This window comes from Planococcus sp. YIM B11945 (genome assembly GCF_050864155.1).
Taxonomy (GTDB): Bacteria; Bacillota; Bacilli; order Bacillales_A; family Planococcaceae; genus Planococcus.
This window is the reverse complement of the sequence record NZ_JBOZWR010000005.1, coordinates 1-108,637: the sequence shown is the minus strand read 5'-3', so window position 1 is coordinate 108,637 and position 108,637 is coordinate 1. Positions and strand designations below refer to the sequence as shown.

At 46.0% G+C, this 108,637-nt stretch carries 135 protein-coding genes, 5 tRNA genes and 2 riboswitches (1 of these 142 cut by a window edge); of the genes, 23 read left to right on the top strand and 117 right to left on the bottom strand.

What is annotated here, in order from left to right; all coding sequences use genetic code 11:
- A protein-coding gene (locus ACRRQV_RS11905) for a hypothetical protein (protein ID WP_432531072.1) crosses the window boundary here: on the bottom strand, window positions 1-69 show its 5' end (the start). It extends 363 nt beyond the left edge of the window; 69 of the gene's 432 nt are visible here — the first part of the coding sequence; it begins with the start codon at window positions 67-69; its stop codon lies beyond the left edge, outside the window.
- A gap of 171 nt (window positions 70-240) precedes the next feature.
- Here ACRRQV_RS11905 and ACRRQV_RS11900 point away from each other — a divergent pair, with 171 nt between their 5' ends.
- On the top strand, window positions 241-612 hold the full coding sequence (locus ACRRQV_RS11900; protein WP_432531070.1) for a PaaI family thioesterase: 372 nt from the start codon (window positions 241-243) through the stop codon (window positions 610-612).
- 25 nt (window positions 613-637) lie between these two features.
- Here ACRRQV_RS11900 and ACRRQV_RS11895 read toward each other — a convergent pair whose 3' ends face one another.
- Window positions 638-1,180 (bottom strand): dihydrofolate reductase family protein, encoded by a 543-nt coding sequence (locus ACRRQV_RS11895; protein ID WP_432531068.1) that lies wholly within the window; start codon window positions 1,178-1,180, stop codon window positions 638-640.
- Between the two features lie 24 nt (window positions 1,181-1,204).
- Complete coding sequence (locus ACRRQV_RS11890) at window positions 1,205-1,648, bottom strand: NUDIX domain-containing protein (RefSeq protein WP_432531066.1); 444 nt, start codon at window positions 1,646-1,648, stop codon at window positions 1,205-1,207.
- A gap of 191 nt (window positions 1,649-1,839) precedes the next feature.
- Here ACRRQV_RS11890 and ACRRQV_RS11885 point away from each other — a divergent pair, with 191 nt between their 5' ends.
- Window positions 1,840-2,337 (top strand): metallophosphoesterase family protein, encoded by a 498-nt coding sequence (locus tag ACRRQV_RS11885; RefSeq protein ID WP_432531064.1) that lies wholly within the window; start codon window positions 1,840-1,842, stop codon window positions 2,335-2,337.
- Window positions 2,338-2,459: 122 nt separating this feature from the next.
- On the opposite strand, the gene ACRRQV_RS11880 is transcribed toward ACRRQV_RS11885, so the two are convergent.
- Window positions 2,460-3,323, bottom strand: a complete 864-nt coding sequence (locus ACRRQV_RS11880; protein ID WP_432531062.1) for an STAS domain-containing protein — start codon at window positions 3,321-3,323, stop codon at window positions 2,460-2,462.
- Window positions 3,324-3,506: 183 nt separating this feature from the next.
- Here ACRRQV_RS11880 and ACRRQV_RS11875 point away from each other — a divergent pair, with 183 nt between their 5' ends.
- The gene (locus tag ACRRQV_RS11875; protein WP_432531060.1) at window positions 3,507-4,718 is read left to right on the top strand and encodes a DUF3238 domain-containing protein; all 1,212 of its coding nucleotides are present in this window, start codon (window positions 3,507-3,509) and stop codon (window positions 4,716-4,718) included.
- A 350-nt stretch (window positions 4,719-5,068) separates the two neighbouring features.
- Here ACRRQV_RS11875 and ACRRQV_RS11870 read toward each other — a convergent pair whose 3' ends face one another.
- From ACRRQV_RS11870 to ACRRQV_RS11855, 4 genes are all read right to left on the bottom strand, one after another.
- Window positions 5,069-5,467 (bottom strand): thiol-disulfide oxidoreductase DCC family protein, encoded by a 399-nt coding sequence (locus ACRRQV_RS11870; RefSeq protein WP_432531058.1) that lies wholly within the window; start codon window positions 5,465-5,467, stop codon window positions 5,069-5,071.
- Between the two features lie 50 nt (window positions 5,468-5,517).
- Window positions 5,518-5,880: a DUF4440 domain-containing protein gene (locus ACRRQV_RS11865; RefSeq protein WP_432531056.1), complete on the bottom strand. Its 363-nt coding sequence runs from the start codon at window positions 5,878-5,880 to the stop codon at window positions 5,518-5,520.
- A gap of 96 nt (window positions 5,881-5,976) precedes the next feature.
- Window positions 5,977-6,513, bottom strand: coding sequence for a TraR/DksA C4-type zinc finger protein (locus ACRRQV_RS11860; RefSeq protein WP_432531054.1), 537 nt, complete (start codon window positions 6,511-6,513; stop codon window positions 5,977-5,979).
- An 81-nt stretch (window positions 6,514-6,594) separates the two neighbouring features.
- A complete protein-coding gene (locus tag ACRRQV_RS11855; protein ID WP_432531052.1) occupies window positions 6,595-7,527 on the bottom strand; it encodes a phosphotransferase family protein in 933 nt (310 codons plus the stop codon).
- 167 nt (window positions 7,528-7,694) lie between these two features.
- On the opposite strand from ACRRQV_RS11855, the gene ACRRQV_RS11850 reads away from it, so the two are divergent.
- Window positions 7,695-9,008, top strand: a complete 1,314-nt coding sequence (locus tag ACRRQV_RS11850) for a cytochrome P450 (RefSeq protein WP_432531050.1) — start codon at window positions 7,695-7,697, stop codon at window positions 9,006-9,008.
- A gap of 49 nt (window positions 9,009-9,057) precedes the next feature.
- Here the strand turns inward: ACRRQV_RS11850 and ACRRQV_RS11845 are convergent, their stop codons facing one another.
- Entirely contained in the window at window positions 9,058-9,960 is a 903-nt protein-coding gene (locus ACRRQV_RS11845; RefSeq protein WP_432531048.1) for a cation diffusion facilitator family transporter, read from the bottom strand.
- 101 nt (window positions 9,961-10,061) lie between these two features.
- Window positions 10,062-10,109, top strand: a riboswitch (PreQ1 riboswitch).
- A gap of 96 nt (window positions 10,110-10,205) precedes the next feature.
- Here ACRRQV_RS11845 and queF point away from each other — a divergent pair.
- Together queF and ACRRQV_RS11835 are read left to right on the top strand one after the other, a co-directional pair.
- A complete protein-coding gene (gene queF / locus ACRRQV_RS11840) occupies window positions 10,206-10,700 on the top strand; it encodes a preQ(1) synthase (protein ID WP_432531046.1) in 495 nt (164 codons plus the stop codon).
- Between the two features lie 12 nt (window positions 10,701-10,712).
- Window positions 10,713-11,342: a queuosine precursor transporter gene (locus tag ACRRQV_RS11835; RefSeq protein ID WP_432531045.1), complete on the top strand. Its 630-nt coding sequence runs from the start codon at window positions 10,713-10,715 to the stop codon at window positions 11,340-11,342.
- 50 nt (window positions 11,343-11,392) lie between these two features.
- On the opposite strand, the gene ACRRQV_RS11830 is transcribed toward ACRRQV_RS11835, so the two are convergent.
- The 8 genes from ACRRQV_RS11830 to ACRRQV_RS11795 form a co-directional block, all read right to left on the bottom strand.
- The gene (locus ACRRQV_RS11830; RefSeq protein ID WP_432531043.1) at window positions 11,393-12,235 is read right to left on the bottom strand and encodes an endonuclease/exonuclease/phosphatase family protein; all 843 of its coding nucleotides are present in this window, start codon (window positions 12,233-12,235) and stop codon (window positions 11,393-11,395) included.
- Between the two features lie 193 nt (window positions 12,236-12,428).
- On the bottom strand, window positions 12,429-13,193 hold the full coding sequence (locus tag ACRRQV_RS11825; RefSeq protein ID WP_432531041.1) for a MerR family transcriptional regulator: 765 nt from the start codon (window positions 13,191-13,193) through the stop codon (window positions 12,429-12,431).
- A 201-nt stretch (window positions 13,194-13,394) separates the two neighbouring features.
- On the bottom strand, window positions 13,395-15,134 hold the full coding sequence (locus tag ACRRQV_RS11820; protein WP_432531039.1) for an ABC transporter ATP-binding protein: 1,740 nt from the start codon (window positions 15,132-15,134) through the stop codon (window positions 13,395-13,397).
- Window positions 15,135-15,148: 14 nt separating this feature from the next.
- Window positions 15,149-15,709, bottom strand: coding sequence for a GNAT family N-acetyltransferase (locus tag ACRRQV_RS11815; RefSeq protein ID WP_432531037.1), 561 nt, complete (start codon window positions 15,707-15,709; stop codon window positions 15,149-15,151).
- A 20-nt stretch (window positions 15,710-15,729) separates the two neighbouring features.
- Window positions 15,730-16,941, bottom strand: a complete 1,212-nt coding sequence (locus tag ACRRQV_RS11810) for an MFS transporter (RefSeq protein ID WP_432531035.1) — start codon at window positions 16,939-16,941, stop codon at window positions 15,730-15,732.
- A gap of 119 nt (window positions 16,942-17,060) precedes the next feature.
- Window positions 17,061-17,366: a DUF3817 domain-containing protein gene (locus tag ACRRQV_RS11805; RefSeq protein ID WP_432531033.1), complete on the bottom strand. Its 306-nt coding sequence runs from the start codon at window positions 17,364-17,366 to the stop codon at window positions 17,061-17,063.
- A 142-nt stretch (window positions 17,367-17,508) separates the two neighbouring features.
- Window positions 17,509-18,702, bottom strand: coding sequence for a class I SAM-dependent rRNA methyltransferase (locus tag ACRRQV_RS11800; RefSeq protein WP_432531031.1), 1,194 nt, complete (start codon window positions 18,700-18,702; stop codon window positions 17,509-17,511).
- A gap of 221 nt (window positions 18,703-18,923) precedes the next feature.
- Window positions 18,924-19,280 carry an STAS/SEC14 domain-containing protein gene (locus ACRRQV_RS11795; RefSeq protein WP_432531029.1) on the bottom strand — a complete coding sequence of 119 codons (357 nt, stop codon included), beginning with the start codon at window positions 19,278-19,280 and terminating at the stop codon, window positions 18,924-18,926.
- A gap of 183 nt (window positions 19,281-19,463) precedes the next feature.
- Between ACRRQV_RS11795 and ACRRQV_RS11790 the strand changes: the two genes are divergently transcribed.
- A complete protein-coding gene (locus tag ACRRQV_RS11790) occupies window positions 19,464-20,126 on the top strand; it encodes a GntR family transcriptional regulator (protein WP_432531027.1) in 663 nt (220 codons plus the stop codon).
- A gap of 90 nt (window positions 20,127-20,216) precedes the next feature.
- Here the strand turns inward: ACRRQV_RS11790 and brnQ are convergent, their stop codons facing one another.
- The 3 genes from brnQ to ACRRQV_RS11775 form a co-directional block, all read right to left on the bottom strand.
- Window positions 20,217-21,587 (bottom strand): branched-chain amino acid transport system II carrier protein, encoded by a 1,371-nt coding sequence (gene brnQ / locus ACRRQV_RS11785; protein WP_432531025.1) that lies wholly within the window; start codon window positions 21,585-21,587, stop codon window positions 20,217-20,219.
- Window positions 21,588-21,899: 312 nt separating this feature from the next.
- Window positions 21,900-22,814, bottom strand: coding sequence for a DUF2971 domain-containing protein (locus tag ACRRQV_RS11780; protein WP_432531023.1), 915 nt, complete (start codon window positions 22,812-22,814; stop codon window positions 21,900-21,902).
- Between the two features lie 77 nt (window positions 22,815-22,891).
- Complete coding sequence (locus tag ACRRQV_RS11775; RefSeq protein WP_432531021.1) at window positions 22,892-23,590, bottom strand: AIM24 family protein; 699 nt, start codon at window positions 23,588-23,590, stop codon at window positions 22,892-22,894.
- Window positions 23,591-23,748: 158 nt separating this feature from the next.
- Between ACRRQV_RS11775 and ACRRQV_RS11770 the strand changes: the two genes are divergently transcribed.
- Together ACRRQV_RS11770 and ACRRQV_RS11765 are read left to right on the top strand one after the other, a co-directional pair.
- The gene (locus tag ACRRQV_RS11770) at window positions 23,749-24,120 is read left to right on the top strand and encodes a CidA/LrgA family protein (RefSeq protein ID WP_432531019.1); all 372 of its coding nucleotides are present in this window, start codon (window positions 23,749-23,751) and stop codon (window positions 24,118-24,120) included.
- Window position 24,121: 1 nt separating this feature from the next.
- Window positions 24,122-24,811 carry an LrgB family protein gene (locus tag ACRRQV_RS11765; RefSeq protein ID WP_432531017.1) on the top strand — a complete coding sequence of 230 codons (690 nt, stop codon included), beginning with the start codon at window positions 24,122-24,124 and terminating at the stop codon, window positions 24,809-24,811.
- A 67-nt stretch (window positions 24,812-24,878) separates the two neighbouring features.
- On the opposite strand, the gene ACRRQV_RS11760 is transcribed toward ACRRQV_RS11765, so the two are convergent.
- The 4 genes from ACRRQV_RS11760 to ACRRQV_RS11745 are packed head-to-tail and all read right to left on the bottom strand — an operon-like array spanning window position 24,879 to window position 28,414.
- On the bottom strand, window positions 24,879-25,256 hold the full coding sequence (locus ACRRQV_RS11760; protein WP_432531325.1) for a VOC family protein: 378 nt from the start codon (window positions 25,254-25,256) through the stop codon (window positions 24,879-24,881).
- 25 nt (window positions 25,257-25,281) lie between these two features.
- A complete protein-coding gene (locus ACRRQV_RS11755; RefSeq protein ID WP_432531015.1) occupies window positions 25,282-26,886 on the bottom strand; it encodes an ABC transporter permease in 1,605 nt (534 codons plus the stop codon).
- Window positions 26,886-27,779 carry an ABC transporter ATP-binding protein gene (locus tag ACRRQV_RS11750; protein ID WP_432531013.1) on the bottom strand — a complete coding sequence of 298 codons (894 nt, stop codon included), beginning with the start codon at window positions 27,777-27,779 and terminating at the stop codon, window positions 26,886-26,888. Before ACRRQV_RS11750 ends, ACRRQV_RS11755 begins: the two co-directional genes overlap by 1 nt.
- A complete protein-coding gene (locus ACRRQV_RS11745; RefSeq protein WP_432531011.1) occupies window positions 27,776-28,414 on the bottom strand; it encodes a TetR/AcrR family transcriptional regulator in 639 nt (212 codons plus the stop codon). The genes ACRRQV_RS11750 and ACRRQV_RS11745 overlap by 4 nt, the downstream gene beginning before the upstream one ends.
- A 207-nt stretch (window positions 28,415-28,621) precedes the next feature.
- Between ACRRQV_RS11745 and ACRRQV_RS11740 the strand changes: the two genes are divergently transcribed.
- From ACRRQV_RS11740 to ACRRQV_RS11720, 5 genes are all read left to right on the top strand, one after another.
- Window positions 28,622-29,443, top strand: a complete 822-nt coding sequence (locus ACRRQV_RS11740; RefSeq protein WP_432531323.1) for a transporter substrate-binding domain-containing protein — start codon at window positions 28,622-28,624, stop codon at window positions 29,441-29,443.
- A gap of 333 nt (window positions 29,444-29,776) precedes the next feature.
- The gene (gene pxpB, locus ACRRQV_RS11735) at window positions 29,777-30,469 is read left to right on the top strand and encodes a 5-oxoprolinase subunit PxpB (protein WP_432531009.1); all 693 of its coding nucleotides are present in this window, start codon (window positions 29,777-29,779) and stop codon (window positions 30,467-30,469) included.
- Window positions 30,453-31,433 (top strand): biotin-dependent carboxyltransferase family protein, encoded by a 981-nt coding sequence (locus ACRRQV_RS11730; RefSeq protein WP_432531321.1) that lies wholly within the window; start codon window positions 30,453-30,455, stop codon window positions 31,431-31,433. Before pxpB ends, ACRRQV_RS11730 begins: the two co-directional genes overlap by 17 nt.
- Window positions 31,430-32,200 carry a LamB/YcsF family protein gene (locus ACRRQV_RS11725; RefSeq protein WP_432531007.1) on the top strand — a complete coding sequence of 257 codons (771 nt, stop codon included), beginning with the start codon at window positions 31,430-31,432 and terminating at the stop codon, window positions 32,198-32,200. Before ACRRQV_RS11730 ends, ACRRQV_RS11725 begins: the two co-directional genes overlap by 4 nt.
- 26 nt (window positions 32,201-32,226) lie before the next feature.
- The gene (locus tag ACRRQV_RS11720) at window positions 32,227-33,414 is read left to right on the top strand and encodes an NRAMP family divalent metal transporter (protein WP_432531005.1); all 1,188 of its coding nucleotides are present in this window, start codon (window positions 32,227-32,229) and stop codon (window positions 33,412-33,414) included.
- A 50-nt stretch (window positions 33,415-33,464) separates the two neighbouring features.
- On the opposite strand, the gene ACRRQV_RS11715 is transcribed toward ACRRQV_RS11720, so the two are convergent.
- The 3 genes from ACRRQV_RS11715 to ACRRQV_RS11705 form a co-directional block, all read right to left on the bottom strand.
- Window positions 33,465-33,701 carry a hypothetical protein gene (locus ACRRQV_RS11715; protein WP_432531003.1) on the bottom strand — a complete coding sequence of 79 codons (237 nt, stop codon included), beginning with the start codon at window positions 33,699-33,701 and terminating at the stop codon, window positions 33,465-33,467.
- A 37-nt stretch (window positions 33,702-33,738) separates the two neighbouring features.
- A complete protein-coding gene (locus ACRRQV_RS11710; RefSeq protein ID WP_432531001.1) occupies window positions 33,739-34,344 on the bottom strand; it encodes an NUDIX hydrolase in 606 nt (201 codons plus the stop codon).
- A 106-nt stretch (window positions 34,345-34,450) separates the two neighbouring features.
- Window positions 34,451-35,557, bottom strand: a complete 1,107-nt coding sequence (locus ACRRQV_RS11705; protein ID WP_432530999.1) for a GGDEF domain-containing protein — start codon at window positions 35,555-35,557, stop codon at window positions 34,451-34,453.
- Between the two features lie 284 nt (window positions 35,558-35,841).
- On the opposite strand from ACRRQV_RS11705, the gene ACRRQV_RS11700 reads away from it, so the two are divergent.
- Together ACRRQV_RS11700 and ACRRQV_RS11695 are read left to right on the top strand one after the other, a co-directional pair.
- Window positions 35,842-37,008, top strand: a complete 1,167-nt coding sequence (locus ACRRQV_RS11700; RefSeq protein ID WP_432530997.1) for a DUF2157 domain-containing protein — start codon at window positions 35,842-35,844, stop codon at window positions 37,006-37,008.
- On the top strand, window positions 37,005-37,448 hold the full coding sequence (locus tag ACRRQV_RS11695) for a GDYXXLXY domain-containing protein (protein ID WP_432530995.1): 444 nt from the start codon (window positions 37,005-37,007) through the stop codon (window positions 37,446-37,448). Before ACRRQV_RS11700 ends, ACRRQV_RS11695 begins: the two co-directional genes overlap by 4 nt.
- Before the next feature lie 77 nt (window positions 37,449-37,525).
- Here ACRRQV_RS11695 and ACRRQV_RS11690 read toward each other — a convergent pair whose 3' ends face one another.
- From ACRRQV_RS11690 to flgB, 32 genes are all read right to left on the bottom strand, one after another.
- Window positions 37,526-38,185, bottom strand: coding sequence for an HAD family hydrolase (locus tag ACRRQV_RS11690; protein WP_432530993.1), 660 nt, complete (start codon window positions 38,183-38,185; stop codon window positions 37,526-37,528).
- A 12-nt stretch (window positions 38,186-38,197) separates the two neighbouring features.
- Window positions 38,198-38,755, bottom strand: coding sequence for a histidine phosphatase family protein (locus ACRRQV_RS11685; RefSeq protein ID WP_432530991.1), 558 nt, complete (start codon window positions 38,753-38,755; stop codon window positions 38,198-38,200).
- Window positions 38,745-39,533 carry a hypothetical protein gene (locus ACRRQV_RS11680; protein WP_432530989.1) on the bottom strand — a complete coding sequence of 263 codons (789 nt, stop codon included), beginning with the start codon at window positions 39,531-39,533 and terminating at the stop codon, window positions 38,745-38,747. The genes ACRRQV_RS11685 and ACRRQV_RS11680 overlap by 11 nt, the downstream gene beginning before the upstream one ends.
- A 92-nt stretch (window positions 39,534-39,625) precedes the next feature.
- A complete protein-coding gene (locus ACRRQV_RS11675; RefSeq protein WP_432530987.1) occupies window positions 39,626-40,630 on the bottom strand; it encodes an aldo/keto reductase in 1,005 nt (334 codons plus the stop codon).
- A 60-nt stretch (window positions 40,631-40,690) separates the two neighbouring features.
- Window positions 40,691-41,308, bottom strand: a complete 618-nt coding sequence (locus ACRRQV_RS11670; protein ID WP_432530985.1) for a hypothetical protein — start codon at window positions 41,306-41,308, stop codon at window positions 40,691-40,693.
- Between the two features lie 76 nt (window positions 41,309-41,384).
- Window positions 41,385-41,834, bottom strand: a complete 450-nt coding sequence (locus ACRRQV_RS11665) for a YdeI/OmpD-associated family protein (protein WP_432530983.1) — start codon at window positions 41,832-41,834, stop codon at window positions 41,385-41,387.
- A 260-nt stretch (window positions 41,835-42,094) separates the two neighbouring features.
- Entirely contained in the window at window positions 42,095-42,448 is a 354-nt protein-coding gene (locus ACRRQV_RS11660; protein ID WP_432530981.1) for a PilZ domain-containing protein, read from the bottom strand.
- Between the two features lie 29 nt (window positions 42,449-42,477).
- Window positions 42,478-42,924, bottom strand: a complete 447-nt coding sequence (locus ACRRQV_RS11655; RefSeq protein WP_432530979.1) for a YaaR family protein — start codon at window positions 42,922-42,924, stop codon at window positions 42,478-42,480.
- 6 nt (window positions 42,925-42,930) lie between these two features.
- A complete protein-coding gene (locus tag ACRRQV_RS11650) occupies window positions 42,931-43,419 on the bottom strand; it encodes a DUF6115 domain-containing protein (RefSeq protein ID WP_432530977.1) in 489 nt (162 codons plus the stop codon).
- 36 nt (window positions 43,420-43,455) lie between these two features.
- The gene (locus ACRRQV_RS11645; protein WP_432531319.1) at window positions 43,456-44,232 is read right to left on the bottom strand and encodes a FliA/WhiG family RNA polymerase sigma factor; all 777 of its coding nucleotides are present in this window, start codon (window positions 44,230-44,232) and stop codon (window positions 43,456-43,458) included.
- A 301-nt stretch (window positions 44,233-44,533) separates the two neighbouring features.
- On the bottom strand, window positions 44,534-45,391 hold the full coding sequence (locus ACRRQV_RS11640; RefSeq protein ID WP_432530975.1) for a MinD/ParA family protein: 858 nt from the start codon (window positions 45,389-45,391) through the stop codon (window positions 44,534-44,536).
- Complete coding sequence (gene flhF / locus ACRRQV_RS11635) at window positions 45,384-46,538, bottom strand: flagellar biosynthesis protein FlhF (protein ID WP_432530973.1); 1,155 nt, start codon at window positions 46,536-46,538, stop codon at window positions 45,384-45,386. The genes ACRRQV_RS11640 and flhF overlap by 8 nt, the downstream gene beginning before the upstream one ends.
- A complete protein-coding gene (gene flhA / locus ACRRQV_RS11630; protein WP_432530971.1) occupies window positions 46,535-48,592 on the bottom strand; it encodes a flagellar biosynthesis protein FlhA in 2,058 nt (685 codons plus the stop codon). Before flhA ends, flhF begins: the two co-directional genes overlap by 4 nt.
- Window positions 48,593-48,614: 22 nt before the next feature.
- Window positions 48,615-49,709: a flagellar biosynthesis protein FlhB gene (gene flhB / locus ACRRQV_RS11625; RefSeq protein WP_432530969.1), complete on the bottom strand. Its 1,095-nt coding sequence runs from the start codon at window positions 49,707-49,709 to the stop codon at window positions 48,615-48,617.
- Window positions 49,710-50,492, bottom strand: a complete 783-nt coding sequence (gene fliR, locus ACRRQV_RS11620; protein WP_432530967.1) for a flagellar biosynthetic protein FliR — start codon at window positions 50,490-50,492, stop codon at window positions 49,710-49,712.
- A gap of 7 nt (window positions 50,493-50,499) precedes the next feature.
- Complete coding sequence (gene fliQ / locus ACRRQV_RS11615) at window positions 50,500-50,769, bottom strand: flagellar biosynthesis protein FliQ (protein WP_432530965.1); 270 nt, start codon at window positions 50,767-50,769, stop codon at window positions 50,500-50,502.
- 18 nt (window positions 50,770-50,787) lie between these two features.
- Window positions 50,788-51,477, bottom strand: coding sequence for a flagellar type III secretion system pore protein FliP (fliP, locus tag ACRRQV_RS11610; protein WP_432530963.1), 690 nt, complete (start codon window positions 51,475-51,477; stop codon window positions 50,788-50,790).
- Window positions 51,474-52,118: a flagellar biosynthetic protein FliO gene (locus ACRRQV_RS11605; protein WP_432530961.1), complete on the bottom strand. Its 645-nt coding sequence runs from the start codon at window positions 52,116-52,118 to the stop codon at window positions 51,474-51,476. Before ACRRQV_RS11605 ends, fliP begins: the two co-directional genes overlap by 4 nt.
- Window positions 52,119-52,536: 418 nt before the next feature.
- The gene (fliY, locus tag ACRRQV_RS11600) at window positions 52,537-53,598 is read right to left on the bottom strand and encodes a flagellar motor switch phosphatase FliY (RefSeq protein WP_432530959.1); all 1,062 of its coding nucleotides are present in this window, start codon (window positions 53,596-53,598) and stop codon (window positions 52,537-52,539) included.
- Window positions 53,588-54,577, bottom strand: coding sequence for a flagellar motor switch protein FliM (gene fliM, locus ACRRQV_RS11595; RefSeq protein WP_432530956.1), 990 nt, complete (start codon window positions 54,575-54,577; stop codon window positions 53,588-53,590). Before fliM ends, fliY begins: the two co-directional genes overlap by 11 nt.
- A gap of 13 nt (window positions 54,578-54,590) precedes the next feature.
- The gene (locus ACRRQV_RS11590) at window positions 54,591-54,806 is read right to left on the bottom strand and encodes a flagellar FlbD family protein (protein ID WP_432530954.1); all 216 of its coding nucleotides are present in this window, start codon (window positions 54,804-54,806) and stop codon (window positions 54,591-54,593) included.
- Window positions 54,807-55,099: 293 nt separating this feature from the next.
- Window positions 55,100-55,858, bottom strand: coding sequence for a flagellar basal-body rod protein FlgF (flgF, locus tag ACRRQV_RS11585; protein WP_432530952.1), 759 nt, complete (start codon window positions 55,856-55,858; stop codon window positions 55,100-55,102).
- Window positions 55,859-55,900: 42 nt separating this feature from the next.
- The gene (gene flgD / locus ACRRQV_RS11580; protein ID WP_432530950.1) at window positions 55,901-56,365 is read right to left on the bottom strand and encodes a flagellar hook assembly protein FlgD; all 465 of its coding nucleotides are present in this window, start codon (window positions 56,363-56,365) and stop codon (window positions 55,901-55,903) included.
- Window positions 56,366-56,382: 17 nt separating this feature from the next.
- Window positions 56,383-57,903, bottom strand: coding sequence for a flagellar hook-length control protein FliK (locus ACRRQV_RS11575; protein WP_432530948.1), 1,521 nt, complete (start codon window positions 57,901-57,903; stop codon window positions 56,383-56,385).
- 4 nt (window positions 57,904-57,907) lie between these two features.
- The gene (fliJ, locus tag ACRRQV_RS11570; RefSeq protein WP_432530946.1) at window positions 57,908-58,375 is read right to left on the bottom strand and encodes a flagellar export protein FliJ; all 468 of its coding nucleotides are present in this window, start codon (window positions 58,373-58,375) and stop codon (window positions 57,908-57,910) included.
- Window positions 58,372-59,694 carry a flagellar protein export ATPase FliI gene (gene fliI / locus ACRRQV_RS11565; RefSeq protein WP_432530944.1) on the bottom strand — a complete coding sequence of 441 codons (1,323 nt, stop codon included), beginning with the start codon at window positions 59,692-59,694 and terminating at the stop codon, window positions 58,372-58,374. The genes fliJ and fliI overlap by 4 nt, the downstream gene beginning before the upstream one ends.
- A complete protein-coding gene (locus ACRRQV_RS11560; protein ID WP_432530942.1) occupies window positions 59,675-60,472 on the bottom strand; it encodes a FliH/SctL family protein in 798 nt (265 codons plus the stop codon). Before ACRRQV_RS11560 ends, fliI begins: the two co-directional genes overlap by 20 nt.
- Entirely contained in the window at window positions 60,465-61,481 is a 1,017-nt protein-coding gene (gene fliG / locus ACRRQV_RS11555; protein WP_432530940.1) for a flagellar motor switch protein FliG, read from the bottom strand. The genes ACRRQV_RS11560 and fliG overlap by 8 nt, the downstream gene beginning before the upstream one ends.
- An 11-nt stretch (window positions 61,482-61,492) precedes the next feature.
- Window positions 61,493-63,130: a flagellar basal-body MS-ring/collar protein FliF gene (gene fliF / locus ACRRQV_RS11550; RefSeq protein WP_432530938.1), complete on the bottom strand. Its 1,638-nt coding sequence runs from the start codon at window positions 63,128-63,130 to the stop codon at window positions 61,493-61,495.
- Window positions 63,131-63,159: 29 nt separating this feature from the next.
- The gene (gene fliE / locus ACRRQV_RS11545) at window positions 63,160-63,456 is read right to left on the bottom strand and encodes a flagellar hook-basal body complex protein FliE (protein WP_432530936.1); all 297 of its coding nucleotides are present in this window, start codon (window positions 63,454-63,456) and stop codon (window positions 63,160-63,162) included.
- 358 nt (window positions 63,457-63,814) lie between these two features.
- Window positions 63,815-64,270 carry a flagellar basal body rod protein FlgC gene (gene flgC, locus ACRRQV_RS11540; RefSeq protein ID WP_432530934.1) on the bottom strand — a complete coding sequence of 152 codons (456 nt, stop codon included), beginning with the start codon at window positions 64,268-64,270 and terminating at the stop codon, window positions 63,815-63,817.
- A gap of 2 nt (window positions 64,271-64,272) precedes the next feature.
- Complete coding sequence (flgB, locus tag ACRRQV_RS11535; RefSeq protein ID WP_432530932.1) at window positions 64,273-64,674, bottom strand: flagellar basal body rod protein FlgB; 402 nt, start codon at window positions 64,672-64,674, stop codon at window positions 64,273-64,275.
- Window positions 64,675-64,752: 78 nt separating this feature from the next.
- Window positions 64,753-64,837, bottom strand: a riboswitch (cyclic di-GMP riboswitch).
- A gap of 209 nt (window positions 64,838-65,046) precedes the next feature.
- Here flgB and ACRRQV_RS11530 point away from each other — a divergent pair.
- The gene (locus tag ACRRQV_RS11530; RefSeq protein WP_432530930.1) at window positions 65,047-65,886 is read left to right on the top strand and encodes a flagellar hook-basal body protein; all 840 of its coding nucleotides are present in this window, start codon (window positions 65,047-65,049) and stop codon (window positions 65,884-65,886) included.
- A 13-nt stretch (window positions 65,887-65,899) separates the two neighbouring features.
- On the top strand, window positions 65,900-66,718 hold the full coding sequence (locus tag ACRRQV_RS11525; protein ID WP_432530928.1) for a flagellar hook-basal body protein: 819 nt from the start codon (window positions 65,900-65,902) through the stop codon (window positions 66,716-66,718).
- A gap of 468 nt (window positions 66,719-67,186) precedes the next feature.
- On the opposite strand, the gene flgL is transcribed toward ACRRQV_RS11525, so the two are convergent.
- From flgL to ACRRQV_RS11460, 13 genes are all read right to left on the bottom strand, one after another.
- Entirely contained in the window at window positions 67,187-68,059 is an 873-nt protein-coding gene (flgL, locus tag ACRRQV_RS11520) for a flagellar hook-associated protein FlgL (protein ID WP_432530926.1), read from the bottom strand.
- 24 nt (window positions 68,060-68,083) lie between these two features.
- Complete coding sequence (gene flgK / locus ACRRQV_RS11515; RefSeq protein WP_432530924.1) at window positions 68,084-69,283, bottom strand: flagellar hook-associated protein FlgK; 1,200 nt, start codon at window positions 69,281-69,283, stop codon at window positions 68,084-68,086.
- Window positions 69,284-69,304: 21 nt separating this feature from the next.
- Complete coding sequence (locus ACRRQV_RS11510) at window positions 69,305-69,787, bottom strand: flagellar protein FlgN (RefSeq protein ID WP_432530922.1); 483 nt, start codon at window positions 69,785-69,787, stop codon at window positions 69,305-69,307.
- Window positions 69,788-69,816: 29 nt separating this feature from the next.
- Window positions 69,817-70,092 carry a flagellar biosynthesis anti-sigma factor FlgM gene (gene flgM, locus ACRRQV_RS11505; protein WP_432530920.1) on the bottom strand — a complete coding sequence of 92 codons (276 nt, stop codon included), beginning with the start codon at window positions 70,090-70,092 and terminating at the stop codon, window positions 69,817-69,819.
- A gap of 20 nt (window positions 70,093-70,112) precedes the next feature.
- Window positions 70,113-70,430 carry a hypothetical protein gene (locus ACRRQV_RS11500; RefSeq protein WP_432530918.1) on the bottom strand — a complete coding sequence of 106 codons (318 nt, stop codon included), beginning with the start codon at window positions 70,428-70,430 and terminating at the stop codon, window positions 70,113-70,115.
- A gap of 261 nt (window positions 70,431-70,691) precedes the next feature.
- Window positions 70,692-71,111, bottom strand: coding sequence for a flagellar basal body-associated FliL family protein (locus ACRRQV_RS11495; RefSeq protein WP_432530916.1), 420 nt, complete (start codon window positions 71,109-71,111; stop codon window positions 70,692-70,694).
- A gap of 21 nt (window positions 71,112-71,132) precedes the next feature.
- A complete protein-coding gene (gene motB, locus ACRRQV_RS11490; protein ID WP_432530914.1) occupies window positions 71,133-71,900 on the bottom strand; it encodes a flagellar motor protein MotB in 768 nt (255 codons plus the stop codon).
- Window positions 71,890-72,687: a flagellar motor stator protein MotA gene (gene motA, locus ACRRQV_RS11485; RefSeq protein ID WP_432530912.1), complete on the bottom strand. Its 798-nt coding sequence runs from the start codon at window positions 72,685-72,687 to the stop codon at window positions 71,890-71,892. Before motA ends, motB begins: the two co-directional genes overlap by 11 nt.
- Before the next feature lie 38 nt (window positions 72,688-72,725).
- Window positions 72,726-73,103, bottom strand: a complete 378-nt coding sequence (gene fliS / locus ACRRQV_RS11480; protein WP_432530909.1) for a flagellar export chaperone FliS — start codon at window positions 73,101-73,103, stop codon at window positions 72,726-72,728.
- 18 nt (window positions 73,104-73,121) lie between these two features.
- Window positions 73,122-73,511 carry a flagellar protein FliT gene (locus ACRRQV_RS11475; RefSeq protein ID WP_432530907.1) on the bottom strand — a complete coding sequence of 130 codons (390 nt, stop codon included), beginning with the start codon at window positions 73,509-73,511 and terminating at the stop codon, window positions 73,122-73,124.
- Window positions 73,511-74,992 carry a flagellar filament capping protein FliD gene (gene fliD, locus ACRRQV_RS11470; RefSeq protein WP_432530905.1) on the bottom strand — a complete coding sequence of 494 codons (1,482 nt, stop codon included), beginning with the start codon at window positions 74,990-74,992 and terminating at the stop codon, window positions 73,511-73,513. Before fliD ends, ACRRQV_RS11475 begins: the two co-directional genes overlap by 1 nt.
- Window positions 74,993-75,013: 21 nt before the next feature.
- Window positions 75,014-75,355: a flagellar protein FlaG gene (gene flaG / locus ACRRQV_RS11465; protein WP_432530903.1), complete on the bottom strand. Its 342-nt coding sequence runs from the start codon at window positions 75,353-75,355 to the stop codon at window positions 75,014-75,016.
- 160 nt (window positions 75,356-75,515) lie between these two features.
- Window positions 75,516-76,232, bottom strand: a complete 717-nt coding sequence (locus ACRRQV_RS11460; protein WP_432530901.1) for a glucosaminidase domain-containing protein — start codon at window positions 76,230-76,232, stop codon at window positions 75,516-75,518.
- A 179-nt stretch (window positions 76,233-76,411) separates the two neighbouring features.
- On the opposite strand from ACRRQV_RS11460, the gene ACRRQV_RS11455 reads away from it, so the two are divergent.
- Both ACRRQV_RS11455 and ACRRQV_RS11450 read left to right on the top strand, forming a co-directional pair.
- Window positions 76,412-76,750, top strand: coding sequence for a hypothetical protein (locus tag ACRRQV_RS11455; RefSeq protein WP_432530900.1), 339 nt, complete (start codon window positions 76,412-76,414; stop codon window positions 76,748-76,750).
- A 237-nt stretch (window positions 76,751-76,987) separates the two neighbouring features.
- Window positions 76,988-77,290 carry a hypothetical protein gene (locus ACRRQV_RS11450; RefSeq protein ID WP_432530898.1) on the top strand — a complete coding sequence of 101 codons (303 nt, stop codon included), beginning with the start codon at window positions 76,988-76,990 and terminating at the stop codon, window positions 77,288-77,290.
- A 17-nt stretch (window positions 77,291-77,307) separates the two neighbouring features.
- Here the strand turns inward: ACRRQV_RS11450 and ACRRQV_RS11445 are convergent, their stop codons facing one another.
- The 7 genes from ACRRQV_RS11445 to ACRRQV_RS11415 form a co-directional block, all read right to left on the bottom strand.
- Window positions 77,308-77,529, bottom strand: coding sequence for a hypothetical protein (locus ACRRQV_RS11445; RefSeq protein WP_432530896.1), 222 nt, complete (start codon window positions 77,527-77,529; stop codon window positions 77,308-77,310).
- Between the two features lie 52 nt (window positions 77,530-77,581).
- Window positions 77,582-77,782, bottom strand: coding sequence for a YjfB family protein (locus ACRRQV_RS11440; protein WP_432530894.1), 201 nt, complete (start codon window positions 77,780-77,782; stop codon window positions 77,582-77,584).
- Between the two features lie 60 nt (window positions 77,783-77,842).
- Entirely contained in the window at window positions 77,843-77,941 is a 99-nt protein-coding gene (locus ACRRQV_RS11435; RefSeq protein ID WP_432531316.1) for a flagellin, read from the bottom strand.
- Window positions 77,942-78,299: 358 nt separating this feature from the next.
- Window positions 78,300-79,301: a flagellin gene (locus ACRRQV_RS11430; RefSeq protein ID WP_432530892.1), complete on the bottom strand. Its 1,002-nt coding sequence runs from the start codon at window positions 79,299-79,301 to the stop codon at window positions 78,300-78,302.
- A 177-nt stretch (window positions 79,302-79,478) separates the two neighbouring features.
- Window positions 79,479-79,703 (bottom strand): carbon storage regulator CsrA, encoded by a 225-nt coding sequence (gene csrA / locus ACRRQV_RS11425; RefSeq protein WP_432530890.1) that lies wholly within the window; start codon window positions 79,701-79,703, stop codon window positions 79,479-79,481.
- A 3-nt stretch (window positions 79,704-79,706) separates the two neighbouring features.
- A complete protein-coding gene (gene fliW / locus ACRRQV_RS11420; RefSeq protein WP_432530888.1) occupies window positions 79,707-80,156 on the bottom strand; it encodes a flagellar assembly protein FliW in 450 nt (149 codons plus the stop codon).
- A gap of 104 nt (window positions 80,157-80,260) precedes the next feature.
- Window positions 80,261-80,791 (bottom strand): hypothetical protein, encoded by a 531-nt coding sequence (locus tag ACRRQV_RS11415; RefSeq protein WP_432530886.1) that lies wholly within the window; start codon window positions 80,789-80,791, stop codon window positions 80,261-80,263.
- A gap of 224 nt (window positions 80,792-81,015) precedes the next feature.
- Here ACRRQV_RS11415 and ACRRQV_RS11410 point away from each other — a divergent pair, with 224 nt between their 5' ends.
- Window positions 81,016-81,414, top strand: coding sequence for a hypothetical protein (locus ACRRQV_RS11410; RefSeq protein ID WP_432530884.1), 399 nt, complete (start codon window positions 81,016-81,018; stop codon window positions 81,412-81,414).
- A gap of 51 nt (window positions 81,415-81,465) precedes the next feature.
- On the opposite strand, the gene ACRRQV_RS11405 is transcribed toward ACRRQV_RS11410, so the two are convergent.
- A complete protein-coding gene (locus ACRRQV_RS11405) occupies window positions 81,466-82,881 on the bottom strand; it encodes a purine-cytosine permease family protein (protein WP_432530882.1) in 1,416 nt (471 codons plus the stop codon).
- 331 nt (window positions 82,882-83,212) lie between these two features.
- Here ACRRQV_RS11405 and ACRRQV_RS11400 point away from each other — a divergent pair, with 331 nt between their 5' ends.
- Window positions 83,213-83,575 (top strand): hypothetical protein, encoded by a 363-nt coding sequence (locus tag ACRRQV_RS11400; RefSeq protein ID WP_432531314.1) that lies wholly within the window; start codon window positions 83,213-83,215, stop codon window positions 83,573-83,575.
- A 273-nt stretch (window positions 83,576-83,848) separates the two neighbouring features.
- Here ACRRQV_RS11400 and ACRRQV_RS11395 read toward each other — a convergent pair whose 3' ends face one another.
- From ACRRQV_RS11395 to ACRRQV_RS11240, 32 genes are all read right to left on the bottom strand, one after another.
- On the bottom strand, window positions 83,849-84,157 hold the full coding sequence (locus tag ACRRQV_RS11395) for a hypothetical protein (RefSeq protein ID WP_432530880.1): 309 nt from the start codon (window positions 84,155-84,157) through the stop codon (window positions 83,849-83,851).
- Window positions 84,158-84,274: 117 nt separating this feature from the next.
- Entirely contained in the window at window positions 84,275-85,441 is a 1,167-nt protein-coding gene (locus tag ACRRQV_RS11390; RefSeq protein WP_432530878.1) for a hypothetical protein, read from the bottom strand.
- Entirely contained in the window at window positions 85,434-85,958 is a 525-nt protein-coding gene (locus ACRRQV_RS11385; protein ID WP_432530876.1) for a sigma-70 family RNA polymerase sigma factor, read from the bottom strand. Before ACRRQV_RS11385 ends, ACRRQV_RS11390 begins: the two co-directional genes overlap by 8 nt.
- 96 nt (window positions 85,959-86,054) lie before the next feature.
- Window positions 86,055-86,474 (bottom strand): NUDIX hydrolase, encoded by a 420-nt coding sequence (locus ACRRQV_RS11380; RefSeq protein ID WP_432530874.1) that lies wholly within the window; start codon window positions 86,472-86,474, stop codon window positions 86,055-86,057.
- Window positions 86,475-86,488: 14 nt separating this feature from the next.
- Entirely contained in the window at window positions 86,489-86,905 is a 417-nt protein-coding gene (locus tag ACRRQV_RS11375) for an NUDIX hydrolase (protein WP_432531312.1), read from the bottom strand.
- Between the two features lie 18 nt (window positions 86,906-86,923).
- Complete coding sequence (locus ACRRQV_RS11370; RefSeq protein ID WP_432530872.1) at window positions 86,924-87,319, bottom strand: GNAT family N-acetyltransferase; 396 nt, start codon at window positions 87,317-87,319, stop codon at window positions 86,924-86,926.
- 49 nt (window positions 87,320-87,368) lie between these two features.
- The gene (locus tag ACRRQV_RS11365) at window positions 87,369-87,830 is read right to left on the bottom strand and encodes a GNAT family N-acetyltransferase (RefSeq protein ID WP_432530870.1); all 462 of its coding nucleotides are present in this window, start codon (window positions 87,828-87,830) and stop codon (window positions 87,369-87,371) included.
- A gap of 12 nt (window positions 87,831-87,842) precedes the next feature.
- Entirely contained in the window at window positions 87,843-88,331 is a 489-nt protein-coding gene (locus ACRRQV_RS11360; RefSeq protein WP_432530868.1) for a dihydrofolate reductase, read from the bottom strand.
- Complete coding sequence (locus ACRRQV_RS11355) at window positions 88,328-88,807, bottom strand: GNAT family N-acetyltransferase (protein WP_432530866.1); 480 nt, start codon at window positions 88,805-88,807, stop codon at window positions 88,328-88,330. Before ACRRQV_RS11355 ends, ACRRQV_RS11360 begins: the two co-directional genes overlap by 4 nt.
- 12 nt (window positions 88,808-88,819) lie before the next feature.
- Window positions 88,820-89,266 (bottom strand): GNAT family N-acetyltransferase, encoded by a 447-nt coding sequence (locus ACRRQV_RS11350; protein ID WP_432530863.1) that lies wholly within the window; start codon window positions 89,264-89,266, stop codon window positions 88,820-88,822.
- A gap of 11 nt (window positions 89,267-89,277) precedes the next feature.
- Window positions 89,278-89,673, bottom strand: coding sequence for an NUDIX hydrolase (locus ACRRQV_RS11345; protein WP_432530860.1), 396 nt, complete (start codon window positions 89,671-89,673; stop codon window positions 89,278-89,280).
- A gap of 57 nt (window positions 89,674-89,730) precedes the next feature.
- Entirely contained in the window at window positions 89,731-89,925 is a 195-nt protein-coding gene (locus tag ACRRQV_RS11340) for a GNAT family N-acetyltransferase (protein WP_432530858.1), read from the bottom strand.
- Between the two features lie 9 nt (window positions 89,926-89,934).
- Window positions 89,935-90,303, bottom strand: a complete 369-nt coding sequence (locus ACRRQV_RS11335; RefSeq protein WP_432530856.1) for a GNAT family N-acetyltransferase — start codon at window positions 90,301-90,303, stop codon at window positions 89,935-89,937.
- A gap of 23 nt (window positions 90,304-90,326) precedes the next feature.
- Window positions 90,327-90,779 carry an NUDIX domain-containing protein gene (locus ACRRQV_RS11330; RefSeq protein WP_432530854.1) on the bottom strand — a complete coding sequence of 151 codons (453 nt, stop codon included), beginning with the start codon at window positions 90,777-90,779 and terminating at the stop codon, window positions 90,327-90,329.
- Between the two features lie 13 nt (window positions 90,780-90,792).
- Complete coding sequence (locus ACRRQV_RS11325; RefSeq protein ID WP_432530852.1) at window positions 90,793-91,062, bottom strand: hypothetical protein; 270 nt, start codon at window positions 91,060-91,062, stop codon at window positions 90,793-90,795.
- Window positions 91,063-91,100: 38 nt separating this feature from the next.
- Window positions 91,101-91,862 (bottom strand): Nif3-like dinuclear metal center hexameric protein, encoded by a 762-nt coding sequence (locus tag ACRRQV_RS11320; protein ID WP_432530850.1) that lies wholly within the window; start codon window positions 91,860-91,862, stop codon window positions 91,101-91,103.
- A gap of 17 nt (window positions 91,863-91,879) precedes the next feature.
- Window positions 91,880-92,119: a hypothetical protein gene (locus ACRRQV_RS11315; protein WP_432530848.1), complete on the bottom strand. Its 240-nt coding sequence runs from the start codon at window positions 92,117-92,119 to the stop codon at window positions 91,880-91,882.
- A gap of 11 nt (window positions 92,120-92,130) precedes the next feature.
- On the bottom strand, window positions 92,131-92,280 hold the full coding sequence (locus ACRRQV_RS11310; protein WP_432530846.1) for a hypothetical protein: 150 nt from the start codon (window positions 92,278-92,280) through the stop codon (window positions 92,131-92,133).
- A 211-nt stretch (window positions 92,281-92,491) separates the two neighbouring features.
- Entirely contained in the window at window positions 92,492-92,971 is a 480-nt protein-coding gene (locus ACRRQV_RS11305) for an SRPBCC family protein (protein WP_432530844.1), read from the bottom strand.
- A 121-nt stretch (window positions 92,972-93,092) separates the two neighbouring features.
- Window positions 93,093-93,368, bottom strand: a complete 276-nt coding sequence (locus tag ACRRQV_RS11300; protein WP_432530842.1) for a DNA-binding protein — start codon at window positions 93,366-93,368, stop codon at window positions 93,093-93,095.
- Window positions 93,369-93,441: 73 nt separating this feature from the next.
- Complete coding sequence (locus ACRRQV_RS11295) at window positions 93,442-95,250, bottom strand: dihydroorotate dehydrogenase (protein WP_432530840.1); 1,809 nt, start codon at window positions 95,248-95,250, stop codon at window positions 93,442-93,444.
- Between the two features lie 122 nt (window positions 95,251-95,372).
- Window positions 95,373-95,933, bottom strand: coding sequence for a DUF4256 domain-containing protein (locus ACRRQV_RS11290; protein ID WP_432531310.1), 561 nt, complete (start codon window positions 95,931-95,933; stop codon window positions 95,373-95,375).
- A gap of 89 nt (window positions 95,934-96,022) precedes the next feature.
- Window positions 96,023-96,523, bottom strand: coding sequence for a site-2 protease family protein (locus ACRRQV_RS11285; RefSeq protein WP_432531308.1), 501 nt, complete (start codon window positions 96,521-96,523; stop codon window positions 96,023-96,025).
- 242 nt (window positions 96,524-96,765) lie between these two features.
- Window positions 96,766-98,568, bottom strand: coding sequence for a glutamine--fructose-6-phosphate transaminase (isomerizing) (glmS, locus tag ACRRQV_RS11280; protein ID WP_432530838.1), 1,803 nt, complete (start codon window positions 98,566-98,568; stop codon window positions 96,766-96,768).
- A gap of 1,073 nt (window positions 98,569-99,641) precedes the next feature.
- Window positions 99,642-100,991: a phosphoglucosamine mutase gene (gene glmM / locus ACRRQV_RS11275; protein ID WP_432530836.1), complete on the bottom strand. Its 1,350-nt coding sequence runs from the start codon at window positions 100,989-100,991 to the stop codon at window positions 99,642-99,644.
- A 47-nt stretch (window positions 100,992-101,038) separates the two neighbouring features.
- The gene (locus tag ACRRQV_RS11270; protein WP_432530834.1) at window positions 101,039-102,034 is read right to left on the bottom strand and encodes a CdaR family protein; all 996 of its coding nucleotides are present in this window, start codon (window positions 102,032-102,034) and stop codon (window positions 101,039-101,041) included.
- Window positions 102,027-102,866 carry a diadenylate cyclase CdaA gene (gene cdaA, locus ACRRQV_RS11265; protein WP_432530832.1) on the bottom strand — a complete coding sequence of 280 codons (840 nt, stop codon included), beginning with the start codon at window positions 102,864-102,866 and terminating at the stop codon, window positions 102,027-102,029. Before cdaA ends, ACRRQV_RS11270 begins: the two co-directional genes overlap by 8 nt.
- A gap of 103 nt (window positions 102,867-102,969) precedes the next feature.
- Window positions 102,970-103,602 carry a zf-HC2 domain-containing protein gene (locus ACRRQV_RS11260; protein ID WP_432530830.1) on the bottom strand — a complete coding sequence of 211 codons (633 nt, stop codon included), beginning with the start codon at window positions 103,600-103,602 and terminating at the stop codon, window positions 102,970-102,972.
- Between the two features lie 12 nt (window positions 103,603-103,614).
- A complete protein-coding gene (sigW, locus tag ACRRQV_RS11255) occupies window positions 103,615-104,178 on the bottom strand; it encodes an RNA polymerase sigma factor SigW (protein WP_432530828.1) in 564 nt (187 codons plus the stop codon).
- A gap of 286 nt (window positions 104,179-104,464) precedes the next feature.
- Complete coding sequence (rocF, locus tag ACRRQV_RS11250; protein WP_432530826.1) at window positions 104,465-105,373, bottom strand: arginase; 909 nt, start codon at window positions 105,371-105,373, stop codon at window positions 104,465-104,467.
- A gap of 69 nt (window positions 105,374-105,442) precedes the next feature.
- Window positions 105,443-106,003 carry a GNAT family N-acetyltransferase gene (locus ACRRQV_RS11245; protein ID WP_432530824.1) on the bottom strand — a complete coding sequence of 187 codons (561 nt, stop codon included), beginning with the start codon at window positions 106,001-106,003 and terminating at the stop codon, window positions 105,443-105,445.
- Window positions 106,004-106,018: 15 nt separating this feature from the next.
- Window positions 106,019-106,900: a LysR family transcriptional regulator gene (locus tag ACRRQV_RS11240; protein WP_432530821.1), complete on the bottom strand. Its 882-nt coding sequence runs from the start codon at window positions 106,898-106,900 to the stop codon at window positions 106,019-106,021.
- A gap of 103 nt (window positions 106,901-107,003) precedes the next feature.
- Here ACRRQV_RS11240 and ACRRQV_RS11235 point away from each other — a divergent pair, with 103 nt between their 5' ends.
- Entirely contained in the window at window positions 107,004-108,083 is a 1,080-nt protein-coding gene (locus tag ACRRQV_RS11235) for a citrate synthase/methylcitrate synthase (protein WP_432530819.1), read from the top strand.
- 70 nt (window positions 108,084-108,153) lie between these two features.
- Here ACRRQV_RS11235 and ACRRQV_RS11230 read toward each other — a convergent pair.
- The 5 genes from ACRRQV_RS11230 to ACRRQV_RS11210 all read right to left on the bottom strand — a co-directional run bounded on the left by ACRRQV_RS11230 (window position 108,154) and on the right by ACRRQV_RS11210 (window position 108,597).
- Window positions 108,154-108,226 (bottom strand) — tRNA-Ala (locus ACRRQV_RS11230).
- 27 nt (window positions 108,227-108,253) lie between these two features.
- Window positions 108,254-108,326, bottom strand: a tRNA-Lys gene (locus ACRRQV_RS11225).
- A 10-nt stretch (window positions 108,327-108,336) separates the two neighbouring features.
- Window positions 108,337-108,411, bottom strand: a tRNA-Gln gene (locus ACRRQV_RS11220).
- Window positions 108,412-108,428: 17 nt separating this feature from the next.
- Window positions 108,429-108,512 (bottom strand) — tRNA-Tyr (locus tag ACRRQV_RS11215).
- A 9-nt stretch (window positions 108,513-108,521) separates the two neighbouring features.
- Window positions 108,522-108,597: transfer RNA gene (locus tag ACRRQV_RS11210), tRNA-Val, on the bottom strand.
- Window positions 108,598-108,637: the final 40 nt, after the last annotated feature.

The following is a 108,637-nucleotide window of genomic DNA, read 5'->3' as shown; positions in this document are numbered from 1 at the left end:
GAGCACGAAAAAAGGGCCGATGGATACAGCCGCACTCATGATATGTGCATATAATAAGAAGGTGTACATGTTTTTCCTGCTCCGTTCTTGTCGTACAGCAAAAATTCAATTGCCGATTCTCATTATTTATTATAAGTGAATATTATTGGATTGCCTCCTTTTTTCTTGCAGAAAAAGGATTCCTTGCAATGTGAAGCGAATCTAACAAAAAGAACCACTTAACAGGAAGGAGGGAACGCCGTGTTCATTCGCCAGCCATTTGATGATTTTCTGGAAATGCAGTACGAGCGCACTACTGAGAACAGCGTCAAAGTGACCATGCCAATCAAACCTTTATTCGTCAACAGCATCGGCGTTATCCACGGCGGCATTATTTCAACGCTTGCCGATGTGGCGCTTTGCAATACGGTGGCTCCCGATTCAGACGGCAAACAAACTGTGGTGACCGTGGACTTGACGGTGACTTTTATAAAAGCGGCCAAATCCGAATTTTTAACAGCTCGGGCATTTGCGGTCAAAAAAGGGCGCAGTTTGACGCATGCCGATTGCATGATCCACGATGACCAAGACAATTTAATCGCCAAGGCGAAAGCTGTTTTGTTTAATAGCTAAAAGGGATCGAAAAGCTTCGCGCTTTTCAATCCCTTTGCTTTTTCAACACATAGTGCAATTGGGCAAATTGCTCCCATTGTTTCACGCTTTTCAGCTCGTATTCGATTTCAAAATCGAGTTCTTGAAATAACGGAATTCCTTTGCCGATTACAGTCGGGGCAATTGAGATAATAAATTCATCAATAAGCTTCCCCTGTAAGAATTCATGGAGAAGCTTGCTGCCCCCCACTACCCAAATGTTTTTTCCCGGCGTTTTTTGAAGCTTTTCGGCAAAAGAAAAAACCGGTTGATTAATAAACTTTACATGATCTTTTTGGCCAGTCAGGGTCGAGGAGAACACATAGCATTCTTTGTCGGGATAAGGGGGCTTCCCTTTTTCCGCATCCATCACCCACTCGTAAGTCCGGCGCCCCATTAAGACGGTATCGATGGTATCGATAAATTCCGAATACCCGGCATCGCCTTCTCCTTCCGCTTTGAACAGCCATTCGAGCGAGTCGTCTTTGGTTGCAATATACCCGTCCATGCTAATTGCGATGTAACAAACAAACTTTCGTTGATCCTGCATGCTTCTGCTCCCTTCTCACTGAATTTAATAAAACGAAGAACCGTAATGATGAATGACTTTTTTGGTATGTAAACTAATGTGTGCAGGAAGCCGGTCGATCGGGAAAAAGCGAATGGTTTGAAAATCTTTCTGGTCCTCTACGCTGCGGATGTCTGTTGAATGATAATTAATGGTAATGGGATAAAACTGTTCGCCGCTTTCCGTTTCTTGGAAATATTTTTTTCCGGAAAAAATGCCGAGCAAACTCAGTTCCCCGACTTCGATTCCGGTATCTTCTTTCACTTTCCGCCGCCCTGCTTCTTCGGTGGATTCGTCCACTTCCATAAACCCGCAAGGCAGACACCAATGGCCGTCTTCTTCTTTTTTCAATAAAATATTTCCTTGTCTATCAAAAACAACTATCGATATTTTCACGAGCAAAAGTGGCTCGTTTCCAACTTTTTCCCTCAAGTTCTTCACGTAGCGCATCGTGTCCCTCTCCTTTGCCATTCACCAGTAATAAAAATCTGATTATTCCATCAATTTTATCACAGAAGAAGAGAATTCGCAGTAATAAAGGGAAAACTTGTTATACTAAACAAGAAAAATCGCTTTTGGTTTTGACAAGCAGCCAAATTCAGTTTAGTTTGATAAAAACAACTTTAATTGGGGGTTAGCTTATGAAAAAAATTGTTATTGTTTCAGATACCCACATTCCAATGCGTGCCAAGAAGCTGCCGAAGCCGCTCGTTGAAGCGTGCCAATCTGCCGATTTCATTATCCACGCTGGAGATTGGCAAACCTTGGACGTCTTTTACGAATTTGCAGCATATGCAGAAACCGATGGCGTTGCAGGAAATGTCGATCCTTGGGATGTTCTCGATCGGTTCGGCAAGAAAAAAACTTTCACGTTTGGCGATGTCACGATTGGAGTGGTCCATGGCGACGGCATTCAGAAAACGACGGAACAGCGCGCGATTGATGCATTCGCAAACGATACGGTCGACATTATCGTTTTTGGGCATTCGCACACACCGGTCATGCGTGAAGTGGATGGCGTCCTGTTATTCAACCCGGGATCTCCGACGGACAAGCGGCGGCAAGCCCAATATTCGTTTGGCCTTCTCGAAATCGGCGATACTTGGGAAATCAAACACGTGTTTTTTGATAAAGAATAAGAAAAGCAGAAGCGCCCGGTAGCCCCGACAAGCGCTGGAGTCTAGGCAATAAGAAATGCGCAAGTTTCTGTTCAAGGAATATCCTATGTATAAATAACGGACCGCCTGTTTTAGGCAGTCCGTTATTTTTTATTGCATTCTTGAATTAACACAAAACCAAGTTTTTTTAACGCCATTTCAAGATTCGCTTCGATTAAGACGTCTTTTAAACTGGCGGCAAAATGCGGCACTTTCAATGCCATGAACGGCTGAATGCCTGTAACAACTGGCGTGATGCCGATGATTTTCAAAATATTTACCAGCTTCAGCAAGTAGTCTCCAACGGTAGAGTTGATTTGCAGAACGCCTGACACGTCAATGATCAAGTACTCCATATCGCTTTCTCCACATTGTGTGAGAACATGGTCAATAATGGACTGAGCCCGTGAAACGGTAATTTCGCCAATGATTGGCAAAATGGATACCCCTTTTGTAACCGGAACGAGCGGTGCCGACAGCGACTGAATCTGCACTTTTGCTTTTTCCAATTCCAATACATAGGTCAACAGAGAAGACATGGTTTCAAACATCAAGCGGTGCTCTTCTGAAAACTCAAAAGGCTGTTTATCCAATCCGCAAATGGTGCCGTATACTTCTCCATCTGCATAAAAAACAGGAATGCCAATAAACGAGCCATTTCCAAACTGGGCAGCGATTTCCAACGATTCGGCTAAAGGGCTTGTTGAAATATCATCAATCACTAACGGCTCTTCCCCGTAATTCAGACTCAAACTGCAAAACGTTTTTTCCAGCGGCAAGATGTTCCCTTCAACAACCAGCTTTTCAACGGCATTGCGGGATTTAACGATTTCATTGTGTTTTCCGTCATTTTTCGCAATAAATAAAGTATTGATGTTCATTTGTTTGCTGATCATCATTAAAATATTTTCAGCCGCTTCATCAAAATTACGAAAGCTGCGTTTGTTTTGATTTGTTTCCAAAGACATGTTTTAATTCCTCCTGCCGCATTTTCACATGCAAATGGTTGCTATTTCCATTAAACATACTATTTGTATTTTCTTTTTGCAAATTGCACACTAGGCAGCTTGGCAAATAGAAATAAAGAGAAAAGGGTTCACTTGATTTAAGAAGCGGGTATAGCATTATATCCCACTATGGAGGTGATTTGGATGGACAATTTATCGAACCACCTGGAACTTGAACGGCTGGAACAAACGGATACAACAATCCATTTTGCCTGGACGCAAACCGGCGGCACTTACCGGGTAAAGCGTGATGACAAAACCGTATATACAGGAACCGACAATTTCTTTAAAGATGAAAATCTTCAGCGGGGCGAGTTGTATACGTACACCATTGAGCATTTGGATACGGACGGCAAGACAGTTGAACGCATCAAGATGCAAACCGGAACGGAAAATCATGAAGATGATTTTATCAATCGGCTGCAGCAAATTGCGGTCTCCACTATTCTTTCCCGATCGAAAATTGCTCTGGCCTGGGGTGACATTGAAGGCGTTGGCGATTTTGAGATTTACCGGGACGGCGAGTTGATTGAAACGACCTCTAAAAATCAGTTTACCGACCGCGATGCGGCGATGGACCAGTCTTATACGTATTGGATTCGCGGCAAACGTCCTTTGGAAAAATCAGAGGAAAACTTCAAAACGGAAAAGTCTGCCGCTGCGCGAGTGTTCGGGTTGCTAAACCAAAAATCTTCCCAAGAACAAGCCGCCGAAGAAGAATTTTGGATCACCAAAAAAGTAGGAAGCCGGGCTCGCTTGCTCGCTGAAAAAGAACCGCCAAAAGACGATGTGGAGTACCCGGTCTGGTATTTCCGCTATTCCACTTTTTTGCCTCAACGCATATTGGCAAGCCCTAATCCATTGTCCCCTAATCGTTATTTTTCAGGCGATGGACGTGATTTTGACCCGGAAGGAAAATCGTATCGCACCCAAGTCAACTTCTCGCTTCAACTATCCGAAAGCGGCGCCGTCCTTGAATACGACAAAGACGTAGGAACAAGCATTGCGTACAATTGGCGCAAAAAGTTCCGGAAAGCAGATGTCGCTTCTGCCGAAGGCATTGTGATGGAGAAAATCAAAGAAGATGACCACAAGATTCTCATTTCCTTGAGACACAGCGTCGGGAATCCACTGACGACTTCTCCGAATATCGATTACGAGATTTCAGCAAACTTTTACCGCGATGGCTATTACGACATTATCGGGATTCACGACCAATCCCCAAACCACGAAGTTTATTTGAAAAACAGCCAAGATGCGGAATGGGAACAAATCCACGAGGCGGAAAGCAAAGGATTAGCATGGATGTCCGACGCCATCGCAAGCCAGTACTGGCGCATATCGAATTTTGAATAAGAAAAGTGCAGGCGGCTGTTTAGCCTCGACAAGAGCTGGAGGGCTCGACGAGCATAAGACGAACCGGCGAAGCGGTGTTCTTTGTGCCGCACAGCCGGGATGGCTTATGACCCCGAGAGCCTGATCGCCGAAGTCTAGACAATAAGAAAAGCGAAAGCGAAAGCGACTCCCCCGCATGGCCCGTTATGGGTTGTGCGGGATTTTATTTGTGGAAAAACGTCGTTTATTTGCAGAATCCGCTAGTTTGTTTGCAGAAAACTGGACTTTATTTGCGGAACCCCCCGCTTTCCTTGCGCTCCTAAAAATTCACAAAAAAAAGCCCGAAACGAGATTCATGTTCCGGACTGGTTTTATTTATCCAAAAATCGTTTGCGGATATGTGGAGGCGGCAGCATGCAACTATTCAGTTTGCCAAACACTTTGTAGCGGTTTCGCGCAAAAATATCGTAGGCTCCGTCCCGTACAAAGCTAGGAACTGATTTCAAGTAAAATGCCAACTTCCATAAACCGGTCAAATGATGCGAAATTCTCAAAGCGCCTTCTGATTTCACATACGCTTTGCCCTTCTCGATCAACACCAAACTATCCACGTCATCTGGAATTTGATGTTCTTTTCTCAGCTTCATCCCTATATCGCTTTGCAGAGAAGCGAAATGATAATAGCCTGCCGGGTCGTGCTGTATAATAAACTGCACGCTTGAATCGCAGAAGTTGCAATCTCCGTCAAACAATACGATGGCATGTTCCATTCTATCCCCTCCTCAAGTTGTTCTTATTCAATAAATAGCCTATTTTTCTTTTATTGAAACCCGGCTTCTGCCGAAACTGTGCCTTGATGGAAAAACAGCTTCCAGCCAGTGGAGCGCTTTTTCCAAACCGAACTGCGGAGGGTTTTTTTCCCGCTCGTTCTATTGTGAATGCGGTATGTGGTTAATACCGCTTCCGGCCCAAGTTCGTGCATGCGAAACTCGGAAATTTCTAAAAGGTCTGGCGATAAGGCATGGTCTTTCTCGTAATCCGTTAATACCCAAACTCTGCCTGAACTTCCAAATTCCAAAAATTCGTCATCCAGCACTTCTTTCAGCTTTTGCTGCGATACCCGGACATCTGGCTGCAAGTGAGCGCATTCCAAAGCATAAATTTCTTTTTCCAATTTCTCCATAAACCTTCTCCTCATTTCCCGGGAAATGCCCTTCCGAACATTTCGCTGCCAGCATCAGAAAATCCTGCCACGTAAAAAACCTCCTAGCTGGAGGTTTTATGCTTTTTCATCGTCATAGAAGTCTTTCATTTCCTTGTCGTCACCTGGTTGGTCTTGCGGGCCATCGGAAGAACCGTAATCTTCCACGTCTTGGAAACTGTCTGTGTAATCTCTCAAACGGCTGTCCTCGTCTTGAACAGGTTGATCGGTATAGCCTTGCAACACATCTTCTTCCGGCGGGCGGGTCGTCAAATCCGGCTCCTGGTTGGCATGGTCGATGCATGTCAGTGCTGTCGGCATCGCTTCTAAGCGCTCATACGGAATTTCTTTTCCGCAGACGGTGCAAGTGCCGTAAGTACCGGCTTCAATTGCCGCCAATGCCGCTTTCGTATCATCGATTTCTTCTTCTTTAAACTGGGTAATGGCAAGCCCCCGCTCCATGTCGAACAAATCGGTCGCGGCGTCGCCAGGATGGTTATCGTAGTTGGAAAGTTCCGTCGTATCAAATTCTTCTTGGTGTTCCACTCGCTCTTCAAGTGAATTCAATTGATCGGTCAATTGGTCTTTCAGTTGTTTCAATTGTTCTTCAGTCATTCTAATTCCTCCTCAAAAACTGCTTGTTTTGTATATTTCCTTTTTTGGAGAAATGAAACCTGCGAGAACCTGCAGATCCGTTCACTGCTCATCAAAGCGGTCAAGCAAGCTCAGCAAATACGTGTCCAGCCGGTGCTGCACCAGTTCATCCGATAGCCCTTTTACGCCAAATGCCGGCCACCCTGCATAAACGGAAGGAGTCCCTTCCAAAATATCGGTTAAAGAAAGCAAATCCCAATACGGGTCATAGGAAAATGCCGAGCCAGCATGCTGGTAATAAGCGCCTAAAAAGTCATCGGCTGCCGAAACCCCGTGCAATTGCGCCAAGTTGACTCGGCAATGACCCACATCAATTCCGGCCGGTCCGCGGCAAGAATTGACCCAATCGACAATGCCGCTTACTTGATTTCCTGTCCACAATACATTCGCCGGATGATAATCCCGGTGAATAAAACAAGCTGGCGCTGGCGGACGTGGCCCAGCTATGATGTAAAACGCCCGCATCCATTCTTCTGGCCTTTTTGACCATAGCGGTTTTTCCATTGCCGGTTCGTTATAAGAAAAATAATCAAAAGGAAATCCTTCCGCTTTGAATTGATGAATAGCTGCCAAATTCTGCGCGAGCCCGTCAATCCACAACGGTTCTTGCTTCGGTTCCAAAACCACCGCGCCCTCAAGTTTCGTCATCAAAACAGCCGGTGCGCCACAGTGCTCCCCCAACTCATCAAAACCGATCAAACGAGGGGTAGCCATGCCCAGCTGTTCGGCGTATCGCAAGCTTTCCGCTTCATGCCGCGCCAAGTCCGGTTCCATTGCCAGCCATTCTTTATCTGTGAATAGCCGCAGGATATACGCTTGCTTTTCTTCCCCTTGAAAAAGATCCAGCTCATATAAAGCCGAGGATGTGCCGCCGGATAAAGTCTCTATTCGGCTGACTTCCGCTGCGTTGCCAGCAGTTGCCACGACCCAATCGACGGCTTTTCGAGACAATGCAGGGAATTCTCTAGTTGCCATCTCTTTGGCTCCTTCCGATTCGCTTTTCTGTTCTTTCCCATACCCTTTCTCCTACAAAGTATACCGCTCGCCTCTCAGCGTTTACTCTCTTTTTGACAGGGTATGTTTTAAAGACAGCACGCCTGGAAAACGGAACGATGAACCTCATTAAAAAAGGAGTTGTAAAGATGAAAGTCAAGCACCCCATTCCTAGAGCAAAAGAATTGGACAGCACCCTATCGTTAATCAAAGAAGGATTTGACTTTATGCCAAGCCGACGAAAAACGCTTGGTTCCGATATTTTTGAAACTCGCTTGATGGGGCAAAAAGCCGTTTGCATCGCCGGTGAACAAGCAGCGGCAGTTTTTTACGACAACAAATACTTTACACGCAAAGGCGCTATGCCTAAACCGTTGAAAAAAACTTTGCTTGGTGAAGGCGGCATCCATGGAAGAGATGGTGAAGACCATCACCATTTAAAGCGGATGTTTTTGTCAATGATGACGCCGGAACGCCTTGAAGACATCAAGCGGATGGCCATCGAAGAGCTTGATGCGAAAGCCAGCAAATGGGAAACGATGGACGAAGTGGTTTTATTGGATGAAGTGGAAGAAATTTTAACGAGAGCTGTGTGCCATTGGGCCGGTTTGCCGTTGAAAGAAAACGAAGTTAAGCAACGGACACAGGAACTGTCGGCTATGGTCGATTCGTTCGGCGGCTCGCTCCACCGATTTAAAGAAGGCGCTGAAGCTCGGCAAAGCCAAGAAAAATGGCTGGAAGGCATCATCAAAGACATTCGGGCCGGGCGATATAACCCAGCGCCGAACACTGCAGCTTATATCGTGGCTCATCACAAAGGAACGGACGGCAAATACTTGGATCTGCATAAAGCAGCAGTCGATTTGAACAATTCCTACCGCCCGATGCTCGCTACCGCCTATTTGATTGTCTTCGGTGCACTCGCCATCCACCAGTATCCCGAGACCCGGACAAAACTGCAAGCTGACCAAAACCAGTACAGCCACATGTTTGCGCAGGAAGTGCGCCGCTTTTACCCCTTTGCTCCTGCAATGGCTGCGAAAGTGAAGCGAGACTTTGTCTGGCATGGCTATCATTTCAAAAAGAACATGCTGGTGGTGCTCGACATTTTTGGAACCAACCGCCATCCTGATATTTGGAAAAGAGCGGATGAATTTATTCCTGAGCGCTTCAACGATTGGAAAGGCAGCCCGTTTGCCTTTATTCCGCAAGGCGGAGGCGACCATCATAGCGGCCACCGCTGCGCCGGGGAATGGATGACGGTTATGGTCATGCAAGCGTTCTTTAAGTACTTGACCGAAAATATTACGTATACAGTACCTGAACAAGATTTATCCTATGACATGCGCCGCATGCCGACGATGCCGAAAAGCCGGTTCATCATCACAAACGTGCAAAAGCTTCAGCAATCGCCGAAAAACATCATCGGCCAGCACCAAACCCCGACAGCCGTGACGTTTTAATCAAACAATCAAAACAGCCCGCTCATACGTGAGCAGGCTGTTTCCATTTCTAAACTTTCAAATGATGATGCGCCAAACCGACTTTTTCGATTTGGATGGTCGTGTGTTCGATTTTAAAGTGATCGTGGATCAAACCGATTGCTTCCTGCAAAACCCGTTGCTCATCCGCCCCCGCTTCCACATCCAAATGGCAGGAAAACGAATCAAACCCTGACGTAATAGTCCAAATGTGAAGGTCGTGGATATCCAGTACACCGTCAATTTTTTTCAGCAAGGCTTTCGCTTCCTCTGGATGAATCGTTGCTGGCGTTCCTTCCATCAAAATATGGATGCTGTTTTGCAAAATGCCCCAAGCACTCTTTAAAATCAGCAGCGCGACCAGTACGGAAACAATCGGGTCGGCAATGGTCCACTCGAAAAAGAGAATGAGCAGCCCGCCGGTAATTGCGCCGACAGACCCTAACGCATCTCCGATTACATGCACGTAGGCACTTTTCATATTCAAATTGCCATGGACGTCCCCGCTTTTGTGCAGCGCCAACGCACTTAATACATTCGCCAGCAATCCGATGACCGCAATAACCAGCATCCAGCCGCCTCGAATTTCCTCAGGCTCGACAAACCGTTCAAACGCTTCGTATATGATAAACCCTGCCATCACAAATAGCGTGATGCCATTGAAAAAAGCCGCCAAAATTTCAAAGCGGTAATAACCGTATGTTTTATTCGCAGAAGCCGCTTTTCCAGCAAATCCGATTGCCACTAAGCTGAGAAGCAAGGAACTTGCGTCGGAGAGCATATGGCCGCTGTCGGAAATGAGCGCCAGGCTGTTCGTAAACAAGCCGCCGAAAAATTCCAGCAGCATGATGCCAGTTGTAATGGCAAGTGCCAGGAATAAGCCTTTCCGGTTGCCCGCACGCGCTGATTCAAAATGATTGTGTTCGTGTGCCATGGTGCCGCCTCCTGTCTTTAAAGCCATTTTAGCAAAAAAGTTGAATTGACAGTACATGCGAAGTCTTATACGATAGGTGAGGAAAAGTAAATAACCCGGCAACGGGAGAGGTTCATAGCATTATACCCTCTATAAAAAACTATGGATTGTTGAAACTCAGCCAAATCCACATGCGATTTGGCTTTTTCTTTGTCCGTTTTCTATAGGCTTCTCTCACACCGGCATCTTAAAGGAGGCCTTTTTTTATGGCAGGAAGAAACGAAGACACGCTCGACCACTTAGCACTTCTCGGCAATCAAAACACCAAGTACAAGTTTGAGTATGACCCGAACATACTCGAAGCGATCGACAATTTGCACACGCGGGATTATTTCGTGAAGTTCAATTGCCCGGAGTTTACCTCGCTTTGCCCGCAGACCGGCCAACCGGATTTTGCGACCATTTACTTGAGCTTTATTCCGGATAAGAAATTGGTGGAAAGCAAATCGCTGAAATTATACTTGTTCAGCTTCCGCAACCATGGAGATTTCCATGAAGACGTGGTGAACATCATCATGAACGACTTAATTGATTTACTGGATCCTCGCTATATCGAAGTGTGGGGCAAATTCACGCCGCGCGGCGGCTTGTCGATTGACCCTTACACAAATTACGGAAAACCAGGCACAAAATACGAAGAAATGGCGTCGTACCGGATGATGAATCATGACATGAACCCCGAAACGATTACCAACCGATAAGGGGGATTTATTATGTTGCTTTACTTAAACGGCGCATTTGTCGGTCTTTTGATTCTTTCCAATATCTTATCCGTCAAGTTGTTCAGCATCGGGGAATGGGCGGTTTTGCCAGCGGCGGTCATCGTCTACATTTTCACGTTCCCAATCACCGACACGATTGCTGAAGTATATGGCAAAGAAGCCGCAAGAAAAACCGTTCTGTCAGGGTTTATTACACAAATCTTTGCATTGGTATTCATTTATTGCGCAATCCACTTGCCTTCAGCTCCATTTTTTAGCGAACAAGAATCGTTTGAAACGATTTTCTCTGCCGGTTTCCGCGTGACGCTCGCGAGCTTAGTTTCGTATTTTGTCAGCCAAAACCTAGATGTCAGCATTTTCCACAAGCTGAAAGAGCGCCACGGCGAATCCAAACTGTGGTTCCGTAAAAACGCTTCGACGATGGTCAGCCAGTTTGTGGATACAGCTCTTTTCATCACTATCGCGTTTTACGGCACGATGCCGCTTGGCGCCTTGGTGGCCATGATTTTCACCCAATATGCTTTTAAATGGCTTGCTGCTGCTGCGGATACGCCTCTCGTTTATTTGCTCGTTGCTTTTTGCAGACGCTCACAAAAATCTGGCAAACACGTATACGGCTAAGTGCATAGAAAAACCCGGAAGCAGCACTGCTTCCGGGTTTTTCTTATAAATTACACTTTTTGAAGTTCAGAAGCCGTTTGTTGGTCCGGGCGAATTTTTGCATTTTGCAAAATAAAGTCGGCCAATACCGGCAAATGATCCGATGCGTCTGTATTCATAACTGCCGTTTGGACGGCATCAAGTTCATCGTCTGAAAAAATATAGTCGATGCGCGTCACCGGCTTCGTCTGTTCTGCAGTCACTTCTTCGTAGAAATACGAAGGGTATGTGTAAGCGTCCCCTCTTCTCATGTGCAAGAAGGAATCGGTAAATTGCTTTCTTATTTTTTTAATTTGTGTATGTTCAGGAGCTGCATTGAAATCTCCCGCGATGATGCGAGGAAACTTTCTTCTCTCCGTCAATTTTAAAAGTTCGTTGACGCTGACTTCCAATTCTTCATCTTTGAAAGCCAAATGCGTATTAAAAACGCTAATATGAGTGCCTTGTAAATCGATGACGGCTTCTAGGATGCCGCGCTGTTCATTATGGCCGAATGGGGTAGCCACTTGGCGCAATAAATGATTTTCAACGTACTTGATCGGGTATTTGCTTAAAATGGCGTTGCCGAATTGGCGTCTGGACCGTTCGGATTCTGATGGATCCAAATCTAAATTTGCACCAAACACAGCTTCCATTCCCAACCGTTTGCTCAACCAGTCGACTTGGTCTACAAAAGAGCTCCGCTCTGAAAAAAAGCGGTCGACTTCTTGCAAAGCGACAATTCCTGCGCAAGAATCTTCAATTACTGAAGCCGTTCTTTCTAAATCCACCGTTCCATCCATCCCTAATCCATGAGCGATATTGAACGACATGACTTTCACAGAAACTATTGGCGCCTTCTTTTTCCCCACCACTCTAATCCTCTCCTTTTCGAATAAAACGAGTCACCGGCAAGAGTATTGATTGCTTTGATTATAGCAAATAAACCCGTGAAAAACCGTATATTTTTTGTAAATTTCTATTAATTCTCTGTAAAGAAGTACCTAAAAAAACGAGTGCCTATTTTAGAGGCACTCGTTTGTTTTTAAGCCGCTTTTCAGCTATATATTATCTAGTAAATCCAGTATAAATATAGATGGCATCTCGTAAAAACACGGCGGTTCCTGGCTGGTCTTTGTCATAATACGCGGTAAAGCGTTCGTCGTCCACGTACATCTGCGCAAGTCCGGCATGGGCTTCTTTGCTGTACGTCGGCCAGGTAAAAGCCAGCCATTGCTTATGCAAATCGGCCGCTTTTTGGGCCAGTTCGCTTTCAGGAGCTCCAGTCTTGAACGCTTCCGCCAGCGTTTTCTGAAGTTCTTCGCCAAGACGGGTGAATTCAGCGAACCGCTCCTCGCTCATGTTCATCATTTTTGCGTTCGATGCGTCGATCGTCTTGTCCCCGTATTTCTCCCGGATTTCATCGCCGTACTGCTTTTCATTGTCCTCAATCAGCTTCTGTTTGAATCCTTCAAATTTTTCATTGTCTGCCATTTGACTCTTCCCTTCTGCTGCGGAAATAGTTTTTTCCACATTGGTGATCAAGAGGTCCAGTTGTTGGCGTCTTTGGAGAAGCTGTTCCCGGTGCATTTTCAATGCAGCAGAACCGTCAAACGCAGGATCATTGACAATTTTTTTGATGTGATCCAACTCAAGCCCGAGTTCACGGTAAAAGAGGATTTGCTGCAGCTTGTCCACTTCGGTTTTCCCGTAAATCCGGTACCCTGATGAATTTTTTCTGGCCGGCTTCAGAATATCAATTTCATCGTAATACCGAAGCGTCCTCGTGCTGATTCCCGCTAGTTTCCCCAACTTTTGCACGGTGTATTCCATCCGCTCACCTCCTGATAACTCCACTCTACACCTTCACGCAGCGTCAAGGTCAAGGCGTTTGTCCCGCTTTAACGGGCAGTAAAACTCCCACTTCTGCCAGTGGGAGATCAACTGACCGTAAAAGCCCGATTGGATCAACTACCACTCAGAGGGGGATGAAGACCCCCCCTCTGAGTGAAGTTTCTCTTTATTCGCAAGAATTTACGTTAATTGCTGTTCCGCAAATTCCCGGTATAACTCGTGAGATGCGGTCAAGTTCAAATGGGTGCCAAGACCCGTGACCCGCCCTTTTTCAATAAAGACGATTTTATCGGCATCGACGATTGTCGACAACCGGTGGGCGATGACAAACGTCGTCCGCCCTTCCATCAATCGGCTCAAGGCCTGCTGGACAATGGCTTCTGATTGGCTGTCGAGGCTCGCCGTCGCTTCATCCATCATGAGAATTTTGGGGTCGCGCAAAAATGCCCGGGCAATCGCGATTCGCTGGCGCTGGCCGCCCGACAATTTGACTCCGCGCTCTCCGACTTCCGTATTCAGTCCTTCCGGAAAGGCTTTGATGAATTCTTCGGCATATGCCATCGCCGCCACTTTCCACAATTGTTCATCAGAAATTGTGTCCGCATCCGGCAATCCGTATACGAGATTTTCCCGAATCGTCCCGCCCATCATGGCGCTTTCCTGTGGGACATAGCCAATCTGGCTGCGCCAGGAAGCCAAAGACAAGTCGCGGATTGGGGTGCCGCCAATGGTGATTTCCCCAGAAAGCGGTTCGTAAAATCGTTCAATCAACCCGAATATCCTGGTTTTCCCGCTTCCGCTTGGCCCGGCAAACGCAATCATCTCGCCTGGCTGCGCTTCAAACGAAACATTATGAAGAACCGGCTCGCCTGTTTCGTAAGCAAAGCTGACGTTCGACAAGCGCAAAGGTTTATTGGCGATATCAGCTTGAATGCCTTGTTGTTCTTCTTCAAGCGGTACCGCCAAAATTTCGATAATGCGCTCGGTTGCCCCTTTTGCTTTTTGCAGCTCCGTGAAAAACAGCGCAAATGTCGTAATCGGCATAATGATTTGGAATAAATACAATAAAAATGCCACAAGCGACCCGGTTGACATCGTTCCTTCCGCAACACGGATGCCGCCGTAGCTGATGATCATGACCACAACGAGCATAACGACGGTGTACATAAGCGGCGCAATCAAGGCATACACTTTCGCTTCTTTCAACCCAAAGTCGAAGAGTTTCTGGATGCCTTTTAACCCTTTGGCTTCTTCAGCTAGTTCTGCTGTAGACGATTTCATCAGCCGGATTTCACTCAAAGTCTGTTGGACATTTCCGGTAAACACAGCCGTTTCGTCTTGCAGACCGCGCGAGATTTTCGCCATCTTCCTCCCCAACGGAATCATTGCTGCAATTGTAATCGGAACCGATACGAGCATGATCAGCGTCATTTTCCAATCAAGCAGCAACAAGATAATGATGGCGCCGATAATGGAAATGATACCGGTGACAAATTGAGGGAAATGATCTGTGATCAAATTCCGTACAATCCCGGTGTCGTTGACGATCCGGCTGACCGTTTCCCCGCTCGATTGCTGGTCAAAATAAGGAACGCGCAGACGAATCAAACGAATCCACATCTTTTCGCGCAGCCCGGCAACAATTTTCTGGCCGACCATGCTGAGCAGATAAATGGAGATCCCGTTAATGACTGCCTGCAAAATAAACGCTGCGGCAATGCCGGCTATCAGCGGTGCGCTCACCGCGTCGATTGAAAAGCCGTCTACCAGAGTTCGCGTCAATAGCGGGACTGCCAACCCGACCAATGTCGTAATCAAACTCGAAGCAAGGCCGATAATCAACGCCCATTTGGGCACCTTTAATGACAAAATCAGCTCGATAAACGGTTTTAAGCCAACTTTTTCTTCTTTCTTTCTCATTATCGAAAGCCCCTTTAATCGAATTTCGCGTAAATGCAGGTGTCCGTCAGACGTTTTCCGTCTACGGATAATTCATCATTATGTAAGGTGCCTTCCAGCTTGAACCCCAGTTTTTCCGGAATCGCCCGGCTTTTCACGTTTTCGGCGTCGCAGCGGATTTCCAGCCGTTTGCATCCAAAACCGTTCAGCGCCACATCGCTTAACGCCGCCACCGCTTCCGCCATAAACCCGGATCCGCTCCATTTCGTTGCAATCCAGTAGCCGATTTCCATTTTCGGCATGTCCCATTCAATGTCATGAAACCCCGTCGTTCCAATAAACTCTCCGGTTTCTTGCTGGAAAATCAAATATCGCAAACTTTCCTTCTTTAAAAAGTCCAGGTGTGCTTCCATCAAATTTATTTCGGTTTCCTCAGGCGTCGGCAATGTCTGCGCAAATTGAAGCCATGGCTTCAATTCGTTGATGGAAGCGCGAATAGCGGCATTCACCGCCTTGCCGTCGCCGGAACGCGGCATCCGAAGAAGCAATCGTTCCGTATGGATTTCAGTTGGAATGGCAGGTATTTGTGTCTGCATCAGTCATTCTCCTTTATGAATTAAGCTGCTTTTATTTTCCTATCGCTTGGCAGCCATAAACCAACGAGGCCAATGATTGGCAAGAAAGACACGATAATCATCGTGTCGTAGACGCCGATGGCATCCATCAATATGCCGATCACCACTCCGCCAATCGCGCCCATGCCAAACGCCAAACCGACCGTCAGCCCGGACATTGTGCCGATTTTGCTTGGCACCAGTTCCTGCGCATACACCACGGTTACAGAAAAGCTCAGCATGATGAAAAAGCCGATGAGCGCCAATAGGATAATGACGGCGAAAAGCGGGACGTACGGCAATACAAGTGCCAGCGGAATCGGCACAGCAAGAGACAGGACAATGACGTTTTTCCGGCCCATCTTATCTGCCAGTGGGCCGCCGAAAAAGGTGCCGGCCGCTCCGACCGCTAGAAATAGGAATATGTACAGTTGCCCTTGCTGAATCGTCAATCCGTACGAATCAATCAAATGAAACACGTAAAAACTCGTCATATTCGTGACATAAAACGACCGGGCAAAAATAATGACCAATAACAGCGCCAGCGCAACACCGACTTGCTTTCTCGTCATTTCCGGCAGCGAAGACAACAATACTTTCTTCACTTTCTGCAACTTTTCCTGTGCCAATTGCTCTTTGTACCACAAGGAAATTCTCGACAAGATAAAAATGCCGAGTGCCGCGACGAACAAAAACAACGCCGCGCCTCGTTGGCCAAACGGCACTAAAATAAATGCGCTGATGAGCGGCGCTAAGGCTTGGCCGGAATTTCCGCCAACTTGGTAAATTGACTGGGACAAGCCTCTTCTTGATCCTGCCGCCATGAAAGAAACGCGTGAGCCTTCCGGGTGGAAAATCGCAGACCCAAATCCGAGAAACATCACGGAAACTAAAATCATCCAGTATTCAGGGAAAAACGCCAACCCCGCGATTCCTAAAAAGGAACTGGCCATGCCAATCGGCAAAGCGAACGGCATCGGCTTTCGGTCGCTGATCAAGCCGACGACCGGCTGTAAAACAGAGGCCACCATGTTTAAAGCGAATGCGATAAATCCTAATTGCGTATAAGTCAAGCCAAGATCCGTCTCCAAAATCGGAAACATCGCCGGGACGACGGCTTGCAGTGAATCGTTGAGCAAATGGCAGCTGCCCATTGCAAACATCACTGCGTAGACCGGATTTCCGGTTGCAGAAGAAGAAAGAGTTTTTGCCATTATGGTTCCTCCAGTGAACTAATTGTCTACATTCATTATAGAATAGTTTCCATTAATCAGACATCCTCAGCCTGATTTTGGCAAAAAGAAAACACTTGCGGACGGGAATCCACAAGTGTTTAAGCCATCTGCGGCTTTCTTAAGTTTTTCAACCGACTGTCCAAGACAAAATTGCCGAACGGAATAAACGCCACAATCACAGCGCCTACCGAAAAACGGAACGGCCATTTGACGACAAACGTCATATAAGCGATGAATAAACAATAGATGGTAAACAACCCGCCATGGATTGCACCAACTACACTCACCATTTCCGGCATATCAAACATATATTTCAACGGCATGGCGATAAACAGCAGCACCAATAGCGAGCTTCCTTCTATCAATCCCATAAAGCGAAATTTTTCCAATGCATTCTTTATCATTCATTTCCCCTCGCATTCTCATTTCATTATAGAAGGGGGCGGATAAACCTGTACAGCCATGTCCGGCAGATTGGAGAAAGAAAACAAAAGCATCTTCAACGTTTCGCCATAGTTTTCGATAGATCAACATCCGAACAAGCACTTATTGCAATTTCACGAACAACACTTTCAAGTAGTCGCCTTCTTTAAATTCTTTCATGACGCGGAAGTCGCTTGGCAGCGTGAATTCCTCCACAATGCTGTATTTTTTGCCAAGGTCTTTGAAGGCCTTGTCGATAAAGCCTTTGAACTTCTTCATGCCGAACGATGCGCTGTTTGTCGAAGCGACGATCACGCCGTTTTTCTCGGTGATTTCAATGGCTTCTTTCATTAATGCCGTGTAATCTTTCGACGTGCTGAACGTGTACTTTTTCGAACGCGCAAAGCTTGGCGGATCCAAAATGACCAAATCGAATTTCAGCTCTTTGCGTTTGGCGTATTTAAAATAATTGAAGACGTCCATGACGAGAATGTCTTGGCTTTCGTAGTCAATATTATTTACGCTGAATTGCTCGATCGTTTTGCTGGAGCTGCGCTTCGCCAAATCGACGCTCGTTGTCTTCACCGCTCCGCCGATTGCCGCAGCAACCGAGAAAGCGCCGGTATACGAGAACGTATTGAGTACCGTCTGGCCTTTTGCGTAGCTTTCTTTGATTTTATTTCGGACATCGCGCTGGTCGAGGAAAATGCCTGTCATCGCGCCATCGTTCAAATAAATGGCGAAATTGACGTTGTTTTCTTTGATGATCAGTGGGAATTCGCCGCGCTCGCCTGCCACAAAATCATCTTCTTCGATATACTGCCCTTTTGTGTCAAAGCGTTTCTTTTGGTAAATCCCTTTGCAGTCGGCCACGTTTTGAAGCGCTTCAACCACTTGGTCTTTGAACGTGTAGACGCCTTCGCTGTACCAGCTGAGCATATAAAAACCGGCGAAATAATCGATCGTCAATCCGCCAAAACCGTCGCCTTCCCCGTTGAACACGCGGAACGCCGTCGTTGCCGGATCGTTAAAGAAAGCTTGGCGCCGCTCAAGAGCTTCTGCAAGTTTCCGTTCAATAAATGCTCCATCGATCGCTTCGTTTTCATTGTGCGTCAGTACCCAGCCATAGCCTTTGTTTTGTTTGCCTGAGTACCCTTTGGCAAGAAAACGGCCTTGCTTGTCCATTAATCGCACAATCGCGCCTTCTGTCGTTAACGCGTCGGCATTTTCCAATGAATCTTTCGTAATGAGCGGGAAGCCTTTAGCGTATTCCCCTTTAAATTTATCAGTCACTTTAATGGAAATCTCTGTTTTCATCGACTCATCCTATCTGTCACATCTTGTTATTAGTGTAATACAAAGCCGCGTTCATTTATAGCGTTTGCCACTTTTTTGGATTTACTGTCCGGCAGCAATAAAATACTGTCTGTAATCTGAGAAATACTGTCCAATTTAACCGTAATACTGTCCGCAGCCTGTTTTCAACGAAAAAAAAGTGGCACAAGTCCGTTTTTCAACGTTTTGTACCACCTCTTCTCTTAGGCTTGAAGCCATTCCCACGCTTCTTCGCTTTCATTCAAGTTAAAATGCTTTGTCTTGATGCCGGGCATCAAGCCGCTCGCTTCGGTCATGCCTTGCAGCTTTTTATTGTCACTGAGAACCGCCATCTTCGCGTATTGGCTCCACCGATGGACATCGATCTTCACTTCTTTTGCTGCTGCTTGCAAGCTCAAGCCGTCAAAATCATACACCATAGCGTATACATTAAACGTGCCTTTGTCTTCAAATTTTTCTTGAATGGCTTTATCCAGTTTTTCCATATCTTCCTCTTCCACATTGCCGTTTACTTCCACTGCAATCGTATGGAAATCCTTGCTTGGCACTAACGTCAGCATCCAATCGCCCCTTTCAAATCACTTCCAGTTTACTGTATCTTTTCCCTATCTGCTTCGATTGAAACAGCTGTCTTTTCTTTTACTACGCATTAATTATACAATATATTGTATAATCATCTGTTTGATTTTTTCGAATTGGTGTATAATGGATAGTAGCTATTTCCAGTAGAAAGGGGGATCTGCATGCCGGTTCCAGTAAACCACCCAAAGCCAGTCCGCGTTACTGCCAAAGAAAGTGCCTATAACCAATTGCTGCAATGGATCATCGAAGGCACCTTACAACCTGATGAAAAGTTGGTAGACACCGACCTCGCACAAGCATTAAGTTTGAGCAGGACCCCAATCAGAGAAGCGCTTCAACTTTTAGAAGTGCAAGGCTTTGTTGAAATGTTTCCTGGAAAAACGACGCGGGTGACGAAAGTCCATAAAGAAGATATTCAACACCTTCTTCCCCCAGTAGCTGTACTTCAGGCATTGGCCGCTGAACTGGCCATTCAACATTTGGACGAAGAACTGATTGTTTCGTTGAAAGAGACGAACGAACGGTTTGCCGAATCCATCAAGACGAACGATAATTTTTCAGCGTTGAAAATCGACGAGGAATTTCATCAACTGATTGTCAATGCTGCACAAAATCCTTATATTCATACGATGCTCCACCGACTGCAATCGCACGTCAGACGGCAGTTTTTCCATAACTCGTTGATTGTTACCGCGGGTTCATATGAAGCCCATGTGGACATTATTCAAGCTCTTGAGGAAAAAGATGCTGAAAAAGTATCCCACCTGATGAGAGCAAATTGGATTCGCACTATAGATGAATTGACTGCACCAGCGTCAAATTGAAAAAGCATTGCCGAAAGCCGGATGGCTTTTGGCAATGCTTTTGTGTTTAGAAGCCTGTCCAATTTTTTGGGCAAGCCATGTTAACTTAAATTAAATATTGTTTCTCGCCGGGCGGGGGCTTACGGATTTTTTGAAGTTCGCAATAACTCCCGTAATGGTAATGACAATAACAGCTGGAACAAACCAGCCGAGTCCGCTTGCATAAAGCGGGAGCACCGACGTATAGAAATCAATGATGGCTTGCAGCCATGCCGGATTCGCCATTTCAAGCGAAGCAGTCAATGTTTTTAGTCCGTCGATGACACTGATGAAAAATGTAACTGTGATGGCTGATACGTATACAAGGCGATCGTGTTTGAACAGCGGGGACAAAAATGCCAACATGATCAAAACAATGGCCAGCGGGTACAGGAACATCAAAATCGGTATCGAGTAATTAATAATGTTCGACAAGCCTGCATTTGCGACGATCAAAGAGAAAAGGGAAAAAATAACGACATACTTCTTATAGCTAATGCCAGGTGTTAACTTATGGAAAAACTCAGCATTCGCCACTATTAAACCGATGGCTGTCGTTAAACAAGCAAGTGTAATAATCAAGGCAAGAAGCGCTGCACCAAACGTTCCAAAATAATAAGAAGAAGCTTCGCTTAGAACTGGGCCGCCTGTGTCAAACAAACCAAACACGCCTGTGCTTGTAGCGCCAAGATAAGCAATTCCCACATAAACCACAGCGAGCAAGCCAACTGCTACGATGCCGCTTTTCATCGTCGCCGACAAAATGCCTTTTGGCGAATTTACTCCAAGTTTTCGAATGGTGGAGATAACAATGATCCCGAATACTAAAGAAGCCAAGGCATCCATTGTGTTGTAGCCTTCCGTAAAGCCTTTCAAGAACGCTCCTGATGCATATGCTTCTTGCGGCGCTTGCATAGCACCCAGCGGTTTTACGATAACCATGATCAATAACAGCAACAAGGCCAACAAAATAGCGGGCGATAAAAATTTCCCGATGCTGTCAACCATCTGCGAAGGATTCAACGACAACCAAAGCGAAATCCCGAAAAAGATTACCGAGAAAATGACAAGCCCAAGAGCTAAATTGCCATCTCCAACAAATGGCGCAATGCCGATTTCATAGGCAACCGCTCCCGTCCGCGGAAGTGCGAAGAAGGGCCCGATAGTCAAATACAAAGTAGCGGTAAAAATTAAGCCAAAGAGCGGATGAACCCGGCTCGACAAATCTTGCAAATCATTGCTTTTCGAATAGCCGATCGCTAGTATCCCTAATAGCGGCAAGCCTGCTCCTGTAATCAGAAACCCTGCAATCGCCAGCCACACGTTTTCCCCTGCATACTGCCCCAATTGAGCTGGAAAGATTAAGTTTCCTGCTCCAAAAAACAAAGCAAACAACATCATTCCAACAACGGCATAAGATTTAAAAGACAATTTCGTTTCCATTCCCATTTCCTCCTTGATACTACTGTTTTCCAGTTCCATACATTACTTTATCGAAATAATTAAAAATCCATGGTTACTCGTTAAATATTTAGTATGCAATATATTACTAAGGTAATCATACAATAAATTATGATAATTGCAATGAAGATGACTGAAATTTTTAAAAAAATCTGTTTATTTCGGTAACAGAAGTATTTTCTATCTTTTTTTAAAATAACATTTACTTGAAAAATCGTAGTACTATGCGGTCAAAAAAAAGAATCTGCCGCTTTGGCAGATTCTTTGATCAGTTTCACTGTGGAGGATGCAGTGTCAATAACGGAGCGCTGCCACTGACTTGCTGATGGTGACTTTCTCCATATCATAGCCTTTCCACTTCAGGTAATGTTCCATACCGCTTTTTGCGATGTCCACATTGTTTTTCGGGCCAATGGTAACATGCTTGATGGGCAGCTTTGATTGAAAATCAATCGCGATATACGGAATAATCACTCCGTTTTGAGCGCGGAATTGTACTTTCGGCTTCTCGCCTTTCCTGGTCAACAGCGCAATTCGGTATTCTTCTTCGCTTTTAAAGGCCGGATCTTTGAAAAAGACGGAACACGTAGCAATCATCGAAAAGAAATGGTCGGCCAACGCAGTTTTCACTTCGCCAATTTCATACCGGTCAACGAGTTCGTAGGCTTCCAGCAGCAGCTCGATCAAAACGGCTTCCTGTTCCAGCCTTTCGTACATTACATAACCATGGAGCACATCCGGTCCGTCTGATAATAAACTGACATTTGCAAAAAGCTCTTCCGCTGAAAATCCAATATTATAGCCTTCCCCTCTGGCATAGTTATACCAAAGAGCAAGTGAATCTTGAGTATGCGATAACGAAAAGATATACGCTTCAAAACCGCTTTTTTGGACTTCCTCTATAAACAATTCCATTACTCGTTCCAATTCACGGATAAACAATCTCCATAAAGGCGAATTTTGGTGATTATCCATCTTCTTGATAATGTGCGCCAATACTCGTGAAAAATAAACCAATTCACTCGAATCGTTCAAAAACGTTCCTTTACTCATCCATAAGCGATTAGATTCGACCATCCCCATTAAACTCGGAAGAGCTGTGTAATGATAAAGAATTTGTTCGGTCGCGTGTGCTTTCTGGACTTTTTTCCCGACGTTATTGCGGAACTGCTGCTCAAGCGCTTCAGCTAATCTAATGTTGTTTTCCATGCGACAGCCCCTTTTCAAAACAGGTGAGAACGCTGTTTTTTTCTCCCTATTCCCGTTTCAAAAGGCTTCAAACTGCATTAAGATGAAGTGGTTGGGGACAAATACACTTCTTCAAATGGCTGGACAATGACGAACCCTTCGCCTGTGAATTCCATCTGGATCGACTCGCCGCTGCCGCGTCCGAGAAATGTGCGGAAGCTGATATCCGTACGGAATTCCGGTGTTAAATTTCCGGACCAAGCAACGGTTGCGTTTGGATCGGTGATAACCGATTCCCCCGGCCGCACTAGCAGCGTCAACGGCTCATAGTGGGACGTGATGGCGACTCTCCCTCGTCCTTTCAACGTCACATTGAACAATCCGCCTGCCATCATCCCGGCCACTTTCCGCATGAAGTTGATGTTCCACTCAATGCCCGGTTCAAATGCCAGCAAGTCATTGCCGTTGACGGTGATCGCTTCATCGTTCAACTCGAAAATCGTGATTTTCTTTCCTTTATCCGCCAAATACAACCGGCCCCGCCCGGTCGCTTTCATGAGCGAAGTACCTTCACCGGTCAGCGCTTTTTTGAACATCGTGCCAAGGCCATGCTCCATGATTCGCTCACGTTCAAACTTGATCTGCCCCGTATAGGAAATCATCGACCCCGCTTTTGCCCAAACCATATCAGTTAAGTTCACTTCCAAAATCCGCGGCGTTTCCAATTCAAAATAATCATTTTCCCGTTCGTCTTGCTGCGTTTTTCGAATAAATTCATCGATTGTGTAGTTTTCCACAGTTTATTCCCCCATTCGCTTTTTCTATACATACGTACGGAAGGCAGCGAAAGTTTCGGATTTCCAAGCGCTAAGCGCTGTGCATTGCCGTTTTTTTGTCGTTTGCTGTAAAATAATGAGAAGATGCAAGTGGGTTTAAAATGAAAGGCGCGAATTCAATGAAATTTTTCCTTATCTTTATTCAAATACTCGTTTTATACGGGTTTTATTGGCTGGGCGACTGGCTGCGCGGCTTCTTTGGCCTTCCTCTTCCCGGGAGTATAATCGGTTTTTTGATTTTGTTTGCCGCGCTTATGCTGAAGATTTACCCGCTGCGCTGGATTGAATCCGGCGCTCATTTTCTTCTGGCGTTTTTGTCGCTGTATTTTATTCCAGCAACGGTCGGCGTCATTGGGTACGGGGATGTGTTGAGCGGCAGAGGCGTTTGGCTAATTGTTATTGTCATTATCAGCACATTGGCTACTATGGCGGTTTCCGGACTTCTCAGCCAGTGGTCTTCCCGCAATGCGGAAAGAAAGGAGGAACGTTGAAATGGAGATGATTTTGCTGTCTTTGTTGTTCGCCGGAACGACCATCGTTTTTTATCTTCTGTTCAATGGGCTTTATACAAGATACCGCTGGACGGTGCTGACTCCTGTATTGACGACAACGTTCACGTTGATCGCCATGCTGCTCTTATTTGATATTCCATATGACCGGTATATGCTTGGCGGCCAGTGGATTGGTTCGCTGCTCGGACCGGCAGTCGTCGCACTCGCAGTTCCCCTTTATAAGCAGCGAGATGTGCTGGTGCAAAATTTGCTGCCGATCGCAATCGGCGTCGGTGCGGGCGTGGTGTTTGGCATGGCCAGCGGCATGGCATTGACGAAGCTGTTCCAGTTTTCGAATGAAATGCTTTTGACGATGCTGCCCAAATCGTTAACAACGCCTGTTGCGATGCAAGTGGCTGAAGAATTGGGCGGCGTTCCGCCATTGGCTGTCGTTTTTGTGATGGTGGCCGGGTTTACCGGCATCCTGGCTGGTCCTTGGCTGTTGAACATGCTCGGCATCGATTCAGCAATCGGCCGCGGCATTGCCCTCGGCTCCGCTGCACACGGCCTCGGAACGGCAAAAGCGTTTGAATACGGAATAAAAGAAGGTTCCATGGCTTCAGTAGCCATGACGCTTTGCGCCGTCATCGGCTCGTTTCTCGGTCCAGCTCTTGTCTGGCTGTTCTTTTAGTCTGGGTTTTGAAATTCTAGAGTTCTGCAAAAAGCCCCTGTCCATATTTTTGGACAGGGGCTTTTGATTACTCCGGCAAATTCAATTGCCACGAAACGCCAAACCGGTCGTTGAGCCAGCCGAACTTTTGGCTGAAGCCGTAATTGCTTAGCGGCATGAGCGCATGGCCCCCTTCAAGCAAACGGTCATAGACTGCGTCAATTTCTGCTTCTGAATGGCAAGTTACAAACAGCGAAATCGACGGCGTAAAGGTGAATTCGTGTTTGACGCTGCTGTTGCTAAACATAAAAGGCTGCCCGTTCAAGTAAACAACGGCTTGCATCATTGAGCCATCTTCATTGCGCACCAAGTTGACAACTTTCGAGTCCTCAAAAACGGCCGTATACAACTTCATCGCTTCTTCCGCTTGTCCTTCAAACATCAAAAATGTAGTGATTTTCGGCAGTTGTTCCATCGTCCCACTCTCCTTTTCAATTTCCTGTGTCTCGTTTATTGTATCCAATCATTCCAAGCACTACTAGAAGCACGGCGATAACCGACAAAACGGCAGCGCGCACGAAATCCAATTCCTCTAACGGGATTTGGGAAGCATGGCCGTACGGCGATAATTTTTTTACCCAATCCGGAATTTGAAATAGATTCCCCAAATACACGACGAAAAAAGAGAACATCAAATACAGCCAAACCAAGCCGGTGAATTTTGGTGCCCATCCAATCAACAGCAGCGCAAGGCCAAGCATGATCCAAAGAGCCGGCAAATAAGCGAAAGCCGAGTTAACGAACATGCTGAGCGCAAGTTTTTCTTCCAGTACTGGATTTCCAGCCATTCCTAAACCAAGCCCAGCCAGTGCCAGCATCACAACGCTTGTCAGGAACCCAAGCAATAAATAACTGCCCATTAATCGATTTCTCGATACCGCGCGGCCCAGCACATGTTCCAACCGGCCGTTTTTTTCTTCACCTTTTAGCTTTAGTACCGCCATCATTACCGGAATGGTCCCGATAATTGCCATAATTGACATGAGGACAGGAACGAATTGTTCCACCAATGTAAAACCTTCTTGCTCAATAAGCATCCGCTGCATGATATCCACATCTGCAAAAAAAGACTCCAAATCCCCGAGTACCGATCCGTAGGATGCACCGAGCACAAATAGGCCAATCGCCCAAGCAAGCAATCCGGTCCGCTGCAGCCGGACGGCTAAGCCAAAAGAATTTTGCAGTGCCCAGGAAGCGTTCGTCCTTCCAGGTTTTGAAGGCAGAAAGCCGGAACCCAAATCACGGATGGCGTTCAAGTATAATGCCAGTGCCGCTAACACTACAGCTGCTCCGGCCGTCAAGAAAATCGGCCACCAATAATTATTGACATACACTTCCGACCGGATAATCCAGCCGAGCGGCGACAGCCACGAAAGAGCTTCGTTGCTGATATCTCCAACCGCCCGCACCATGTATGCCCCGAGCAACACCGCGATGGAAAGGCCGATTGCGCCTCTGGCATTTCCTGAAAGCTGCGCAAACACCGCCGTAATCGAGGCAAAAACCATACCTGTTGCCCCTAATGCCGCGCCGTACAATAAGGAACCTTCCAAGTCCATCGTCTCAATGCCAAGAGCGTAAAGCCCAATCCCTGTTAATGCCGCTAGTACAACATTGGCCAGAAACATCACCAAAAGCGTAGCCGCTGCATTCGACAATCGCCCGACTGGAAGAGAGCGCACCATTTCAATGCGGCCATCTTCTTCATCTGCACGCGTATGGCGAACAACCAGCAACACACTCATCAGTCCCACAACCACCGCTGTCATCAAGAGCATTTGATGCGCCATCATGGCCCCTTCCGTATAATTGGCCAAGCCGTATCCGGGACCAACCATCGCTGTCATTGCTGGGTTTTTCATTGTTTCCGCTATCGCTTGCCGCTCCTGTGCATTCTTATAAAGATCGGTAAATGCCACTGCAATTACCAATGTAGAAACCACAAAAGCCATAATCCAAATCGTCAGCCGGATGCGATCGCGGCGCAGCACAAAACGCGTTAAGCTTCCGGTTTCAGTAAAAAGGTGCTTTTCCATTACGACACGCCTCCTGCTCCTTCGTAATGGCGCATGAACAATTCTTCGAGCGTCGGCGGTGCGCTTTCCATTCTTGTTACCCCAAACTGGCTGACGTAGCGAACTACGGGATCCAGCTCCTCCGCATCTACTTGAAAGGATAGCGCGCCATCTTTTTCTTCAATGCCGTGGACGCCTTTCAGTTCGGTTAACCCGGAAATCGGCTGCTTCGTTTCTACTAGCAGCATTGTTCCAGTTAAATGCCGGAGTTCCTGCAGCGTCCCTTTTTCAATAATCTTGCCTTGCCGGATGATCGCCACTTTGTCGCATAGCTTCTCCACTTCGGACAAAATATGGCTCGACAGCAAAATGCTTTTTCCTTGGGCTTTCGCTTCCATAATGCATTCCTGGAAAACCCGTTCCATCAATGGATCCAGTCCGGAAGTCGGTTCATCTAAAATATACAAGTCGGCATCGGAAGAAAACGCGGCAACGAGCGCCACTTTTTGCCGGTTCCCTTTTGAATACGTCCGACATTTTTTTCTTGGATCCAAATCAAATCGGCGGATCAATTCATCTCTCCGGCTTTTATTGTTGCCTCCGCGCAGTTTGACAAATAAATCGATCACTTCGCCTCCCGTTAAATTTGGCCAAAGGTTTACATCTCCCGGTACGTAAGCGACGCGTTTGTGGATTTCGACGGCATCTTTCCAAGAGTCTTTGCCAAACAAAGTCGCTTGCCCTTCTGTCGCCTTTAGTATGCCGAGGAGCACGCGGATAGTGGTGGATTTTCCAGAACCGTTTGGACCGATAAAGCCGTAGACTTCGCCTTTCTCCACTTCGATATCCACTCCGTCCAGTGCAGCAAAATTCCCGAACTTTTTTGTCAGCCCCTTTGTCTGCAAAATGGTCATGCTTCCCGCTCCCCTTCTTTATAGAAACTTTTCTTTAAAATATCCAGGTAGCTGTAAAATTCTTGCCAATAAGGGTCAAAATCAATAGACGCCAGATGTTGCCCTTCCAGCTTCTGCAGCAATTCGTTCTGATAGCCTTCGATCGACCAACGGATCAATTTGAACGCTTTTTCGACATCGACATCGCTTCGGAACAAGGCCAAATCTATTCCTTCGTACAGCATCTTGTTGCTAATCCGCTGCAGGTCTTCGTACTTCCGTTGGATATGGGCGGGCATGGTTGCGTCTTTCGCCAGCACAAACGTGCCGATAAAATTAAAGACGTACTTATTTTCAGTTTGTGCCTTGAATTTGATTGCCGATATTTTTTTCAGGCGTTCGATAAAATCCCTTTCACTCAGATCCACTAAGTTGAAATATTCCTTTTTGACGAAGTCCAAGCTATAATCTGCTAAATATTCGTATAGGTCTCTTTTACTTTTAAAATAATAAAACAGCATGCCTTTGCCAATGCTGGCAGCTTTGACAATTCGATTGGTTGAAGCTTTTTCAAAACCATGTTCTGCAAATTCGGCCAATGCTGCATTTAAAATTGTTTGTTGCTTTTCCGGCTCCAGGGCGGTGAATTTCTCCATCTTGTCACCTTCTTTTCATGTGTAGACCACTCCGGTCGAGTCTATTATAATCCTCTTCGACCAAGGTGGTCAATTTAATTATAAGAATAATTCGATTATTCCTTTTAAAGCAAGAAGCCTTTACCGTTCGTCGGGGCAATGCTATATTTTGGAAGGACAAAGAATAAGGGGGAGAATATATTGAAGAATTTATTGAACAAACAAGGAATGGCCATAGCAGCAGGCATTGCGTCTATCGTCCTTTTAGCTGGGTGCGGCAATGAAAGCGCCGACACAGCTGAAGAAAAAACTACAGAATGGGACCGGATTCAAGAAGAAGGTACATTAAACGTCGCTACTTCTGGAACGCTGTTCCCAACATCGTACCGCGAAGAAGGAACCGATGAGTTGACCGGATTTGAAGTGGAAGTGGTCCGCGAAATCGGCAAACGCCTGGAACTGGAAATCGAATTTACCGAGCTTGGCTTTGACGAAATGCTGACATCTGTCCAAACCGGGCAAGTGGATATGGCCTCAAATGACATTGAAGTGACAGAAGACCGCAAAGAAAACTTTGCCTTTTCTACACCATTCAAATTTTCATACGGAACAGCCATCGTCCGCAAAGACGATTTATCCGGCATTGAAACACTGGAAGACTTGAAAGGCAAAAAAGCGGCCGGCGCTTCCACTTCGGTTTATATGGAAACTGCCCGCTCATATGGCGCCGAAGAAGTCGTTTATGACAACGCAACGAACGAAACGTATTTGCGCGATGTGGCAATTGGGCGCACCGATGTCATTTTGAACGATTACTATCTTCAAACTTTGGCTATCGCTGCATTCCCAGAACTTGAAATCACCATTCATCCGAACTTAAAATACAGCCCGTCTGAAGTGGGCGTCGTCATGAACAAAGACAACAAAGAACTTGCAGAAAACGTCAATCGTGTGATCAACGAAATGCTGGAAGACGGCACAATTGCCAAAATTTCCGGTGAATTCTTTAACGGCGCCGATGTGACTCAAAAAGTGGATATTGAAGAGTAAAAAAGAAGCTGTCCTCTGGGGGCAGCTTCTTTTTTATGGAGAATTTTTTTGATTTACTTACCATGGCAACAGTTACTTGCTCTGCTGAAGATTCACTTGCGTCCGCCCCTTCTATTTACTATTTCAACTCCATATTTCTATGCTGCGAAACTGCTGCTTCCATTTCATTAGAATCGTGTTTATTAAAATTTGTGGTGCGGCTTTAGAACCGTTTGAGAACGGGTACTTGATAGTATAAAAAATTACGAATAAACGCCTGAACGCAAGACATCTCCTGTTTTTATCGATACAATTAACTAATTAATCTAACTAATATAAAAGTGGGGTGAAAAGATGAATTTTTCTCCTTTAAGCGATCAGGCAATTGTCATTGAAGTCGGCACAGAAATTAATGATGACACGCAAAGCCAGGTAAAAAGGATCGCCGCACTGCTAGAAGCCCATCCACCCGCTTGGATGATCGAAGCCATCCCTGCTTTTACAACCATTGCGGTTTTTTACAGCCCGGTGATTGCCACATACGATACGGTGCAAAAAGAATTGGAAGAACTGCTTACAAAAACTTCTGAAGCTTCCGATGTTGAAACGAGAACCATTGAAATTCCTGTCTGCTATGGCGGCGAATTTGGTCCGGACTTGGAGTTTGTCGCCGAGCACAATGGCTTGACCCCGGAAGAAGTCATCACGATTCATACAGGCGGCACGTACACGGTCCACATGATCGGATTCGCACCAGGGTTTCCGTTTATCGGCGGCATGTCTGAAAAAATTGCCGCCCCTCGAAGAAGCTCCCCGCGCTTGCGCATTCCGGAGCGGACCGTCGGCATTGCCGGAAAGCAAACCGGTGTCTACCCGATCGAAACGCCGGGCGGCTGGCAGCTGATTGGCCGAACGCCGATCCGGCTATTCCGCCCCGAACAAGATGTACCGAGTTTGCTGCGCGCGGGAGACCAAATCGTTTTCCGGAAAATATCAGAAAGCGAGTATCATGCCTGGAAGGATGAGGATGATGTTGAAAATTCTTAAAAGCGGCCTTCAAACAACGGTGCAGGACCTTGGGCGCTATGGCTTTCAAAAATACGGCGTTATCGCAAGCGGCGCTATGGATCCCTATGCCCACCGGATCGCCAATTTACTTGTTGGCAACCAAGACAATGACGCAACGTTAGAGATCACACTTGTCGGCCCTTCTATTCAATTCGAAGAGGACGTCTTCATTGCCTTGTGCGGGGGCGATTTAACTCCGCAGCTTGATGGGGAAACTGTCGGAATGTGGCGGCCGCTTGCTGTTAGAAAAGGCAGCACGTTGACTTTCGGCGCTCCGAAAATGGGCTGCCGGGTTTATTTGGCTGTAGCGGGCGGCATTTTCGTTCCGGAGCTTATGAACAGCAAATCCACTTATTTGCGGGCAGAAATTGGCGGGTTTGAAGGCCGTTCCTTAAAAACGGGCGACCGGTTGGAAGTAGGATCCGCGCCTGCACCTCATGCTGCCGCTTTGAAAAAAGCAATAGGCGAAGAAACCGAGTGGCAAGTCCCCTCTCCCCGCTACTCTGCAGAGCCCGCCGTCCGGCTGCTGAAAGGCCGTCAGTTCGCGTTGTTTAACCACGATAGCCAGAAGCGCCTGTTCAGTGATTTCTTCTCGGTGTCGGCCAGTTCTGACCGAATGGGCTACCGGTTAGAGGGCCCGCTGTTGTCGCTGCAAGAACCTGGCGAACTGATTTCCGAGGCGGTGGCGTTCGGATCGATTCAAGTGCCTTCGGACGGAAATCCCATCATCTTGTTGGCTGACCGCCAAACAACCGGCGGCTATCCGAAAATCGGGCAAGTGGCTTCAGTCGACTTGCCGCTTGTCAGTCAATTGAAACCTGGCGACCGGCTGCGCTTGGAAGAAGTATCGCTTCAAGAAGCTCAACAGTTGTTGATTGACGAAGAACAAAAAATACAGCAGTTAAAAATCAGCATTCAACTCAAATGGGAGGAATGGGCATGACATTTAAAGTAGACTTGAATTGTGATATGGGCGAAAGTTACGGGGCTTATGCGATGGGCCGAGACGCAGAAATCATGGATTATATCACCTCAGCGAATATCGCTTGCGGCTTCCATGCGGGCGATCCAGCAACGATGCGCAAAACGGTGCAATTGGCGCTCGAAAAAAACGTCGGCATTGGGGCGCATCCTGGCCTTCAGGATCTTGTCGGTTTTGGCCGGCGGAATATCGCGATTACGCCTCAAGAAGCATATGATTTAACCGTTTACCAAATCGGGGCATTAGCTGGCTTTGTCCAAGCAGAAGGCGGCCGCTTGCAGCACGTCAAAGCGCACGGAGCACTCTATAACATGGCTGCGAAAAATGCCGGACTTTCCGAAGCGATTGCTGAAGCGGTTTATAAAATTGATCCGGAGCTGATTTTATTCGGCTTATCCGGCAGCGAAATTGTCAAAGCCGGACAAAAAATCGGCTTGCGCACTGCCAATGAAGTGTTTTCGGACCGCACTTACCAGCCGGATGCGACCTTAACGCCGCGGACACAGTCCAATGCCTTGATCACCGATCCACAAACAGCTATCCGTCAAGTGATCCGCATGGTAAAAGAAAGCAAAGTTCAAACGGTTGAAAAGCAAGACATTGCAATCCAAGCAGATACCATTTGCATCCACGGCGACGGCGCCACCGCACTTGACTTTGCAGTAGAAATTTCAAAAACGCTTCGCGACACAGGCATTGATGTTGTAAAAGTACAGGAATTTATGTAATTACAAACTCAAAGGGGTGAACTCACATGAAAAACACGAACCGCAGCATTTTGCTCGGCGCCGCTTTTCTCATGGCGACTTCCGCTATCGGTCCGGGGTTCTTGACGCAAACGACCGTTTTCACCGATACACTTCTTGCTTCATTTGGTTTTGTCATTTTAATTTCCGTTCTTATTGATATCGGTGCGCAAACTAATATTTGGCGCATCATCGCTGTTTCGGGAAAACGGGCACAAGACATTGCCAACGACGTTCTTCCCGGCCTTGGCTACTTCCTCGCATTTTTGGTCGCGCTCGGCGGACTGGCTTTTAACATCGGCAATATCGCCGGCGCCGGACTAGGCGTCAACGTGTTGTTTGGCCTTTCCGCTAAAACCGGTGCCATTTTAAGCTGTGTGTTGGCAGTCGGCATTTTTGTGGTGAAAGAAGCGGGACGTGCGATGGACCGCTTCGCACAAATTTTAGGGTTTGTAATGATCGGTTTGACGGTTTACGTCATGATTGTGGCGCAGCCGCCTTTTGGCGAAGCCGTCGTAAAAACGTTTGCCCCGGACACGATCGATATTTTCGCCATCGTTACGCTAGTCGGCGGCACCGTCGGCGGTTATATCAGCTTTGCAGGCGGGCATCGCCTTGTTGATGCTGGGCTAACTGGTCCGAAAGCTTTGCCCGAAGTAACGCGCAGTTCGATTTACGCGATTGGGATTGCTTCATTGATGCGCATTATTTTATTCCTGGCTGTGCTTGGTGTTGTCACACAAGGGTTTGTGCTTAACCCGGACAACCCGCCCGCTTCCGTTTTCCAGCATGCGGCCGGAAACATCGGCTATAAAATTTTTGGGGTCGTCTTGTGGGCAGCTGCCATTACGTCGGTTGTCGGCGCTGCTTACACGTCTGTGTCGTTCATCCGGACATTCAGCCCTGTGCTTGAAAAATACCATCGCCACATCACCATCGGGTTTATTTTGGTTTCCACATTAATTTTTGTCATCATCGGCCAGCCAGTGCTGATCTTGGTGCTTGTCGGATCTCTCAATGGCTTGATTTTGCCAATTGCCCTTGCCGTGATGCTGATTGCGGCGCATAAAGCGAAAATTGTCGGCGATTACAAGCATCCCCTTTGGATGACGATCGTCGGGATTATCATTGTCATTGCCATGGCGTGGATGGGCATCTACACATTATTCAACGGCATTCCAGCCCTTTTCAAATAAAATAAGAAACAAGGCTCCATTTCTCTAACACTGAGAAATGGAGCCTTGTTTTATTTCTGGCTTTTTTCATTGCCATGTTTAAAATTGCCCGTGATTTTCGCCAATGCCAATTGGACGTCTTTGGCTGTTTCCGCTTGTTGGATGCGGGTCAGCAGCTTATCTGCTTCTTTGCCTTTGACGATTTTGATTTCTTTTCCATGGAAGGCAATAAATACGTTATTATTTTTGCCGATGCGGTAAGTGAACACTTCTTCATCCAGGCGATTGCGTTTATCGATGTTGTTCATAGTGGCACATCCTCTTCGCGTCTTTGAAAAATACCCTTTACACCATTTCTTGTTTGATGGCTTGAGCTACATTTTGCCAGTATGCTTCGCTATGCGGCACCAAGTCCTTCAGCGTGACGGTTTTATTCAGCAGCCGGCCCATGCCGCAGACTTCCAGTTCGTCCTGTTCACCGAAGCACCAACTGTAAAACGCTTCGAATTCTACTTCCACCATCCCCGCCACTTCTTCTTGCTGCAGCATGTACCGTTCCTCTACGTTGGGCGGCGCTTGATACAAGAAAACGTTGCACCGTTCGTTATCAATAAAATCCTTATGCCTGATTTGGTCTTTTATGACCCCCAACGGAATCAAGCTGGAATACGCAACGGCAATTCCGAGCTCTTCTTCCACTTCCCGGATGCCGTCTTCAACGGTTTCGCCCGCCAGTAAATGGCCAGCTGCCGTTATATCCAATAAATCCGGAAAGTCTTTCTTCTCTGCACTCCGCAGCTGCAAATGGATTACGTCTCTCCCGTCCCTTTTGCTGACAATCCAGCAATGGAACGTTTCGTGCCACAAGCCTCGTTTATGGACTTCTTCTCGCGCCGCCACACCAAGCGGCTGACCCTCTTCGCTGCAATAAGCAATTTGTTCCGTTTCCACCGTCTGGCCCCCTTTTCTTCTCTTGTTGCTACCGTAGCAAAAAATTCGAATGATGTGAATGATTTACCTGAAACAAATAAAAACCAGCACCACATGGCACCGGCTTTTAAACTATATTTCTTTCTTCTTCCTGATAAACGGTAATGCAGTTTCTTCCTGACTTTTTGGATTGGTACAACGCTTGGTCCGCTTCTTCGATAATGTGTGCCAATGTTTTGTGCCTGGAGGAAAAACTCATTCCAAGGGAAATGGTCAAATTGCCTCCCGGCTGATTTTCTTCGCCTTCAAACCGGTAATTTTGGACTTTTTGGCGAAAGCGGTCAGCCACTGTTTCAATGCCATCGCTTTTTAAGGCATCCGTATAGCAAATGATGAATTCTTCTCCGCCGTAGCGGGCAATGACGTCATCTTTTCTTATCGTATCTTTCAGCAATCCTCCTAATTGAATGAGCACCATGTCTCCTTTTTGATGGCCATTCGTATCGTTAAAATTCTTAAAATAATCAACGTCAAACATGACAATGGAAATCGGAACGTTTTGGGCAAGGAGATTTTCCACTTTGTTTTTGAAAAAACGGATATTTGGCAGCTGCGTCAGCGGATCTTCGTTCGAATAAACCTCCAGCTCGCTTCTTAACAACAAGTTGCGGTTTTCTTCATTCAACATTAACGCCATTGCCGTAACCGCAATTAGCGCAAATCCAAACGTTGTTAAAGCGATAAACAGGGTCATTGGCGTTGTCCAAAGCATAACAATCGTTTTAAGGAATTCGTATAAAACAAAACCAAATATAAGCCGCTTGATGTGAATGAGGATAAATACTTGATTCGATGGTTTTTTCAAATAGAACACTGAACCTATTATAATCGGCAAAACAATCGATTGAAGAATGCCCTCCACCACTGTCGGCCCACCCATGTAAATCCGATAAGCAGTCGGTGCCAGGCTGGAAAGAATTCCAAATTTCCATCCTCCGATATACGAGATGAAAAAAATCGGCACTTCCCGCAAATCGATGCGCATGCCTTCATGCTGATACGGATGGTACATGACAGAGACAGTCATAAAATTGATGAAAAGAGCGTACGTCCAGAGCATCTGGGCAGAGTTTTTTATTTCTAAAGACAGTATTTCTTTGATGCGCAGCCCCATGTACATCAAGGCAATAATTAGCGCCATGTTTTCCAAAAAGAAAAAAAGCAAAATAGTCATTTAACAAAAAGCTCCTTTAAACCGCCAATAAACTCTTCGCCACAATCAGTTCAATAAGGCTTTACAACCTATTGCATTGCTGCGAATAAAAAAAGAACCCCCTGTAGTAAGTTCTTTGCTTTATTAGTTCTTAAGTATTTTAGTCATTACATTATTATTCGATATACGGGAATATTTGTCAATGACATCCTGAATACCATGTCAAAAGAAACAAGAAACGCAACCAAAATTATCTGTCTATTCAATTTCTTTAAGACTATAATGAAGTTATAGGGGGTGCTTGTATGGAAATCGAACGGAAAGTCAAACAGTGGATAGAACAAGGCTTAATCGACCAACCTGCAGCCGAACGCATCCTGGCTTTTGAAAAACAGCAGCCCGCTCCTTCTAAACTGCCATTGCTTTTAGTCATTGGACTCATTTTCTTTTCACTCGCTGTTTTCAGTTTTATCGCTGCCAATTGGCAAGCGATGCCTGGCTCTGTAAAAATTGGGCTCGTTGTTTTGCTGATGTGGCTGTTTTACGGTTTCGGCTATTTGGCGGAGCGGAAGCAATTTGGGCGCCCTCATATTTTTAGGATGATCGGGCTCGCAATGTTCGGCGCAAGTATCATCGTCGCCATGCAGTCGTTTCACCTGTCTTTATCCGGCGTGCTTTTGGGCTGGGCCATGTTCTTGGCATCGCTCGCCCATTACTTTTACTGGAAACATGTATCCTATACGGTCGTTGCTTTCATTTTCGGCATCGTCTTATTAAGCGGTTCGATCGGCTGGTTTCAATGGATCGCCTTTATCGCAGTGGCATTCGTCTGGTTTTACTTTAGCCGTGCAACTGTTACGACGACGGTCTTTAGTTGGCTGCTGTTATTCGGTTCAGGGCTGGCGCTTTGGCAGCTTCTTGACTACAACAGTGTGCTGCTTCCAATTTGGACATTGTTTGCGCTTGTGCCGCTGCTGTTTTTTGCAGATCTTGAAAAAGAAAAGCTGTTGCGGCCGCTTTACCTTCTGCTCGGCGCACTCCAACTGGTTGTTTATTTGTCCATCAGGGGTGCAACGGAATCGCCGCTCGAGGATTTGAATTGGGGCGAATCGATCGCTTTATTGATTGTGGCAGTTGGCATTGCGGCACTTTGCTTTGTCCGGTTCCGTCCAATCATCTGGATTGCTGCTCTCGGCTTGGCCGGCATGCTGCTATTTGACGATACGGCAATTGGCTTAGCCGTTTTGGCGGAACTTACGGCTCTCGGCTATTTAGCTGTTGCGCATCGCCGCAACGGGCCGCTTGCGCTCGGTTTTGTTTATTTCATCGTCGTGCAATTTGTTCTTTACTTTATCTACGCCTGGGAACGGCTCGATATGTCTCTCTTCTTCTTGCTCGGAGCGCTGCTGCTCTTTGCTTTGTCTGGAATTGCTTGGTGGGTTAACCGCAAGAAAGCAGGTGTAGCCACATGAAATCTTGGCTGTTTCCAATCACGCAAACGCTTTTTGTCCTGCTCGTGGTCCTGAGTTTTTATGCAGCTTCCTGGTTTGGTGAGCAGTACAAGCTGCGCGCCGAACCGTATGATCCATTCGACCCGTTTCTCGGCGAATATGTATTATTGCAATATCCCGACTTGAAGCCGAACGCTGGAGTGGAAACCGGCGACGTCTTTTTCACGCTGAAAGAAGGGGCGGACGGCTATGCAGTCATTGATCGAATCGAAAACGAGCCGTTTTTTGGAGCAATCAAGGGAACAAATTACAATAACGAAATCAGCGCTCCCCAACTTGAACAATATTACGTCGAGCAAGGAACCGGGCCGGGGCTCGAACAAGCCCGCGACTTGGAAGTGACGCTTGACGTGGCACCGTGGGGCAGCATTCGCCCATTAAATTTGGAAGCCCGGCAATAACAAATAAAACCGTCATTCCTATTATTGGGAATGGCGGCTTTATGTTTGAAAAGGCCAAGAGTTTAACATTCACTTTCTTATACACGTTCACGCATCACTTCAAGCACTTCAAGTAAGTCGTCTATTATTACATCAGCATCGCCGCATTTCTGCGGAGAATCTCGTTTCCAAACACCTTGCATGCCTACATTATTCGCTGCTTTTACGTCATTTTCCGGATGGTCACCGACAAAAACACTATCGCAAGGAGCGACTTGCAATTGGTTTAACGCCCGCAAGAATAACCTTGCGTCAGGCTTTTCCAACCCTTCCCATTCGGAAATCAAAATCACATCAAAATAGGCTTCAATTTCTAGCGCCCGGATATTGTCCAACTGAAACTGCCCTCGGCCATTGGTGATTAGCCCAAGCTGGATGGATTTCTTAGTTAATTCGTCCAGCAGAGGGATCAAATTCGGAAACGGTACACAATGATGCTTGAATTCGGATAAATAATCCTGCAGCAATTCGTCCGGAGTCAACTCAATCTGATATTCTTCTATTAACTGCGTATAGACTTTATCTTTCCACACATAGCCCCGACGATCCAGTTCAATGAAACGGCTGGCATATTCGGTTTTCGGAATATGGCCAACCCATTTTCCCAATCGGTCATACTGGCTGCTGATAAAGCTCTCGACCGATGAATCCCGGTCTAATAACGTCCCGTCTAAATCAAATAATACCGCTTTGACCACTGGCCATCCCTCCTAAAAATTGCCGATCCGCTTCACATTTTCCAAGTTCGTTCCATTGAATGACAATTGATAGATAGCTGGCATGGCAAGCTCTTTCCAAAACTGAAAATCAAAAGACGGGTCAAAATGATTCATGATCAGCACCATGATGTTTCCATGCGTTCCAATTACGATATTTTGACCTTGGTAAGTTTGCAGCACTTCCAAGGTCTTGGCTACACCCCGTTTTTGGGCTTGCACGTTCGATTCGCCGCCTTCCCAAAAAAAATGCTCGTCTTCCCACACTTTTCGGATGGCAGATGCAAAATCGCCGAGCGGCCCTTCGCTCAAGGTGCGCTCCTTGAATTCCTCCACTAGTTCAATTTCCGAACCAATTTCCTCTGCAACTCCGGCCACGGTTTGGACGGCGCGTTGGTACGGGCTGGAAAGCACCCGGTCGATCCGTTCCTGCTTCAACAGCGCAGTTACTCTGCAGGCATCCAGCAAGCCCTTTTCCGACAAAGGGCGGCCCAGCTCGTCCGTCGAGTAAACCGAATGGGCGTGCCGCACAAAATACAAATTAATCTTCAAGCAATTCCCTCTTCTCCCGAACAGTTTTCTGTCCGTAAATCTCTAACGCTTCGAATAAAAACTGCCGGTCCACACCGGTCCACTGATGAATTCGTTCTGCCCATTCAGTGGTGGTGTCCAGCACTTTTTCCGGAAAAAGCCCATCGTTTGTACTGAGAAAACTTTTCCAGTCATCAAATTCCCAGTGGGCCATTCCATCTTTATGCGGAACCCTTTTTTCAAAAAGCGGTTTCGGGTACACGTGGTTTTGTGAAAACTCAGCAGCTTCCATGAAAAACTCCATGCCCACTTCTCGAGTTTCATAAAACTGATTGGATTGTTTGCCGCCCGGCCTGTGGTAGATGATTTCAATATCTGTGTCTTTCGGCAACAACTGAACTTCAGCAGCCGGAAAAAAGCCCGGCAGCTTTTCGCTTGTAAATTCCTCTTGTTCGCTGTCGATCAAGATCGGCTGCAGCCACAAATCACCCAAGTCGCATAAATATCGGCAGCCGTTGTCGCCTACTGCAATAACCGCAGCATGCGCATCTTCCGTATTCAACTCATTGCCAATCGGATACGCGCGGATTCCCGCTTTCTTGAATTCATCGAGAAGCCAAATTGCCAAGTCAAAGCAATTCCCTGATACGCCGTAGCGTTTCCGGTACTCGTTCATCAACGCAATGCTTCTTTGCTTTTTGCCTTTTGCTTTCTCAAAATGCCACGCTTTCGTAAATGTTTCCATCGGAAAATCGTCAAACTTTTTCCATACAGAAAGAATGTTTTCTGGCGCTTTCATTTTCTCACCTTCTTTTGAATAAAATCTTCCCTACTATTTTCGATTCCGTTGCCATGTTTTCCGTTGTCTAGTCCAGCTGGTCTAATCCCCGATTACTCCAACACATCTTTTTTAAGCGGCGGGGCCATGAAATCCGGTTGAACCGGTTCATCGATCGACTCAGCCAGTATGCGGTCAATTTCTTTTTTGTCCTCGTCCGTCAACTTCCAACCGTCAATCCGCACCAAAGGCTCGAGCTGATCGGGACGTCTCGCTCCGCGAAGGGCAATTCCCGTTTCGGATTGATCCAGCACATACCGGACGGCCAAATCGATGAGCGGGCGCCCGTAAGCTTCCTCAGCAAACCGGGCGAGCCGTTCTGCCGCTGCCACGTATTGGCCAAAAAGCGGCGGCTGAAACTTCGGATCGGCTTCTTTGCGGATATCGCCTTCATTGAATTCCCGGTCTGCGGTCATTTTCCCAGACAACAATCCACGGCAAAGCGTGCTGTATAAAAACAAGGTGGCTTCCTGTTTTTGGCTGTACGGAAAAATGTCTTTTTCTGCTTCCCGCTCAAATAAATTATACGGCGGTTGAATGGCGTGGATCGGTGCAATTTGCCGGAATGCCTCCATTTCTTCTACAGTAAAATTCGAGACGCCGATTGCATGAATTTTGCCCGAGTCGTATAGCTGTTTCATCGCTTCTGCCGTTTCCTCCATCGGCACTGCGGGATCTGGCCAATGAACAAAGTAAATGTCCACGTAATCCGTCTGCAGCCTCCCAAGCGTCTCATCAATTTCCGACAAGATTTGCTTTTTCGTGCCGTCCCGGTAAACTTCCTCGCCTTTCCAGCCGAGCGCGCATTTTGCCGAAAGAATGATTTCTTCCCGCCTGCCGCTTTCTTTTAACGCTTTCCCGACCAGTTCTTCTGAATGCCCGAATCCGTAATCGCTCGCCGTGTCAATCAGCGTAACGCCTTGGTCCATTGCCGCCTGCAGCATGTGCAGCGCTTCGTTGTCGTCGTTGCCGCCCCACATGGCTCCGCCAATCGGCCATGTCCCCACTCCAAAGCGCGACGCTTTTTTGTGAATTCCTGGAATGCTTGTGTACTCCATCAATACCCACCCCCATCTTTAAAATGAAAGATTGTCGATCCTTAATGAAGAAAACCGGCTTCATCTTTTTGCTGCTTTCTTTTTCCCTTGCCTGGCTATTAAAACCACTCCAGCTACCACTCCTCCTATAATAATCCACCAATAACTCGGCACTTCCTTTTGCTCCTCGGCTAATACGGCTTGTCCATTGCGGGGAGCAGCGGTTTCGACCGGCTGATTATCATCTCCAAAAGCGGTCAGTTCTTCCGTCTCGTCGCATATAGTGGTTTCCAAAGATGTCGTTTCCCCATTTAAATCCGGTTTCGCCCCTTTGTCTAATGGCACCTCGTGGGCATAGACCTTATACTCCCTTCCTTCTTCAAATTCAAAACCGCAATCGCCACTGCCCCATCCGGTTCGAATCACAAGCTGCGGCTCTTTTGCCCCTTTAAACATTTGGGTGACATCAAACACAACTCTTTTAGACGGATAATCGTCTGGGCTTTCCTGTTCTCTGACACTTGCCACTTTTCCGCTGAACACCACGGTGGCGCGTGCCCTTTCATCCTCATTTTCTGAAGGCGGCACACATGAACATGCCTCTACATTTGAAGGAATAGCTAAAACCACTCCAACTAATAATGCGGCTAACATATATAAAACCAGATTCTTCAACTCGCCAGCTCCCTTTGTTATCAAACCGATCGGCCTCCTCCTTCATTTTACATTAAATCCCAAGTGGAATCCGTATAAAAAAGAGAACTGCTGACTAAACTCACTGAACATTCCCTTCTCTTAACATACTCATTGTTTTATTAATTCGATTTTGCCGGGTTTCAGCTTTCTTTGCAGATTCAATTGGCAATACAAATCGCTGTTTATTGCTGTATGACAGACTCTCAAAAAATGCTTTAGCCACTATGTCTTGATTGAGTGCATCTGCAAAATCTTCCGGCATGGCCAGTTCTCGGGGAGCGGTGTCGAGTTCAAGTTTGACCTCCACTTCATCTCCAGCTTTGATGCCTGCCCCCTTACGATTTTCCGCACTCAGTGAGATCATGAACTGCCCTTCTCGAGTTGCCACAGTGCTTCGGTACGCATAGTTTCCTATTTTCACTTGCACGGCTGGCTTTTTGCTTGGCCCCAAACTTTTTACAACTTCATCTGGAACTAGAATTCCTGTAGTGTTTTTGCCAGTAAGCTGAATAGTTGTTTGAAATCTCATAACCTGCGCCCCCATTCTTTCGTTCATAATGAAACATTTTAAGAAATGGATTTTACCTTTTAAGCACTTTTGTTTATTTACCGACCTCTCCTATTTTTAAAGCTTATTAATGAAAAACGTTAAAATAGACGGCAGTTTCACTTGTAAAGAATTCATTCCACACAAATCCGTTAAGTCCTCTATCTTTATAGGATTATCTAAAAGCAGCTACCAACAAAAAAACTGCCGCCGCGGATTTTTCCGCAGCAGCAGTCTGTCTTTTATTCTTCAATTGAATCGCCTTTTCGTTGGCGAATTTGGTAATAGTTTAATTGCTTAAACAAATGCGATGAAGTTCCTTGGTCCACGGTAAACTCCACGCCGTATTCCATGTCGTCGCTTGTTTTGGATTTGCGGATGATGGAGCCTTCCAACTGAAAACCGCTATCCAAAATTTCAAAACGGCACTCCACTTTTTCCAGCAAAGGAATGTCGATTGAAGTAAAAAATCGCAAACCGTTTACACTGACATCGTATATATCCACAGGCAAGGCTTCTCTTCCAGCAATTACAACCGTTCCGTCAATCGAGCGGTTGAATCCGACCCGAAAAAACTCACGACGATTCTCGTTCATTTTGTGTCCCCCATTGGTCTTTTTATCTTTTACATATATAAGTTAATGAGCAAGCCTTTGATTTCACCAATCAAATCGAGCAGCTCAAGACCTTCTTTTTCATTTAACAGCACTTCATCGTTGAGCTCCAGCAACTTTTGGTCGATCACTTCGATCAGTTGATGGGTTTTCATGCCGCCGCCCGGATGGAAACTTTGTTTTTCGGACAATTGCATGCCGTTATTCAACGATTCCCCAATAAACTGCTTGACCAATTTTTTATAATCTCTCAAGTTTTCAAGCGTTCGTTGCTTGGCCAGCTTCTGCCCTTGAAAATCCACTCGTGACATCAATTGGTTTAACGCACTCATTTGCATTTTGGCCTGTGATTTTTGAATGACCGCTGCGAATGAATCGGCTGTTTTATTTTCGACTGCGTTTTTTGGCAATCGGTCGCTTGGAAAATTTGTTTGCCTGTCAATCCGCAAAAGGCGCACCTCATTTTAGCTTTGATAGCTTTTCTTTTTTTCATACAGGTTTACCGCTAGTTCCACTTCGCCGCGGTCCATATGGAGCACCTTGGCTATTTGTTTCGGCGAAAAACCTTGTTTATGCAATTGAGCAATTTTTTCGTGTCCTTGCTCAGCTGAAATTTCATGAATTTCAATCGGTGCTTCAACCATTTTCTTAACTGGCACTAGTTCGCTGACAGAAGAAACTGCAGTGGATTCCGTACCAAGTTTGCTTTCCAGCAAGCGGATTTTTTCTTCTAAGCCGCTTTCTTTTACTTTAATATAATTGACCAATTTATGATAGAGTTCATCGTTTTCTTTTTCCAGATTTGCAACAAATTCTTCCATACTTTGGTGAATCGCTTCTTTGTCTTCAATCATTTGTTCCCGTTGTTCTTTTAACTGGGACAACCCAATAAACGATCGGATGTTTACCAATATCGCCAACACAAGAAATAATGAGATTAGCAGCCATTCCATGGTGATCACCTTAACCTTCTATAGCCTTCTTTTTGCTTAATAGTTTTCGTGTATGGCAAGCGTTGCCCCATGCAAACGCAGCATCGCTTTTGAATGCAATTGCGAAATGCGGGACACACTGACACTTAATACTTCGGCAATTTCCGTCAATTTCAGTTCTTCGTAATAGCAAAGCGATACAACGAGTTTCTCTTTTTCGGGCAAACGGTCAATTGCCTGAGCCAATGCTGCTTTCACGACTTGATCGGTTACGTGGCGCTCTGGCGAAACCACTTTGTCGTTTTCAATCATATTGTATTTCCCAGAAGGCTCATCGTCATCGTAAAGTGTTTCGTCAATGGAAACCATAGCGGACAATGCCGCTTCGGATACCGTTTTGTTCAACTCTGCTTTTGTGATGCCTAGATAAGCGCTGACTTCTTCGTCTGTCACAGAGGCGTTGTTTTCTTGCTCTAGAAGCGCGTACGCTTTTTCAATTTTCTTCACTTTGTCCCGCACCGAACGCGGCAGCCAATCGCTTTGGCGAAGCCCATCGATAATGGCCCCTTTAATGCGCCACGTGGCATACGTTTCAAATTTCAAATCGCGTTGTATATCAAATTTATCGAGGGCATCCAGCAAACCCTCGTATGCCAAGCTGCGTATGTCGTCTTTATCCACGGACTTAGGCAAGCTGATCATAAAACGTTGGATCAAAAAATCGACCAACGGCAAATACTGCTGGACTAAATATTCACCTGCCTCGGGATCACGCTGCTGCTGCCAGTCTTCCCAGTAACTTATTTCATGCGTCGACAATTTACTATTCAATATGAGTTTCACCACCCGTTATAAGATCAAGCATGCCGATATTTAAAGTTTCGTCCAATGATATTCCGTAAAACAGCTTCGCTTGCCGCTGGCGTCTTCGCTGTTTTGCTCCATATCAATAAAAGTAAGAGTAGAATGTCTTAATATCCAAACTATACTTAAAAGAAAGAGCGTAAGGCGGCGACTCCTGCGGGACCAGCACGAGCTGAAGACCCTGGACTGAGCGGAGCGAGGGAAGCGGCTGAAGCCGTGCCCGCGGAAAGCGTCCGCCTGGAGCGATTTCTCCAAGCTATCTACGTTTCTTTTATTTAAAAAGCATCTTCAATAAGAAGCCTTTGATTCCGAGTTTGTAAGGGACGGGAAGTTCGAGAAATTCGCCTGCGAGTTTTTGCATGGCTCGGGTGGCTTGGGTGCCGGGATAGGCGAGCGTAAAGGGAATTTGCTTTTTGACGGCCGCCGGTACGTTCGGGTCGTTCGGGATAAAGCCCAGCGTCCCAATTTGCTTAGACAAAAACTGCTCCGTAACTTTTTTAAAGTTCTCAGCTGTTTGCACGCCTTCTTTGTCGCTCGTGCATTGATTGACCACCAATTTCATGTGGACATTTTGGTCACGTGAGTGGACCATCTTCACGACCGAATAGGCATCCGTAATCGACGTGGGCTCTGGCGTTGTGACCAAAACCACATCGTCTGCCGCTAAAATGAACCGCAGATTCTCGTAAGACAGCCCTGCCCCGGTATCCAAAATAATGTAATCCACCAATCCTTGGATTTGGCTCAATTCTTCGAAGAATTTATTCAGCTTCGACTCGTCCATTTGGAACAAATCGTTAAAGCCGGTGCCGCCCGAAATGAACAACAAGCCATTTGGCCCTTCTTCAATGATGTCCCAAATCGACAAGCCTTTCTCAAGCATCGATGCAATGGATTCTTCCGGCGATCGGCCGAGCAGCACATCGATGTTGGCAAAGCCCAAATCCACGTCGAAAATCAGCACTTTTTTGTTTTGCGCTACCAAACTCAATGCGAAATTCAACGCGAAGTTGGATTTTCCGACGCCGCCTTTTCCGCTTGTGACTGCGAGGATCCGGGTTTGTCTCCGGTCTTTTTTAAATTTCTGCTTTAGGACCTTGTCCCGTAATTGTTTTGCTTGATCAACCATTGTCATCTTCCCCTAATACGAAGTTTGCTATTAACTCAGGCGTTACGGTTAAAATATCGTCTGGAACATTTTGGCCATTGGCAATGCGGCGTATTGGGATGGAATAATGATAGATCAAATTTAAAATGGCTCCGGCTGAACTGGTCTCGTCTTTTTTCGTCAACAGCAATTCATCCATTTGGATCGTTTTAAAATTATCAATGATTTTTCTCATGTCCTCGTACTTTGAAGTTAAACTCAGCACCAAGTTGATTTGGATTTTGTTTTTATCCGGAAGCATCCGCTCTAAGTCGTCAATATACTGCTTTTGCTGGTAGTTCCGCCCTGCGGTATCCATTAAGATGATGTCGCAATCGCGAAGCCCTTCCATTGCGTGGATCAAATCAGCGGATGATTCCGCCACTTTGATCGGGATATTCAAAATACTTGCGTACGTTTTCAGCTGCTCCACTGCCGCAATACGATATGTATCAGACGTGATCAAACCCACTTTTTTGTCCTCGCGCAGCATCAAGTCCGCTGCAATTTTAGCGATTGTTGTCGTTTTCCCAACCCCCGTCGGACCAATAAAACAAATGATTTCCGGATTTTTAGCAGCCGGCGTTTTTTGGTGTTCGTTGACGAGGCGGAGCACTTCGCTGCGGGCGAATGCATTAACTTCCAATTCGGTAAGCGCTGGTTTTTTTTCCAATTCAAGCATCAGCTTCGCAAACAATTCGGACTGGATTTCCGGTGCGATTTCCTGCTGGGCCAACCGCTGGTTCAGCGGCTTCAACACTGCTGGCAACCGGTCTTCTCCAATCACTTGCATCATCACGTGCTTGATGTTTTTCAGTTCGTTGATCAAGTCGCTGTCCGGTTGCTGGACTTGCTGGACAACCGGGTGAGGAGCCGGTTCAACTACCGGAACTGGTTCTTGAACGGGCGCTGGAAATTCCAGCTTTGCGGGTTCCATTTTCTTCTTTTTCTCCGCCGATTGGGTTTCGACTGCCGCGATCACTTCAAGTTTTTCTTTTTTAAAGAAGCCCATGAAGCCGCCGGTTTTGATTTTTTTTGTATTCAGTATGAGCGCATCTGCCCCCAAATCTTTTTTGATCATCGGGATTGCTTCGGTCATATTTTGGACCACGTAAGTTTTCAATCTCATTGCGTATTCACCATCCCGCCAATATTCACTACTCCAACACTTTGGATTTCCACTTCCGGTTCTAATTCGTTATACGACAGGACTGGAAGGTCAGGCGCAAACCGTTCAATAAACTGGCGCATGTACATGCGGATTGCCGGAGATGTCAGCAAAATTGGCTGGACGCCGGATTGCTGCAGCTGGGCTGCCTGCTCGGAAATCTTTTGGAAAATCGTCTGAGACGATTCCGGATCGATCGACAAATAGCTGCCTTGTTCAGAACGATGCACCGAATCCGCAAATTTCTTCTCAAGGCTCGCGCCCGCTGTAATGACCTGGAGCGGTTCATTGGCAACAGCGTATTGCAGCGTGATTTGCCGCGACAACGCTTGGCGCACGTACTCCGTCAATACATCCGGATCTTTTGTGTGCACCGAATAATCGGCCAAGGTTTCTAAAATCATCAGCAAATTGCGGATCGATACTTTTTCTTTCAACAGCTTCATCAATACTTTTTGCACTTCGCCGATGGCCATCATGTTCGGAATCAATTCTTCGACAACAGCGGGCGAACTTTCCCGGATGTTTTCAATCAGCGCTTTCACTTCTTGTCGCCCGATCAATTCATGCGCGTGGCGCTTGATCACTTCCGTCAAATGCGTAGAGACGACAGACGGCGGATCGACAATGGCGTAGCCGGACATTTCGGCTTCTTCTTTCATTTCTTCATTGACCCAAAGGGCTGGCATGCCGAATGCCGGTTCAATCGTTTCAATTCCTTCAATGCTGTCGTCGTCGATTCCCGGGCTCATCGCCAAGTAATGGTCAAGCATGATTTCACCGGAAGCGACGCGATTGCCTTTTATTTTAATGATGTATTCATTCGGGCGAAGCTGGATGTTGTCGCGGATGCGGATTACCGGCACCACGATGCCCATTTCAATCGCGCATTGCCGGCGGATCATGATGACCCGGTCCAGCAAATCGCCGCCTTGGTTTTTGTCGGCAATCGGAATCAATCCGTAGCCGAACTCAAACTCAATGGCGTCCACATGCAACAAATCGATGACGCTTTCCGGGCTTTTCATTTCTTCGAGTTCTTGCCCTTCGGCAACCGCTTCTTTGTCAACCGTTTTTTCCGCTTTTAAGTTTTGCTGCATTCTAAAGCCGCCAAATGCCACAAGCCCTGCAACCGGCATCACCAAAAGCGGGCTGAGCGGTGTAAAGACCGCGAATAACGTCAATGTTCCGGCAACAATGTAAAGCAGTTTCGGATGCGCAAAAAGCTGCTTCGTAATATCCGAACCAAGATTTCCTTCTGATGCAGCCCGAGTGACCACGATTCCAGCAGCTGTCGAAATCAACAGCGCTGGAATCTGGCTGACCAAGCCATCCCCAATTGATAACAGTGTAAAGAGCTGAGCCGCTTCGGCAAAAGGCATGCCATGGACAACCATACCGATGACTAAGCCGCCGATGATGTTAATCAGCACAATGATGATTCCGGCAATTGCGTCTCCTTTGACAAACTTGCTGGCACCGTCCATAGCTCCGTAGAAGTCGGCTTCTTGTCCGACTTTTTCACGGCGTTTGCGCGCTTCCGTATCGGAAATCATGCCGGCGCCAAGATCGGCGTCGATGCTCATTTGTTTTCCGGGCATCGAATCAAGCGTGAACCGCGCCGCTACTTCCGCAACGCGCTCCGACCCTTTTGTAATAACCAAAAATTGAATAATGACCAAGATCAAGAAAACGAGAATCCCGATAATCGGGCTTCCGCCGACTACGAAATTACCGAACGTTTCTACAACTTCCCCGCCTGTGCGGTTGGTTAAAATCGAGCGCGTCGTCGAGACGTTCAGCCCGAGGCGGAATAAAGTCGTGAGCAATAACAGCGTCGGGAAAATAGAGAATTCCAATGCCTCTTTCGTATTCATCGCAACCAGGATAATGGTCAAGGAAATACTGAGGTTGATCATGATCAAGACGTCTAACAACATCGGTGGAAGCGGGATGACCATCATCACCACAATCATGATTACGGATACTAAGATAACAAAATCTTTGACTTTCAATGTATTTCCTCCTGCGCAGTTTTCATTTGATCTTGCCTTTTAAGCGGTAAATGTATGCTAAAACCTCGGCCACCGCCAGGAACAAGTCTTCAGGAACATAATCCCCGACTTCCACTTGTGCGTATAACGCGCGGGCGAGCGGTTTATTTTCCATAATCACAATATCGAGTTCTTTTGCTTTTTCTTTGATTTTTAAAGCCAGGTGGTCTTTTCCCATGGCAATGACCATCGGCGCTTCCATCGTTTCCGCATCGTACTTGATGGCGATTGCGTAATGCGTCGGGTTGGTGATGAGGACATCGGCATTCGGCAAATCCTGAATCATGCGGTTCATGCTCATTTGCCGCTGCTTTTCTTTTATTTTCGATTTGATCAAAGGATCGCCTTCTGCTTTCTTGGCTTCATCCCGGATATCTTGCTTCGACATGCGAATGCCTTTTTCAAACTCAAACTTTTGGTACATATAATCTAAAATGGCTAAAACGAGTAATATAACGCCGGCGACGACTGCTAGTTGAATGGTCAGTCCGCCGATAAAAACCAAGGACTCTCCAATGCTTTTGTGCGACAGCAAAAACAATTCATCTTTCTTCCTCCACAACACGAGAAAGGCCGCAGTGCCGATAATGGCAATTTTCAACAACGATTTCAACAGTTCCACCAATGCGCGGACTGCGAATATCTTTTTCGCGCCTTGAATGGGGTCTAACCGATTAAGCTTGGCCATTACGGGCTCGGTTGTAAACATTGCACCTACTTGTACAAAATTCCCTAAAACGCCTAAGACGATGGCTGCGCCCATTAAAGGGGCCATCAGTTTCATGGCGTTAAACGTCATTTGTTCTAAAAGCGTCCGGACGGAAGCAGGCGTCAATTCCCAGCTGATGTATTGGGTAAAATTAATGCGGAAAATGGCCAGAATTTGATCCAGCATCCAACCTCCGGAAACACTTAGCAACATAACGCCGCCAAGCAGGATAAGCGCAGCCGGCACTTCAGGGCTTTTCGCTACTTGGCCTTTCTTTTTCGACTCTTGCCTTTTCTGCGGAGTCGCTTTTTCGGTTTTTTCACCGGAAAAAAACTGTAAGTCTAATGCGAGTGGATATTGTTTTTCCACCTATGCCCCTCCTAGTAAGCTGATCAACTGGGCCATGCTCGTGATAATTTTCTCAAAAAGGCTTTGCAAAATATAAAAGAAAATCGGCATGGACACCAATAACAGGATAAACCCGACAATGATTTTCACCGGGAATCCCACAGCAAAAATGTTTAATTGGGGAACGGTTTTGGCGAGAATGCCAAGCGCCACATCTACAAGAAACAGTGCACCGACAATAGGCAGCGCAATTTGCAGTGCAATCAAAAAGATTTCCACAAACAAATGGGTAAAAAATTGGGCAATGCCTTCTATTTCCACTCCAAACGTCAGCGATTCCACTGGAAACACTTGAATGCTGTGCATGACGCCATCGAGCATCAAATGGTGGCCGTTGACCGTCAGCAAGAAAAGCGTCGCCAGCATGTATTTGAAATGGCCGATAATCGGAACTTGGCTCCCTGTCTGCGGATCCATGACACTGGCGATGGAAAAGCCCATCTGAAAATCGATGAATGCACCGGCGATTTGAATCGTGTACAACACGAGCGCCGCGGTGAAGCCAAGCATAATTCCAACCAGCAATTCTTTAATGATTAAAAAGATGTAAAAAGAGTCTAAAGAAATCGGCTGTTCTGCCGATATACTTGTAAAGGCAATAAAAGCAATAAACACGCCAAGGCCAATCTTAAATTGATTTGGCACACCCTTGATGGAAAAAATCGGCGCTATAAGAAAAAAGCTGGTGAACCGAACGAAAATCAGCAATACATAGGGCAAGGTCTCAAGTATAAAATTTGTCATGCCGCCACTAACCGATTAATCGCGGCAGTTGTTCAAACAAATCTCTAGTGTAATCCAATAAAATGGTCAGCATCCACGGGCCGAATAATACAATAGACAAGAATACCGCTAATATTTTTGGAATAAAGGCCAAAGTTTGTTCTTGAATTTGGGTCATCGCCTGGAAAATACTGACGATCAAGCCGACTCCCAAAGCAATCAGCAACATTGGCGCTGAAACAATGATAATCGTATAAATCGATTGTTCCGCCAGTTTTATTACCATATCTGGAGTCATTCGTGTTCTTCCCTTCAGTTAAAAGCTGACAAGCAGCGATTCGATTATTAAATACCACCCGTCAACAAGGACGAATAACAAGATTTTAAACGGCAATGAAATCATGACCGGCGGAAGCATCATCATCCCCATAGCCATGAGCGTACTGGCGACGACCATGTCGATAACCAAAAACGGAATAAAAATGACGAATCCGATTTGGAAAGCGGTTTTCAATTCGCTGATGGCGAATGCTGGAACGAGTGATGTGAACGGAATATCTTCAATGCTTTCCGGTTTTTCCAACCCGGCGTATTTGAAGAACAGCGCCAAGTCTTTTTCACGCGTGTGCTCTGCCATAAATTCTTTGATTGGAAGCGAAGCCGTATCGAGCGCTTCTTCTTGAGAAGTCTCTCCTGCCAAATAAGGCTGCAAGGCGGTTTCGTTAATTTCGTTAAAAATGGGTGACATGATAAAAAAAGTTAAGAATAAGGCAAGTCCAACGAGCACTTGGTTTGGCGGCATCGATTGCGTACCGAGGCCGGTCCGCACAAATGACAAGACGATGATGATGCGCGTAAAGCTGGTGACCATGATCAAGATGGCCGGCGCTAATGACAAGATTGTCATCAGGAAAAATAATTGCAGAGTCGTCGATACATCTTGTGGCGATTCACCGCCAAAATCAACTCCCGGAATATTGATGGAAAGCAAGATTTCTGGCATCATGATGAACTACCTTCTTTTTCGTCCGCTTTGCCTAATTCCTCGGCAATTCGATCTTGTTTGATTTTTTGCTTGTTCAAGCTTTGGTTGAATAATTGGTTAAATCCGCTGTCCACTTTTGTTTCAGTCCGGCCGGTGAGCTTGTCTTTGACATAGCCGACAAGCGGGTTGGATAAAATTGTCGTTTGGTTATCCAAATCTTTTTCGATCGTTTGGATTTCGTCTGTGTCTGAGATTTCTTTAATCAACGTGACTTGGTCGCCGACGCCGATTAAATATACTTGCGCGCCAACTTTTACAAGTTGAAGCGATTTGTTGTTGCCGAGCGGCGTGCCGCCCATCAGTTTAACGGCTTGGTTCGGCTGAAACTTTTTCTGGCGAAGCGCCAAAAATTTGATCAAACCGTAAATCATACCCAATATGAGTAGCGTATACAACACCAGCTTGCCGATGATTACCGTGAGGCTTTTGTCTTCCGTGACCACCGGGTCGGCTGTTTCCTCAACTTCCGCATCCGGCTTCTCATCTTCCAGCCACTCGACCACGTTCGGATCTTCCGCTTGGACTGGCTGGGGGATGGAAACCGTTAAAAACGAGAACAATATAAGTGCCGCAAGGGCATACAATGAAATTTTCTGGCTCACACTTCGCAAACTCCTTACTGAAATAAGTTGAACTCATTATCGTCTTGTGCCGATATTTCGCAAAACAGCTCCACGAAAACCGTGTGCTCCTGCAGCGTTACACGCTTCGTCGCAAAGCCTTGCCCTCGCAAGTTTCGGTCAAGACTTGGCTAAACGCCCGAGTGTCGGGCACTTCATCGCTACGCTGCTCCCGCGGGAGTCTCCGCTGTTTTGCTCCATATCTTCTAGCTAGCAGTAATATAGCGTTACTATAAGTGCTCTCTTTTACAATCTAGAAATATCTTAGCTTCGGCGCGTCCAAGGGGTAAGCGAAGTAAGAAGACAGGCGGTTTTTGCCTGGCTTCTTACGGGAGCTATCCCCAGAGCGACCGAAGCGGCTTAAAAGAGTCGATTCATTAGTTCAACTTACAGAAATGTCTTATCGCAGTTTCGAAATGCGATCTGCTGTACTTAAAATATCGGTTACTCGTACGCCAAAGTTTTCATCAATGACGACTACTTCGCCGACTGCAATCAGTTTATTGTTGACCAGGATATCGACAGGTTCTCCTGCTAATTTATCCAGTTCAATAATCGACCCTTGGGAAAGGCTTAAAATTTCTTTTACCATGCGTTTCGTGCGTCCTAGTTCAACCGTTACTTGAAGCGGAATGTCGAGCAGCATGTTTAAGTTGTTCGGTTCGGCGCTAACTGAAGTTGTTTCATCAAAGCTTGAAAACTGGACGCTTTGGATATTTGGCGCAGAATTAGAATTTGAAGCTTTATTCGTTGATTGGTTCGTTGATTGATATTCCATTTCGTGTGTCTCCTCCGGACCGTCCTCGTTCGTCGAATCGGTTAATATTCCCACAATCTGTTTGGCCAATTGGACAGGGATGCAAAGTTGGAAATCGATCGTTTTTTGGCTGCTGATTTTCACTTGGAAAAGCGCCTCTACAAACCACTCTTCTTGTGTAAATTTCGAGATTGGGAAATCCTCTTGCTGGTTCACCACGTCCATGCCGGACAATGAATGAGTTACTTCCTGCTCCAATACCGTCGCCATCGACTGCGATACCGATCCAAACATTTGCTCAATCACTTCTTGGATCAGCCCAAATTGTTTTTCCATATCCTCTGCTTGGCTTTCGCCATCAATCTTTTTCACAAGAATTTCCACATCGCTTTTGCTGACAGCGACAATTTGCATTCCTTTGATATCTCCTGTGTATTCTCCGAGTACCACAAAAAATGGCGATTGCATGTTTTCGAACAAGCCATCTTTATGCTTAACCGATAATTTCGGAGCCGCAACCGTTACTTGTTCAGAAAACAAAGCGGAAAGCACGGCTGATGATCCACCCAGCGAAACGGTCAATAACTCGGTTACCGCTTCTTTTTCAACTTTTGACAGTGAACTTTTTGACATTGTCGTTCCCTCCGATTTCATTTGCCCTAACAATCCTTTAATTTCATCCGGAGATAATTTATCAATGGTCATCCGATTCACTCTCTTCTCCGTAAACGTTGGTCACTTGAATTGCCGTCCGGCCTTTTGAAACACCGGGTTGAGCAAAAAATTTCTGTTGGTCATCCACTAAGACAATCACTGGATCATCATACGCTTCGTTCAAACGAATAATATCGCCGCTTTTCAAGTTCAAAAAATCACCGATTTCAATTGTGGATTTTCCAAGCAGCGCTTTAATTTCCAATTTGGTCGTTTGCAGTTTTTTCTCTAACGCTTCAATTTCATGATCTTCACGCGCTTTTTTTTGGCTTGCTAGCCAGTGGCGCGCTGAAAGCTTCGGCAAAATTTCTTCTAGCGCAAGGTGAGGCAAGCAAATATTGATCGTGCCCTCGATGTCGCCGATTTTTGCCTGCAGCGATACAAGAATAATCGTTTCGTTTGGCGCTGAAACCGTCAAAAACTGCGGATTTACTTCGATTTCTTTTAGTTCTGGCTCTATTTTCACAACAGAAGTCCAAGCATCCTTGAAACTATTGAGTGCGTTGATAAACACCCGCTCGATCAAGCTCAGTTCGATTTCGGTCAAATCGATGTTTGGTACAGACGTACCGCCTTGGCCGCCGAGCATCCGGTCCAGCATGACGTACGCTGTATCCGGTGAAAACTCCATCACGATGCTGCCCTGAAGCGGCGGTGCTTTAATGACGCCCAAAATGGATTTTTCTTTTACGTTTTGAATAAATTCCTCGTACGAATACTGTTCAACCGAAGAAACGGAAAGCTGCACATACGTACGGAGCATCGTGGAAAGATAAGAAGTGAACAACCGTGCAAAGTTCTCATGGATTCTTGTCAATGTCCGGATTTGATCTTGCGAAAAGCGCAGCGCTTTTTTGAAATCATAGGTTTGGACTTTTCTTCCCACGTTTTCTTTGTCTTGCTTGGCTTCTTCTGTTCTTATCGAAGACAGCAGCACTTCGATGTTTTCATCAGATAAATAATTGACCATGGTTGCCCTCCCTTCATTCTTCCAAATTCGGCTCCTTCAAGCTCGTTAACAAATTGACCTTCTGGTAAAAGGCCGTTACTTTATCCGTAACTTCCTCAACCGATTCCAGCACATGGATTTTCTTGCCCGAAACGAGTGTGACCACTGTGTCCGGTGTGGCTTCCAGCCGTTCAATGTAAATCGCGTTTATCGAAAAAGGAGTTCGGTTTAATTTCGTCAATTGAATCATGTAAAAGCGGAGAGAGAGAAGACGCCTTCTCTCTCATCCTGCCCCCCTTATATTATCGTTTCGAGTTAACAACTTTCCGCAGAAATTTATTACCTATTAAAATTCACAATTAATATCTTCAGCATAGCAGATATGAAATGTGCATTTCGCGTGGCTGCAGTCCCATGGTTTCTACCAAACTTTTCGGAATTGCAGCAGCCTCCATTACATATAACGCATAAATGGAGAAATCGGACTTTAATTGAGCGAAAAAATTGGCGAGAGGAGGAATTTCCCCTCTCACCTAGGCATAATTATCGTTTCAAGTTCACGACTTCTTGCAGGATTTCATCTGAAGTGGTAATGGTCCGTGAGTTTGCTTGGAATCCGCGTTGTGCAATAATCATTTCCGTGAACTCTTCCGTTAAATCAACGTTCGACATTTCAAGCATGCCAGAAGCGAGTTGTGTGTTATTTGATGTAGCCGTACCTAGTGCAGTATTAGCTGGCATCCCGTACATAGAACCGCCTACTTTGCTAAGTCCTGAAGGGTTTGTTGGTGAAACAACAGCCATCGTTTGTCTGCTGCCTGCTATTTCTGCCCCGCTGGCATCCAGACTGATTACTTCACCGGCAGCGTTGATAGAAAAGGAATCAGCACCCGCTACATTGATTGGTTGTCCATTTTGCCCCAATACGTTATAACCTTGCGAAGTCACTAAGTTTCCACCTTCATCTACTCCAAAGTTCCCAGCACGCGTCAAAAATTGTTGCCCACCGTTTTCTACCACGAAGAATCCGTCTCCTTGGATCGAAACATCCGTGCCTACCCCTGTATTCATCGATGAACCAGCTGTATGCACAACGTTGATTGCTCCAGTCGTTGATCCAAGCCCAACTTGCATCGGGTTCGTGCTTTTACCGGACAAGTTCTGGCTCAATAAATCTTGGAAATTGATTGTGCTTTTTTTGTAGCCGACTGTGTTGACGTTGGCGATGTTGTTGCCGATGACGTCTAGTTTTGTTTGGAAGCCTTTCATACCTGACACACCTGAATATAATGAACGTAACATGTAATTTTCCCCTTTCAAGAACTGTCCTTGCCCCGCGAAGGATTAGACTGTTTCTTGTTGAATAGTTGGTTCGGTTTGCTTTTCGATACGGTTGATGTCGTTAAGCGCCACTTTCACGCCATTTTCAAGTTCTACTTGAAATTCGCCGTTTTTCTGCGACAACGCTTTGACTGTGCCTTCTCCTGATACGAGCTGGCCGTTTACTTCTTGTTCCCAATAGACTTTATTGCCAATTAAATCAGCATGATCGGCCAAGGTTTTGTTTCCTTGCCCCGACATAAATTGAGTCATCGTAGTGTTTAAGTTGGTCAACTGCTCTAAGCTGCTGAACTGCGCCATCTGCCCAATAAATTCCGTATCTTTTAATGGTTCCATCGGGTTTTGGTTTTTCATCTGCGTGACTAGGATTTTTAAGAAAGCATCTTTGCCAAGACCGTTTCCGGCTTCAGTCGTTTTTGTTGCAGATGCCGATTGGGTATTGACGGAAATCGCATTGTTTACATTCATGGCTTGGCCCTTCTTTCTTAGATGGTGTAATCCACCTTCATCACCGAGCCGCCATTCGGCTGCTGCCGGACGATTGCGGCTGTTTCTTCTTCCATTCGCTGGTAGCCGTTGCGCGAGCGCACATTTTGTCCTTGCTTTTGCTGCTGTGAAAAACGCTGGTCGGGATTGGCGCTTTGCTGGCCAAACGATTGGCCCGTGCTCTGCTGGGTGATTTCGATTTTTTCAACGGCGATGCCTTGTTGAAGCAGCGAGTTTCTCAAGATGTTCGCCTGCATGTCCAGCGCTTCTTTTGCCGCTAAACTGCTAGTGAAAATTTGGGCAATCATTTTTCCATCGGTTGACGTTAACCGGATATCCAAATGGCCAAGGTGTTCAGGGAAAATGCTGACTTTGATCTGTTTCGTATCGCCTTCTCCGTTCAAGCGGAAATTGCCGCGCATCACTTCGCCCAGCTCTTCTACGAGATTGGACATGCGGACTGCCGCTGGCGGAGCAGGTGCTTCCGGACGGGCAGCGGCTTGGCTCGCTTTCGCCGTGTCAGCTGACGGAGCTGGAACACTTTGCGTTGGCTCTGCTGCTTCCATTGGCTGCGCCGGTTCTTGCGGTGCTGAAACCGGCGGTTCACTTGTACTTGGTGCTTGTTTCGCTAAGTCAGCAGCCAGAAGTGGTGCCGGTTGAATCTCTGCCGGCTTTATCTCAGTTGGCTGAACCAAATTTGCCGGTTCTTGCACTAAGCCGGTCACTTGCTTCAGCACTTGTTCCAATTGCTGGACTTGCTTGACGGATGCTTTAGCTTCGGTTTCTTGTTGCTCTGTTTCAAGCTGTTGGACAAATGCGGTCACTTTGCCGAATGCCTCGTCTAAGTTTTTCGGATTGCCCGGAACTTTCGGAGCGTCCTTGTTTTCTGGAGGTGCTGGTTCTGTTATCTTTTTCAGTTCCTGAATCGCTTCTTCAAGCAAGCCTATCAGCTTTTCTTGGGCTGTTGGATCGCTTGCCAATTTTTCGATAGCCGGCTGGCTAAGCGCAAGCGGTTTCGCTGCCGGTTCTTCTATGACGGCTGCTGCAGCGGGAGTGGATGCTGCCAGCTCTGTTGTTGGTGTTTCTGTTGTTAATGATGCAACTGTTTCTGTCGGCACAGGATTAATGACAGCTTTTCCATTCAATATCGGTTGGCTGGCAACGGCGTTTGCCGGAGACTCACTAACACCTTCAACTGCGCTCGTTCCTTGCGCCAAACTTTCTGCTGGTGCTTGTGGAGTCAGCAATTGCATCAATGCCTGCAGCATCTCCTGCTGTTCCGGCGTCAAATTGTCTTGCGGCAATTTTTCTAGCCCTTCAAGCATTTGCTCCAGTTTTCCGAGAAGCTCTTGTTTCTGGTCTTCCGTAGTCGTTTGCGTTTCAGCAGTTCCGCTTGACACTGCATTCAACAATGAAGCAAAGTCGACAGTTTCACTTGTCGCTGCAGACGCGGTTTTGGTTTCCGAAGCCTTGCCTGTTTGCTTGATCGGTGTTTGGAAAGATAACGATATGGTGTTCATCGGTTCACCCTCTTTCCGCTAAGCTGGCTTGTGAATTCCGGAAAAACCGGGTGCTGGCGATTTCATCAAAAAAGATTTGTTCTTCCGCTTTCGCTTGTTCTTCAAACAAAATCAATTTTTGTTCTTTCAAATTGATCCATGTTTTTTCTTCTTTTGCTTTGTCCTGCAAATGCGTTTGCGTTTTTACAACGTTCTTTTGCAAATGCTCCAGCTCACGGTTTGAAAACATCAATTGGTCTTGCAGCTGTTGGATGTAATCCATCAGCATCCGCAATTCTGAAATGTTGACGCCGCCTTGCTGTTTTTCTTTTTTTAACTGCTCGGCATCTTCCAGCTTGTTGTAAATCGCTTGTTTTTTCTGATAGCCGACTTCTTCTTGCTTGATCGCATCCGCCATTTGGATTTGTGCAAAGCCTTTTTCATTTTCTTTTAAATCCAAAATCTTTTGAAACCGAAAGTTAAAATGTGTCACGTTTGCACTCCTCCAAATTGCGTTGTTAAGCGGCCTGCGCTTTCTTCCAGTTTTGCTTTTTCGTAAATGTCTTGCTGCAAGTATTCGCGAATGAGTGGATAAGAACGGATGGCGTCATCAATTTCTTTGTTTGCCCCGCTTTTATACGCCCCGATATTAATCAAATCTTCTGATGCGTTATAAGATGCAAGCAGTCGTTTAAACTCGACCGCCGCTTGGTTATGTTCTTTTGAAACCACTTCGTGCATGACCCGGCTGACACTGGCCATGACGTTGATCGCTGGAAACTGGCCTTTTTGGGCAATTTTCCGGTCGAGCACAATGTGCCCGTCCAAAATTCCGCGGACCGCATCGGCAATCGGCTCGTTCATGTCGTCGCCGTCCACCAAGACTGTGTAAAACGCGGTAATCGATCCTTTGCTCGATGTGCCGGACCGTTCCAAAAGCTTCGGCAACAATGCAAACACGCTCGGCGTATAGCCTTTGCTTGTCGGCGGTTCGCCAACTGCCAGCCCAACTTCGCGCTGCGCCATTGCAAACCGCGTCACCGAATCCATCATCAACATGACGTTTTTTCCTTGATCGCGGAAGTATTCCGCAATCGCCGTAGCCGTTAAAGCACCTTTTATGCGCTGAAGCGGTGTCTGATCAGACGTCGCCGCCACAACCACGGATTTTTTCAAGCCTTCAGGGCCTAAATCGCGTTCAATAAAATCACGGACTTCGCGGCCCCGCTCACCGACTAGCGCAATAACGTTGATGTCAGCTTCCGTATTGCGGGCAATCATGCCCATCAACGTACTTTTACCGACGCCGCTTCCGGCGAAAACGCCGATGCGCTGGCCTTGGCCGACCGTCAACAACCCGTCAATAGCGCGGACGCCCACTTCAAGCGGCTTGTCGATCCGCGGCCTGCTCAGCGGATTCGGCGGCATGTTGTTCGTTGAATAATTGGTCAAGCCTTTTGGAAGCGTGCTTTCATCGAGCGGTTTGCCCATGCCGTCTAATACTTTTCCTAAAATGGATTGCCCTACTTTGATTTGCAGGGGTGATCCAGTCGCCACCACCAAACAGCCCGGCCCGATTGCCGAGATGTCCCGCAGCGGCATCAACAATACTTTGTTTTCTTTAAAACCGACGACTTCCGCTTCAATCGGCCGGTCATGTTGGTTCGGATAAAGCAAACACAGCTCGCCCATTTTGGCGTAGGGACCGCGGGATTCGATCGTCAAACCGATCACTTGAACCACTTTGCCGTGTTTTTTTACCGGCTCGATTTCATCTAGTAACGCCAAATACTCATCTTTCCGAAAGGTCATCGTTTGTCTTCTCCTCAAAATACATGAGCAATTGCTTTTTAATTTCCGTTAATTCGCCGTCGACCGTCGCATCGTATGAGCCGCTAGCGGTATGGATCATGCAGTCCCCGTTTTTTAAATTGGCAACGGGAATAATTTTTAATGCAGAATCTGCCCGAACATAGGTTTTAAGTTCTTCCAAAAAGGGTAGAATGACCGGGTAGTCTTCCGAAGACACTTGCATGAGCACGTCTTCGGACTCTTCAACTTGCATCAATGCCTGTTTAACGACGGTGATTAGCTGTTCACCGTGCTGCTTTAATTCTGTTTTAATCACTTTTTCGGCCACTTTCACGCTGAGTTCCAATAAAAACGGTTCCGCTTGCTGAATGATTTTGTCTTTTTCAGCATAGGCGGTTTCCAGTAGTTGCTGCATGTCTTGCCGTTTTTCCCGAAATTCGTTTTCTGCTTCGAGCACGCCTTGGTCGAAACCCGCTTGAAATCCTTGGGCAGATGCTTCTTCAGCAAGCCGCTGGGCTTCTCGCGCCGCTTCTTCCTGTTTTTCTCGCCACCATTGTTCAATGGCAGTTTGCGCTTCTTCTTGCTCGCGTTTTATTTTTTCCTGCAATTGGACATACTGAGTTTCCAGTGATTCAAATTCTTGCAACATGAACTGTTTTTGCTCGCCGGCAGTTAACTTCCGGTCTGCGAAAACGGATTTTTTGGTTTCTATTTTTTTTGGCTGGATAATTTTTGTGTCGTGCGGCACGGTGATTTGAGAGCGAATGATGTTAGACAATCATTTCATCCCCTTCACCGCGGGAAATGATGATTTCACCCTTCTCTTCCAGGCTGCGAACCAATGCCACAATATTCGTTTGAGCATTTTCCACATCTTTCAGTTTCACAGGGCCCATCAATTCGATTTCTTCTTTGATCGATTCGGCTCTACGTGCAGACATATTGCGGTAAATGCCATCTTTCACTTCTTCGTTCGCCACTTTCAGTGCATACGTCAAATCGGCGTCGTTTACTTCGCGGATAATCCGCTGAACCGAACGCGTATCCAACAAGACGATGTCTTCGAAGACAAACATCCGTTTCTTGATTTCTTCGACCAATTCCGGTGAATTTTTTTCCAGCTCGGTGAGGATGGTTTTTTCGGTGCCGCGGTCAACTTTGCTCAGCACTTTGACAATGGCTTCCAACCCTCCCGTTGCGGCATAGTCTTGAGAACCGGTTGCGGTCAGCTTGCGCTCGAGTATTTGTTCCACTTGGTGAATCACTTCAGGCGATGTGCTTTCCATCAACGCAATTCGCCGTGCCACTTCCGCTTGTTTTTCAGCAGGCAGTTGGGACAAAATTTGCGAAGATTGCTTGGAATCCAAATAAGAAAGAACAAGCGCAATTGTTTGGGAATGTTCGTGCTGTAAAATGCTCAACAATTGGTTCGGATCGGCTCTTCTCGCAAAATTGAACGGTTTTACTTGCAATCGGCTCGTTAAACGGCCGATGGTGTCCAATGCCTTATCTTTCCCCAATGCTTTTTCAAGAATTTCCCGCGCGTAATCCAATCCGCCCTCGCTCATGAAGTCCTGTCCAAGAATCATTCCGTAGAATTCACTCAACACTTCTTCTGTTTGGCTGTTTTTCAATTGGCGAACATTCGAAATTTCCAGCGTCAATTGGTCGATTTCCTGTTCCGTCAACTGTTTAAAGATCTCAACAGATACATCAGGCCCTAACCCGACGAGCAACACAGCTACTTTTTGAATACCTGTCAGCTTTTTTGTGATTTGATTAACCATGTGCCATTCTCCTACTCTTCAGCCATCCATGTCCGCAACAACTTCGCAAAGTCGTCCGGCCGCTCTTTCGCCAGTTTCTCAATCGTTTTCCGTTTCGGATTGGTAACTGAACTTAAATCATCAAAATTAATTTCTTCTATTCCATCTTCTTTTATGCTCATTGGTTGAGTGAACATATCAAAATTAAAGTCTTCGAGTGCTTCTTCTTTTGACTTTTTCTTGCGCAAAACAAGAACGAGCACAACTGCAAGCAACGCTACTGCCACTCCTGCAATGATCATAAACAATAAATTGCCGGTAAGCGTGTCGATCCACGATGCCGGTTTTGGTTCTGCAGTGGCAACCGCAGCCGGTTTTCCTTGGAATTCAGTGGCAAATACCGAAATCCGGGTGTCTAATTCTTCATCCGTCACGGGTTTTCCGCTCATGCTAAGCGAAGTGCTAACGGTGTTTTTCAATAGATTGCTGATGTCGTCAATGTTTTCTTGCGTTAAACTTGCCGGGTTTTGTGGATTCGGGGGTTCTACGCCGACATTGATCGTAATATCGTCAATCACGTACGGGCTTGTTTCGATTTGGCGGTTGATCCGGTTGACTTCGCGGTTGATCCGCTCTTCGGTTTTTTCGGATTCGGTGTTGCCGCCTTCACCGGCTGCCGGGTAATTGGCAATTTCCGTCTCACCCGTTCCGGTTGTGTCATCAACGGTTGCGCCTTCGCTCGAATACGTTTCAACGATTCGCTCAACACTGATGTCGATGCCTTCGTTTGTTTCTTTATTGACCGCTTCAACGAGGTTTTCTTCCCGTTTTTCTTGTGTAAAGTCCATGCTGGTCATAACCGATACGACCACTTTGTCTTGCCCAAGCGTCAAACCGAGCATTTGCTGCAATTGGCGCTGAATGTCTTGTTCAATGTCTTTTTTGATTTCACTTTGCTGCTGGTAAACAGACAAGCTTGTGTCCATTTTGTTTTCTTCTTCTGCTTCAAACACTTGGCCGTTTTGGTCCATGATCACAATTTGGTCAGCCGGCAGATCCGGAACACTTTTGCTGATCAAGTGGTAAAGGCCGTTGATTTGTTTCGGATCCAACTGGAAAGTCGGATCGCCTTGAATAACTACCGATGCGGTCGCTACTTGCTCTTCATCGGTAATCCAAACATTTTCTTTTGGCAAGGTAATCATAACGTTCGCTTCCGAAACGCCGTCGATTTGTTTAATCAACGAAGCGAGCTCGTTTTGCATGGCGTCCCGCTCAACCACATCAAAGTGGCGGTCGGTCATGCCAAGCCCCATGTTCTCGCTAAAAATGCCGTAATCGACATTGCCGCTTTCCGGAATTCCCTCGGCAGCTAAGTTCACTTTTAAATTGGCGATTTCTTCTTCCGGCACACTAATCGTCGTGCTGTCCGATGACACTTCAACCGGAATTCCTTGTTCTTCAATAGCGGTTTTGATTTCGCCCGCTTCTGAAGCTGTAAGACCCGAGTAAAGTGTTCCGTAATGTTCTTGATTGCTGAAAAACACGAAAACAAACAGCAAAATGAGGGTAGCAAAAAACGAACCGGCTACCGTCCACTTCATTGTCGGCGAAAATGCGCCCCATGATTGTGTAACTTTCTCTTTAAATCCTGCTATCTTCTCTTTCATTTACGCTTCATCCCTCATCTTATCAAGGATCATAATTGCATTCTCATCACTTCTTGGTAAGCTTCGACTACTTTATTGCGCACTTGCACGGTCATTTCGAGTGAAAGGCTCGCTTTTTGCGCAGCAATCATCACTTCGTGGACATCTTCCACTTGGCCGGTTACCAATTGGCCGGTCAGTTTATCGGATTCGTTTTGTGCTGCATTTACATCTTGCAGCGCTTTTTTGAAAATTTCTCCAAAACCTTCCGTCTTGTTTTCGGAATTCGGTTTTGATGCGGCCGGACTTTGAATCATTGGGGTTTGAAGCATGCTAATTTTATCCATGGTGCACTCCCTTACGTTTTAGAATGTGGTGGCAGTGATATTCCGCAAAACAGCTCCGCTTTCCTGCGGGCTTGCGCCGAACTAACTCGGGCTAAGCGCCCGAGTGTCGGGCACTTCATCGCTACGCTGCTCCCGCGGGAGTCTCCGCTGTTTTGCTCCATATCTTTTAGTCGACTTGCTATAAAATAAGACTTTTACTTGTAGTTTCATATGAAATTAAGAAATTTCTTAGCTTCGGCGCGTCCAAGGGCGCAGGCGTAGGCCGACGAAGCAAGAAGACAGGCGATTTTCCTGGCTTCTTGCGGGAGCTATGCCCAAAGCGACCGAAGCGGCTTATTAAGAATTACACTGTTCTAACTTATTTGCCGATTTCTAATGCTTTCATAAACATGCTTTTTGAAGCGTTCATCGCTGTGACGTTCGCTTCATATGAACGAGTAGCCGACATCAAGTCGACCATTTCTTTTACAGGATCCACATTGGAAGATAAGACGTAGCCTTCTTCGTTGGCATCCGGGTGAGATGGATCGTATGTTTGCACAAATGGCGCTTGGTCTTCTTTGATGCGGGAAACGTTGACTCCCGATACTTCGCCATTGCCTTTATTGATCGTCGATTGCAGTTTTTGTTCGAATGGAGAAACTCCGTTCTGTGTCAGCTCAACCGTTTTTCGGCGATACGGCAGCCATTCGCCATCAACCAGTTTTGCACGGTTGGTATTGGCGTTCGCGATATTAGAAGAAACAACGTCCATCCGCAAACGGTTTGCCGTTAATCCTGAAGCACTGATATTCAATCCATTAAATAAACTCATGTTTACCGCCCTCCACTAATGACTGTACGCAAACTATTGAACTTGCCATTCATGCGGTCGGTCATTGCGTTATACCATAATTGGTTTTTCGCCAACTCGGACATCTCTAAGTCCATGTCGACGTTGTTGCCGTTCGCGTTGTATTGCGAGGATTCGTTCACCTTGATAGCAGGATTCGATGATGAAGAACCATTTCCAAACGAAAGGTGTCTTGGATCTGTCTTATAGCTGGAAATGGCAGAGTCTTTCAAAACTCCATTTAACGTAGATTGAAAATCGACATGCTTGCTTTTGTAATTTGCCGTGTCGACGTTTGCAATATTAGAAGAGTGGACACGCTGTTTTAATGTGGCCGCTGATAATCCTTGTTCCAATGACTGAAAAGATTGCGAAAAAAGTTTCATCCTTCTGCCCCTTTGCCTATATATTTTCAAATAAAAATCCACCTTAAAAAAGGTGGATTTACGTAAAACAATCCATCTTTCGGCAACCCGGCTGCCTTATAACTTTGTACGTAGGCCCGTGGCTTTGCGTCCTCTTCTTTCGAAAAGTTTGCCATTTATCGTTTTTGTAACTGCTCTATTTTAAACTCGTCAATTTGTACTATTTTAAAATAAATGTTCCAACACATAGTATCATGATTCTATTAATTTGTATATTTTTCTTTTAAAATTTTTTTCTACTGTATTTTCCATTAATATATATAAATATTCCTAAATACGTGTTAAGCTTACGAAATAATCATCATATTCTTCAATGAGAGGAAGTACCTGTCTATGTTTCGTGGTTTATACACTGCCACATCCGGCTTAATGGCCCATAATCGAAAACAACAAATTCTAACCAATAACTTGGCCAATGCCAGCACTCCAGGATTCAAACAAGACCAAACCGTCTTGCGCGCTTTTCCGGAGCAGTTGCTTAGTGCAATGGGCAAAGGCACCCCTGCTGCAGGCGGTTCCAACAAGATTGGCACGTTGAACACCGGGGTTTATGCCCAGGAAGGAATTCCTTCTTTTTTGCAAGGCGCATTAAAAGAAACCGGAAATTCCACGGATGTTGCGTTAATGTCTGAACTGCTGCCGGTCAATCCGGACACTGGGCAAAAAGGCACCATCATGTACGGGGTGCAAACCGAGAACGGCGACATTCGTTATACCCAAAATGGCCAGTTTACCGTTGATCAAAATGGGGTCTTAAAGACTAGTGACGGACACACCGTCTTAGGACGTGACTTATCTCCTATAAATGTTGGATCCGAGAAGTTTTCGATTCAAGACAATGGGCAGATTTCCTTGGAAAATGGAACAACGGCTGGCAGCTTGTGGATTGGATATACCGAAGATCCGGCGCAATTGGTGAAAGAAGGCCAAGGCTTGCTGCGTTGGGGAGGAAATCCGCAAAATGTTCCGCAGTCAGTTGAAGAGGTTCCGCTTTTAGCCAATTCCGCTTCTTTTGTCCGCCAAGGGTTTCTTGAACAGTCCAATGTCGATTTGACGCAAACGATGACGGAGATGATGAGCACGTACCGCGGCTTTGAATCCAACCAAAAAGTCATTCAAGCGTATGACCGCAGCATGGAAAAAGCCGTCAATGAAATCGGCCGGATTTACTAAGGGGGTTAACTAGATGAATATCCAAATGAATACAGCAGCCACGACAATGCGTGAGCTGCAGAAAAAAGTCGATATGATTGCCAACAACATTTCGAACGTCAACACATCAGGCTACAAACGCCAAGAAGCAAATTTCTCGGATGCGTTGGTTCAGTCGTTTGAACGGCAAGCGACGCCGCAGCGTGAAGCCGGCCGATCCACTCCTTACGGAATCCGAATTGGAGCAGGCGCAATCAACACACACACGAGTATCCGCACCGAGCAAGGAAGCATTAAGCAAACCGGTAACCAGCTCGACTTTATGATCCAAGGCGATTCCGGATTTTTCCGGGTGGCGTCTGAAGGAAGAACGCTTTACACAAGAGACGGTTCGTTCCACGTTCAGCCTAACGGCGACCAAGTAAACTTGGTTACTGCAAGCGGAGCTGCCGTGCTCGACAGCAACAACCAGCCGATTTCCTTTGACGGAGATTACAAATCCATTAAAACAAATGAAAACGGCCTCGTTGAAGTGACTTATAAAGACCCCGCTAAACAACCGACTCAATTCCAATTAAGCATCGCGACGGTCAACCGGCCAAACATGCTTGAAAAATTAGGCGGCAACAACTACCAGCTTCCCGGAACGGAAGCCGAACAACTAGCGAACGGCACATTGCAACTTGGCGATGGCACAGTGAACATTAGCCAAGGCGCACTTGAAATGTCGAATGTCGATTTAACGGACGAAATGACGGAATTGATTTCCACTCAACGCTTGCTTGAATCCCAAGGGCGATCGATCAAATTCGCTGATGACATGATGGGCTTAGTCAACACGATGAAGGGATAAGAAAAAGAGCAGATGCCAAGTTGCATCTGCTCTTTTTTTATTGGTTTGGCCTTCGGCAAATTTCGCTGTTTTCTTCAGACGTCTTTGCCAGTTTGCATTCGATTAAATAGCGCAAAAGCATTAAACTTTTTGACGAAAAACTACGTTTACCAGCCTACTGATAAGCAAGCGATTTTCTGCTCCAAGTTTTAAATCCTACACTAAGGCCTTATCTAATTTGTATATAATAGAAGAAACAGGAATTTTGATAAGTCATATTATTCACTTTTTATTCCATTTAGGTATTTTAAGTAAGAATAATGGCATTCCAACTATACTGCTAAAATAGGAAAAACGCCTTTAGAAAAATTGATTGCCATTGTAAAAATCGTTTTTCCGGAGACACCTAGCCAACAAAAACCCCGTAAAAACTCCAGCCTTTTCTGCCCATGAAAAAAAGCAATTCGCGAGAGGCGAATTGCTTTTTGTTTAGCGTAAAAAGTCCATTAAACTTGGTTGAATGATTTTGGCTGAAGCAGCGAGCGTTGCTTGATAAACACTTTCTTCGCTTTTCAGTTGAATCATCGCTTCTGCATAATCAACGTCTTCGATTTTCGACAACATCGATTTCAGTTGGATGTTGCTGTCGGCGACACGGTTTTCAACCGCTTCTACCCGGTTAAGCCGCGCGCCGTTTATAGCAGCTGCACTTAACATGCGATTCATATCGGCATCGATTTCGCTTAAATCTGCAGACGAGATGTCTTCGGAAATCTTGGAAAGTGTAGCAAAGATGTTGGCGTCTTTTGTGCCAAACAACTCATCCGCTGTGACATTCCCTTTGATGCTGACGCCGTCGCCAATTGCGAACATTTTGGAATCTTGGTTGATCGCCAAAGCATTCATGTCGATCTTGCCTTCTGAAGGAAATGGCGCTTCTTTCACGTTCGTTCCGTTAAACAAATACTTGCCGTTCACTTGGCTGTTGCCGAACGTGCGCATTTGTTCAGCTAACTGCGTAACTTCAGCTTGAATCGCCTGGCGATCTGTGTCGTTTAACGTTCCAGTGGTTCCTTTAACCGCCAGTTCGCGGACGCGCTGCATGACATCGACCATTTCGCCGATTGTCTGGTCGGTTTCATCCATCCACAACTTTGTTTCGGTGGTGTTGCGGTCGTATTGTTCGTTGGCAGCCAAAGCGCTTTTCAAATTCATCGCTTTTGAGACGCCGTTCGGGTCGTCAGACGGACGCTGAATTTTGTTGCCGGATGCCACTTGGTTGTTGATTTTGTTGAAGCGGTCCAAGTTTTGGTTCATCTGGCGAATTGAATTTTGCTGCATCATTTGCTGTGTGACTCTCATTTGTTTGCCCCCATTTACCTGCGATTAGTTCGCCATGCGGTTGATGATGGTATCAAGCATTTGATCCGTCATTGACACCAATCGTGCAGCCGCGCTGTATGAATGTTGATACATGATTAAATTCGCCATTTCTTCATCAAGCGAAACGCCGGTCACCGATTGGCGGCGGCTGTCTGTTGCCAGAAGTGCCGCTTCGTTGTTGGCCAATGTATTTTGAGAAGCTTGGCTTTTCGCACCAAGTTCACTGACTAGGCTTTGGAACAATCCTTTGGCGCTTGATCCCGCTGGAGCCGTGCTCGTTAAGTCCGTAAAGTTGGGATTAACACTCATGTTGTCAATTCCGTCTCCGCTAATCAAATCGCCGGTTTCCGCTTGAAACTGAGAAACCATTGTTTCCAATTGGCCTTTGACCGTTCCTACATTTTCCAACGATTGGACGATGCCGCCCAACTTTCCGCCCGTATCTTTCGTAATCGAAGCGGCTGTAAGCTCAGCTGGCGGTGTGGTGTTGTCTACAAGAGAAGCCCCATTCGACTTGATTGTGTACATGCCGCCCACTTCTTTTACTTCGATCGGCAACAGTTTGGCAAGCTCTTCCACTAATACATCGCGCTTATCTTTCAAATCATTCGACTGGCTGCCGTTTGCTTTGATGCTTTTGTTTAGTTCAGCAATTTGTTTTAGGTAATCATTCGCTTGCGCAACCGATTCGTCCAGCTGCAAGTTCAGATCCCCCTTGATGTTGTCCATCGATTTGTTCATCGATTTCGCTGTATCCAGAAACGCCGCTGCGCGTTCTTTTAAAACCGCTTTAGCTGCAGGGCTGTCAGGGTCGTTCGCCAAATCTTGGCGAGCCGCTTCCACTTGGTCCATCGCAGAACGAAGGCCAGTGTCGCTTGGTTCGTTGACCGCCATTTCCAAACGGTCGTATGTATCTTGCTCAATCGCCGCTTTGCCAAGGTTTGACGCTTGGTCGCGGTACTGGCTGTCGAGAAAGCGGTCTCTCACACGGGTGATCGAGTCAAGCGAGACGCCGGTCCCCAATTGGCCGGTGCCGTTCGCTGTCCAAATATCAAGCGAAGGCGACGCGCTGGAGTTTACTTGTTGGCGAGAATAGCCTTTCGTATTGGCGTTTGCGATGTTTTGGCCGGTCGTTGTAATGTTGGCCTGGGTAACCGCTAATCCGCGCTTGCCAAGCTCTAATCCGTGAAATGTTGAAACCATGTCTTTCCCTCTTTCCTGTTATCAAGCTTTTGTATCAAAAAACCCGCGGCTCGCTGTCGTTGATTTTGTTTGCATGGGCGATTGGTAATTGAAGTTTTGCTGTTTTGACTTTGTGACTTGCTCGATCATGTGCTGGACAAAATGGATCGCGTCTTTTAACAGCCGCTCGTTCACTTTGTTTTTTGCCTGCAAATCGGTCATGCCTTGCTGCAGAGCGGCCATTTGCATTTGCACTTTTTTCTGTGCCAGTTCATCACGCGTTTGGCTGATCGCTTCTTGGAAGCTAAGCGTTGGGTGTTGTTTGAGAAATTCTTCAACCAATTGCTCCCGTTCGCTTTCCAATGCACTAAGCCGATCGATGAGCCCCGCTTCTTGTTTCACCAGCTCATTCAAATCTTCTATTTTCCGTTCAATGATGATCAGCCGTTTTTGTTCTGCGACATCGAGCAATTGTTTTTGCACGTCGCTTAGTTCTTCTAGTTTTGCGGCGATTGCTGCGAGCATTTCTTAGCCTCCTCTGTTAAGGCCATCCCCTATTTGCCGAACCAGAAATTGAAAACTCCTTCAGCCACTTTATTGCTGTTGGCCTGGTAGTCGCCGGATTGGATCTGGGCTTTTAGCAGATTGATTTTTTCTTGCCGTTCCGTGTCTACTGCTTCTGTCTTTTTCTCAAACATTTCTTTTGCCTGGCTTGAGATTTGCAGCTGGTCTTCTTTTTGCGCCGATTTGGCTTTTGCTGTTGGAGCTACTTGCAGTTGCTTTTGATAAGATTGAATATAAGAAGAGCCTGTTGTCTTATCGATATTCATTCCCTCACCACCCTGCCGTTTTATTTGTCTTTCCTCAACTTCCAGTACTGTGCGGTTCTTTCGGTTGATCCGGCCGTTTGCTTGCTGCTGATCCCATCGGTCAGTTTTTCGCGCTTCAACGCTTTGTTGACGTCGTCGGAAAACTGCGTATAGCAGTCGGTGCAGAGCACTTGCCTTTTTATGAGTTTACCACAATGGGCACATTCGTAACCCAGATTGGGATAGTCTTCAGCGTAAACGCGGCCGTCGCGAATAAAATCAGCGATCCGTTTGAGCGAAACGCCGGTGAATTTGCTGACGTCCTCAGTAGTTGCATAGCGGTTATACGGACTTTTCAAAAATTCCGCCACGCTTTTAAATTCTTGCTCGATTTCTTGGAAACAATCTAAGCAGCAATCAGAATGATCTTTGAGAAACAACCTGCCACATCTGCTGCAATTATCTAGTCGGTCTGTCTGCATGTCCATCACCTGATTCTTTATCTCTTTATAAATAGTATATCGGCACGCTGTCCGAAATGTTTAGCAGAAATCTGATTTATTTCAGTAAAAAACGAGTAGCATTCAACAGCAAGAACCTGCCACTGAATGCTAACTTTTTTATTGCACTTTAAATTCTGTGACGAGTACGCGTTCCACTTCTCCGTGTTCAACAATCTTGCTTAGTTTATTGAATAGTTCTTTTTCCAATGTTTCAATGCCGTCTTTGCCGATCAATTGCTCTTTTGTAAAGCCTGCCACTGTCGAAATAATCGCTGCCCGCACTTCTGCCGTGCGTTTTTCCGCTTCGTGCTTCGCGTCTTCATCGCTCAATAAAATATTGAACTGGACGATGCCGAAATGGCCTTCTGATGCTAAATTCGTCGTAATGACATCTGTATCAATGCTAAGTGCGGCAACTTCTTCTGCCGTCAATGCTTTTTCTTCTTCAGCCCCCGCTTCCTTGTCTTTCAACAAGAAAAACCAAGCAGCCGCTCCAATTACGGCTACTGCGATAATTACGATTAACGTGCCTTTCATTTTCCCCATGCTGCACCTCTATTATTCTTTTTCTTCTGTATATGGTGAAATCAATACTTCCACTCGGCGATTTTCAGCCCGGCCTTTTTCGGTTTTGTTCGAAGTCAGCGGCTGGAATTCTCCGTAGCCTGTCGCGCTAAACTTTTTCGGATCGAGCTGGTCATTTTCAAGAAGCAACTTCATGAAATTGATGGCGCGTCCTGCGCTCAGTTCCCAGTTTGACGGGTATTTTCCTGATTGCGCGACCGGTACATTGTCCGTATGGCCTTCGATGTAAATGAACCGGGGTTTGTCCGTAATCAATAAGTTCGAAATTTCCACTGCAATTTTCTGCGCTTCTGCTGACATATCCGCACTTCCCGGCGTATAAAGCACGCCTTCTTTAATGGTCAAAAGCAAGCCTTTTGCTGTCAATTTGGTTTGCAATCGCGGTGCCAGCCCTTTTTCTTTAATATAGGTTTCCACTTTTTCCTGAAGGTCGCCTAATTCTTTAAAATCTTGTTCGACTGCGATTTCTTCTTTGCTTTTGCCAGCAGGATTTTCTTCGCTGACTTCGGGAATCGGCGACGTTTCTTCGAACGTTTCGACTGCGGCTTGCTGCTCCAAAACGCCTGTTCCGCCTTCCAACTCACTATTGAACGCCTGGGAAATGGCTTCGAATTTTTTCGAATCCACTTCACTGGCCGCAAACAAAACGATGAAAAGCGCCAAAAGCAGCGTCAAAATATCGGCGTAAGGAATGAGCCATGATTCGTCGACATGTTCTTCATGCTTTTTTTTACGCTTCAACTTCCGCACCTACTTTTTCTTCTTTTTCAAGAATCCGGTCTTTCGCCGGCAAGTACGTCAATAATTTTTCTTCTACGGTACGGACAGGAAGGCCTTCTTGCACCGCAAGCAATCCTTCCAGCATAATGAGCTTCATCTTCGCTTCTTGCTCCGATTTCCGCTTTAGTTTATTAGCGAATGGATGCCACAATACATACCCCGAGAAAATCCCGAACAGCGTCGCAATAAACGCGGCTGAAATCGATTTACCAAGCAAGGCCACATCGTCCAAATGGCCAAGTGCTGCAACCAAACCGATAACAGCGCCCAATACCCCAAGCGTCGGCGCGTACGTTCCAGCTTGGGTGAAAATTTTCGCTCCCAGTTCATGGCGTTCTTCCATTGCCGCGATTTCTTCTTCCATCAATTCGCGGATGTACTCTTGCGGCTGGCCGTCAACGACCATTTTCAAGCCGCGCTGCAAAAATGGGTCTTCCACTTCTTCCGCTTGTTCTTCCAAAGCCAAAAGCCCTTCTTTTCTTGCCGTCATGGCCCATCCAGTAAACATAGGAATCATTTCTTTGATCGAAAGTAATTTTGTATCCCCGAAAAGCACTTTGAACAAGCCCGGGATTTTCTTTATTTCGTTCATCGGAAAGGCAACCAGTATACAGGCCGCCGTTCCGGCGAATATGATGACCAATGCCGCCGGATTATACAGCGCAAGTGGATCCGATCCTTTTAAAATCATTCCGCCAACCAGTACACCAAATCCAAGTATTACGCCTAACCATGATGTTTTATCCACACCAAACCCTCATTTCACTCTTAAGATAATCTTTTTCTCTAGTTGCCTTTTGCAATGCCCATTGCCTGTTTCCATGTGTCACGCATGTCTAAGGCATAGCCTTCTACTTCTTCTAATATCGTTACGTCGTTTTTTGTGTTGGCTTCAATCAAGCGCGTGTACATGTATTCGTATAGCGCATCCAAATTCTCGGAGATTTCAATATCCATATCGAGCGTCATACGCAATTGTTGGGCAATTGCCTGGGCCTTGATGATATTCGTGTTTTTTTCCTGGTAGTTCTTTTCCGCCATTGCGCGTTTCGCCAGTTTGATGAATTTCAAACAGCCGTTGTACAGCATCAATGTCAACTCTTGCGGCGAAGCCGTCATTGCTGAGTTTTGCTGATACGCTTGGTAAGGATTAATCGTTGCCATTCGTGATCCTCCTAAAGGTCAATTCCGTTTATCAATAAACGATCCGTCGGTCGCCATGTTTTGGTAGGCGCCAATGTATTTTTGCGATACTTGCTTTGTTTGGTTCATGCGGTTGATTTGCTTCAAAAATGCTTGATGCAGACCGGTGATGAGCGGCTGAAGCTGCTGCTCCGCTTGTTGCAGCCGGCTGATGAGTATCCGGTCTTCGTCATTCCAACGGATGAATTTCTGCTGCATCAACGCATCCAAGCGAAGAATCGCTTTGCCTCTTTTGTCAAAAAGCGAATCCAGGTCTTCCAATTGTCCCGCTTCATTTTCTTTCATTTGTGCGTTAATCGCTTGGGCCTGTGCCAAAACATCTTCCGTTAACTGAAGGATGTGTTTTAAATCTGTTTGATAGTCAATCATTACGAGCCTCCAAACATATTCTGCTGCATCCATGTGCTTTGTGAGTTCATCTGGCTCAGTGCTTTTTCCATCGCGGTAAACTGGCGCCAGTATCGATCTTCGATAGTTGTTAATTTTTCTTGCCATCTGGCTATATCCTCATTCATTTGTTTAATTTTTTTTGAAATTGTGCTGTTATCTACTAAACTAGATGTGCTTCCCGCTTGACTACTTAAGTTTTTGACAATTTCATTAAGATTAGCATAGACTCGATCGCCAACGCCTTTTCCAGTTCCGGCATCTTTGTACGTAAATAACTGCATGACTTCATCAGGTTTTTCCGTTAATGCCGCTTTTAATTTGTCTTCATTAATGAAAAGCTTGCCACCTTCAGACCAGGAACCAGTACTAATGCCAATTTGAGAGAGAAGCCTGATATTTCCAGCTGGAATCTCTTTCACTTCATCCGTAAATGCTCTTCGCAAATCTTGTACCGCTTTTCTCAAAATAGGGTCGTTGCGTAGCAAACCACTTCTCGCCTTTTCTTCCCAAAGTTCAATTTCGTTATCCGACATATCTTTCTTTTGCTCGGCTGAAAGTGGTTGGAAATCCGAATAACGCTTTTCAACTAATTTCTTTTCGAGATCTGTGATTGTTTTATTATAACTTTCCACAAAATTTTTAATCATTTCTACCGGTTTATCCGGATTCGACTGTACATTAATTATTGATGCTCCTCCGCCAGCTTGGATAAGATTCAAAGTTAAGCCATTAACCGTTGTTTTATTTGTTGTTAAGCCATTGATTTCAATGCCATCAAATTTTATCGAACCATCTACGGCATTTGTAGTAGTTTGAGTTGATTTTCCATTATTCAACACTTTATCCGCTATCGTTTGATCGGCGAATTGAAGAGTGAAATTTTGTTTTTCACCCATACCTTTAGTAGAGATGAAGAATCTTGACGTTGTATTATCAAAGCTTGCACGCAGCTCTGGAATGCTCCCAGCCGTCTTATTTTGAAGCTCTCTAGCAATGTCTGCATAAGTCATGGTATCTGTGATTTTCACGTTAATATTTGTCGTGCCATTTGTTACTAATATTGTTCCTGCTATACCCATAACATCTGTTGATTTTGCTGCTTCATTGACCGTTTTCATAATAGGAGCTGCAGAGGTTAATGTAGCTGGTTTAGGCACACTAATCACTTCTACAGTATAGGAGCCATTCACCGCGCTGGCTGTGGTTTCAACGGTGACACTAGTCGAATTTGAAGAAGTTGCAGTGTATGCATTGAATGAAGATTCTAGACGTAGGTTACTCGCACTCGACCTCAAATTTGAAAACTCTAAGTTCATATCCCGTAATGCCGTCTGTTGCCATTCCGTAAATGTTTTTTGCTGTGTTAATTTATCTAAAGGCATTTTTTGAACGGCCATCATTTCTTTTACCAATGAATCCGTATCGATGCCTGAGGCTAATCCGCCTATTCGTAAAGCCATGTAGCATTCTCCTTCCAATTGTTACGCCTTATCGTCGATTATCAATCCCGCAAATTCCGCCATCGATGCGTACATGTCGAGGAATTTTTTTGAAGGGATTTCTTTTAACACTTCTTCTGTATTCGTATTGATGACTTGAACATAATAGACGTTCAGCTTTTCATGCAGCTGAAACTTTACTCCAGTCGTTACGGTTTCCAAGAATTCGTTCATTTCTTCCACTTTCGGAAGCAGTTTTTCTTTCGGGAAATTTTCTATTGTTTCTTCCATTACATGTTCTTTCAAAACTTGAACCGGAAAAACAGCTTCAATCGGCTCTAACTTTTTCGGATATCCAATGCTGGGCAGGTTTTGCACTTCCATCAGTAATTCCCCCTTATACTCGATCGTCTATTGGCTGAATATATAAGAAGCTTCAACCGTTCTCTATATTAGTTATCGGCATTCAGGAAGAAATTTTTAGGGGTATTTAAAATTAATATTTCGCAAAAAATAAAACCGATTCATTAAGAATCGGCTTTGCTCATGCGAAATTATTGAAATTGCGGGTGACACCATTTGTCCAGTGGTTGTTCAAGCCAGTCGGATCGTTCGATGCACCTACCGGGGCGTACTTAGCTCCAATTTCGGCAATTGTGCTTTTGCCTTGATCCAAATAGTTTTGTCGTAAATTCCGCGCCATGTCAAAAATGCTTTCTTCAACCGAGTTATAGCTTCGAAGGCCGTTCTTGCCCATCATGCCCGCCACGTTATTCTTTTCATTGGCAGCTCTCGATGAACCGTTGCCAGTTTCATGAATGGCAATTGATGAAAGTAGGTTCGGATCGATATTGTATTTCTTCCCGGCATTGATAAAGTGCACCGCTGCTCCGCTCAACTTCCCTTCAAGATCGCTGTCCATCTTCATGAACTGGACGGGCTTGAATTCCAAACTGCTTGGGTTTGCTGTGCTTGTAGCAACCGGAGTCAAGCTTGTATCAATTGGCTTTGATGTCGTTTGGCTTGTTTCAGCAGCCGGAGTGCTTACAGGATTAAACGTATTCGGCATTTGGATGAAGAATTGATTGTTTACGATCGGCTGTTGGGATAACGAAGGCGTTTGTTGTTGCGCTCCCTGCATCGCTGCCTGCAAAAGCATCATAAACAACGAATTGCTGTCCATGCCGCTTCCGATTGGACTCATGGAAGATCCCGTTTGATTTATAGAAGGCATAGCTTGTGTCATAGATGCCATATTCATGTAGTTTAGCAAGTTAGAAGAAATTGGACTTGTCATTAATAAATTTCCCACCCTTTGGTAAAGTGAACGCATGATAATTCTACTAGATATCGAAGGTAAAAAGAATAGGAGAAATGATGGAGGGAAAATAAAAAAGGGGTATACAAAGATAATTGGCTAAAGCTAAAGGAGGGTTAGTAATGCATGATCTAGTATGTGAAAAATTACTTGGTGACGGATGTTTAACAAAACAAGATAGAAGAAAACCACGCTTTCAGTTTACCCATTCCATTAAAGATAAAGGTTGGAGTGATCATTGTTATGAACAATTGTCTTCTTTTCTTCCTTTAAGCCCTCCTAAGTACAGAAAGATTATCGATAACCGAGTCAAAGCCGGTTTTACAGAATGTTATACGGTTCAGTCGCGAACTTCAAAAGAAATTTCTGCTCTTTATGAAATCTGGTATCCTCAATCAAAAAAAGTATTGCCTGTTGCTTATATCAAAGAATATTTTAATGAGAAGTCCTTAGCTTGGTAGTATCAGGACGATGGCCATTTTAAGCAACAGAAGGGCATTCCCAAAAAAGTAATTTTATCGACTGACAGCTTTTCTTTATTAGAAAATCAGTTTCTAATTGTCTTCCTCTATGAAAAATTTAATCTTCTCTTTTCCCTAGACGCTCAAAATCGACTCATCTTATATGATCAATTTCAAATTATCTACTTTTTGAAATTGATCGAACCTTTTATTCATGGGTCTATGTGCAGAAAAACATTGATGCCAAGCGAACCTAAGAAAATCGCATCGCGTTCAACCATTTACTTGCCAATAGATTTCATCCTTACAAAACCGACTACCGAAATTAATGAGCAATATAAGAAACTCCCATTATTAGCCGCTTTAACTGAAGATCCAGCAAAATTCTTTAAAAGCTATGTTTCTATGCGAAATCATTTGATAGCTACAAAACCCTATCAAATAAAAATAAACGATGATCCAAGGAAAATTCTTAGCCGATTAAAACAAAAGACCGGATTGAACGTGAGCCAATTAACCGAGTTGTGCTTTCAGTTATAAATATTAGTTAAAGCTTTTCAATGAAATAAGGTATGCCGCTGCGCTTCAAGAATGCCATATTCTTCTGGCAAGGCATTTAACTCTGCGTTTAGTCTTTCAATTTCATTTACAGAAAGGGTATTGTCTGCTGCATATACAGCTATATCTTTCATTTGTTGCAATAGCAACTCCATTTCACCTAACAACTGAATTTGTTCTTTAGTCCATTGAAGCTTTTGTTCAAGATGCTCTTTGTACATTTTAATTCCTCCGAATTAAAAAAAGCCATGGATAAATCCACAGCCTTTAAACTTATAATCTTAAATTAATCGAACCGCCAATATGAGGTTGAACAGATTGTTCCATCATTTTAACGTTAGAATCTTGAAGCATGTTAATAATGCCTTGTCCGTTAGATTCTGCTTGGTCCATCGTCTTTTTCATGACCGAAACCGTTGCTTCTTGGCGAATGCTTGCTTGGCTCAATGCCATTGATAATGCGGCAATATCCATGAGATTTCCCCCTTATAGAAAAAGGAGCCTAATAAATAGGCTCCCATTTTTATCTTAAGATTAACGTAGCAATTGAAGAACTGCTTGCGGAGCCTGATTTGCTTGCGCTAGCATTGCTTGTGCTGCTTGGCTAAGAATCGAGTTCTTAGTTTGGTTCATCATCTCTTTCGCCATCGTGCGAACATTTACTTTCATAAATGACTAGACTATATCTTCACCCTCTAGTGTTAGTAGGGGTCGGGCACTTCGGATCAATCAGTGCTGATGTACACTGTGTCACCTACGGATTTCATCACCATAGCTTGCGCCTTAGATGGTCTATCCTAGTCGTTGAACCTTCTCCACTCTTTCGAGACAGGAGCTTGGCTGCTGATTGCCCAATCTTTTATTTTTTCAAACCGTCACGTCTGCCGTTTCCAGCTGCGTTGTGGCAATAAAAGCTATAAGGGGTTTCCAGCAATTCACCCGATCGTAATCTCTAACCGTTACCAGTTAGGACGACTGTACCTCTGCTCGCTTACGCGGCTTCGGCATAATCAACGTCGCGGATACGTGATTCCGCAGCTGTTAGGTTTTCAGAAGTACTAGATAAGTTGTTGATTGTATGTTCTAGTCTGTTTGAAGCTGCACCCATCTTAGATCTTTCCAAAGAAACATTATCAATCGCTTTTTGAATAACTGTAATTGCTGCTTGTGCACCAGTTGCAGTTGTTACATCAATCGACTTCGTATTTAAAGAATCTGCATCGCTGTTCATCTTGTTAATAGAAAGTCCTAGCTGTTGGTCAGTAGAATTTTCAGAACCAATTTGAAGAGTAACTTTGTCATTAGTGTTTGTAACAACAGTTCCAACAGTAGCTGCTTCTGTCCAGTTAGCGCTCACACCAATTTTGACTCCTAATTGACTGAAATCTAAAACACCAGCATCGCCTTCTGTATTTGTAACTGTTTGCGCATTACCTTTTCCATCTGATAATTCCATTCCATCAGTTGTCTTAGCTAGTGTATAAGTTGTACCACTTTCCGCTCCACTAATATCAATAGAAGTTACACCTGCAGTCCCCACTGCCATAGTAGAAGCAGCATCCAATTGCGTTCCAAATTTACCGTCAATTAATGTTTGTCCATTGAATTTGGTAGCAGAAGCGATTCTATCAATTTCAGTATTTAAAGCTGTAACTTCATCTTTAACAGCAGTTCTATCATTTTCACTTAACGTACCGTTTGCAGCTTGAGTAGCTAGTTCGTTCATACGCTGTAAAATAGAATGTGTTTCATTCAAAGCGCCTTCTGCAGTTTGTAGCAATGAAATACCGTCTTGAGCATTTTTTCCTGCTTGTTCTAATCCACGAATTTGTCCGCGCATTTTTTCAGAAATTGAAAGACCTGCTGCATCATCTTTCGCGCTGTTGATGCGAAGACCTGAAGACAATTTTTCCATGCTGTTTGCCTGAGCGCTGCTTGCTGTGCTCAATTGGCGGTGTGTGTTTAAAGCTGTGATATTGTGATTGATAATCATTTTGTATTACCTCCGTGTAATATGTTTTTTTGTTTTTGTCAGGGTTCAAATCCGTTTGAACTTCCTTACATAATTTATATCGGGGGGTTTAAGAAAATGTTTAGCGTTTTTTAAAACTTTTTTATATTCTTTTTTAAAAAAGAAAAAGCCTGCATCAAATCTGCAGACTCCTCATTATTATTGTTTCTTCATATTCAAAAAATCACTCAAGTTAATAACATTCGACATCGCCCGTTTGTTCTCTTCTTGAATCTCCAAGTACACTTCTTTCCGGTGGATCGTAATATGCTTTGGCGCATTGATGCCAAGTTTCACTGTTTCCCCTTCAACCGCCGTGACGATGATTTCGATGTCGTCGTCGATGATGATGGATTCGCCTTTTTTTCTTCCGAGTACGAGCATCGCTTACACCTGCCTTGCGTCAGCTGTTTGGAATAACGGCTGTTTGATTTGGTAAGTTTTATTGTCCAGGACAATTTGCATGCCGAGCTGTTGGGCGTTGTTGATGACGAGCGGCGCTTTAAGGTTCGTTGTTGCGTCTTTCATCTCGCCTTTGACAGTGACGGTTGTTAGGACGATGGCATCTGATGGGTCTTCCAGTGCAAGACGCTCGACCTGTTGATCTGCGAGCTTCACGTCGTAGTCTTCAAAGAATGAAAACGGATCGACCAAAAAGAAGCTGACTTCTGCGTGTTCAGTCGACTGAAGGAAAAAGAACGGCGTCTCGCCTGTTTCATCTGCTGGCAGCAACACGTACTCTTTGTAATCTTCGAAGCCTGGAATGCCTTTGGCAAATGTAATGACGCGGTTCTCTGGCAGCTCCAGTTCACCGAAACGTTCTGTTTGGATTTTCATTTTGTATTCCCTCGTTTCTTTGCGGTTTTCATGCTAGTTCTTATTTTTGCACAAACGGGATTTATTAAACAGTTTAATCATCAAATTTATGTACAAGTAGAAAGTTAAGTCTTCTTTTGGATTGCTTGTTGCTCTTCTTCATAAACCATATACCAGTAATTCGACTGATCCAATTTGGCGATTGCTTCTTTAGTTTCAAGAGTGCCGTCAGCTTTAAAATAACAGGCGATAATCCGTTCCGTTCCCGGCTCCGCGTCATCATAACGGTAAATCATTAAAGCGACAGACTGTTGTACGGCATTCTTTTTAGCAACCATGCAATTCAAAGCGGAAATTTTTTCTCCAGATGCGATTCGCTGGATTCCTATGACATTATGCGGAACGAAGCCCTCATCGGTTTTCGAAAAAAGTTTTTCAATGGTTTCTATAGCTTTTCCCCAAACATTCTCGCGTTCCAAGTGAAGCGCAAGGTATGCATAGTTCTCGGAATCTTTTGGATCCCATTTCCACCAAGACAAGTCCATCGGTCGCGAACGTCCTTTTGTCTGGTCAAACTTTGAATCTTCTATAAAGGCATCGAACCCCAGCATTTCACCAAGCGTCGCAAAATGTGCGATTTCCCGCTGTGTTAACATTGAGCGATTATGGTCATTAGATAAATTCAAGCGCCGGTAATTGCGAACGTACCCTTCAAAAAACTACATCAAATCAAAATATTGCTTATCCATGCGTTTCCTCTTTTCCAGTGGTTTACCTCCCCTATCTTTACACAAAGAGAATTTTTTAGACAGGAATTATTCTTCACGCATTAAAGGAGAATGCTCATTTAATGGAGAAATAAAATCTTGGAGGCGATGAGTTGAAAAAACGATTGGTGATTTTTGGAGCAATTCTGCTGGCTGCGGTTCTTCTCTACAGCTTGACCTATATTCCGCGCCACATTACTAACCTGACTCCGTCTGATATCTCAAAAATCACCGTTTTTGACGGTGGCAAGGGATTTGAAGTGGAAATTAAGGAGAAAGCAGACATTGCCCATATTATCCAGAATTTAAACAGCGTGACGTTTCAAAAAGACAAACCGTCACTCGGCTATATGGGTTATAGTTTCAACATGACTATTTACAATGACAAGGGAAAAGCTGTCAAGGAACTGATCATTAATTCAGCGGACACCATCCGCTCGAAAGGCTTTTTCTATACAGCCAAAAACCAGGCGATTGATTATGACTATATTGCCGGTTTTTTCGAAGAGTAACGTTGTTTTCCCAAATAAAAACAGCACCCATTTTCCACGGGTGCTGTCTGATTAAGCAATCCAATCTTCTTCCGGAATATCCATTGCTTCTTTTTTCGCGTAATAGCGGCCTTTTGTCAGCACCGCGAGCACCACTGTCATAGTCGCAGCTAAAATCGCTGCGAAAAACGCGGCTGTGCTTTGCAGGAACGTGCCCATGTAACCGAGCGCTGCGATCGTACCGAGTGCGGTCGGCACGAGAAGTGAAATGACGCCGACGGGATTCCATTTATACAAATTCACTCGTCTGGATTCGTAATAGCCCGGCCCGATTTTCAAGAGCTTTTTCACGATCAGGGCATCGGCTACCAAAATCGCAGCCCAGCTCATAAGCGCCACGCCTTGGAACGTCATCGCCATGTCCAAATGGTCGATGATGCCGCCAAGCATCAATGCCATTGCGACTACGCCTGCCACCACGACCCAAAAGCGCCGGCCTGGCGTAAAGTTGAACATGCTTTCGAAAAAACTCGAAAGCGACAGCGAGCTGCTGTAAATATTCGTGATGTTGATGCGGATTTGCGTAAGTGCCGTGAACAGCACGCCGCCAAGCCCCAGCAAGACTACAATGTAGACACCGGGGTTTGATTCGCCTAAGGTCACGCCGAACCAAATGCCAAGGCCGCCCATGACGCCGAAACAGAAAATCTGCGGGATAAACCCAATGGCGATTGAGCCGATTTTCAAGTCTTTCGGCTTCAGGAAACGCGCGTAATCCGAAGCGATCAGCGCCGTCAGCCCCATTATGCCATGCTGCATGCCGATGCAAAGAAGCAGTGCTGTGCCGCCGGCTTGGACTCCTTCAGGCATGTAGGTCCAAAAACTTCCTTCATATAAAGAAGGCCGGTTGAACGCAAAGACGATGGCCGCGATCAAAAATGCGCCGAAAAGCGGCAATGACCATTTCTGCAATTTGTCCAATTGTTTGATGCCAAACCAGTTTAGCGGAATGACGATGGTGCCGAAGACGACAATTAAAATCCACATGGGGATTGCGGGGAAATAAGCATGGATGGCGGACACCAGGATCATGCCTTCGAAAGCACAATACATGATAAAATTCGATGCGTAAATTAATGAGGTTAATGAGGCTCCGATATAGCCGAATCCTCCGCGGGATAACAAATTGACGTTCATGCCGGATTTTGCGGATAAATACACAATGATGGAGCCGAGGATTCCTGCAACAATGATGGCGTAAACCGCTGAAATGATGGCATTTACCGCTCCAAATTGAAGCGCCATAACACTGCCCATCTGAAAATAAAAAATAGCTGTCGCAATGCCGAACGTGATGTTCATGATGCTCAGCCAACCCATCTTCCGTTCTTCCCGCGGTACGCGGTCAAACGAATAATCTCCTGGCATTTCCGGGGGCTTTGGCTCCTTCTCAAAAAACTCGCGATCTGCAGTAATATCAGATCTCATTCAATCAACTTCCTTTCTTTTATGGCCTTATTGAAAAACGGAAACCCTTCTCGCTTTTCCCGTACAATAATAAAAAAAACAGGTGGCATCACCCGCCCACAAAAAAATCTCGTTGGACAGATAAAAACACTTGCTTTCTAAGCGTAACATAGATTGTAGTAGCATATTTATTTTCTGCCTTAAAGTCATTCTTAGGCCTTATGGTTTACACAGTTAATGGAAAATCCAAAAGCTTAGAAAAATCTGGTAGGGAAGTTGGTTTGTCTGGATTTCAAAAGGAGTTCTCCCCCTTCACGGAGAAGTAAAAACGATTGGAGGGGATTACGTGAAAATGAGATGGTTGATTGCAGGCGCCTTATTTATAGGGGTTTTGATTAAAAGAAGACGAAGAACAGGCTATACCTTATTCAAGGCAACCGGCGTGAAAAGCGAAGTGACCCATGTTGACCTCGAACAGCAGCAAGCAATCGGCGTTGTCACTTACAAAAAGCGCCCTTACATGACCGTGAAGGTCGATTTAAAGCAAGACACCATTACGGTTACCGGTTCGGTCGAAGCATTGGGCGATATGAGCATGGACGAAATGGATTACATCGACCTGTTCAAGCAAGAAGCGAAGTTCTTCATCGACAACCACATTTCCGACCCACAAGCGTATTACGGCGAATTAATCAAACAGGCGGCTGACCAGTAGGATCGGCTGCCTGTTTTATCGGTTTTGAAAAGCCCGGCGCTCGGCGTATGAAACGCAGCTCGAGCACACGTGAATCGGTTTTTGCTGGTCATCGAAATACTTGCGCGGTTCTTCTGCTTTCTTTTTGCAAAACGCACATTTCTTTTGAAACAATGTAAACATCTTTCTCTCCCGCTTCCTGTCTTGATTCTTCAGCCACGGAAAATGGCTTTTAAAACAAGATTAATCCTCTATCCATTTTTTTACAAGAAGCAAACAGGATGTTGCCTGTTTTTATTCTTCGATTTCCGTATTCCGGGCAATAAAAGATGCGCCGTCCCGTTCGTAAACAATTTCATGCGGGTTGCTTTCTTTTAACGCGAACAGTCGGGTGCCGGGATCCAGCTCGTTTGAATCAAAATCGGTTTCGACGTAGTTGCTTACAGTATCCATATCTGCCATATTCCGCTTCACTTCGCCAAGCAGTTCTCCGACCTCATGTTCCGCCACTTTTTCAACAGTTATTTCGTAGCTGATGCCGTCGTATTTTACAAATGCATATGCCCAGGAAGCTTCCGAATTGCCGAAGGAGATGACCGGCACAGCCTGCCAAGATGAACAACATCAGTAAAATTCCCATTAATCCCTTTTTCATTGCCATTCCCCCTCTTTCAAAGGTAGACGGAGAAGTTGACGATTTGTTAAAGCAGATTTTTAACTTTAATCAAGATCCGAGGTGTCTTGCAGATACATGGATAACGTTGCGCCCTCTCCGTTGACGAGCAAGGTGCCGGCTTCCGAAAAACGCGGTTTGACGAGCCTTTCTTTGACAGAATTGAACGCCTGCAGTTCTTTGACGCCTCTACCCTCGATTTCAAACAGTTTCACTGTATCTGTTTCCCCTTTCGGAATACGCAGCGCCACATACTTTCCGTATACGGCATAGTCCAAAAACTCCGGCGTTTTGATTTCCACCAATTTTCCGGTCGCTAAATCGATATAACCGAGTACCGAAATGGTATTCTCCTCATTTGACAGCTGGGCAAAGATTTTTCCATCTGTCAGGGTGACATTGACGGCAGCTTCATACGGCACGGTGTATTCATCAATTCGGCTTTGATCATCCGCCTGGTAAACCCAAAACGTCGTTTCGGTCATGTCGGCTTTTTCTACTCGCTCAGGAATGACCAAAAGCCCCTCTTCAAACGATGGCCGGCTGTTTGATCCAACACCTACCAGCACGTGCTCAAACGGCTCTTCCAGCGTCTGTAAGTTCAACAACTTATATGCCGGTATTGTGAATTCAACGCCTATTGCCAAATAACTCAACATATCGCCATCAATAGCCAAGGCGCTGACGTCTACATTTTCGATTGTTTCAATTTCCCCGCTTTCCTGATTAAGGATATTCAATGACGAAGAACCCACACCATCTTTCTCAACTACCTCTTGCCATACCACCCATTCGTTTTCAAACGCTATTTCACGGATTTTGGCATTCTTCGCTGCCTCCGCCAAAACCGTTTCCGTTTGCGTGCTTATGGCAAACGAATAAATCCGCTGCTCGTCCGAATAAATGAGCGCGCCTTTTTCATCTGCATATTCTGCATTGATCAGCACCGGATACGGATGGTCCGGAATCACCACTGCCTGCAACGTGCTTTTGGCAAACCAGCCATTTTCCACGGCGTATGGATAGCCCAGTAACCCTGATAATCCGATGACGGCTGCGCTTGCCAATGCTGGCATCATTTTCGGAAGACGGAAGGACCGTTTAGCCTGTGCTTCGTTTTGCGCTTCCCGTAAAATTTCCCGCTTCTTTAATTCCGTTAACGTGATGTGCGTTGGTACCGAGCGATCCAATTGCTGCTTCAGTTCATCATGCATGGTCAATTCCCTCCTCTACAAATACGATGCCGGCCATTTTCCGCCCTCTTGCCAGGCGGGTTTTGACCGTATTACCGGAACACTTCAAAATGTCTGCGATTTCCGCCACGGAAAAATCGGCATAATAATGCAGCCACAGCGCTTCGGAATACTTGTGCGGCAGTTTTTCAATTGCCCGCGCCACACTCTCGCTTTTTTCGGCCGACAGCACACCATCTTCTGCTGACGGTTCCGGGGAACGCAAAGGACTCAGAAATTGGGAAAGCTCCGTTTTCCGGTACGCCCAGCTTTTGAAATAATTGCGGCATTCGTTGACGGTGATGCGGTACAAATAAGTTTTGATGCTCGAACGCCCTTCAAATTGTTCGGCCGATCGGTAATAGCGGATAAACACGTCCTGGACAATGTCTTCCGCTTTCGTCTGATCTTTGACAAACGAATACGCGAGCCGCATTAAATAATGGCCATACGCATCCATCGCTTCGACCAATAGCCGGTCTCTTTCGCACTTCTCCAATTTCTCTCCCCCTTGCTTAGCTGACAGTTAGACAATGCTGCCGGGTTTTGGGTTTCATTTTCACGAAAAAACTTCTTCGGAGAACATCCGAAGAAGTTAGACAAGAAAGCCCGAGGTGCGGGTTTTACGAAATTGCGCCAGCAAGTAGTTCCGGTCTTCCGGATAATTCATTACCAAATTCCTTAGTTCCGCTTCCGTTTTCCACGCAATATCCAAAACCAGATTATCGGGATCTTGAATCTGCGCGTTTCCGCCGATAATGGTGACTAAGAAATAATGGGCCTCGTACGCGATTTGGATTTCCTCGTACACCCCGGTTTTCACTTGGAGCTTTTCGCTGATTTCCGCTATGTAGCCCGTCTCTTCCCAAATCTCCCGGATGACGCAGTCTTCGATTGTCTCATCCGCGTTGACGCCTCCGGTCGGAACGGTCCATTTCCCTTCGCCTTCCAGCACCATTAATAGTTCGTTGTTGCCATTCAAGCAAATGCCTGCAGCACCTATCCATTTTTTCATATGAACACCTCTCGTTAAGTTATTCCTTGAAAAGTATAGACAGAAGAAGCTTCAAGCAGTTTTTTGATTCCGCCAGAATGATACGGCATCAAGCGATCCGCTTCTTCAAGCCCGACCCATTTGATGTCTAAAATTTCATCCCTATCCTGAATGGCACATTCTCCACTAATGATGTGAGCTCGAAAGGTAATGAATAAAGCATGGTGGCCGCTCTCTTTCATAAAAGCCTCATTTACAGCCACGACTTCTCCGACTCGGATGGTTACTCCCGCTTCTTCCTGTGCTTCACGGATGACGGCTTGTTCCAAGGTTTCACCCTTTTCCACTGCGCCTCCCGGAAGCGACCAGCTTGCACCTTTATTCTGGACGGCCAACACTTTTTGTTCTTCTTTATTGTAAATCAAGGCGTACGCCACATCGACTCGCTTCATCACGAAAGACCTCCCATTTCATTTCCGGTGCATGACCACTTGCGAGTTGTTGGGCTTGAATTTATTTTGTTCGTAAAAGGGAATCAATTCTTCTCCGCAAAACAAACTGATGACGTCGATATGGGTGAGTTCTTCCACTAGCTTTTCCATCAGTTCGGTTCCAATTCCGCTCTTTTTGCATTCGCTGTGGACTACGACGCCTTCAATATAAGCCCGAAACTTGCCGTCTGTGATGGCGCGTGCGAATCCGATCAGCCGGCCTTCGCTCCATACACCCATCGAAACATCACGTTTAAGCATGTTTTCGATATCCTTTTCGCTTCGCTCCGGCCACCAGCCCGCATCTTGATAAAGATTCATCAGTTCACTGGCTTTGATTGGCCGGTCCGCGTGGCTTAAAATTTTTGCATTCATTTATAACACCTCCACGAGGGTCTTCCAGCTTTTATTTTCAATGTATGATTTATAATTTCAATTTCATGCCTTCATGCGTCGCGGTAAAGCCAAGCTGCTCGTAAAAACGTAGGGCGTCTTCCCGCTTTTTGTCGGTCGTCAGCTGCACCAAATGGCAACCGCGGTCTTTTGCGCGCCCAATTGCATAGCGGATGAGTTCCGACCCGATGCCTTTGCCGCGCGCCGAAGAAGAAGTCCGCACCCCTTCAATGGTTGCGCGCCAGCCGCCTTGATGCGTGAGATACGGCGTAAACGTAATCTGCAAGACGCCGACCACTTTGTTTTCAAGACAGGCCACCACCAACTCATTGTTGGCATCTGCAGAAATCGCCTGAAAAGCTTTTGTGTAGCTTTCCGGAAGCGGCTGTTCATACCGTTCCCGCGTACTTCCCAACGTATCGTCTGCAAGCATCGCCACAATTTCATCCAAGTCTTGTTCAGTTGCCAATCGAAACACCAGCTCGGTTGCCACTTGCCATTCCTCCTATCCGTGTTTTCGTTCATACACATGAAACGCATAAGCATATAAATTTTCCTTATTGGTTATGCCTTTTTCCACCGACACTTCTTGCCACTCTGCCCAATCCACTTCCGGAAAATACGTATCCCCTTCAAATTCATGGTCGATTTTCGTGATATGCATTTTTTCGACATACGGCATGAAAGCCTCGTAGATCTGCTGGCCGCCGAAGATAAAAATTTCATCTTCGCCTTGGCACAGGTTGAATACGTCTTCGACCGAATGTGCCGTTTCGCAGCCCGGAAAGTCTGCATGGCTTCTCGTTAAAATGATGTTCCGTCTTCCCGTCAATGCCCGGCCAATTGATTCGAAGTTTTTCCGGCCGAGTATGATCGGGCAGCCTTGCGTCGTTTTCTTTACATAGTCCCAGTCTCTCGGAAGCCGCCACGGAATGTCGTTGTCTTTTCCAATCACCCGGTTGCGGTCCATGGCAACGATCAACGATACATTCATCGCTCGCCGCCTCTTTCACACGCATAAACCATTTTCAAGAATTCAAAATGGCCGCCATTGGTTTCCTGCTGAAAGGCCGCGACTTCCCGGAAACCCATCTTCTTATACAAACGGATGGCGCGCTGATTAAACGTAGCTACGGACAAAGTCAGCTGTTCCGGGTTAAAGGTTTGTTCCGCAAACCTCATGCCCGCCGCTATAAACGCTTGGCCGCGGCCCCTTCCCGTCAAATCAGGCCTCATGCCAAGACCAATATCCACCGCATTGCCGCATTCATCAAAACTGAAAAAGCCCGCCAATTGTCCAGCTTCCAGAACTGAAAAAAACAAGTCGCCCCGTTTTTCTGCATCCAAAAAGTCGGCTAAGTCTTCTTTATCCGCTTCAATATCATAAAATGAAAAAACGCCTTCGTAATGCCAGTTGCCCGCGATGTCTTCTGCCTGATTCTGCGTCATACGAATAAATTCATAGCCCATCGTCCAGCTCCTTTACTCTGCCAGCTTTTTCTCTAATACGATTTTCGTTTCTCCGTCGTCATCTATGTAAGTATCCACCACTTCAAACCCTGATTTGATATTCAAAATCAGCATGCTGCGCCATTTGTTTTTCGTTTTAGTCTGCACCTTTTTATAGCCGGCTCGTTTTAAATCGTTATGCTGCAGCTCCATCAAGCGAGAAGCGATTGCCTGCGCACGGTATGCCGGATCCACGCCACCGAGCCAGCTGTAAAACATTTGTTCATCTAACCGATAGCCCATTTTGTATCCCACGACTCGCGAATCATGAAGTGCCAGAAAGATGAGGGTTTCGGGCTTGGATTCGATTTTATTCAATAAATCCTTGTCAGCTCCGAATATGCTTTCATGGAGCTGCAAAAAGCTTAGCACATATTCTGTGCCTGCAATTTTTCGCAATTTGATAAACTGGATGTCCATGGCTTCCCCCTTCAACCGTATAAAGCGTGAACTTTTTCAGCCACTTCCCGCGGCTTCACATCCAGCCAGGGTAACTGTTCAAACGCAACCCACAGCGGCTCATACGTTCCTCGGTTTCTTTCGGGATCGGTAAATTCCTCGCCTATTCCCACTCCAATGTCACCTGAAAGCAACTCTGCCAAAAAGAAAAACTGCGTGCCGTTATGTTGGACAATCGCAAGGCATTCCTTCGCTAAAATCTCAACGCCAAGCTCTTCATACGCTTCTCGTTCTGCCGCTTGTTCTGGCGTTTCGCCGGGTTCGATGCCCCCGCCTGGAAACACATAATAGGTGCTTTCTTCCCGCACCCGTTTGATCAACACCACTCGTTTGTCCTTTATTAAAACTGCTGAACCTCTATCCCTCAAAAAACCCCTCCTTTACGTCATTGTCTATTTCCTGCATTTTACTCCCCTAAATTTCCATCATCGAAAAATAACCGGCTGCACAAATATTTCCTTCACAGTTTCATACTCCCTGTCCAAAATGCTCATAAAAATATCCGTCTCGTACTTCCCTTCAATGAGCGCGCCTTCCCGCTCCACGCCTTCTTGGACAAATCCGCATTTCTCGTAGCATTTAATGGCGCGTTGATTGAATTCCAGCACCCGCAAATCCACACGGTGCAGCTACAGCTCTTCAAATGCAAAATGCAGGACCAGTTGGGTGATTTCTGTGCCAAGCCCATGGCCCCAAACTGTCGGATCAAACAAGCCGACCGCATAGCGCGCCCGGTTGTCGAATCCATCAACGGTCAGTCTTGCCTGCCCGACCAGCCGCCCTTCAAACTCCACACACCATTCGTAAGGGTTGGCTTTGATCGACTCAACAAACTTCGTCGCCGACTCCATCGTCTTCACGTTTAACTTTTGCGTATCGCCGCCATACATCCGGACAAGTTCCAAATTTACTTCCACATTGAAATAATCCATCACATCTTTTTCAATCGGCTGGCGCAGCAGCACATTCTTCCCTTTCATCGGGGGCACTTGATTCATAGCCATCACCTCTATGTAGAATCTTAATTAAACACATATTTAAAAACGTTCAAATCCACTTCATCAAAATAACCGATGTCTTCCTGCAAATCCCATAACTTGATTTCAGTCGTCTCGTCGTTTTCTTTGAACGGCTGCAGCTTTTCAATCACTGCCGAATACACCGGATTGAATTTGGGCTGGCCCGTCTCCTGATTTCTCACTTCCAGCAAACCTTCAAACGCCATATCCGCGAGAACCTGGCCCGTTTCTTCATACAGTTCCCGGATGGCGCATTCTTTCGGCGTCTCCGTTCCTTCTCTTTTGCCAGCCGGCAGCTCCCACTGGCTGCGCCATTTGTTAAAGCACACCACGTATTTCCCCTCGCACGCCACCACCGCAAAAGAACCCGCAAGCGGCTCATAGCCATCAAGCGCTTCTTCTTTAACGCGAATAAATTCCAGAAACTCAAAGCCGTTGTTTTTCGTCTGGTTCATTCAGCATCTCCCTTCACTTGAATTTCGCATGGTGTTTTTCTTCGTTGCCGAAAATCCCGACCAGCAACATTACAAGCCCGCTGAAAAAAAGAACGGCAAACAGCACGACCATAAGGCCGCCGCCAGAAAACCCGTCGCCTACTCCAATGCCATACAAAATCCCAACAATCCAAGAGAAGAATGGAGCAATGGCAAACATCAAGGTAATTCCCCAAATGACGTTCTTTTGCTTCCACGTCTTGCGTTGGCTCAAGCCGAAAGCTGCAGCTATTCCTAATACCAAAACTGCGATCGCTACCCCATTGCCTTTAACCTCCTTTTTTACCGGTGGTTTAATTCAAAATGCGCTTCTTCAATTTGGATGATTTCAAGGTCCGCGTTCAATTCTTTCACTTTCTCCGCCAAACTTTGGACGCCGTAAATTTCCGTGAACGTATGGCTGCCGACGAGCAGATTGATGCCCGCAAACTGGGCATATTGAACGGTATAAAGATTCGCTTCTCCCGTTATGTAAGTGTCGCAGTCCGCATCCACGGCCAGCTTGACCATTGCCGACGAATTTCCGGCCCCCGTCAAGACGCCTACTCGCTTCACTGGTTTTTCATTGTTTCGCCAAGCCCTTACCGGTTCGTTCAGCTCGGTTCTCATCCGCCCGGTCAACAAGCCGAAATCAATTGGGGTTTCAAACTCGCCGACACCTGGAAATTCCCCGTCCTTGTAATACGAATGCTGAAGAATCTTGTCAATCCCCATCACCTTCATAAGCGACGTGCACGTGCCGAACTCCACAAAATCAAGTGGCCCATGGATCCAAAAATGGCTTATCTCGTATTGTTGCAACTTGTCGACACATGCTTCCCGCAATCCGTAAATAAAGTCCCACGCATCGTGATGGGTGATCAGCAAATCCACGCCCTGGCTTGCCGCTTGTTCGATCACTTCTAATGAAAGATTCGTCGAATAGCCTACTTTAGAAATGGTTTTATCCGCTTTATAGGTAAATCCGAAATCATCATCGAATTCTTCCAGCAAGTCTTTATTGAATAAAGCCTTAATTGTCCGTTCAAATTGGGATAAATCCATTTCGTGCAACTCCCTTTTTACGTATGCTCAATCTTTTTCTTGTTCGTACCAACGTACTTTTCCGCTAAAGCAGCAGCAGCCAATCCGATTAATACCGGAAGGAAAGATCCACAGGCAATAGAAAATCCATTTGCCTTGTCTTGATATTCGTAATGAAACATTAACAAAGGAACGGTCCAAACATGCCCCGCCATGTAAAGACCGCCAGTTGTTGCGGCAAAAGACAAAATTGCAGGCATCAAACGCTGAACGTTCATTAGGCTTCCTCCTATTGGAAAAACTGCTCACTGATAAACTTTAAAATCCATGCAATTGCGTATAGCGGTACTCCGACAAGTAGCATTCCTGCCAGTAAATAGCTCGGCATTCGAAACAGATCATGGATCGCTCCGGCCAAATCGTCTATCAACCTCAACATCCAAATTCCTCCTTTTTATTTCCCGGGTAATTAAAGGCTTTAGCTGCTGAATAAAAAATCACTGCTTAAAAAACAGATCTAATTTCCTCTTTTGGAAAAGATTCCAAATCTTTACTTTCATTTTATCAGAAATTAAAATGAATATTTCAATTATTTTTACAGACAAATTAAAAAGCCAGCTCTTTATAAGAGCCAGCCTCATTCTTTCTTCTTATTTATTTTCCACAACTTGCTTCAGCCCTTCAAACATTGCACTCCAGCCTTTTTCCGTTTCGTTGCGGTGTTCTGCAATCGTCCCTTCCACTTCTTCCGGCGTCCATTCTTCTTCGTGAGGAACCGCGATTTCTTGGGTAAACAGCATTTCGCAATCATCTAGCACCGGTGAAATGGTGACTCGTATGGTGTCTTCGCCATCGTTGAATTGTGGCATTTTAAATGTGAAGACAATTTTATTCGGTTCGACCACTTTCAAATACTCGCCTATTGCCCGGTAATCCGTCCCGTTCCGGTGATCGATGATTTCCCACTTGCCGCCGACGCGAAAATCGATGTTCATGGCTTTATTCGTCTCTTCTGACGTAAACAGCCATTTCTTCATCAATTCCGGCCGTGTCCATGCCGCAAACACCTGCTTCGCACTTGCATCAAAACGCCGCGCCATTGAAATTGTCACCGTCGAAATAATCGCCAATTGCCCCACCCCTTTAAAATGATGATAGAGAATCGTTCGTTTCTCACATTATACTCAGGATCGAACCGAAGGTATAGAAAAAGCCCAGCCGATTCGGCCAAGCCTTTCGTTGTTCAAATGTTTATTCGCCCAACTTCAACAGCCAGCTGCGTAATTTTGCCTTTGGGTAGTACACTTTGCCATTTATCCAAATGTGCGGAATATCATTCCGTTCTTTCACCAGCGATTTAGCATCTTCTTTCGAGATTCCCATAAAATAGTGGACTTCACTTTCTTTGATGAGTTCTTGTTCATCATCCTCATCAAAAAAACCCACTTCATCCGGATTTTTAAAATTCTTCAAGCCCTCGCCGATAAAATAGCCTGCCAGCGCAATACCCAAACCGATCCAAATCATCGCGGCCCACCCTCTCTGAAATTAACGTTCATTTATATACGATTCATAACCGAGATGGTTCCCCTAATTCACTTCATCTTCTAAAAAAGAAATCCCGAGAAAAAATCAGCCCGAACGCATACAACAGCAGCGCAATATACGCCGGAAATACGTGGATAAACGTCGTATAGCCGATGACGTAATGAATGAGTATCGCTGCACCAAACGCCGGCATGCCGCCGAGCAAAAATGTATACCATACCCATTTCTGCCCTTCCTGGAACGCCCACAGCGCAAGCATCGAAACTAACAGCCCGACGCTGATCAATGCGCTTCCGAGCCCTGCCCGGTCATGGGCGATCACCGGGATCAGCCGGTCGTTTATCGCCGTCATCTGTTCGGGCGTCATGCAAATAAACGCAAGATCGGTCTGGACAAAGACACCGGTCACGCCAATAACTGAAATCACCAAGCCGCCGAGAATCAGCCCAAAACCGAGCACTACAAAAGACAGCTGTCCCCATAAGCTCTTTTTCCAAGCCGGATGGTTGGTCCGGTTGCTCGAACTTGCATGTCCGTTAAACTGTTTGGTTGCTTGGTAGCCTTTCCAGAAAAAAGGAATCAACACAAGCCACAGCAAGCCGTGCAGCCAATCAAAATAGCCGAACCCGATAAACAGGAGAATCCCCAAAAACCCAATGATGCCAGCCGTATGAACGGCAGTTACCGCCCATTGCTTGCCTTTTCTGACACCGAAGCGCGCCAATTGCATAAAAATCAAACCGCCCGAAATCATCGTTCCCGCGACGGTCATTCGGTCGTGCTGCATGAACCGGTAAATGTTCGGATTGATCGCCATCAATTCCTCCCGGGTTAATCCCAAGAAAGCTTCATCGTACGGCAAGACGACGAGCGTCATGCTGACGAGCGCCGCAAGCACTCCTCCTATCACCATCAGCAAGCCAAATAGCCAATGCCAAATCCAGCCGCTGGAATCGGCTTGCTCTTGCATGCCCACATCCAGCAATGCTTCGTTGATTCGTTTTGGCAGCCCTGGACCCGTCACCACATAGCCGCTCGACAGCATGACGAGATCTGCTCCTGCTTCAAATAACAGCAGCGCATCTTTCGGTTCCTTGATGCCGCCGGAAACAATCACTGGGATGCCGCTTGTTTTCACTTTCCGGACTTTCTCCGCCAACTCGTTTGTTTGATTGAACGGGAACAGCCGTCCCGCCCTTGTATCGACGGCTTGTTCATCGATTATGACGCCATCAAAGCCTGGAGCAATGTTCATGTTTTCTCCGGAATCCGCATACAATACCGATTTACCGTTTAAGACGGCTTTCAGCTTTTCAAGTTCGGGCTCGCTATAATGGTCCTCCAAAACGATGGCGTCTCCATAACAGGCTAAAGCCTCTGCCAACGTCAACGTTTCATCGTACGAACCCGTTGCACCTATGCGAATGAAAAGCGGCTTTTGGAGTGGCTTCAGCCGTTCGAGCTGCTTGATGGTTTCCTCGACGCCCAGGGACTCGGGAACGTACGGATACACCAAATTATCTTTCGCTTCCGTGTACTGCGGCGATTCAGCGGTCTGTACATCAGCTGTTACCGGCCCGATTTCAATAAACCCAAAGCCCAAATTGCTGAATGCCTTTGTTCCGGACAAAAAAGGATCGATTTTCCCGCTCAAGCCGATCGGGTTTGAAACGGTTAATCCTAAAAATTCCTTTCTCAATTTGGAAGAAGGCGTGGTATGTCCGAGCGTTTCGATGAACTTGCTGCCGCCTGGAATTTTAGAAACAGCAGCCATCCCCCTGTGGATGAATTCCCTTCCCTTCGGTTCCTCCACTTGCTGCAGCGCGGGTTTAAATACGGTATGATACGACCAATCCGGCACACGATTCACATCCTGAAATTTCTTTATGCTTTCATCTTACACATAAGCATTCGGCGTGAATAGCCGTTTTTTTCCAAGAAAAAAGCTGGATCCAATGGAATCCAGCTTTCACAGAGAGAATGTTAAATCTTAAGAACCCCACGGAAACCTCTCGCAGCATAATAAGAGTCCGCTCCATTATGGTACATGAATACACGGCCGTAGCGGCAATCGCAAAAAATCGCGCCGCTCCTTTCGCGAATGTCCGGCGGCGTCTGCACCCAGCTCGACGTTTTCAAATCAAAATGTTCAAGTTCTTGCAGCGCCCGGTACTCGTCTTCCGTCAGCAGCTCGATGCCCATGGCCGCCGCCAAGTTGACCGCGCTGTCTTCCGGCTTGTTTTTCTTCCGGGAATCCAGTGCTTCCTGGTCAAAACACAAACTTCTGCGGCCTGCAGGGCTTTCCTTTGAACAATCGAAGAAAAGAAACTCGCCGGTCGCCTCATCAAAGCCCACCACATCCGGCTCGCCGCCGGTCCGCTCCATCTCTTGGAGCGACCATAGCTTGTCAGCATTCACTTCCAGCTTTGCTTGTACCTTGTCCCAAACAACCTTCTCATGGCGGTGGATATTGTTTTCAAAACGGGCTTTTAGCGTGCCCAGCAATTCTGCTCGCTGCTCTTGCGTCAGTTCCTTGTTATCCATCTTCGTCACATCTGTTTCCTCCTTTATTGCATTTCTTCACTACTTCTTTATAAGAATTGAAAACCCTTCTCTGTACAACAAGAGATTTTTTATGAAACTGCTTTACCAGGTTTTCTATTTTCTTTTATTAAGTTTAACATCTGCAGCCCATCAGTTGGACCACCGCCTAAAAATGAAGGATAGGTAAAGGGAATTAACGATGTTGCGAATATAAGCAAACTAATGACTGCCACTCTATTGATGATAATGCCCACCACGCCAGGAATTAGATAGGAAATAAAATAAAGTGCTACAAACCCAAGCAGCGAAGCGATCGGTCCGCCTATAAGGAAAATAAGTCTTTGTTTATATGTAGGTGGCGGCAATTTCTCTGGATTTGAAGGACGACAGAACGCTGAAAGAGCAATGGTTAAGTAACAAGTAATTCTCCCAAGACGCAGCTTCAGTTTTTTCCCTCGGCTTGATGAGCCAAAATAAATTTCTGCCTTTGCTTTCTTATTACTCGAAATCGTTGCAACTCCATGGCCCATTTCATGTATAAAAAGCGCCGTTGTAATAATAAGTAGAACTAGAATCACTTCAACTAACATCGACAAAAAACAACCCCCGTTCCCTATGAGTAAAATGATGAGGGAAACAACATTTCCCTTTCTTTATTACGTTAGAAAAAAAGAAAAGATTCAATCTGGATAAAATTTTCCATATGTATAGTTAAATCAACAAAAGTATCCAATAAAAAAATCACCTACCCTCTCTGAAATCTGGAGAGGATAGATGATTTTGAATAAGCTTTTTTACAAAGCTCAAAATTTCACTGATTTAATTATTAAAATTACTCAACCGTCACCGATTTTGCCAAGTTGCGTGGCTTGTCGACGTCACAATCGCGGTGAAGTGCTGCGAAATAGCTGATCAATTGCAACGGAATAACCGCTACAAGTGGAGACAGCAATTCATGGACTTTTGGAAGCACTAAGCTGTCACCAGCTTCTTGCAAGCCTTCCATGGAAATAATGCATGGGTTTGCGCCGCGCGCTGCCACTTCTTTGACGTTTCCGCGGATGTTCAAGTTCACCGCTTCTTGAGTTGCAAGTGCGATAACCGGTGTGCCTTCTTCGATCAACGCAATCGTTCCGTGCTTCAGCTCGCCGCCGGCAAAGCCTTCCGCTTGGATATACGAGATCTCTTTCAATTTCAATGCGCCTTCTAGGCCAACAAAGTAATCCATTACGCGGCCGATAAAGAAGCAGTTGCGCGTTGTTGAAAGAAATTCGCTTGCGATTTGTTCCATTTCTTCTTTTGCATCGATTTGCGCTTGGATGGCGTTTGCCACGATTCCAAGTTCTTGGACCAGGTCAAAACCAAGTTCGATGCCGCGTGCTTTAGCTGTTACAGCAGCCAAAATCGACAATACTGCAAGTTGTGCAGTGTAGGCTTTTGTAGAAGCTACTGCGATTTCAGGTCCTGCATAAAGAAGCAACGTGTGGTCTGCTTCACGAGAAAGCGTAGATCCTGCAACGTTTGTAATCGTTAGAGACGTGTGGCCTAGTTCTTTGATTTTCACCAATACTTGGCGGCTGTCCGCTGTTTCGCCTGACTGCGAAATGAAGATGAACAACGGTTTTTCAGAAAGAAGCGGCATGTTGTAGCCGAATTCACTTGATACGTGCACTTCTACTGGGATGCCTGCCATTTTTTCCAAGTATTCTTTGCCGATCAACCCTGCGTGATAGCTTGTACCTGCAGCGATGATGTGAATGCGGTCTGCTTCTTGCAAGGCATTCAAAATTTCCGGCTGGATGAACAATTTGTCGTTTTCATCTTGGTAAGCTTGGATGATTTTGCGCATAACCGCTGGCTGCTCGTCGATTTCTTTCAGCATGTAATGCGGGTATGTGCCTTTTTCGATATCGCTCATGTCGATTTCAGCAGTGAAGGGCAAGCGGCTGATTGATTCGCCGTCCAATGTCAAAATTTCAACGCCATCTTTGCGGACGATTACGATTTCTTTGTCCATCAATTCAAGGAACTTATCCGTTACTTGAAGCATTGCCATCGCATCGGATGCAACTACGTTAAAGCCGTCGCCAAGGCCTACTAGCAATGGACTTTTGTTTTTCGCAACAAAAATCGTTTCTTCTTCTTCCGCATCCAAAAGGGCAATGGCATAAGAACCTTTCAACAAGCCAAGAGTTTTGCTGAATGCCTCTTCTGTTGTCATGCCTTCTTCAACGAATTTGCCGATCAATTGCACAATGATTTCTGTGTCTGTATCAGACTCCATTTGCACATCAGCCAAATAATCGCGTTGGATGTGGTGATAGTTTTCAATAACGCCGTTGTGAACCAATGTAAAACGTTCGTTTTTGTTTTGGTGCGGGTGCGCATTTACGCGGTTTGGTTTCCCGTGAGTTGCCCAGCGCGTATGGCCGATCCCTGTATTGCCCATGACATCGTCTTCAACGATTCCACGCAAATCTGCAATACGCCCTTTTTCTTTAAAAACGGTAATGCCGTTTCCGTTGCGAACTGCAATACCAGCTGAATCGTATCCACGGTATTCCAGTTTTTCTAAACCTTTTAATAAAATTTCTTTTGAATCATTTTCTCCGATATACCCGACAATTCCACACATAGTTAAATTCCTCCGTTTTCCTGTATCAAATCAAATGAGCGTTTGCAAAGATGCGCAAACGCTTCTCATCGAGCCCATCCATCCGTTTGTACAGCTGATCGCTCAACTGCTTTAAAGATGAATATAACGACCGGGCTTCACGGCCGGGAGGTATCCGCCGAAATCTCGATACTCCTCCTCCTCGTCTACTGGGAACTGATTTGTCCATCCGATTTCCCCAGTACAGGCGCTTCAACTAGTTTCCTTCTACGCGTCATCGATCCCCCTTTTCCGCGACCTTCATCAGGTACTGCCATCATACCTTTTTAATACAATTACGTCAACGATATCATAAAATTATTTAGGTAGTTAATATCAATTCGAAAGGCAATGATAGTTCATATGACCTTTCAAAATATTTAATTAGTTTGGTCCAACCTGTAGATAAAGTTCAATAAAATGGGTAGTAACGAATAAACCCAACCGGGCCGGCCACTCCGCTTTCCGTGGGCACGGCCTTAGCCGCTTCACTCGCGCTGCTCGCTCCAGGGTCTGCGGCTCGTGCTGGCCCCACAGGAGTCTCCGTGGCCGGACCGGTTGGAGTGTCGCTTTCAATTCAAGACTATACATTTAATAAAAGCATCTTACACAACCAAACAGGAGAAGATTATCGCTTCTTATCGCTTCTACACTGAGGATCCGGAGCGTAAGCCGGCGAAAACCCTCCTGCTCCTGCAGCGCTCTGCGCTTCGTCGCAAAGTATCGACCGAATGCTGTTCGGTCGATACTTGCCTGCGGGACAGCGAAGTGCCGAAATCCACTCGGGCATCCGTCCGAGTTAGTTCGGCGCGAGCCCGCGGCAAGCGTCCGGTTGAAGCGCAGGATCCAAGATTTCATTCTAGCTATTTCTAACTAGTAGCCACCTCGCTAAAAATTCTATTATCTACAAACTCAGTACTATTATTATTAATACTATTTATTTAAAGTATGAAGCAAAACTGCTTTGTGGAACGCCTGCACTAACACCCTTATAATTTCACAAAACAAAAAAAGAGCCAGAAGCGAAACCGCTCCTGGCTCTCCTGCATTTTGTTTTAATTCATTCCCATTTCCGCTCGAACCACTTTTGCAATCTGCTCTACGTAGTTTTCGCAGTCTTCCGCTGAAGCTGCTTCCACCATTACGCGGACAAGCGGCTCTGTTCCAGAAGGGCGCACAAGCACACGGCCGTTGCCGTTCATTTCGCGCTCCACTTCCGAAATCGCCGCTGCCACTTTGTTGTTATCCGTCACAGCGTGTTTGTCTGTTACGCGGATGTTCACCAGTTTTTGCGGGAAAATCGTCATTTCAGAAGCCAGTTCGGACATTTTTTTGCCTGTGGCTTTCATGATATTCACGAGCTGAAGTCCCGTCAACAGCCCATCGCCCGTTGTGTTGTAATCCAAGAAAATAATGTGGCCCGACTGCTCGCCGCCCAAATTAAATTCGTTTTTCTTCATTTCTTCCACCACGTAGCGGTCGCCGACAGCGGTTTGTTTGCTCAACATGCCATGAGCTTCTAGTGCTTTGTAGAAGCCCATATTGCTCATGACCGTCGATACCACTGTGTTTTTTTGCAGGCGGCCTTCGCCGTGCAAATGCTTGGCGATGATGTACATGATCTGGTCGCCGTCCACGATTTGCCCTTTTTCATCCACAGCAATCAAGCGGTCGCCATCGCCGTCGAATGCCAAACCGACATCCGCGTTTTTAGCCACTACAAGCTCTGCCAATTTCTCCGGATGCGTTGAACCGACTTTGTCGTTGATGTTCAAGCCGTTCGGCGAAGCGCCCATAGAAGAAATATCCGCATCAAGGTCAGCAAAAACGTGCGTCGCAAGCGATGAAGTCGCACCGTGTGCGCAGTCAAGCGCAACATGGACGCCTGTGAACTCTTCGTCTACGGTTTGTTTCAAATACTGGATGTATTTTTGGCCGCCTTCGAAATAATCCGTTACGCTGCCAAGGTCGCCGCCAGTTGGACGCGGAAGCAGATCTTCTGCGCTGTCCAATAATTCTTCGATCTCTGCTTCTTGGTCATCTGACAATTTAAAGCCGTCTGAACCGAAAAATTTGATGCCGTTGTCTTCAACCGGGTTATGGGAAGCCGAGATCATTACGCCTGCTTCCGCGCTCATCACACGTGTTAAATAGGCAACGCCCGGAGTGCTGATGACGCCGAGGCGCATTACTTCAGCCCCAACACTCAATAAGCCTGCCGCAAGGGCGCCTTCCAGCATTTCACCGGAAATGCGCGTGTCGCGTCCAATCAATACTTTCGGTTTATCTTTTGAATGCTTTGTTAATATGTAACCGCCAATGCGCCCCAGCCTAAATGCCAGTTCCGGTGTCAATTCACTGTTCGCAACGCCTCGTACCCCGTCAGTTCCAAAATATTTTCCCATTCTATTCTCTCCTTTAGTTCAGTAACCAGTTTTCTATTTTCCTCGCGTTATGGTGTATTCGGACTCAATGCGTCATTAGGCACTCTAACTGATTCATCAACTGTGATGTTTGCTTCCACATTCAGCTTGCCGGGAGTCACTTTCGTCGCTCCAGCCGGCGCTTTCAGTTCGCTTTCCACTGTCGTGTCTTCTGCTGTAATGGCGCCGATATCCACTTCTACCAAATACTCGTCAATCGGATCCACAGCCGTTTTTGGACCAAAAATGCGGACTGTTTCGTTTGAACTCTTTAACGAGTTAATGGTGATGCCGTTGTTTGCTTCGCCTGTGCGCCTGACCGTCACCGGTACTTCTTTGCTGTACTCAGCAATGGCTACTTCCATTTTAACCGTTTCCGGCTCAATTGTAACATTTTCCAATTTTGTCAAATCATTTGCGAGTATTCGAACACCGGCTTCTGCCGTAAACGGCTCGTGAAGATCTTCTTCGCCCGTAACTGTCGCTTTCACAAAACTGATGGCGTCAATGACGCTTTTCGGCCCTGTGACAGCGACGGTATTTGGCTCAGCAGTTAAGCTTTCTAAAACAAAGCCATCGCGCAGCAGCCGTTCGTTTATTTCGGGATCGATCCGGAATTCTTCCGTGACCCGCTCTTCGATGCTCACGTCCACAACCGCCGGATCAATTCTTACCCGAAGCTGTTCGGAAAGGTTTTCCGTTTGGACCGGAACTTGGTGTTGGCCTACCGGCAAATCACGCAAATCCACAAAGATGGTAAAGTCTTTTATTTGGCGGGCCGTTTGCACGGCACTCGCCGGGCCGATAATGGTGACATCAGCAGTTTCCGGCACGCCGCTGACGATTAAGCTCGTGTTATCGTAATACGTTTCAATCGGCACATCTTCGATCACTTCCGTCATCGTTGCCGTATCGGTTGTATTGGCGGTATTGTTGCTGTCCGCTTTCACGGAAAAAAACAAAAGAAAAGCAAGCAAAAGTGCGGTAATCCGCAAAAACCACGGGTTATCCATCATCTTATCCATTCTTTTTCCCCCTCCATTTCCACAAGGAAGAAGCAGCCGGTTGTTGCTCATCGCTTCCGAACCAAATTCTCCGCAATTTCACTTCAAAATCCTCAAGCGATAAATTGCGGTGCAAGTCTCCATTTGCCGTCAAGCTGATCGCACCCGTTTCTTCCGAGACGACAATCGTGATGGCATCGGTCACTTCACTGATGCCGAGTGCTGCCCGGTGGCGCGTTCCCAATTCCTTCGAAATGAACGGGCTTTCCGACAGCGGCAAATAACAAGCAGCAGCGGCAATCCGGTTTTTTTGGACAATGACTGCCCCGTCATGAAGCGGCGTATTCGGGATGAACAAATTGATCATCAACTCTGACGTTATGTCCGAGTTCATCGGAATTCCCGTCTCGATGTATTCGCTCAATCCCGTTTCGCGTTCAATGGAAACCAGTGCACCGATGCGCCGTTTTGCCATATAGCTGACCGATTTCGACATCGCCTCGATCAAGCGGTTGCGCTCCGATTCCTCGTTCAACGTGCTGCTTGAAAACAGCTTTCCGCGCCCCAGCTGCTCCAGCGCACGCCGAAGCTCCGGCTGGAAGATGATAATGATGGCAAGAAAACCCCATTCGAGCACTTGCTGCATAATCCAGCCAAGCGTCTCCAAATTGAGGGCAACTGTCACAAGGCGAGCAATGACGATCACAAAGATTCCTTTTAACAATTGAACGGCTTTTGTGCCTTTAATGACCGTGATCAATTTATAAATAACGAACCATACTAATAAAATATCAATAATATTCCCTAGCAGTTCGAGTGGTGTTTGATCTGATAAAACTTCCAGAAACGACATCTGCAACCCTCGCTTTTCTACATCTGCATATAAAATAGTATAGCATAAGTAAAATCAGCTTGCCTTCATTGAAAAAACCCGCCTTTAGAGAAAGGCGGGTCGTTTATTCTGTTTCTGGTTCGTTCGCACTAAAAATTGAAGCTGCGTCTTTTACGCCGTTTTTGATCGTAAACCAAAGCCATTCGAACGCTTTATCGATCTCTTCAATTTCTCCGGTGATGACACCGCTTGATGCCATGTATTGCCCGTTGACGATTGTGACGTCTCCGTCCAGTTCACCTTCTACCCGCAAGTCTCCGTTGCGGACGGTGATGTCGCCGGTCACCGTTTCTCCTGCCGGCACTACTACGGTTTCCCCTTCAACGACGAGGTTTGGCTGCTTCGTAAAAGCAAACTGTTGGTCGTTGTTGAAATTCGAAAACAGCATGCCGCTCATCAAGATGCAGAAAAGGGCCGCCGCGGTCAGCATCGGGTGACGCCGGAACCAGCGCTGGAAATTGGCTTGTTTTTTCTCTTTCGGCAGCCGCGCCATCGTCTGCGCGACAAAATTGGCCGGTGCCTGTATGTGAGATGCACTTTGGACAAATGCAATCGTTTTGCTTAGTTCATGGTAAAGCTTTCGGCAATCGCTGCAGTTTTCCAAATGGGCTTTCAGCGTTGCTTCATCAGTTGAATTAATATCGCCATCTAAATAATCGTTCATTGCATGAACGATGTTTTCCGGACACGTATTCATCGTGCTCGCCTCCTACAAATTGCTCAATTGCTTCCGAAGCGCTTCGCGGCCTCGGTGTATACGCGTCTTTACGGTACCCAGCGGCAAATCCAAAATTTCGCTGATTTCCGAAAGCGGCAACTCCTCAATATACTTTAATACAATAGCGGCACGATACTTATCTGGCAAGCGACTTATCTCGTATTGCACTCGTTCCTGCACTTCCATCCGCACCAGCTCTTCTTCAGGAAGCTGATCGTCGTTGGCGATCTTCGAGTACATATCCAATCCTTCCGCTCCGCGAACTTCCGCGTCCAGATGATAATCCGGCTTTTTCTTCCGGATCCGATCGATGCACAGATTCGTGGCAATGCGGTAAAGCCACGTTGAAAACTTACGCTTTTGATCGAATGTATGGATATTTACATAGGCCCGCATAAACGCTTCTTGCGCAATATCCTCCGCCTCGTGCTTGTTGCCAAGCATGCGGTAGCAAATTTGATACAGCTGGTGCTGGTAAAGCTCCACAATTTCCGCGAATGCATTTTGATCGCCCTTCATTACTTTTGCTATTCTCTTATTCACTAACGCATCCATGATTTCATTTCCCTCCGCCTATGCGGCTGTCATTTAGTATACGGATTACTTGATGAAAAGTTTCATAATTTTTTTCTTCTTCTATCGTAACAAATTTCGGACAAGTAAATCTATCTAAATTTTCCATAACAAAATTTGGCAACAAGAAAAGCGAAGCGTCCGGTTAGTCCTGACAAGCGCTGGAGGGAGTGAACATAATGGTGATTCCATTACTAGCGGGGCAGACTTCTACTTCGGAGGCTAGGCTCTTGAGTCTGAACAACAAAAAAACAGGCTTTCGCCTGTCTTAAAGTAATTTTTCGCCGAACAATGAACCCATGAGTGCAACTGCTACATCAGCCGTCCGGTTCTTTTCATCCAAAATTGGATTGACTTCCACAAATTCAGCTGAAGTGATGATGCCTGAATCATGCAGCATTTCCATTGCCAAGTGGCTTTCGCGGTAGCTGATGCCGCCTGGAACCGGTGTTCCGACACCTGGTGTGTAAATTGGATCAATGCCATCAAGATCTAGCGACAAGTGAACCGCATCGGTTTTCCGCTCTTCTTGGAAATAACGGATTGTGTCATCGATCACGGCGCTCATGCCCATTTTATCGATTTCGTGCATGCTGTAGACACGGATGCCCAATTCTTTAATTAGCTGCCGCTCACCTGGGTCAACCGAACGCGCCCCGATGATGACAATGTTCTCCGGCTTCACTTTTGGCGAATAGCCGCGGATATGCGTCAATTGCTCATGGCCAAGGCCGAAGCTTGCAGCAAGCGGCATGCCATGGATATTGCCCGATGGCGATGTTTCGCTCGTGTTCATGTCCGCATGTGCGTCGTACCAAATGACGCCCAAGTTTTCATGGCGCTCCGAAATGCCTGACAGCGTTCCAATCGCGATGCTGTGGTCTCCTCCAAGAACTAACGGGAAGTTTCCGGCTTCTGCCACTTCAAACACTTTATCGCCAAGAGCGGTGCTGGCATCGGTAATTGCTGTCAAATTGCGAAGGTTTGTAGCCGCTTCTACTTCGCCGTCAGCAGGCCCGATGGAGATATCGCCTTCATCTGTTACTGTGTGGCCAAGGCTTTCAATGCGCTCTACAACTCCCGCGTAACGGATTGCGCTTGGCCCCATATCAACGCCCCGGCGGTTTTGTCCGTGGTCCATTGGAACCCCAATAATTGAGATATTCAATTTATTCATTATATAGACCCCCTACTTAGTATGCATTTATTGTACCTGCATTTTCCTTGTTGGCTCAACTCCATACCATCACGCATATTTATGCAATTTCGCTTGCAACTCGTCTTTTACTTTTGGCCACTCCAGGTCAATAATGGAAAACACGACCGCATCTCTCGGTTTGCCCGTTGAACGGATTCGTTCGTTGCGAAGCTTTCCTTCTTTTATGGCGCCAATCCGGGCCAGTGCTTTTTGCGACCGAATATTTTGGGCATCCGTCTTAAACTGCACACGAATCATTCCCCGCTCCTCAAAGCAATACGCCAATAAAGCCAGTTTCACCGCTGTATTGACGTGCGTCCGCTGCGCCGCTTCTGCGTAAAACGTCGAGCCGATCTCACAGCTTTTATTCGCCTCATCGATTGAATAAATGCGAGTCGTCCCGATGATTGTGCCTTCGGAATCCTCCACCACAAAAGCCAGCACATTCGGCTTGCCGAGACCTGCTTCTAGCCACAAGGAAAGTTCTTCAAACGTTTCCACTTTCGTCAGCATGTGTTCAAATATATTGGGAGTATAAAGTGCCCATAAAGCCTGAAAATCCGTTTTCTCCATTAACCGCAAGCGAATGCCTGATTGTTCTAGCCTCATTCATTATTCCCACCTTCAGCTGAAATAAACGGATTGAATCCGCTTTAAAAACTCTTTTTCCAACTCGCCCATCTCCTTTGCCAGCAAATACGTTGATGTTACAGGCAAAGGAAACAAATCAAAATGTGCGTCCATCAATCGCCCTTCCAGCAATTCACGGCGCACCATTGATTTCGGCAAAAACGAAACCCCAAGCCCCTCTTGGATAAAGCGCTTCGCGATATGCGCCTGCGTCACTTTCATCGTCCGAATGCCGGGAACCCGAATTCTCAGTTTCACCAGCAATTCTTCCCAAAATCCAGGATGGTGATGCGTAAACAAATACGAAGAGCTAAGAACCGCTTCTGGAGATACAACAGGTCCCGCCTCATCATCGTATGCATCCCGGGGGACCACAAATACAAGCGGATCATCATAAACGATTTCATGATGGATGTTCCTGCGTACCGGCGGCAAAGCCGAAATGCCAGCTGACACTTCTTCTTCTTCCACCAGCGCTTCTATCCGTTCCGACTCCTCGACCCGGATCACGAGTTCCACATCCGGATGGTCCCGCGTAAATGCCTTTAAGATATACGGCAAAATGGTCTCCGCCATCAATGGGGATATGGCAAGTGTCCATTTTTGTCTATAACCTTGCGCAAAAGCTTGAAGTTCTTCAATGCTGCTATTCAATTGCAGCAGTACTTTTACTGCTTCTCCTTTAAAATGCTTACCCGCTTCCGTCAACGTCACACGATTTTTATCACGCTTGAATAACGCAACACCTAAACTTTCTTCCAGAAGGCGTATATGTACCGTAACAGTAGGCTGCGACATCAACAATCGTTCCGACGTTTTTCGAAAATTCAAGGTACCCGCTGCATCGACAAACGTTTTAAGCCAAGCAATCTCCACTTTCTCCCTCATTTCAATTAATAATTTGAATTGTTTTAATTATATATCTTTAATTTTTATTATCAATAAAAGCGAGTAAGATAAAAGAAAAGGAGGAATCACCATGTTCCAAAAAGGATTAAAAGGAGTCGTTGCCGTTCAAACAGGCATTGCTTCAGTAGATGGAGACAAAGGAGAACTCAGATACCGTGGAAAGCTGGTTGGTGAAGCGATTGAAAGAAAATCATTTGAAGAAACAGCTTATTTTCTATGGCATGGAAGGTTTCCTGCTCCCGAAGAATTGGAGGAATTAAATGAGCAGCTAATACGTTACCGGCTTCTGCCTTCCCATGTCATCGAAATCGCAAAACTTTTGCCGCCAACCACTTCAATTATGGACGGCTTGCGCACATTGGTTTCCGCATACATGAATCAGGCGTTTGCAAAAGTGGCGACCGTCGAACAAGCCGTGGCATTTACCGCAGCCTTGCCTGTTTTAACCGCTATGCTCTACCGGCTGCAAAAAGGTGAAGACATCGTCCGACCGCGCAACAGCTTGGGCCACACCGCTAATTATTTATGGATGCTGGAAGGAGTTGAACCAGCCCCTGCACAAGTGGAAGCGTTGGAAACTTATTTGAAGTTAACAATGGAACACGGCATGAACGCTTCTACGTTTGCGGCGCGTGTCACCATTTCCGCCGAATCTGACTTGGCATCAGCCATCACTTCTGCTCTCGGCACCATGAAAGGCCCATTGCACGGAGGAGCCCCGTCCGGCGTAATTGACTTACTGGATGAAATTGGCACTGCTGAAAACGTTAATCCGGTCATTTCCCAAAAACTTGCGAAAGGTGAAAAAATCATGGGCTTCGGCCACCGAGTCTACCGGACAGAAGATCCCCGCTCGATTTTATTGCGTGAAAAATGTTTGGCTTTGCAGGGCGCCGACCCGTGGTTAGATCTGGCTGTTGAGGCCGAAAGCAAAATTGTGAACTTGCTAAATAACCATAAACCCGGACGCGCACTTTACACAAACGTTGAATTTTATGCAGCTGCCATCATGCGCTCCATCAATATGCCGCCTGAACTGTTTACACCAACATTCAGCGTAGCCCGCATCGTTGGATGGACCGCACATGCTCTTGAACAACAGCAAGACAACGTCATCTTCCGCCCTCAGTCGGAGTACATCGGAAACTAAAAAAAGCCCGCATCCAATTGAATGGATACGGGCTTTTTACACATGGATAGTACAAATACACATGGAACAATGGAGCCTAGGGGGCTCGAACCCCTGACCTCGACGCTGCCAGCGTCGCGCTCTCCCAGCTGAGCTAAGGCCCCGCGCTGAACTGGCGCAAGGAAATAAAATGAGCCATGAAGGATTCGAACCTTCGACCCTCTGATTAAAAGTCAGATGCTCTACCAACTGAGCTAATGGCTCACAATAAAAATGGCTGGGGTACCTGGATTCGAACCAGGGCATGACGGGATCAAAACCCGTTGCCTTACCGCTTGGCTATACCCCAATGCCATATAAAAATACTGGTGGTGGGGGGCAGATTCGAACTGCCGAACCCGAAGGAGCGGATTTACAGTCCGCCGCGTTTAGCCACTTCGCTACCCCACCGAGAAAAAATGGTGGAGGATGACGGGATCGAACCGCCGACCCTCTGCTTGTAAGGCAGATGCTCTCCCAGCTGAGCTAATCCTCCACATATATGAAAATGGTGACCCCTACGGGATTCGAACCCG

What these genes read in the sequence shown, in the direction of transcription:
- ACRRQV_RS11895 (WP_432531068.1), bottom strand. Translation starts at nt 1,180, where the DNA reads ATGCAGGATCAACGAAAGTTTGTTTGTTACATCGCAATTAGCATGGAC.
- ACRRQV_RS11890 (WP_432531066.1), bottom strand. Translation starts at nt 1,648, where the DNA reads ATGCGCTACGTGAAGAACTTGAGGGAAAAAGTTGGAAACGAGCCACTT.
- ACRRQV_RS11885 (WP_432531064.1), top strand. Translation starts at nt 1,840, where the DNA reads ATGAAAAAAATTGTTATTGTTTCAGATACCCACATTCCAATGCGTGCC.
- ACRRQV_RS11880 (WP_432531062.1), bottom strand. Translation starts at nt 3,323, where the DNA reads ATGTCTTTGGAAACAAATCAAAACAAACGCAGCTTTCGTAATTTTGAT.
- ACRRQV_RS11875 (WP_432531060.1), top strand. Translation starts at nt 3,507, where the DNA reads ATGGACAATTTATCGAACCACCTGGAACTTGAACGGCTGGAACAAACG.
- ACRRQV_RS11870 (WP_432531058.1), bottom strand. Translation starts at nt 5,467, where the DNA reads ATGGAACATGCCATCGTATTGTTTGACGGAGATTGCAACTTCTGCGAT.
- ACRRQV_RS11865 (WP_432531056.1), bottom strand. Translation starts at nt 5,880, where the DNA reads ATGGAGAAATTGGAAAAAGAAATTTATGCTTTGGAATGCGCTCACTTG.
- ACRRQV_RS11860 (WP_432531054.1), bottom strand. Translation starts at nt 6,513, where the DNA reads ATGACTGAAGAACAATTGAAACAACTGAAAGACCAATTGACCGATCAA.
- ACRRQV_RS11855 (WP_432531052.1), bottom strand. Translation starts at nt 7,527, where the DNA reads ATGGCAACTAGAGAATTCCCTGCATTGTCTCGAAAAGCCGTCGATTGG.
- ACRRQV_RS11850 (WP_432531050.1), top strand. Translation starts at nt 7,695, where the DNA reads ATGAAAGTCAAGCACCCCATTCCTAGAGCAAAAGAATTGGACAGCACC.
- ACRRQV_RS11845 (WP_432531048.1), bottom strand. Translation starts at nt 9,960, where the DNA reads ATGGCACACGAACACAATCATTTTGAATCAGCGCGTGCGGGCAACCGG.
- queF (WP_432531046.1), top strand. Translation starts at nt 10,206, where the DNA reads ATGGCAGGAAGAAACGAAGACACGCTCGACCACTTAGCACTTCTCGGC.
- ACRRQV_RS11835 (WP_432531045.1), top strand. Translation starts at nt 10,713, where the DNA reads ATGTTGCTTTACTTAAACGGCGCATTTGTCGGTCTTTTGATTCTTTCC.
- ACRRQV_RS11825 (WP_432531041.1), bottom strand. Translation starts at nt 13,193, where the DNA reads ATGGAATACACCGTGCAAAAGTTGGGGAAACTAGCGGGAATCAGCACG.
- ACRRQV_RS11820 (WP_432531039.1), bottom strand. Translation starts at nt 15,134, where the DNA reads ATGAGAAAGAAAGAAGAAAAAGTTGGCTTAAAACCGTTTATCGAGCTG.
- ACRRQV_RS11815 (WP_432531037.1), bottom strand. Translation starts at nt 15,709, where the DNA reads ATGCAGACACAAATACCTGCCATTCCAACTGAAATCCATACGGAACGA.
- ACRRQV_RS11810 (WP_432531035.1), bottom strand. Translation starts at nt 16,941, where the DNA reads ATGGCAAAAACTCTTTCTTCTTCTGCAACCGGAAATCCGGTCTACGCA.
- ACRRQV_RS11805 (WP_432531033.1), bottom strand. Translation starts at nt 17,366, where the DNA reads ATGATAAAGAATGCATTGGAAAAATTTCGCTTTATGGGATTGATAGAA.
- ACRRQV_RS11800 (WP_432531031.1), bottom strand. Translation starts at nt 18,702, where the DNA reads ATGAAAACAGAGATTTCCATTAAAGTGACTGATAAATTTAAAGGGGAA.
- ACRRQV_RS11795 (WP_432531029.1), bottom strand. Translation starts at nt 19,280, where the DNA reads ATGCTGACGTTAGTGCCAAGCAAGGATTTCCATACGATTGCAGTGGAA.
- ACRRQV_RS11790 (WP_432531027.1), top strand. Translation starts at nt 19,464, where the DNA reads ATGCCGGTTCCAGTAAACCACCCAAAGCCAGTCCGCGTTACTGCCAAA.
- brnQ (WP_432531025.1), bottom strand. Translation starts at nt 21,587, where the DNA reads ATGGAAACGAAATTGTCTTTTAAATCTTATGCCGTTGTTGGAATGATG.
- ACRRQV_RS11780 (WP_432531023.1), bottom strand. Translation starts at nt 22,814, where the DNA reads ATGGAAAACAACATTAGATTAGCTGAAGCGCTTGAGCAGCAGTTCCGC.
- ACRRQV_RS11770 (WP_432531019.1), top strand. Translation starts at nt 23,749, where the DNA reads ATGAAATTTTTCCTTATCTTTATTCAAATACTCGTTTTATACGGGTTT.
- ACRRQV_RS11765 (WP_432531017.1), top strand. Translation starts at nt 24,122, where the DNA reads ATGGAGATGATTTTGCTGTCTTTGTTGTTCGCCGGAACGACCATCGTT.
- ACRRQV_RS11755 (WP_432531015.1), bottom strand. Translation starts at nt 26,886, where the DNA reads ATGGAAAAGCACCTTTTTACTGAAACCGGAAGCTTAACGCGTTTTGTG.
- ACRRQV_RS11750 (WP_432531013.1), bottom strand. Translation starts at nt 27,779, where the DNA reads ATGACCATTTTGCAGACAAAGGGGCTGACAAAAAAGTTCGGGAATTTT.
- ACRRQV_RS11745 (WP_432531011.1), bottom strand. Translation starts at nt 28,414, where the DNA reads ATGGAGAAATTCACCGCCCTGGAGCCGGAAAAGCAACAAACAATTTTA.
- ACRRQV_RS11740 (WP_432531323.1), top strand. Translation starts at nt 28,622, where the DNA reads ATGGCCATAGCAGCAGGCATTGCGTCTATCGTCCTTTTAGCTGGGTGC.
- pxpB (WP_432531009.1), top strand. Translation starts at nt 29,777, where the DNA reads ATGAATTTTTCTCCTTTAAGCGATCAGGCAATTGTCATTGAAGTCGGC.
- ACRRQV_RS11730 (WP_432531321.1), top strand. Translation starts at nt 30,453, where the DNA reads ATGTTGAAAATTCTTAAAAGCGGCCTTCAAACAACGGTGCAGGACCTT.
- ACRRQV_RS11725 (WP_432531007.1), top strand. Translation starts at nt 31,430, where the DNA reads ATGACATTTAAAGTAGACTTGAATTGTGATATGGGCGAAAGTTACGGG.
- ACRRQV_RS11720 (WP_432531005.1), top strand. Translation starts at nt 32,227, where the DNA reads ATGAAAAACACGAACCGCAGCATTTTGCTCGGCGCCGCTTTTCTCATG.
- ACRRQV_RS11715 (WP_432531003.1), bottom strand. Translation starts at nt 33,701, where the DNA reads ATGAACAACATCGATAAACGCAATCGCCTGGATGAAGAAGTGTTCACT.
- ACRRQV_RS11705 (WP_432530999.1), bottom strand. Translation starts at nt 35,557, where the DNA reads ATGACTATTTTGCTTTTTTTCTTTTTGGAAAACATGGCGCTAATTATT.
- ACRRQV_RS11700 (WP_432530997.1), top strand. Translation starts at nt 35,842, where the DNA reads ATGGAAATCGAACGGAAAGTCAAACAGTGGATAGAACAAGGCTTAATC.
- ACRRQV_RS11695 (WP_432530995.1), top strand. Translation starts at nt 37,005, where the DNA reads ATGAAATCTTGGCTGTTTCCAATCACGCAAACGCTTTTTGTCCTGCTC.
- ACRRQV_RS11680 (WP_432530989.1), bottom strand. Translation starts at nt 39,533, where the DNA reads ATGAAAGCGCCAGAAAACATTCTTTCTGTATGGAAAAAGTTTGACGAT.
- ACRRQV_RS11675 (WP_432530987.1), bottom strand. Translation starts at nt 40,630, where the DNA reads ATGGAGTACACAAGCATTCCAGGAATTCACAAAAAAGCGTCGCGCTTT.
- ACRRQV_RS11665 (WP_432530983.1), bottom strand. Translation starts at nt 41,834, where the DNA reads ATGAGATTTCAAACAACTATTCAGCTTACTGGCAAAAACACTACAGGA.
- ACRRQV_RS11660 (WP_432530981.1), bottom strand. Translation starts at nt 42,448, where the DNA reads ATGAACGAGAATCGTCGTGAGTTTTTTCGGGTCGGATTCAACCGCTCG.
- ACRRQV_RS11650 (WP_432530977.1), bottom strand. Translation starts at nt 43,419, where the DNA reads ATGGAATGGCTGCTAATCTCATTATTTCTTGTGTTGGCGATATTGGTA.
- ACRRQV_RS11640 (WP_432530975.1), bottom strand. Translation starts at nt 45,391, where the DNA reads ATGGTTGATCAAGCAAAACAATTACGGGACAAGGTCCTAAAGCAGAAA.
- flhF (WP_432530973.1), bottom strand. Translation starts at nt 46,538, where the DNA reads ATGAGATTGAAAACTTACGTGGTCCAAAATATGACCGAAGCAATCCCG.
- fliR (WP_432530967.1), bottom strand. Translation starts at nt 50,492, where the DNA reads ATGACAAATTTTATACTTGAGACCTTGCCCTATGTATTGCTGATTTTC.
- fliQ (WP_432530965.1), bottom strand. Translation starts at nt 50,769, where the DNA reads ATGACTCCAGATATGGTAATAAAACTGGCGGAACAATCGATTTATACG.
- fliP (WP_432530963.1), bottom strand. Translation starts at nt 51,477, where the DNA reads ATGATGCCAGAAATCTTGCTTTCCATCAATATTCCGGGAGTTGATTTT.
- fliY (WP_432530959.1), bottom strand. Translation starts at nt 53,598, where the DNA reads ATGACCATTGATAAATTATCTCCGGATGAAATTAAAGGATTGTTAGGG.
- fliM (WP_432530956.1), bottom strand. Translation starts at nt 54,577, where the DNA reads ATGGTCAATTATTTATCTGATGAAAACATCGAAGTGCTGCTGTCTTCG.
- ACRRQV_RS11590 (WP_432530954.1), bottom strand. Translation starts at nt 54,806, where the DNA reads ATGATTCAATTGACGAAATTAAACCGAACTCCTTTTTCGATAAACGCG.
- flgF (WP_432530952.1), bottom strand. Translation starts at nt 55,858, where the DNA reads ATGTTACGTTCATTATATTCAGGTGTGTCAGGTATGAAAGGCTTCCAA.
- flgD (WP_432530950.1), bottom strand. Translation starts at nt 56,365, where the DNA reads ATGAATGTAAACAATGCGATTTCCGTCAATACCCAATCGGCATCTGCA.
- ACRRQV_RS11575 (WP_432530948.1), bottom strand. Translation starts at nt 57,903, where the DNA reads ATGAACACCATATCGTTATCTTTCCAAACACCGATCAAGCAAACAGGC.
- fliI (WP_432530944.1), bottom strand. Translation starts at nt 59,694, where the DNA reads ATGACCTTTCGGAAAGATGAGTATTTGGCGTTACTAGATGAAATCGAG.
- fliG (WP_432530940.1), bottom strand. Translation starts at nt 61,481, where the DNA reads ATGGTTAATCAAATCACAAAAAAGCTGACAGGTATTCAAAAAGTAGCT.
- fliF (WP_432530938.1), bottom strand. Translation starts at nt 63,130, where the DNA reads ATGAAAGAGAAGATAGCAGGATTTAAAGAGAAAGTTACACAATCATGG.
- fliE (WP_432530936.1), bottom strand. Translation starts at nt 63,456, where the DNA reads ATGGATAAAATTAGCATGCTTCAAACCCCAATGATTCAAAGTCCGGCC.
- flgC (WP_432530934.1), bottom strand. Translation starts at nt 64,270, where the DNA reads ATGAGTTTATTTAATGGATTGAATATCAGTGCTTCAGGATTAACGGCA.
- flgB (WP_432530932.1), bottom strand. Translation starts at nt 64,674, where the DNA reads ATGAAACTTTTTTCGCAATCTTTTCAGTCATTGGAACAAGGATTATCA.
- ACRRQV_RS11530 (WP_432530930.1), top strand. Translation starts at nt 65,047, where the DNA reads ATGTTTCGTGGTTTATACACTGCCACATCCGGCTTAATGGCCCATAAT.
- ACRRQV_RS11525 (WP_432530928.1), top strand. Translation starts at nt 65,900, where the DNA reads ATGAATATCCAAATGAATACAGCAGCCACGACAATGCGTGAGCTGCAG.
- flgL (WP_432530926.1), bottom strand. Translation starts at nt 68,059, where the DNA reads ATGAGAGTCACACAGCAAATGATGCAGCAAAATTCAATTCGCCAGATG.
- flgK (WP_432530924.1), bottom strand. Translation starts at nt 69,283, where the DNA reads ATGGTTTCAACATTTCACGGATTAGAGCTTGGCAAGCGCGGATTAGCG.
- ACRRQV_RS11510 (WP_432530922.1), bottom strand. Translation starts at nt 69,787, where the DNA reads ATGCTCGCAGCAATCGCCGCAAAACTAGAAGAACTAAGCGACGTGCAA.
- flgM (WP_432530920.1), bottom strand. Translation starts at nt 70,092, where the DNA reads ATGAATATCGATAAGACAACAGGCTCTTCTTATATTCAATCTTATCAA.
- ACRRQV_RS11495 (WP_432530916.1), bottom strand. Translation starts at nt 71,111, where the DNA reads ATGAAAGGCACGTTAATCGTAATTATCGCAGTAGCCGTAATTGGAGCG.
- fliS (WP_432530909.1), bottom strand. Translation starts at nt 73,103, where the DNA reads ATGGCAACGATTAATCCTTACCAAGCGTATCAGCAAAACTCAGCAATG.
- ACRRQV_RS11475 (WP_432530907.1), bottom strand. Translation starts at nt 73,511, where the DNA reads ATGATTGACTATCAAACAGATTTAAAACACATCCTTCAGTTAACGGAA.
- fliD (WP_432530905.1), bottom strand. Translation starts at nt 74,992, where the DNA reads ATGGCTTTACGAATAGGCGGATTAGCCTCAGGCATCGATACGGATTCA.
- flaG (WP_432530903.1), bottom strand. Translation starts at nt 75,355, where the DNA reads ATGGAAGTGCAAAACCTGCCCAGCATTGGATATCCGAAAAAGTTAGAG.
- ACRRQV_RS11460 (WP_432530901.1), bottom strand. Translation starts at nt 76,232, where the DNA reads ATGAATATGGCATCTATGACACAAGCTATGCCTTCTATAAATCAAACG.
- ACRRQV_RS11455 (WP_432530900.1), top strand. Translation starts at nt 76,412, where the DNA reads ATGCATGATCTAGTATGTGAAAAATTACTTGGTGACGGATGTTTAACA.
- ACRRQV_RS11445 (WP_432530896.1), bottom strand. Translation starts at nt 77,529, where the DNA reads ATGTACAAAGAGCATCTTGAACAAAAGCTTCAATGGACTAAAGAACAA.
- ACRRQV_RS11440 (WP_432530894.1), bottom strand. Translation starts at nt 77,782, where the DNA reads ATGGATATTGCCGCATTATCAATGGCATTGAGCCAAGCAAGCATTCGC.
- ACRRQV_RS11435 (WP_432531316.1), bottom strand. Translation starts at nt 77,941, where the DNA reads ATGAACCAAACTAAGAACTCGATTCTTAGCCAAGCAGCACAAGCAATG.
- ACRRQV_RS11430 (WP_432530892.1), bottom strand. Translation starts at nt 79,301, where the DNA reads ATGATTATCAATCACAATATCACAGCTTTAAACACACACCGCCAATTG.
- csrA (WP_432530890.1), bottom strand. Translation starts at nt 79,703, where the DNA reads ATGCTCGTACTCGGAAGAAAAAAAGGCGAATCCATCATCATCGACGAC.
- fliW (WP_432530888.1), bottom strand. Translation starts at nt 80,156, where the DNA reads ATGAAAATCCAAACAGAACGTTTCGGTGAACTGGAGCTGCCAGAGAAC.
- ACRRQV_RS11415 (WP_432530886.1), bottom strand. Translation starts at nt 80,791, where the DNA reads ATGTTAACACAGCGGGAAATCGCACATTTTGCGACGCTTGGTGAAATG.
- ACRRQV_RS11405 (WP_432530882.1), bottom strand. Translation starts at nt 82,881, where the DNA reads ATGAGATCTGATATTACTGCAGATCGCGAGTTTTTTGAGAAGGAGCCA.
- ACRRQV_RS11400 (WP_432531314.1), top strand. Translation starts at nt 83,213, where the DNA reads ATGAGATGGTTGATTGCAGGCGCCTTATTTATAGGGGTTTTGATTAAA.
- ACRRQV_RS11390 (WP_432530878.1), bottom strand. Translation starts at nt 85,441, where the DNA reads ATGCATGATGAACTGAAGCAGCAATTGGATCGCTCGGTACCAACGCAC.
- ACRRQV_RS11380 (WP_432530874.1), bottom strand. Translation starts at nt 86,474, where the DNA reads ATGAAAAAATGGATAGGTGCTGCAGGCATTTGCTTGAATGGCAACAAC.
- ACRRQV_RS11375 (WP_432531312.1), bottom strand. Translation starts at nt 86,905, where the DNA reads ATGAAGCGAGTCGATGTGGCGTACGCCTTGATTTACAATAAAGAAGAA.
- ACRRQV_RS11370 (WP_432530872.1), bottom strand. Translation starts at nt 87,319, where the DNA reads ATGAATGCAAAAATTTTAAGCCACGCGGACCGGCCAATCAAAGCCAGT.
- ACRRQV_RS11360 (WP_432530868.1), bottom strand. Translation starts at nt 88,331, where the DNA reads ATGAATGTATCGTTGATCGTTGCCATGGACCGCAACCGGGTGATTGGA.
- ACRRQV_RS11355 (WP_432530866.1), bottom strand. Translation starts at nt 88,807, where the DNA reads ATGGGCTATGAATTTATTCGTATGACGCAGAATCAGGCAGAAGACATC.
- ACRRQV_RS11350 (WP_432530863.1), bottom strand. Translation starts at nt 89,266, where the DNA reads ATGGACATCCAGTTTATCAAATTGCGAAAAATTGCAGGCACAGAATAT.
- ACRRQV_RS11335 (WP_432530856.1), bottom strand. Translation starts at nt 90,303, where the DNA reads ATGAATCAAGTGCCCCCGATGAAAGGGAAGAATGTGCTGCTGCGCCAG.
- ACRRQV_RS11330 (WP_432530854.1), bottom strand. Translation starts at nt 90,779, where the DNA reads ATGAACCAGACGAAAAACAACGGCTTTGAGTTTCTGGAATTTATTCGC.
- ACRRQV_RS11320 (WP_432530850.1), bottom strand. Translation starts at nt 91,862, where the DNA reads ATGGATTTATCCCAATTTGAACGGACAATTAAGGCTTTATTCAATAAA.
- ACRRQV_RS11315 (WP_432530848.1), bottom strand. Translation starts at nt 92,119, where the DNA reads ATGAACGTTCAGCGTTTGATGCCTGCAATTTTGTCTTTTGCCGCAACA.
- ACRRQV_RS11310 (WP_432530846.1), bottom strand. Translation starts at nt 92,280, where the DNA reads ATGTTGAGGTTGATAGACGATTTGGCCGGAGCGATCCATGATCTGTTT.
- ACRRQV_RS11300 (WP_432530842.1), bottom strand. Translation starts at nt 93,368, where the DNA reads ATGATTTGGATCGGTTTGGGTATTGCGCTGGCAGGCTATTTTATCGGC.
- ACRRQV_RS11290 (WP_432531310.1), bottom strand. Translation starts at nt 95,933, where the DNA reads ATGGATAACAAGGAACTGACGCAAGAGCAGCGAGCAGAATTGCTGGGC.
- ACRRQV_RS11285 (WP_432531308.1), bottom strand. Translation starts at nt 96,523, where the DNA reads ATGTTAGTTGAAGTGATTCTAGTTCTACTTATTATTACAACGGCGCTT.
- glmS (WP_432530838.1), bottom strand. Translation starts at nt 98,568, where the DNA reads ATGTGTGGAATTGTCGGGTATATCGGAGAAAATGATTCAAAAGAAATT.
- glmM (WP_432530836.1), bottom strand. Translation starts at nt 100,991, where the DNA reads ATGGGAAAATATTTTGGAACTGACGGGGTACGAGGCGTTGCGAACAGT.
- ACRRQV_RS11270 (WP_432530834.1), bottom strand. Translation starts at nt 102,034, where the DNA reads ATGGATAAGATGATGGATAACCCGTGGTTTTTGCGGATTACCGCACTT.
- cdaA (WP_432530832.1), bottom strand. Translation starts at nt 102,866, where the DNA reads ATGTCGTTTCTGGAAGTTTTATCAGATCAAACACCACTCGAACTGCTA.
- ACRRQV_RS11260 (WP_432530830.1), bottom strand. Translation starts at nt 103,602, where the DNA reads ATGAATACGTGTCCGGAAAACATCGTTCATGCAATGAACGATTATTTA.
- sigW (WP_432530828.1), bottom strand. Translation starts at nt 104,178, where the DNA reads ATGGATGCGTTAGTGAATAAGAGAATAGCAAAAGTAATGAAGGGCGAT.
- rocF (WP_432530826.1), bottom strand. Translation starts at nt 105,373, where the DNA reads ATGAATAAATTGAATATCTCAATTATTGGGGTTCCAATGGACCACGGA.
- ACRRQV_RS11245 (WP_432530824.1), bottom strand. Translation starts at nt 106,003, where the DNA reads ATGAGGCTAGAACAATCAGGCATTCGCTTGCGGTTAATGGAGAAAACG.
- ACRRQV_RS11235 (WP_432530819.1), top strand. Translation starts at nt 107,004, where the DNA reads ATGTTCCAAAAAGGATTAAAAGGAGTCGTTGCCGTTCAAACAGGCATT.